We start from the raw sequence: 109,000 nt of genomic DNA on the forward strand, positions 1-109,000 counted from the left end.
GGCCAAAGTGATCAGCGGCTCAGCAACGCGACGCAGTTCTTTAGCTTTCGGCAGTGTAGTTTTGATCAGCTCGTGCTCGAACAGCGACACCGCCATGTTTTGGAACATGGCCTTGCGGTGCGAGCTGGTACGGCTCAGGTGACGACCACTTTTACGATGACGCATGGTTCATTCCTTACCAAACTCACGTTCGGTGATTACGACGATCAGGCAGTCGCCTTGTCGTCCTTCTTAAGACTTGCAGGCGGCCAGTTGTCGAGGCGCATGCCGAGGGACAGACCGCGGGAGGCCAGAACGTCCTTGATTTCAGTCAAGGATTTCTTGCCCAGGTTCGGAGTCTTCAACAGTTCTACTTCGGTACGCTGAATCAGGTCGCCGATGTAGTAAATGTTTTCCGCCTTAAGGCAGTTAGCCGAACGTACAGTCAGTTCCAGATCGTCAACCGGGCGAAGCAGGATCGGATCGATCTCGTCTTCCTGCTCGATTACCACTGGTTCGCTGTCACCCTTGAGGTCGACGAACGCAGCCAACTGCTGTTGCAGAATGGTTGCAGCGCGGCGAATAGCCTCTTCAGGATCCAGAGTACCGTTGGTTTCCAGATCAATAACCAGCTTGTCCAGGTTAGTACGCTGCTCGACACGGGCGTTTTCCACCACGTATGCGATACGGCGAACCGGGCTGAACGAAGAGTCAAGCTGCAAGCGACCAATGCTGCGGCTTTCGTCTTCATCGCTCTGACGCGAGTCGGCCGGTTCATAACCACGACCACGAGCTACGGTGAGCTTCATGTTCAGGGCGCCGTTAGACGCCAGGTTAGCGATTACGTGATCGGGGTTAACGATCTCGACATCATGATCCAGCTGAATATCGGCAGCGGTAACCACCCCCGAACCCTTCTTCGACAAGGTCAGCGTAACTTCGTCACGGCCGTGCAGCTTGATAGCCAGACCTTTAAGGTTCAACAGGATTTCAATTACGTCTTCCTGTACACCTTCGATGGCGCTGTACTCGTGGAGCACACCGTCAATCTCGGCCTCGACTACTGCACAGCCGGGCATTGAGGACAACAGGATGCGGCGCAGCGCGTTGCCCAGGGTGTGGCCAAAACCACGCTCGAGAGGCTCGAGAGTAATTTTGGCGCGGGTTGGACTGACAACCTGCACATCAATGTGGCGGGGTGTCAGGAACTCATTTACCGAAATCTGCATGGATGCACCTATTTTCTAGCCCTTACTTGGAGTAGAGCTCGACAATCAGGCTTTCGTTGATGTCGGCGGACAGATCACTGCGAGCAGGAACGTTCTTGAAAACGCCCGACTTCTTCTCAGTGTCTACTTCTACCCATTCTACGCGGCCACGTTGGGCACACAGATCGAGAGCTTGGACAATGCGAAGTTGGTTTTTTGCTTTCTCGCGAACTGCGACCACGTCACCAGCACGAACCTGGTAGGACGGAACGTTTACGGTCTGACCGTTAACGCTGATCGACTTGTGCGATACCAGCTGACGGGATTCGGCACGAGTCGAACCAAAGCCCATACGGTATACAACGTTGTCCAGACGGCATTCGAGCAGTTGCAGCAGGTTTTCACCGGTTGCACCTTTCTTGCCAGCAGCTTCTTTGTAGTAGCCGCTGAACTGACGCTCGAGAACGCCGTAGATACGACGGACCTTCTGCTTTTCACGCAGTTGGGTGCCGTAATCGGACTGGCGACCGCGGCGTTGGCCGTGGATACCAGGTGCTGCTTCAATGTTGCACTTCGATTCGATCGCGCGCACGCCGCTCTTCAGGAAGAGATCGGTGCCTTCGCGACGAGCGAGTTTGCATTTTGGACCAATGTAACGAGCCATTCTTTACAATCTCCTGGATTACACGCGGCGCTTCTTCGGCGGACGGCACCCGTTGTGCGGGATTGGCGTCACGTCGGTGATGCTGGCGATCTTATAGCCACAGCCGTTCAAAGCACGGACAGCAGACTCACGACCTGGACCTGGACCCTTGACGTTAACGTCGAGGTTTTTCAGGCCATATTCCAGCGCAGCTTGACCAGCACGTTCAGCAGCTACTTGAGCAGCAAACGGGGTGGACTTGCGGGAACCGCGGAAACCCGAACCACCGGAGGTAGCCCAAGAAAGCGCGTTACCTTGACGGTCGGTGATGGTCACGATTGTGTTGTTAAAAGAAGCATGGATGTGGGCGATGCCATCAACCACTGTCTTTTTAACTTTTTTACGAGGACGAGCAGCAGGTTTTGCCATGATAATTTTCCTGTCGATTCGCTGGGGCGATTACTTGCGGATCGGCTTACGCGGACCTTTACGGGTACGCGCGTTAGTCTTGGTACGCTGACCGCGTACTGGAAGACCACGACGATGACGCAGACCGCGATAGCAACCGAGGTCCATCAAACGCTTGATTTTCATGTTGATTTCGCGACGCAGGTCACCTTCAGTGGTGAACTTCGCCACTTCGCCACGCAGCTGTTCAATCTGCTCGTCGCTCAGATCCTTGATCTTAGCGGCTGGGTTTACCCCAGCAACTGCGCAAATTTTCTGCGCAGTAGTGCGACCAACACCATAGATGTAGGTCAGCGAGATAACAGTGTGCTTGTTATCTGGAATGTTAACGCCTGCAATACGGGCCATTCAGTGGGACTCCAATTGACAGCTACCTACGCCCCGGAAGCCAAGAAATAGGGCGCGAGATAATATCGCTGTAATAACAAATAATCAACCCGGCAGCGCACTAGCTGCCGGGCTTCAAGCGGATCACACTCAGCCTTGGCGCTGTTTGTGACGCGGTTCCGCGCTGCAAATTACTCGAACAACACCTTCGCGGCGAATAATCTTGCAGTTACGGCACAGCTTTTTCACCGATGCACGAACTTTCATCACCAACTCCTCGAACCTTATGGGGTACTCAGCGCAACATGCCGCTGCCGTAGCCCTTCAGGTTGGCTTTCTTCATCAGGGATTCGTACTGGTGCGAAACGAGGTGCGATTGTACTTGGGACATGAAGTCCATCACAACCACGACCACGATCAGCAACGAGGTCCCGCCAAGGTAGAACGGAACGTTTGCTGCAACCACCAGAAACTGGGGCAACAAGCACACGGCCGTCATATATAGAGCACCGAACAGGGTCAAACGAGTCAGAACGCCATCAATGTAGCGTGCAGACTGCTCACCTGGACGGATGCCCGGAATAAAGGCACCGGACTTCTTCAGGTTTTCCGCTACGTCTTTCGGATTGAACATCAACGCCGTATAGAAGAAGCAGAAGAAAATAATCCCTGCACTAAACAGCAGAATATTCAACGGCTGACCAGGAGCGATCGACTGAGAGAGGTCCTGCAGCCAGCCCATGTTTTCGGACTGACCAAACCAGGTACCCAACGAAGCCGGAAACAGCAAAATGCTGCTCGCGAAAATTGCCGGAATAACACCGGCCATATTCACTTTCAGCGGCAAGTGGCTGGTCTGCGCAGCAAAGACCTTACGGCCCTGCTGACGCTTGGCGTAGTGAACAGCAATACGACGCTGGCCACGCTCAATGAACACCACAAAACCGATAATCGCTACTGCCAGCAAACCGATGGCAACCAGGGCGAAAATGTTGATATCACCCTGACGTGCAGACTCGAAAGACTGCCCAATCGCTCTCGGAAGACCGGCGACGATACCTGCGAAAATCAACATCGAGATACCGTTGCCAACACCACGCTCAGTAATCTGCTCACCCAGCCACATCATGAACATCGCACCAGCCACAAATGTGGATACCGCGACGAAATGGAAGCCAAAGTCACCAGTGAACGCAACGCCCTGCCCTGCCAGGCCAACGGACATGCCGATAGCTTGAACCAGGGCGAGGACGACAGTGCCGTAGCGGGTGTACTGGCTAATCTTGCGACGGCCAGCTTCACCTTCCTTCTTCAACTGCTCCAGCTGCGGGCTGACGGCGGTCATCAGTTGCATGATGATCGATGCCGAAATGTACGGCATGATCCCCAGTGCAAAGATGCTCATCCGCTCCAGCGCGCCGCCGGAAAACATGTTGAACAAGCTAAGAATGGTCCCCTCATTCTGTCGAAACAGGTCTGCGAGTCGGTCCGGGTTGATACCTGGAACCGGGATGTGTGCGCCTATTCGGTAGACGATAATCGCCAGGAACAGAAAACGCAGACGAGCCCAAAGTTCAGACATACCGCCTTTGCCGAGCGCTGAGAGAGCACCTTGCTTAGCCATTTATTCCTCGAACTTGCCGCCAGCTGCTTCGATAGCCGAACGCGCACCTTTGGTGGCGCCGATTCCCTTGCCGATAGTGACAGCGCGAGTCACTTCACCGGACAGCATGATTTTCACACGCTGTACGTTGACGTTGATCACGTTGGCATCTTTCAGGGTCTGCACAGTAACGATGTCGCCTTCCACTTTAGCCAGCTCGGACAGACGCACTTCTGCGCGGTCCATGGCTTTCAGGGATACGAAACCGAACTTAGGCAGGCGACGATGCAGCGGCTGTTGACCGCCTTCAAAGCCTGGAGCGATGGTGCCACCGGAGCGGGAGGTTTGACCTTTGTGGCCACGGCCACCAGTCTTACCCAAACCGCTACCGATACCACGGCCCGGACGATGCTTTTCGCGACGGGAACCCGGCGCTGGACTCAGATCATTGAGTTTCATCGATTAACCCTCTACACGCAGCATGTAGTAAGCCTTGTTGATCATCCCGCGATTCTCGGGAGTATCCTGGACTTCTACAGTGTGACCGATGCGACGCAGACCCAGACCTTTAACACACAGTTTGTGGTTAGGGATGCGGCCGGTCATGCTTTTGATCAGCGTTACTTTAACGGTAGCCATGATCAGAAGATCTCCTTGACAGTCAGACCACGCTTGGCAGCGATGGACTCAGGAGATTGCATAGCTTTCAAACCTTTGAAAGTGGCGTGAACCACGTTTACCGGGTTAGTCGAGCCGTAGCACTTGGCCAGAACGTTCTGAACACCAGCAACTTCGAGGACAGCACGCATAGCGCCGCCAGCGATGATACCGGTACCTTCAGAAGCAGGCTGCATGTACACCTTCGAAGCGCCATGGGCAGACTTCATTGCGTACTGCAGCGTGGTGCCGTTCAGATCAACTTGGATCATGTTGCGACGAGCAGCTTCCATTGCCTTCTGGATCGCAGCAGGCACTTCACGTGACTTGCCACGGCCGAAGCCAACACGGCCTTTACCATCACCTACCACGGTCAACGCGGTGAAGGTGAAGATACGGCCGCCTTTAACGGTTTTGGCTACGCGGTTAACTTGAACCAGCTTCTCAATGTAGCCTTCGTCGCGCTTTTGGTCGTTATTTGACATAACTTAGAACTCCAGCCCAGCTTCACGAGCAGCATCAGCCAGCGCTTTCACGCGACCGTGGTACTTGAAGCCAGAGCGGTCGAAAGCCACTTGCGAGACGCCAGCGGCCTTAGCACGCGTAGCGACCAGCTGGCCAACCTTTGTGGCCGCGTCGATGTTGCCAGTGGCACCATCACGCAGTTCTTTATCCAAAGTCGAGGCGCTTGCCAGGACTTTGTTGCCGTCGGCCGAGATGACCTGGGCGTAGATGTGCTGCGACGAGCGGAACACGCAGAGACGCACGACTTCGAGTTCGTGCATTTTCAGGCGTGCTTTGCGAGCGCGACGCAGTCGAGTAACTTTTTTGTCGGTCATTTGCTATGCCCTACTTCTTCTTGGCTTCTTTACGACGGACGACTTCGTCCGCGTAGCGCACACCTTTGCCTTTGTACGGCTCTGGTGGACGGAAGTCGCGGATCTCAGCGGCCACTTGACCTACCAGCTGCTTGTCGATGCCCTTGATCAGGATATCGGTCTGGCTAGGGGTCTCAGCAGTGATGCCCGCTGGCAGTTCGTAATCCACAGGGTGCGAGAAGCCAAGGGCCAGGTTCAAAACCGTGCCTTTTGCTTGCGCTTTGTAACCAACACCGACCAGCTGGAGCTTACGCTCGAAGCCTTGGCTTACGCCTTGGACCATGTTGTTTACCAACGCACGCGTGGTACCGGCCATTGCGCGAGTTTGTTGATCGCCATTGCGAGCAGCGAAACGCAGCTCACCAGCTTCTTCAACGATCTCAACGGACGAATGGATGTTCAGTTCAAGAGTACCCTTGGCACCCTTCACCGAAAGCTGTTGGCCTGCGAATTTGACTTCGACACCGGCTGGCAGCTTAACGGGGTTCTTAGCGACGCGAGACATGCTTATCCCCCCTTAGAACACAGTGCAAAGAACTTCGCCGCCGACACCGGCAGCGCGCGCAGCACGATCCGTCATCACACCTTTGTTGGTGGAGACGATAGACACGCCCAGACCGCCACGAACTTTCGGCAGATCTTCAGCGGACTTGTACTGACGCAGGCCTGGACGGCTAACGCGCTTCACTTCCTCGATGACCGAACGGCCTTCGAAGTACTTCAGCTCGATGGACAGCAGTGCTTTTACATCGCTGCTGATCTGATAACCCGCAATGTAGCCTTCGTCTTTCAGGACTTTGGCAACAGCTACCTTCAACTTGGAAGATGGCATGCTTACGACGGACTTTTCAGCCATCTGGGCATTACGGATACGAGTTAGCATGTCCGCTAACGGGTCCTGCATACTCATGGGCTAGACGCTCCTAATACAAAAAAATTAGCCTTGCGGCTACATATGTCGCCGAGAATCTCCGGGTAAAAAACACGGGCTCAGGCGAGCCGCGTATTTTAGACACACTCCGGAAATGAAACAAGCCCCAAAAGGGGCTTGTTCCAGATTCAAGGTCACCGGTGGTCAGTATCTTGCGATATTGGCCACCTGGACGTTGAAAGTACTTACCAGCTGGCTTTAACCAGACCTGGCACGTCACCACGCATTGCCGCTTCACGCAGTTTGTTACGGCCGAGGCCGAACTTGCGGTAAACGCCGTGTGGACGACCGGTCAGGCGGCAGCGGTTACGCATGCGCGAAGCGCTTGCGTCACGTGGCTGCTTCTGCAGAGCAACTGTAGCTTCCCAACGTGCTTCTGGACTTGCGTTCAGATCAACGATGATTGCTTTCAGTGCTGCACGCTTCTTGGCGTACTTGGCAACCGTGAGCTGACGCTTCAGCTCGCGGTTTTTCATGCTCATCTTGGCCATGGTCCTACTCCAATCAGTTGCGGAACGGGAATTTGAAAGCACGCAACAGGGCGCGACCTTCATCATCGTTCTTGGCAGTGGTGGTCAGGGTGATGTCCAGACCGCGGAGAGCATCGATCTTGTCGTAGTCGATTTCCGGGAAGATGATCTGCTCTTTCACGCCCATGCTGTAGTTACCACGACCATCGAAGGACTTGGCATTCAGGCCGCGGAAGTCGCGGACCCGAGGCAGGGAGATCGACAGCAGACGATCCAGGAATTCGTACATACGCTCACGGCGCAGGGTCACTTTGACGCCGATCGGCCAACCTTCACGGACTTTAAAGCCAGCGATGGATTTCCGAGCGTAGGTCACAACGACTTTCTGGCCGGTGATCTTTTCCAGGTCAGCAACAGCGTGCTCGATGACTTTTTTGTCGCCGATCGCTTCGCCCAGACCCATGTTCAGGGTGATTTTGGTAACGCGCGGAACTTCCATCACGTTCCCAAGCTTAAGTTCTTCCTTAAGCTTAGGGGCGATTTCCTTCCGGTAAATCTCTTGTAGTCGTGCCATGGTCTAATCTACCTAGCAGTGTTCAAGCATCAACCGCTTTTTGGGTCGACTTGAAGACACGAATTTTCTTACCGTCTTCTACTTTGAAACCAACGCGGTCAGCCTTGTTGGTTTCGCCGTTGAAGATGGCGACGTTAGAAGCGTCCAGCGGAGCTTCTTTCTCGACGATACCGCCCTGCACGCCCGACATCGGGTTAGGCTTGGTATGACGCTTAACCAGGTTCAGACCACCGATAACCAGACGGTTATTAGCGAGAACCTTAAGCACCTTACCGCGCTTACCTTTGTCTTTGCCGGCGATCACGATGATCTCGTCGTCACGACGAATCTTTTGCATGTCGGATCTCCTTACAGCACTTCTGGGGCGAGCGAGACGATCTTCATGAACTTCTCAGTACGAAGTTCACGGGTCACTGGCCCAAAGATACGGGTGCCGATCGGCTCTTGCTTGTTGTTCAGAAGAACAGCAGCGTTGCCATCAAAGCGGATAATGGAGCCATCAGCACGACGTACGCCGTGACGAGTGCGGACTACAACAGCAGTCATCACTTGGCCTTTTTTCACTTTACCGCGAGGAATTGCTTCCTTGACGGTAACTTTGATGATGTCACCGATACCAGCGTAACGACGATGGGAGCCACCCAGCACCTTGATGCACATAACACGGCGAGCGCCGCTGTTATCGGCCACATCGAGCATGGATTGAGTCTGAATCATATAATTTCTCCGACCCCTAGTCCTTAGACTTCCACAGCGCGTTCGAGAACATCAACCAGTGCCCAAGACTTGGTCTTGGCCAGCGGACGAGTTTCACGAATAGTGACTTTGTCGCCGATGTGGCACTGATTGGTTTCGTCGTGCGCGTGCAGCTTAGTCGAACGCTTAACATATTTACCGTAGATCGGGTGCTTAACGCGACGCTCGATCAGAACGGTGATGGTTTTGTCCATCTTGTCGCTGACAACACGGCCAGTCAGCGTACGGACAGTCTTTTCGGCTTCAGCCATGATCACTTACCTGCCTGCTGGTTGAGCACAGTCTTCACGCGAGCGATGTCACGCTTAACTTGCGAGAGCAGATGAGACTGCCCCAACTGGCCAGTTGCTTTCTGCATACGCAGATTGAACTGGTCGCGCAGCAGGCCGAGCAGTTGCTCGTTCAGCTGCTGTGCGGATTTTTCACGAAGTTCATTCGCTTTCATCACATCACCGTCCGTTTAACAAAGGAGGTGGCGAGCGGCAGCTTTGCAGCAGCCAGGGCGAAAGCCTCACGCGCCAGCTCTTCAGAAACACCCTCGATTTCATACAGGACTTTGCCTGGCTGAATCTGGGCTACCCAGTATTCCACGTTACCCTTACCTTTACCCATCCGAACCTCGAGAGGTTTTTTGGAGATCGGCTTGTCCGGGAATACACGGATCCAGATCTTGCCGCCACGTTTAACGTGACGGGTCAGAGCACGACGCGCTGACTCGATCTGACGAGCGGTGAGACGACCACGAGCTACAGACTTCAGCGCGAACTCGCCGAAGCTGACTTTGCTACCGCGCTGAGCCAGACCACGGTTGTGGCCTGTCATCTGCTTGCGGAACTTCGTACGCTTAGGTTGCAACATTTGGCGTACCCCTTACTTAGCAGCTTTTTTACGAGGCGCTGGTGCTTGTGGTTTCAGTTCTTCTTGGCGACCACCAATTACTTCGCCTTTGAAGATCCAAACCTTTACACCGATCACACCGTAAGTGGTGTGAGCTTCGTAGTTGGCATAGTCGATGTCGGCACGCAGGGTGTGCAGTGGCACACGACCTTCGCGATACCATTCAGTACGTGCGATTTCAGCACCGCCGAGACGACCGCTCACTTGGATTTTGATGCCTTTGGCACCAATGCGCATGGCGTTCTGTACAGCGCGCTTCATAGCGCGACGGAACATTACGCGACGCTCCAGCTGCTGAGCTACGCTCTGCGCAACCAGCATACCGTCGAGCTCCGGCTTGCGGATCTCTTCGATATTGATGTGCACAGGCACACCCATTTGCTTGGTCAGGTCCTGACGCAGTTTCTCAACATCTTCACCTTTCTTCCCGATAACGATACCTGGACGAGCGGTGTGGATGGTGATACGTGCAGTTTGGGCCGGACGATGGATATCGATACGGCTTACGGACGCGCTTTTTAGTTTGTCTTGGAGATACTCACGCACCTTCAGATCAGCGAACAAATAGTCCGCATAAGTCCGACCGTCTGCGTACCAGACGGAGGTGTGCTCCTTGACGATTCCCAGGCGAATGCCAATGGGATGTACTTTCTGACCCATCTCTTCGACTCCGTTACTTGTCAGCAACCTTGACAGTGATATGGCAAGACCGCTTGACGATGCGATCAGCACGGCCTTTGGCACGTGGCATGATGCGCTTCAGCGAACGCCCTTCGTTGACGAAAACGGTGCTGACCTTCAGGTCATCAACGTCTGCGCCTTCGTTATGCTCGGCGTTGGCTACGGCCGACTCCAGCACTTTCTTCATGATCTCGGCGGCTTTCTTACTGCTGAAAGCCAACAGGTTGAGCGCTTCGCCCACCTTCTTCCCGCGGATCTGGTCGGCGACCAAGCGGGCTTTCTGGGCGGAGATTCGAGCGCCCGACAACTTAGCGGCTACTTCCATTTCCTAACCCCTTAACGCTTGGCTTTCTTGTCTGCCACGTGCCCACGATAAGTGCGGGTACCGGCAAACTCGCCTAGTTTGTGGCCGACCATGTCTTCGTTCACGAGAACTGGGACGTGCAAGCGACCGTTGTGTACAGCGATGGTCAGACCGACCATTTGTGGCAGGATCATCGAACGACGCGACCAGGTCTTAACTGGTTTGCGATCGTTCTTTTCCGCCGCCACTTCGATCTTCTTCAGTAGGTGAAGATCAATAAAAGGACCTTTTTTCAGAGAACGTGGCACTGTCGTATCCCTCTATTTACTTGCGACGACGGACGATCATTTTGTCGGTACGCTTATTACCACGAGTCTTCGCGCCCTTAGTCGGGAAGCCCCATGGCGATACCGGATGACGACCACCAGAGGTACGACCTTCACCACCACCGTGTGGGTGGTCAACCGGGTTCATGGCAACACCACGAACGGTTGGGCGAACGCCACGCCAGCGTTTGGCACCAGCTTTACCCAGCGAACGCAGGCTGTGCTCGGAGTTCGAGACTTCGCCCAGGGTCGCGCGGCATTCAGCCAGCACTTTACGCATCTCACCAGAACGCAGACGCAGGGTCACGTAGACACCTTCACGAGCGATCAGCTGAGCCGAAGCACCAGCGGAACGAGCGATTTGCGCGCCTTTACCTGGCTTCAATTCGATGCCGTGTACGGTGCTACCAACTGGAATGTTGCGCAGTTGCAGAGCGTTGCCCGGCTTGATCGGTGCTAGAGCACCTGCGATCAGCTGGTCGCCAGCGCTCACGCCTTTAGGGGCGATGATGTAGCGACGCTCGCCATCTGCGTACAGCAGCAGAGCGATGTGAGCAGTACGGTTTGGATCGTATTCGATACGCTCGACAGTGGCAGCGATGCCATCTTTGTCGTTGCGACGGAAGTCGACCAGACGATAATGCTGCTTATGGCCACCACCGATGTGACGAGTGGTAATACGACCATTGTTGTTACGACCACCAGACTTCGATTTTTTCTCGAGCAGCGGTGCGTGAGGAGCGCCTTTATGCAGCTCCTGGTTGACCACCTTGACCACAAAACGGCGGCCAGGGGAAGTCGGTTTGCATTTAACGATTGCCATGATGCACCCCTTCCTTACTCAGCACTGCTGCTGAAATCGAGATCTTGGCCTGGCTGAAGGGAGATAACTGCCTTCTTCCAGTCATTACGCTTGCCCAGACCGCGAGCAGTGCGCTTGCTCTTACCCAGAACATTCAGGGTAGTAACACGCTCTACTTTCACGCTGAACAGGCTTTCGACGGCCTTCTTGATTTCCAGCTTGGTTGCGTCAGTTGCAACCTTGAAAACGAACTGGCCTTTCTTGTCAGCCAGAACCGTAGCCTTTTCGGAAACGTGCGGGCCAAGCAGAACTTTAAATACGCGTTCCTGGTTCATCCCAGCAGCTCCTCGAATTTCTTCACGGCCGACACGGTGATCAACACCTTGTCGTATGCGATCAGACTAACTGGATCGGAACCTTGCACGTCACGTACATCAACGTGTGGCAGGTTGCGAGCAGCCAGGTACAGGTTCTGATCAACAGCTTCCGACACGATCAAAACGTCGGTCAGGCTCATGTTGTTCAGTTTGCCCAGCAGATCTTTGGTTTTCGGGCTTTCAACAGCGAAGTCCTGAACCACGACCAGACGGTCAGTACGCACGAGTTCAGCAAGGATGGAGCGCAGAGCTGCGCGGTACATCTTCTTGTTGAGCTTCTGCGAGTGATCCTGTGGACGAGCTGCGAAAGTGGTACCACCGCCACGCCAGATTGGGCTACGGATAGTACCGGCACGAGCACGGCCAGTACCTTTCTGACGCCAAGGGCGCTTACCGCCACCACGAACGTCGGAACGGGTCTTTTGCTGCTTGCTACCTTGACGGCCGCCGGCCATGTAGGCCACGACTGCTTGGTGAACCAGCGTCTCGTTGAACTCGCCGCCAAACGTCAGTTCGGAAACTTCGATCGCTTGAGCGTCATTTACATTTAATTGCATGTCAGCTTCCCCTTAACCGCGAGCCTTGGCCGCCGGACGTACAACCAGGTTGCCGCCAGTAGCGCCAGGAACAGCACCCTTGACCAACAACAGATTGCGTTCAGCGTCGACGCGCACTACTTCGAGGGACTGCACGGTCACGCGCTCAGCGCCCATATGACCGGACATTTTCTTGCCCTTGAATACACGACCAGGAGTCTGGCACTGGCCAATAGAGCCCGGGACGCGGTGGGAAACGGAGTTACCGTGAGTGTTGTCTTGGCCACGGAAATTCCAACGCTTGATCGTACCCTGGAAGCCTTTACCTTTGGACTGACCGGTTACATCAACCAGTTGACCAGCAGCGAAGATTTCAGCGTTGATCAGATCGCCAGCCTGGTAGTCGCCGTCTTCGAGACGGAACTCCATAACAGTGCGACCAGCTGCAACGTTTGCTTTAGCGAAGTGACCTGCTTGAGCAGCAGTCACACGCGAAGCACGACGCTCGCCGACAGTGACTTGCACTGCACGATAGCCATCGGTCTCTTCAGTTTTGAACTGGGTGACGCGATTCGGTTCGATCTCAATGACCGTGACCGGAATGGAGACACCTTCTTCGGTGAAAATACGGGTCATACCGCATTTACGACCGACTACACCAATAGTCATGTTGTAAACCTCATGAGTGTACGGGGCTTTCACCCGCTATGGCCGCCCATTTCAGAGCGTTACACGACTAAGACCCGAGTCTTAGCCGAGGCTGATCTGTACTTCCACACCGGCCGCCAGATCGAGCTTCATAAGTGCATCAACGGTTTTATCCGTTGGCTGGACGATGTCCAGTACGCGCTTATGAGTACGGATCTCGTACTGGTCACGCGCGTCTTTGTTGACGTGCGGGGAGACCAGAACGGTGAACCGCTCTTTACGGGTAGGCAGTGGAATTGGACCACGCACTTGTGCACCAGTACGTTTCGCGGTTTCCACGATTTCCTGGGTGGATTGGTCGATCAGGCGATGGTCAAAAGCCTTCAACCTGATACGGATTTGCTGATTTTGCATTGGATTTCAGACTCCGGCTGCTATTCCCAGCGAGCGCAATACGCCCGTTAAAAGGAGGCGCAATTCTATAGACGGCCCTGATAGGTGTCAACCCAATAAAAAAGGCCCCCGCTGAGCGGGGGCCTTTTCAAAACATCAGAGCTATCTCAGAAGAGATAATTACTCGATGATTTTAGCTACAACGCCAGCACCAACGGTACGGCCGCCTTCACGGATTGCGAAACGCAGGCCGTCTTCCATAGCGATGGTTTTGATCAGGGTAACAACCATTTTGATGTTGTCGCCTGGCATTACCATTTCTACGCCTTCCGGCAGTTCGCAGTTACCAGTTACGTCGGTAGTACGGAAGTAGAACTGTGGACGGTAGCCTTTGAAGAACGGAGTGTGACGACCGCCTTCTTCTTTGCTCAGCACGTACACTTCAGCTTCGAACTTGGTGTGCGGCTTAACCGAACCTGGCTTAACCAGAACCTGGCCACGCTCAACGTCGTCACGCTTGGTACCACGCAGCAGAACGCCGCAGTTCTCGCCAGCACGACCTTCGTCGAGCAGTTTACGGAACATTTCAACACCGGTGCAGGTGGTGACGGTAGTGTCACGCAGACCAACGATTTCCAGTGGATCTTGAACCTTAACGATACCGCGCTCGATACGACCAGTTACAACAGTACCGCGACCGGAGATCGAGAATACGTCTTCGATTGGCATCAGGAACGGCTTGTCGATAACACGGACTGGATCTGGGATGTAGCTGTCCAGAGTCTCAACCAGTTTACGAACGGACGTGGTGCCCATTTCGTTGTCGTCTTTGCCTTCCAGAGCCATACGAGCAGAACCGATGATGATCGGAGTGTCGTCGCCTGGGAAGTCGTAAGTGCTCAGCAGATCGCGCACTTCCATCTCAACCAGTTCCAGCAGCTCAGCGTCGTCTACCAGGTCAGCCTTGTTCAGGTAAACCACGATGTACGGAACGCCTACCTGACGGGACAGCAGGATGTGCTCACGGGTTTGTGGCATCGGACCATCAGCGGCCGAGCAAACCAGGATAGCGCCGTCCATTTGAGCAGCACCGGTGATCATGTTCTTCACATAGTCAGCGTGACCTGGGCAGTCAACGTGAGCGTAGTGACGGATCAGCGAGTTGTATTCAACGTGCGCAGTGTTGATGGTGATACCACGAGCTTTTTCTTCTGGCGCGCTGTCGATTTTATCGAAATCAACGATTGCGGAACCGAAAACTTCGGAGCAAACGCGAGTCAGAGCAGCAGTCAGAGTGGTTTTACCGTGGTCAACGTGACCGATGGTGCCAACGTTGACGTGCGGTAGGGAACGATCAAATTTTTCTTTAGCCACGACAATTAACTCCTTGCCTAAAGGACTGAATCAGCCTTGTTTTTTGGATACAGTTTCAGCGATGTGCGCCGGAGCTGTGTTGTATTTTTTGAATTCCATAGAGTAGCTTGCGCGACCCTGGGACATGGAGCGAACGTCGGTCGCATAACCGAACATCTCACCCAACGGAACCTCGGCGCGAATCACTTTGCCGGAAACCGTGTCTTCCATACCCAAGATCATGCCGCGACGACGGTTAAGGTCGCCCATGACATCACCCATATAGTCTTCAGGTGTAACAACTTCTACCGCCATGATTGGCTCAAGCAACTCACCACCGCCCTTCTGGGCCAGTTGCTTGGTTGCCATGGAAGCAGCCACCTTAAACGCCATCTCGTTGGAGTCGACGTCGTGGTAAGAACCGTCAAAAACGGTTGCTTTCAGGCCGATCAGCGGATAGCCGGCAACAACACCGTTCTTCATCTGCTCTTCGATGCCCTTCTGGATAGCAGGGATGTATTCCTTAGGAACCACACCACCCACTACTTCGTTCACGAATTGCAGACCTTCCTGACCTTCGTCAGCAGGAGCAAAACGGATCCAGCAGTGACCGAACTGACCACGACCGCCGGACTGACGAACGAACTTGCCTTCGATTTCACAGTTCTTCGTGATGCGCTCACGATAGGAAACCTGAGGCTTACCGATGTTGGCTTCGACGTTGAACTCACGGCGCATCCGGTCAACCAGGATGTCCAGGTGCAGCTCGCCCATGCCGGAGATGATCGTTTGACCAGTCTCTTCATCAGTCTTGACGCGGAAAGATGGATCTTCCTGAGCAAGTTTGCCCAGAGCGATACCCATTTTTTCCTGGTCATCCTTGGTCTTAGGCTCTACGGCAACCGAAATAACCGGCTCCGGGAAGTCCATGCGAACCAGGATGATTGGCTTGGCAGCGTCGCACAAAGTCTCACCCGTGGTGACGTCCTTCATGCCGATCAGGGCCGCGATGTCACCAGCGCGTACTTCCTTGATCTCTTCACGGGCGTTTGCGTGCATTTGCACCATACGACCCACGCGCTCTTTCTTGCCTTTAACCGAGTTGATCACGCCGTCGCCGGAGGCCAACACGCCCGAGTAAACGCGGACGAAGGTCAAAGTACCCACGAATGGGTCGGTTGCGATCTTGAACGCCAGAGCCGAGAACGGCTCGCTGTCATCGGCGTGACGTTCCATCTCTTCTTCCTCGTTATCAGGGTTGGTACCCTTGATAGCAGGAATGTCGGTTGGAGCCGGCAGGTAGTCGATAACGGCGTCGAGAACCAGGGGAACCCCCTTGTTCTTGAAGGAAGAACCGCAAACAGCCAAGACGATCTCGCCAGCGATAGTACGCTGACGCAGAGCAGCCTTGATTTCCACGTTGGTGAGTTCTTCACCTTCGAGGTACTTGTTCATCAGCTCTTCGTTGGCTTCGGCAGCAGCCTCAACCATGTTGTTGCGCCACTCGTCAGCCAGCTCCTGCAGTTCTGCAGGGATAGGCTTACGAACAGGAACCATACCTTTGTCGGAATCATTCCAGTAAACAGCTTCCATGTTGATCAGATCGATCTGACCCTGGAAGTTGTCTTCGGAACCGATAGCCAATTGGATTGGCACCGGGGTGTGACCCAGACGCTGCTTGATCTGACCGATCACGCGCAGGAAGTTGGCACCAGCACGGTCCATCTTGTTTACATAAACAAGACGTGGAACGCCGTACTTGTTGGCTTGACGCCATACGGTTTCCGACTGAGGCTCAACACCCGAGGTACCGCAGAACACAACGACAGCGCCGTCGAGTACGCGCAGGGAACGCTCAACTTCAATGGTGAAGTCTACGTGGCCCGGGGTATCGATTACGTTGAAACGGTGCTCGTCTTTGTACTGCTTCTCGGAACCTTTCCAGAAGGCGGTAATAGCAGCAGAAGTAATGGTAATACCACGCTCCTGCTCCTGAACCATCCAGTCTGTGGTCGCGGCGCCGTCATGCACCTCGCCCATTTTGTGACTTTTGCCGGTGTAAAACAGTACGCGCTCGGTGGTGGTGGTTTTACCAGCATCCACGTGAGCAACGATACCGATGTTACGGTAGCGGCTAATCGGAGTAGTACGAGCCATAAAGCCCTCGCAAAATTAGTGAAGCTAAGATTAGAAGCGGTAGTGCGAGAAAGCTTTGTTAGCTTCAGCCATACGGTGCACGTCTTCACGCTTCTTAACAGCAGCACCTTTACCTTCAGCAGCGTCCAACAGCTCGCCGGCCAAACGCAGAGCCATAGACTTCTCGCCGCGCTTACGGGCGAAGTCTACCAACCAGCGCATTGCCAGAGCGTTACGACGGGACGGGCGAACTTCGACCGGAACCTGGTAAGTAGCACCGCCTACACGGCGCGACTTCACTTCGACCAGCGGAGCGATGGCGTCGAGAGCTTTCTCGAAGATTTCCAGGGGGTCGCTGTTCTTGCGTTCTTTAACCTTTTCCAGCGCGCCATAAACGATACGCTCAGCAACGGCTTTCTTGCCGCTTTCCATCACGTGGTTCATGAACTTGGCCAGAATTTGGCTTCCGTATTTTGGATCGTCAAGCACTTCGCGCTTGGCTGCTACGCGTCTTCTTGGCATGGATAAGCCCTCAAACGGTCTTCAGGTTCGTTCGGAATCGGTGCCCTTGCGGGACGCCTCCGACCTTACTCTTATCGACTCAGAAAATAAGATGATTCAGTTTTACAAAAAGCCGCTACTACTTAGGCTTCTTGGTACCGTACTTCGAACGACCCTGGTTACGACCTTTAACGCCGGAAGTATCCAAGGAGCCGCGTACGGTGTGGTAACGAACACCTGGCAAGTCTTTTACACGACCGCCGCGGATCAGTACCACGCTGTGCTCTTGCAGGTTGTGACCTTCACCACCGATGTACGAGGAAACCTCGAAACCGTTGGTCAGGCGCACACGGCATACTTTACGCAGTGCCGAGTTAGGTTTTTTCGGCGTGGTGGTATACACACGGGTGCATACGCCACGACGTTGCGGGCAGTTCTGCAGCGCAGGTACGTCGGATTTCTCGACGATACGCTTACGCGGCTGACGTACCAGCTGGTTGATAGTTGCCATCTACTAGCTCCACTGTTGTCTTGCGACGCTATTGTCTTGCAAGAAAAGCAAAATGGCAGGAACGAATTCCCGCCAAATTTAGGGGTACAAGAGTCTAAAGAGGATCTTGCCCCCAGTCAAGGCAAGGCCCCGACATCCCCACTCACCGAACCGGGGCAAAAATGCCTCGATCCGACGAATGGGGCTGCCGGGGCCCAGACTTATCTAGTGCAGAACTCAGTTACCGCTAGAGTTCAGCGCTTCGGTCAGTGCAGCTTCCACTTCACTGGCGCTTACGCGCAGCGGCTTGTCAGCATCACGGCGACGCTTACGCTCGCTGTGGTAAGCCAAACCGGTACCGGCCGGGATCAGACGACCCACAACCACGTTTTCTTTCAGGCCGCGCAGGTAATCGCGCTTGCCGGTTACCGCTGCTTCGGTCAGTACGCGAGTGGTCTCCTGGAAGGAGGCCGCCGAGATGAACGACTCAGTGGACAACGACGCCTTGGTGATACCCAGCAGCACGCGGGTGAACTTGGAGACAAACTTGTCTTCCGCGCCCAGACGCTCGTTCTCTACCAGTACGTGAGTCAGTTCCATCTGGTCGCCCTTGATGAAACTTGAATCGCCGGATTCAGCGATTTCAACTTTACGCAGCATCTGACGCAGGATGGTCTCGATGTGCTTATCGTTGATCTTCACGCCTTGCAGGCGGTAAACGTCCTGGATCTCGTTAACGATGTACTTGGCCAGCGCACTCACACCCAGCAGACGCAGGATGTCGTGTGGATCGCTCGGGCCGTCGGAGATAACTTCGCCGCGGTTTACCTGTTCGCCTTCGAAGACGTTCAGGTGACGCCACTTCGGAATCAGCTCTTCGTACGGATCGGTACCGTCGTTCGGGGTAATGACCAGACGGCGCTTGCCCTTGGTCTCTTTACCGAACGCGATGGTGCCGCTGACTTCAGCCAGAATCGACGCTTCTTTCGGACGACGAGCTTCGAACAAGTCGGCAACACGCGGCAGACCACCGGTGATGTCACGGGTCTTCGAAGTTTCTTGCGGGATACGCGCGATAACATCACCGATCGCGATCTTCGCACCATCCGCTACACCGACCAGGGCGTTGGCTGGCAGGAAGTACTGAGCGATTACGTCAGTGCCTGGCAGCAACAGATCCTTGCCATTGTCATCGACCATCTTCACGGCAGGACGGATGTCTTTACCGGCAGCTGGACGATCTTTCGCGTCGAGTACTTCAATGTTGGTCATACCGGTCAATTCGTCAGTCTGACGCTTGATCGTGATGCCTTCTTCCATGCCCACGTAGGTCACGGTACCTTTCATTTCGGTAACGATTGGGTGAGTGTGCGGATCCCACTTGGCCACGATTGCGCCAGCGTCGACCTTGTCACCTTCTTTAACCGAAATCACAGCACCGTACGGCAGCTTGTAACGCTCGCGCTCACGACCGTAGTCATCAGCGATTGCCAGCTCACCGGAACGGGACACAGCAACCAAGTGACCATCCACTCGCTCAACGTGTTTCAGGTTGTGCAGACGGACGGTACCGCCATTCTTCACCTGAACGCTGTCGGCTGCGGAGGTCCGGCTTGCCGCACCACCGATGTGGAACGTACGCATGGTCAGCTGGGTACCCGGCTCACCGATGGACTGGGCAGCGATAACGCCGACCGCTTCACCGATGTTCACCTGGTGACCACGAGCCAAGTCACGGCCGTAGCACTTGGCGCAAATGCCGTAGCGGGTTTCGCAGCTGATCGGCGAGCGAACGATCACTTCGTCGATGCTGTTGAGTTCGATGAACTCGACCCACTTTTCGTCTACCAGGGTGCCAGCAGGAACGATAACTTCCTCGGTACCTGGCTTGAATACGTCACGGGCAATAACACGACCCAATACGCGCTCACCCAGCGGCTCTACAACGTCACCGCCTTCAATGTGCGGAGTCATCAGCAGGCCGTGCTCGGTGCCGCAATCGATCTCGGTTACAACCAGATCTTGTGCAACGTCTACCAGACGACGCGTCAGGTAACCGGAGTTAGCGGTTTTCAACGCGGTATCCGCCAGACCTTTACGAGCACCGTGAGTCGAGATGAAGTACTGAAGTACGCTCAAACCTTCACGGAAGTTCGCTGTAATCGGCGTTTCGATGATGGAGCCGTCCGGCTTGGCCATCAGGCCACGCATACCGGCGAGCTGACGGATCTGCGCAGCAGAACCCCGTGCGCCCGAGTCGGCCATCATGTACATCGAGTTGAAGGACTCTTGATCGACTTCCACGCCGTGACGGTCGATAACCTTCTCTTTCGAGAGGTTGGCCATCATCGCCTTGGACACTTCGTCGTTCGCCTTCGACCAAAGGTCGATCACTTTGTTGTACTTCTCGCCCTGGGTTACCAGGCCGGAGGCGTACTGGCTTTCGATCTCTTTCACTTCATCAGTAGCAGCATTGATGATGCGGGCTTTTTCATCCGGGATAACGAAGTCGTTAACGCCGATGGAAACGCCGGAGATGGTCGAATAAGCAAAGCCGGTGTACATCAACTGGTCAGCGAAGATCACGGTCTCTTTCAAACCAACCACGCGGTAGCACTGGTTGATCAGCTTGGAGATCGCCTTTTTCTTCATCGGCAGGTTGACGACGTCGTACGACAGACCTTTTGGCACAACTTGATACAGCAGCGCACGGCCGACAGTGGTGTCGACGATACGGGTGCCGCTCACGCTGCCGCCATCACGGTCGTTGACGGTTTCGTTGATCCGCACTTTGACCTTGGCGTGCAGTGCGGCTTCGCCGGCACGGAACACACGGTCAACTTCTTGCAGGTCAGCGAACACACGACCTTCGCCTTTGGCGTTGATCGCTTCACGGGTCATGTAGTACAGACCCAATACAACGTCCTGCGACGGAACGATGATTGGCTCACCGTTGGCTGGCGACAGAATATTGTTGGTCGACATCATCAACGCACGCGCTTCCAACTGGGCTTCCAGTGTCAGCGGTACGTGCACGGCCATTTGGTCGCCGTCGAAGTCGGCGTTGTACGCAGCACAGACCAGAGGGTGCAGCTGGATAGCCTTACCTTCGATCAGTACCGGTTCAAACGCCTGGATACCCAGACGGTGAAGGGTCGGTGCACGGTTGAGGAGAACCGGGTGTTCGCGGATCACTTCAGCGAGAACGTCCCAAACCTCAGGCAGTTCGCGCTCGACCATTTTCTTGGCCGCTTTGATGGTGGTCGCGAGACCGCGCATTTCCAGCTTGCCGAAGATGAATGGCTTGAACAGCTCAAGTGCCATCTTCTTAGGCAGACCGCACTGGTGCAGACGCAGGGTCGGGCCTACGGTAATTACCGAACGACCGGAGTAGTCAACACGCTTACCGAGCAAGTTCTGACGGAAACGACCTTGCTTACCCTTGATCATGTCAGCCAAGGATTTCAGAGGACGTTTGTTCGAACCGGTGATAGCGCGGCCACGACGACCGTTGTCGAGCAAGGCGTCGACCGCTTCTTGCAACATACGCTTTTCGTTGCGCACGATGATGTCCGGAGCGGACAGATCAAGCAGGCGCTTCAAGCGGTTGTTACGGTTGATCACGCGGCGGTACAGGTCGTTGAGGTCGGACGTCGCGAAACGACCACCGTCCAACGGTACCAGCGGACGCAGGTCTGGCGGCAGAACCGGCAGAACGGTCAGCACCATCCACTCTGGCAAGTTGCCGGAACCCTGGAAGGCCTCCATCAACTTCAGGCGCTTGGACAGTTTCTTGATCTTGGTTTCGGAGTTGGTTTGCGGAATTTCTTCACGCAGGCGGCCAATCTCGTGTTCCAGGTCGATAGCGTGCAGCAGTTCGCGGACAGCTTCGGCACCCATGCGGGCATCGAAATCGTCGCCGAACTCTTCCAGCGCTTCGAAGTACTGCTCGTCGTTCAGCAGCTGACCTTTTTCAAGGGTGGTCATGCCTGGATCGATAACGACATAGCTCTCGAAGTAGAGAACGCGTTCGATATCACGCAGGGTCATGTCCATCAGCAAGCCAATACGGGACGGCAGCGATTTCAGGAACCAGATGTGGGCAACCGGCGAAGCCAGCTCGATGTGCGCCATGCGCTCACGACGAACCTTGGCCAGCGCAACTTCAACGCCGCACTTCTCGCAGATCACGCCACGGTGCTTCAAGCGCTTGTACTTACCGCACAGGCACTCGTAATCCTTTACCGGGCCAAAGATCTTGGCGCAGAACAGGCCGTCACGCTCAGGTTTGAACGTACGGTAGTTGATGGTTTCCGGCTTTTTAACTTCACCGAACGACCACGAACGGATCATCTCAGGCGATGCCAATCCAATACGGATGGCGTCGAACTCTTCGACTTGACCCTGGTTTTTCAGCAAATTCAGTAGGTCTTTCAAGGCCTTTCCTCCTGGCGGAGCAGAGAGCGGGCTAAACAGCCCCGCTCTCGATTCGCGTCACGTGTTATTCGGTTTCCAGATCGATATCGATGCCGAGGGAACGAATTTCTTTGATCAACACGTTGAAGGACTCGGGCATGCCCGGCTCCATACGGTGATCGCCGTCCACGATGTTTTTGTACATCTTGGTCCGACCGTTCACATCGTCCGACTTCACTGTGAGCATTTCTTGCAGAGTGTAAGCAGCACCATATGCTTCCAGTGCCCAGACCTCCATCTCCCCGAAACGCTGACCACCGAACTGAGCCTTACCACCCAGCGGCTGCTGGGTAACGAGGCTGTACGAACCGGTAGAACGAGCGTGCATCTTGTCGTCTACCAAGTGGTTCAGCTTCAGCATGTACATGTAGCCAACAGTAACCGGGCGCTCGAACTTGTTGCCGGTACGGCCGTCGAACAGCTGCATCTGGCCGCTTTCTGGCAGGTCTGCCAGTTTCAGCATGGCCTTGATTTCGCTTTCCTTGGCACCGTCGAACACCGGGGTAGCCATTGGAACGCCGCCGCGCAGGTTCTTCGCCAGATCCAGGATTTCCTGGTCGGAGAAGGTGTCCAGCTCTTCGTTGCGACCGCCGATCTCGTTGTAGATCTCGTGCAGGAACTTACGCAGGTCTGCGACCTTGCGCTGCTCTTCGATCATACGGTTGATCTTCTCGCCCAGACCTTTGGCCGCGAGGCCCAGGTGGGTTTCAAGGATCTGACCAACGTTCATACGCGAAGGTACGCCCAACGGGTTGAGGACAACGTCGACCGGGGTGCCATTGGCATCGTGCGGCATGTCTTCAACCGGCATGATCACGGAGACCACACCTTTGTTACCGTGACGACCGGCCATCTTGTCGCCCGGCTGGATGCGACGACGGATTGCCAGGTAAACCTTGACGATTTTCAGCACGCCTGGAGCCAGGTCATCGCCCTGCTGCAGTTTGCGCTTCTTGTCTTCGAACTTGTCGTCCAGCAGACGGCGACGATCAACGATGTAGGCCTGGGCCTTCTCGAGCTGCTCGTTAAGAGCGTCTTCAGCCATGCGCAGTTTGAACCACTGGCCGTGCTCAAGACCGTCGAGGATTTCGTCAGTGATGTCCTGACCTTTCTTCAGACCTGCGCCGCCTTCAGCCTTGTGGCCTACCAGGGCGGAGCGCAGACGTTCGAAGGTCGCGCCTTCAACGATACGGAACTCTTCGTTCAGGTCCTTGCGGATCTCGTCGAGCTGGGTCTTCTCGATGGACAGTGCACGAGCATCACGCTCAACGCCGTCACGGGTGAAGACCTGTACGTCGATGACAGTACCTTTGGTACCAGTAGGTACACGCAGGGAGGTGTCTTTAACGTCGCTGGCTTTTTCACCGAAGATGGCACGCAACAGCTTCTCTTCCGGAGTCAGTTGGGTCTCGCCTTTCGGAGTGACCTTACCGACCAGGATGTCGCCTGCGCCTACTTCAGCACCTACGTAAACGATACCGGCTTCGTCCAGTTTGTTCAGTGCAGCTTCACCCACGTTCGGGATGTCTGCAGTGATTTCCTCTGGCCCAAGCTTGGTGTCACGTGCCACACAGGTCAGTTCCTGAATGTGGATCGTGGTGAAACGGTCTTCCTGAACAACACGCTCGGACAGGCAGATGGAGTCTTCGAAGTTGAAGCCGTTCCATGCCATGAACGCGATGCGCATGTTCTGACCCAGTGCCAGCTCACCCATATCGGTGGACGGGCCGTCGGCCATGATGTCGCTACGCTGAACGCGATCACCCTTGCTCACCAGCGGACGCTGGTTGATGCAGGTGTTCTGGTTCGAGCGGGTGTATTTGGTCAGGTTGTAGATGTCGACACCGGCTTCGCCAGTTTCAACTTCGTCATCGGCAACACGAACCACAATACGGCTGGCATCAACAGAGTCGATCACGCCGCCACGACGAGCCACGACGCAAACGCCGGAGTCACGGGCTACGTTACGCTCCATGCCGGTACCAACCAGCGGCTTGTCAGCGCGCAGGGTCGGTACAGCTTGACGCTGCATGTTGGAACCCATCAACGCACGGTTGGCGTCATCGTGCTCCAGGAACGGGATCAGCGACGCTGCAACCGAAACTACCTGCTTCGGCGATACGTCCATCAAGGTGACGTCTTCCGGCGCCTTGACGGTGAACTCGTTCAAGTGACGAACAGCTACCAGCTCGTCGACCAGGACTTTCTTGTCGTTCATCGTGGCCGAAGCCTGAGCGATCACGTGATCAGCTTCTTCGATGGCGGACAGGAAAACGATCTCGTCGGTGACCAGAGCGTCTTTCACCACACGGTACGGGCTCTCGAGGAAGCCGTACTGGTTGGTGCGCGCATAAGCGGCCAGGGAGTTGATCAGACCGATGTTCGGACCTTCCGGCGTTTCGATCGGGCAAACACGACCGTAGTGCGTCGGGTGTACGTCACGAACTTCAAAGCCAGCACGCTCACGGGTCAGACCGCCCGGGCCCAGTGCGGAAACACGGCGCTTGTGGGTGATCTCGGAGAGCGGGTTGTTCTGGTCCATGAACTGCGAGAGCTGGCTGGAACCGAAGAACTCTTTCACCGCCGCAGCCACTGGCTTGGCGTTGATCAGGTCCTGCGGCATCAGGCCTTCGCTTTCAGCCATCGACAGACGCTCTTTGACCGCACGCTCAACACGTACCAGGCCAACGCGGAACTGGTTTTCGGCCATTTCGCCTACACAGCGAACACGACGGTTACCCAGGTGGTCGATGTCATCGACGATGCCTTTACCGTTACGGATGTCGACCAGGGTCTTCAGTACCGCGACGATGTCTTCCTTGCACAGCACGCCCGAACCTTCGATTTCGGTACGACCGATACGACGGTTGAACTTCATCCGGCCGACCGCAGACAGGTCATAGCGCTCAGGGCTGAAGAACAGGTTGTTGAACAGGGTCTCGGCAGCGTCTTTGGTTGGTGGCTCACCAGGACGCATCATGCGATAGATCTCGACCAGCGCTTCCAATTGGTTGCTGGTGGAATCGATCTTCAGCGTGTCGGAGATGAACGGACCGCAGTCGATGTCGTTGGTGTACAGGGTCTCGATGCGAACGACCTGAGCCTTGGCGATTTTGGCCAGGATCTCGGTGTTCAGCTCGGTGTTGCACTCAGCCAGGATTTCGCCTGTAGCCGGGTGAACGATGACCTTGGCGGTAGTACGACCCAGGACGTAGTCCAGAGGCACTTCCAGCTCTTTGATACCGGCTTTTTCGATCTGGTTGATGTGGCGCGCAGTGATACGGCGGCCAGCTTCAACAATGACCTTGCCTTTTTCATCCTGGATGTCCAGGACGGCAATTTCACCACGCAGACGCGAAGCGATTAGCTCCAACTTGAGGGTTTCATCCTTCAGGCTGAACACGTTGGTGGTATAGAAAGCGTCCAGCACTTGCTCAGTGGTGTAACCGAGCGCGCGCAGCAGTACCGAGGCTGGCAGCTTGCGACGACGGTCGATACGCACGAACACGCAGTCTTTCGGGTCGAATTCGAAGTCCAACCACGAACCGCGGTACGGAATGATCCGCGCGGAGTACAGGAGCTTGCCGGAGCTGTGCGTCTTGCCGCGGTCGTGGTCGAAGAACACGCCCGGGGAACGGTGCAGCTGGGAAACGATCACACGCTCGGTACCGTTGATAACGAAGGTACCGTTCTCGGTCATCAATGGGATTTCGCCCATGTAGACTTCTTGCTCTTTGATGTCCTTGATCGCTTTGTTCGACGATTCTTTGTCGAAAATGATCAGGCGCACTTTTACCCGCAAAGGTACGGCGTAAGTAACACCGCGCAACACGCATTCTTTGACATCAAATGCCGGTTCGCCCAGGCGATAACCGACGTACTCCAGCGCAGCATTGCCGGAGTAGCTGATGATCGGGAAAACGGATTTGAAGGCCGCATGCAGGCCCACGTCGCGGAACTGATCTTTGGTCGCTCCCGCCTGCAAGAATTCACGATACGAATCCAGCTGGATAGCCAGAAGGTACGGGACATCCATGACGTCCGGCAACTTGCTAAAGTCCTTGCGGATACGTTTTTTCTCAGTATATGAGTAAGCCATCAGCGTTCCCCAGCTTGGTCACCTGCTTGTTTGGCCCTCCCGACGGGAGCAGCCAGAAAATCTCGCAAACCCCATGGTTTGCACCACCGCATCGGGTGGCTACAGCGCGTTAATGGCGGCGACCGAGTCGACAGCCAAGAACGGAAAAAGGCCGGTGGCAAGAGCCACCAGCCATCAGCCTTCAGCTTAACGCTTGGGCTGGAGACGCAAGGTCGATGCTTACTTCAGCTCGACTTTAGCGCCTGCTTCTTCCAGTACTGCTTTGGCTTTTTCAGCTGCGTCTTTGGCAACAGCTTCCAGAACCTGGGCAGGAGCGCCGTCAACTACAGCCTTGGCTTCTTTCAGGCCCAGACCGGTCAGTTCACGTACTGCCTTGATCACGTTTACTTTCTTCTCGCCAGCTTCCAGCAGCATGACGTTGAATTCGGTTTGCTCTTCAGCAACAGCAGCAACAGCGGCTGGGCCAGCGGAAGCAGCGGCAGCGGAAACGCCGAATTTTTCTTCGAAAGCTTTGATCAGCTCAACAACCTGCAGAACCGACATTTCAGCTACGGCGTTGAGGATATCGTCTTGGGAGATAGACATTGCTGTATTTCCTGAATTGGGGGACGGCCTACTCGGCCATCGAAATAAACAAAAAACCGCGAGAGAAGTCGCTCAGCCTTAGGCTGCGGCAGCTTCTTTTTGCTCGCGAACTGCGGCCAGAGTACGAGCCAGCTTGCTGGTAGCGCCTTGAATCACGCTCATCAGCTGCGAAATAGCTTCGTTACGGGTCGGCAGTGTTGCCAGTACGTCGATTTGGTTAGCTGCGAGGAACTTGCCCTCGAACGCAGCTGCCTTGATCTCGAACTTGTCCTGACCCTTGGCGAACTCTTTGAACAAACGGGCAGCAGCGCCAGGATGGTCGGTGGAGAACGCAATCAGGGTCGGGCCGGTGAACACGTCGTTGAGGACACTGTATTCAGTGTCAGCAACAGCGCGCTTGAGCAGGGTGTTACGTACAACACGTACGTATACGCCAGCTTCACGAGCCTCTTTACGGAGTCCGGTCATAGCGCCTACTGTCACACCACGGGCATCAGCCACGACAGCGGACAGAGCAGCTTTGGCAGCCTCGTTGACTTCAGCGACGATGGCCTTCTTGTCTTCGAGATTAATTGCCACGGGTTTAACTCCTGCTTGTTACCGTTTCATCTGGCCGGAGCCGGATGTCGTTTTGGTGTCTGATTCGGTAAGGAACCGGGAGCACCATCTGCGTAGGCTTGTGGTTTAAGACTTGCGTCGCCTACGGTCTTGGATAGCCCCCGCCAGGCAGGGACCCCAATTTTTTCAATTGGCGCGATCTCTCGCGCCAACTTGTGTCTTATACGTCCAGCGAGCCTTGGTCGATGACCAGACCTGGGCCCATAGTGGTGCTCAGGGTAACGCGCTTGACGTAGATACCTTTCGAGGAAGCTGGCTTGATACGCTTCAGATCAGCGATCAGGGCTTCAACGTTTTCCTTCAGCTTGACGGCATCGAAGCCGACTTTGCCAACGGAGGTGTGAATGATGCCGTTTTTGTCGGTGCGATAACGAACCTGACCAGCCTTGGCGTTCTTAACCGCGGTAGCTACGTCTGGCGTTACGGTGCCGACTTTAGGGTTAGGCATCAGGCCACGTGGACCCAGGATCTGACCCAACTGACCTACAACGCGCATTGCATCCGGGGAAGCAATAACGACGTCATAGTTCAGGTCGCCGCCTTTCATTTCGGCAGCCAGGTCGTCCATGCCAACGCGATCAGCGCCGGCGGCCAGAGCAGCTTCAGCTGCTGGGCCTTGAGTGAAGACAGCTACACGTACAGTCTTGCCAGTACCGTGTGGCAGCACAGTTGCGCTACGAACGACCTGGTCGGATTTACGTGGGTCAACACCCAGGTTTACAGCAACGTCAACGGACTCGCTGAACTTGACAGTCGACAGCTCGGTCAGCAGGGCAGCAGCGTCTACAAAATTGTAGGACTTGCCCGCTTCGATTTTGCCGGCGATAGCCTTTTGGCGCTTGGTCAGCTTAGCCATTACACACCCTCCACGTTAAGGCCCATGCTACGAGCAGAACCGGCGATGGTACGCACGGCTGCATCCATATCAGCTGCAGTCAGATCCGCGTTTTTGGTTTTCGCGATTTCTTCCAGCTGAGCACGAGTTACAGTGCCGACCTTAACGGTGTTAGGACGAGCGGAACCGCTAGTCAGACCAGCAGCTTTCTTCAACAGAACCGAAGCCGGGGTCGACTTGGTTTCGAAAGTGAAGCTACGGTCGCTGTATACAGTGATGATCACTGGAGTCGGCAGACCTGGCTCAAGACCCTGAGTACGGGCGTTGAAGGCCTTGCAGAATTCCATGATGTTCACGCCGTGCTGACCCAGAGCTGGACCGACAGGTGGACTAGGGTTGGCCTGAGCGGCCTTCACTTGCAGCTTGATGTAAGCGGTAATCTTCTTGGCCATGAGGCACTCCAATTACGGGTTCAAACGCCTCGAAAGGCTCCCCGGTTACTTGCGCGTTTATCCCAGTGACGACAAAACCCCACAGCCTACGGCTGCGGGGTTGGGATGCTTGCTCAGCTAGACCTTCTCGACCTGGCTGAACTCTAGCTCTACCGGAGTAGAGCGACCGAAAATGAGCACCGCCACTTGGATCCGGCTCTTTTCGTAGTTAACTTCTTCGACAGTACCGTTGAAATCAGCAAACGGACCATCTGTGACACGAACAACCTCACCCGGCTCGAACAACGTCTTCGGCTTGGGTTTGTCGCTACCATCAGCAACGCGACGCAGAATCGCTTCCGCCTCTTTGTCAGTGATAGGAGCAGGCTTATCAGCGGTACCGCCGATGAAACCCATGACACGAGGGGTATCCTTGACCAAGTGCCAAGTACCTTCATTCATGTCCATCTGAACCAGCACGTAGCCAGGGAAGAACTTGCGTTCACTTTTACGCTTCTGGCCATTCCGCATTTCAACCACTTCTTCAGTGGGAACCAGAATTTCGCCGAAGCCATCTTCCATGCCTGCCAGCTTTACGCGCTCTAGCAAAGAGCGCATAACATGCTTCTCGTAACCCGAGTAAGCATGCACAACGTACCAACGCTTAGCCACGGGACACCCTTAGCCAACAATCAAGGAAACAAGCCAGCCGAGCAGGGAGTCAAGCCCCCACAACAGCAACGCCATAACCAGAACAACAGCCACAACGATCAACGTGGTCTGCGTGGTTTCTTGGCGAGTCGGCCAAACGACTTTACGAATTTCGGTGCGAGCTTCCTTCACCAGGACCGCGAAAGACTTGCCTTTAGCAGTCTGCAGGCCTACAAAGGCAGCTACAGCAGCAAGGGCAAGCAAAGCGAGCACGCGGTACAGGATCGGCGAAGCAGAATAGTACTGATTGCCAACAACGCCTACGACCACCAAGGCGACTACAGCGAGCCACTTGACCAGATCGAAACGAGAGCTTTGAGCTTCAGCCTTAGGAGTCATCTATGAAGATCCTGTGAAAAGAAAGCCAGATACACCACGTGAATCTGGCAGGTCAGGAGGGAATCGAACCCCCAACCTACGGTTTTGGAGACCGTCGCTCTGCCAATTGAGCTACTGACCTAAAACAAAATCAGGCCGACCATTATGCAGGCCTGAAAAAGACTTTACAACAACCAACCCCACAAGACTTGAAATCACCTGGCGATAAAGCCAGACGCAACACCAACAAGCCGAGGCAGCTGTTAAAACAAAGGCAGATATTTTCATATCTGCCTTGTTATATGGAGCTCTTGAGCGGATTTGAACCGCTGACCTCACCCTTACCAAGGGTGTGCTCTACCAACTGAGCTACAAGAGCAAAACACCTTGCACAACCTGCAAACTTGGAGCGGGTAGCGGGAATCGAACCCGCATCATCAGCTTGGAAGGCTGAGGTTCTACCACTAAACTATACCCGCGGAGCTTGCAGCTCACGCTAAAAATGGTGGAGGGGGAAGGATTCGAACCTTCGAAGTCGTAGACGTCAGATTTACAGTCTGATCCCTTTGGCCGCTCGGGAACCCCTCCTAAGCGAGCCGGCATTTTACATTACGCCGACCTTCTGTCAAGCATTTTCTCATTTAAAAATATGAGGTTAGCTGCATTGACCTTCGCTTCACGCTGTAGACCTTAAAGGTCTTCACTGCGAAGCGGGCGCCATTCTATGCAAACTATTCGAGAGATGCAACGCCTTCGCACAACATTATTTTATGTTTTAACTCATTGAATTCCTTAGCAAGGTTTTCAAAAGGCAGATCCTCAGCCAGGCGTCGGCTTTCAGGGGCTACGCGCAGCCAATAGCCGGAAGCTTCAGCAGTATTCAGCAATTGAAGCTTGGCCTTTATATCCAGGCTTGTCAGCCGCTGCTCTACCGACTGAGCCTGTCGCTGATCCGTAAAACCACCGATATACAAACAGGTATTTTGCGCCTCTGCTGCCTTTGCACGATCTCTGCGCACCACAGCATCAGAGGACTCACTGAGCAGGCGAATGTCCTGCTGCCCACCCTTATAAAGGCTCAGAGGCGTAACATCTTTGGCACGCAACGGCGCTTCTTGCTGATGCCATATGTAGTAGAAGGCGTTGAGGACAAGTAAAAGCAAAAACAACCAACGCATAATCACCTCAGGACAAAGGACAAGCCATCGCCAAACCGACAAAAACCAGATCCGGAACGAGCCGGGCTTGCGGCACTGCACCTGCCACCAAATCGGCGTCCCCCCCGGTGAGAAACACCGTGAAATCATCGCCCCAGTAGCTTCGCGCCAACTCCAATTGAGTCAGTACAAACCCTCTGAGCATAAGCGTACAACCTCGCTCTACTGCTTCTACGGTCGTACGACCAGGAGAGAGGCGCTCTAGCGCCCTTTCAGCCGCTGCATCGTCGTAACGTATCTTTCGTGTATGAGTTCGCAGCTGATTGCGCATGAGCGGCATACCTGGACAAATGAAACCACCAAGGTGCTCGCCATCCGCCGCAATAAAATCCGCCGTGGCTGCCGTACCAAAATCAAGCACCAGGCATGCGCCGTGCGCCAGCTTGAATCCACCCAGCATTGCGAGCCAACGATCAAGACCCAGGCGCTCAAAATCTTCGTAGCCGTTACGCACTCCGGCCATCTCGCGCGCGGGAGCAGCACAGGAGACAGCAACGCCGAAAGCCTCATGCAGGGCCGCAACCAGCTTGCTTGTTTCTTCCAGGGCACGAACGCTCACCAGCCGGCAACGCGTCAGCAACAATCCGGGAAGCGCCACGAGGCTTTCGATCAAAGCCAGATCCGAACCAACAACTCCCTCCGAAGAAGCATTCGCGCTATCGGCATCAAGCACACGCCATTTGATAAAGCTATTCCCACAGTCGAGCTCAAGAATCATCACGCAACCTCAGGCTTAACTCACCACCACTGTATATTTTCTCAACACCATCAACGCTCAAGCGCAGTGCACCCTGGCGGTCTACGCCCAGCACAACGCCATCGACTTGGCTGACACCCGCGATAAGGGACACCCGCCGCCCCTGCCAGGCGTGATTCTGCTCCCACTCATCTTTGAGTGCGACAAAACCACCCTTGCGGTGCCGTTCAAGGTAGCTTTTCAGTTGCAACCCCAATTGCGCCACCAGCGCATTGCGATTCACCGGAGAGCCTGTCTGCAGCTGCACCGAAGTCCATTGCTGGTCCACCTCGTCAGCCCTTTGCATATTCACATTGATGCCTATTCCGAGGACAACGTGGCAGATATCAGCAGGGTCTCCTACCAACTCCAGCAAAATCCCGGCAATTTTCTTCTGCCCTACCAGAACGTCGTTTGGCCACTTCAGAGTTGCGCCCTGCACACCCGACTCGCGCAAGGCCTGCATGACCGCCAAGCCCACAACCAGGCTCAGCCCCTCCAACTGCCGCAGGCCCGACTCGATGCGCAATACGAGGCTGTAATACACATTTTGTGCAAATGGACTTACCCACTTCCGCCCCCTCCTACCCCGGCCGGCCGTTTGCTGTTCCGCAAGCACCAGGAACGGCGCCGCGCATCCGGCATCAACAAGACGCAAGGCTTCAGCGTTCGTGGAGTCAATGGAGTCAGAGATATGAACGGGCCACGCCAAGGAGGGCGCATTCAACGCAATATCTTCAGCAGTCAAGAACACCAACGGCGACGCCAACTGATACCCCTTGCCCCGAACCTTATGTATGGGCAGATTGAGTTCTGCTTCCAGGTGCTGGAGTTGCTTCCAGACAGCACTGCGGCTGACACCCAGGGCGGCGCCCAGCGCTTCCCCCGAGTGGAATCGGCCATCTTTCAGAAGTTTTAACAACGTCAGCATGCAGGTATCGCCTCACAATGAGGCACGCATAATAGCCATGCGCAGGGTCATTGCATAGAAACGCAGCCCCTTAGCTCTAAAGGTCGTCGAAATGAACCCCCTCGTGCTTTTCGACCACCCAAAACAAAACCCCATCTGCTTTCGCAAATGGGGTTTCGGAATTTAATCTTGACGATGACCTACTCTCACATGGGGAAACCCCACACTACCATCGGCGATGCATCGTTTCACTGCTGAGTTCGGGATGGGATCAGGTGGTTCCAATGCTCTATGGTCGTCAAGAAATTCGGGTACTGAGTCGCGGCTTATGCCTCGCTTCAGCAAATTGGGTATGTGACAGCTTTCGGTGTTTTGTGAGCGTCGAACTTTCGGTTCATTTCGTCTTCACACACCGCAATCTGATGCTCTTTCGAGTAGTCAAATTGCTTGGGTGTTATATGGTCAAGCCTCACGGGCAATTAGTATTGGTTAGCTCAACGCCTCACAGCGCTTACACACCCAACCTATCAACGTCGTAGTCTTCGACGGCCCTTCAGGGAACTCAAGGTTCCAGTGAGATCTCATCTTGAGGCTAGTTTCCCGCTTAGATGCTTTCAGCGGTTATCTATTCCGAACATAGCTACCCGGCAATGCCACTGGCGTGACAACCGGAACACCAGAGGTTCGTCCACTCCGGTCCTCTCGTACTAGGAGCAGCCCCTCTCAAATCTCAAACGTCCACGGCAGATAGGGACCGAACTGTCTCACGACGTTCTAAACCCAGCTCGCGTACCACTTTAAATGGCGAACAGCCATACCCTTGGGACCGGCTTCAGCCCCAGGATGTGATGAGCCGACATCGAGGTGCCAAACACCGCCGTCGATATGAACTCTTGGGCGGTATCAGCCTGTTATCCCCGGAGTACCTTTTATCCGTTGAGCGATGGCCCTTCCATACAGAACCACCGGATCACTAAGACCTACTTTCGTACCTGCTCGACGTGTCTGTCTCGCAGTCAAGCGCGCTTTTGCCTTTATACTCTACGACCGATTTCCGACCGGTCTGAGCGCACCTTCGTACTCCTCCGTTACTCTTTAGGAGGAGACCGCCCCAGTCAAACTACCCACCATACACTGTCCTCGATCCGGATAACGGACCTGAGTTAGAACCTCAAAGTTGCCAGGGTGGTATTTCAAGGATGGCTCCACGCAGACTGGCGTCCACGCTTCAAAGCCTCCCACCTATCCTACACAAGCAAATTCAAAGTCCAGTGCAAAGCTATAGTAAAGGTTCACGGGGTCTTTCCGTCTAGCCGCGGATACACTGCATCTTCACAGCGATTTCAATTTCACTGAGTCTCGGGTGGAGACAGCGCCGCCATCGTTACGCCATTCGTGCAGGTCGGAACTTACCCGACAAGGAATTTCGCTACCTTAGGACCGTTATAGTTACGGCCGCCGTTTACCGGGGCTTCGATCAAGAGCTTCGCGTTAGCTAACCCCATCAATTAACCTTCCGGCACCGGGCAGGCGTCACACCCTATACGTCCACTTTCGTGTTTGCAGAGTGCTGTGTTTTTAATAAACAGTCGCAGCGGCCTGGTATCTTCGACCGGCATGAGCTTACGGAGCAAGTCCTTCACCCTCACCGGCGCACCTTCTCCCGAAGTTACGGTGCCATTTTGCCTAGTTCCTTCACCCGAGTTCTCTCAAGCGCCTTGGTATTCTCTACCCAACCACCTGTGTCGGTTTGGGGTACGGTTCCTGGTTACCTGAAGCTTAGAAGCTTTTCTTGGAAGCATGGCATCAACCACTTCGTTAACTAAAAGTTAACTCGTCATCAGCTCTCGGCCTTAGAATCCCGGATTTACCTAAGATTCCAGCCTACCACCTTAAACTTGGACAACCAACGCCAAGCTGGCCTAGCCTTCTCCGTCCCTCCATCGCAATAACCAGAAGTACAGGAATATTAACCTGTTTTCCATCGACTACGCTTTTCAGCCTCGCCTTAGGGACCGACTAACCCTGCGTCGATTAACGTTGCGCAGGAAACCTTGGTCTTTCGGCGTGGGTGTTTTTCACACCCATTGTCGTTACTCATGTCAGCATTCGCACTTCTGATACCTCCAGCAAGCTTCTCAACTCACCTTCACAGGCTTACAGAACGCTCCTCTACCGCATCACTTACGTGATACCCGTAGCTTCGGTGTATGGTTTGAGCCCCGTTACATCTTCCGCGCAGGCCGACTCGACTAGTGAGCTATTACGCTTTCTTTAAAGGGTGGCTGCTTCTAAGCCAACCTCCTAGCTGTCTAAGCCTTCCCACATCGTTTCCCACTTAACCATAACTTTGGGACCTTAGCTGACGGTCTGGGTTGTTTCCCTTTTCACGACGGACGTTAGCACCCGCCGTGTGTCTCCCATGCTCGGCACTTGTAGGTATTCGGAGTTTGCATCGGTTTGGTAAGTCGGGATGACCCCCTAGCCGAAACAGTGCTCTACCCCCTACAGTGATACATGAGGCGCTACCTAAATAGCTTTCGAGGAGAACCAGCTATCTCCGAGCTTGATTAGCCTTTCACTCCGATCCACAGGTCATCCGCTAACTTTTCAACGGTAGTCGGTTCGGTCCTCCAGTTAGTGTTACCCAACCTTCAACCTGCCCATGGATAGATCGCCCGGTTTCGGGTCTATTCCCAGCGACTAGACGCCCTATTAAGACTCGCTTTCGCTACGCCTCCCCTATTCGGTTAAGCTCGCCACTGAAAATAAGTCGCTGACCCATTATACAAAAGGTACGCAGTCACCCAACAAAGTGGGCTCCCACTGCTTGTACGCATACGGTTTCAGGATCTATTTCACTCCCCTCTCCGGGGTTCTTTTCGCCTTTCCCTCACGGTACTAGTTCACTATCGGTCAGTCAGTAGTATTTAGCCTTGGAGGATGGTCCCCCCATATTCAGACAAAGTTTCTCGTGCTCCGTCCTACTCGATTTCATGACTAAGAGATTTTCGCGTACAGGGCTATCACCCACTATGGCCGCACTTTCCAGAGCGTTCCGCTAATCTCAAAGCCACTTAAGGGCTAGTCCCCGTTCGCTCGCCACTACTAAGGGAATCTCGGTTGATTTCTTTTCCTCAGGGTACTTAGATGTTTCAGTTCCCCTGGTTCGCCTCTTGCACCTATGTATTCAGTACAAGATAACCATCTTATGATGGCTGGGTTCCCCCATTCAGACATCTCCGGATCAAAGTCTGTTTGCCGACTCCCCGAAGCTTTTCGCAGGCTACCACGTCTTTCATCGCCTCTGACTGCCAAGGCATCCACCGTATGCGCTTCTTCACTTGACCATATAACCCCAAGCAATCTGGTTATACTGTGAAGACGACATTCGCCGAAAATTCGAATTTCTCAATTAAGAGAACTCACAAATTTTACCTTAGCCTGATCCGTTACCAGTGAAAGTAACGTTCAGTCTATCTTTCTATCACATACCCAAATTTTTAAAGAACGATCTAATCAAAGACTAGAAATCAACATTCACCATCACACTGATGGAATGCTCATTTCTAAGCTTTCATAACGCAGAAGCAGTAGTGGTGGAGCCAAACGGGATCGAACCGTTGACCTCCTGCGTGCAAGGCAGGCGCTCTCCCAGCTGAGCTATGGCCCCATATTTCTACAGGCGTTTCCCACACAAAATTGGTGGGTCTGGGCAGATTCGAACTGCCGACCTCACCCTTATCAGGGGTGCGCTCTAACCAACTGAGCTACAGACCCAATTTCGGGCTGCTTCTTTATCGTCTTCTTCAATGAATCAAGCAATTCGTGTGGGAACTTATGGAGCAGCTGATGTCGTCGATTAAGGAGGTGATCCAGCCGCAGGTTCCCCTACGGCTACCTTGTTACGACTTCACCCCAGTCATGAATCACACCGTGGTAACCGTCCTCCCGAAGGTTAGACTAGCTACTTCTGGTGCAACCCACTCCCATGGTGTGACGGGCGGTGTGTACAAGGCCCGGGAACGTATTCACCGCGACATTCTGATTCGCGATTACTAGCGATTCCGACTTCACGCAGTCGAGTTGCAGACTGCGATCCGGACTACGATCGGTTTTATGGGATTAGCTCCACCTCGCGGCTTGGCAACCCTCTGTACCGACCATTGTAGCACGTGTGTAGCCCAGGCCGTAAGGGCCATGATGACTTGACGTCATCCCCACCTTCCTCCGGTTTGTCACCGGCAGTCTCCTTAGAGTGCCCACCATGACGTGCTGGTAACTAAGGACAAGGGTTGCGCTCGTTACGGGACTTAACCCAACATCTCACGACACGAGCTGACGACAGCCATGCAGCACCTGTCTCAATGTTCCCGAAGGCACCAATCTATCTCTAGAAAGTTCATTGGATGTCAAGGCCTGGTAAGGTTCTTCGCGTTGCTTCGAATTAAACCACATGCTCCACCGCTTGTGCGGGCCCCCGTCAATTCATTTGAGTTTTAACCTTGCGGCCGTACTCCCCAGGCGGTCAACTTAATGCGTTAGCTGCGCCACTAAAAGCTCAAGGCTTCCAACGGCTAGTTGACATCGTTTACGGCGTGGACTACCAGGGTATCTAATCCTGTTTGCTCCCCACGCTTTCGCACCTCAGTGTCAGTATTAGTCCAGGTGGTCGCCTTCGCCACTGGTGTTCCTTCCTATATCTACGCATTTCACCGCTACACAGGAAATTCCACCACCCTCTACCATACTCTAGTCAGTCAGTTTTGAATGCAGTTCCCAGGTTGAGCCCGGGGATTTCACATCCAACTTAACAAACCACCTACGCGCGCTTTACGCCCAGTAATTCCGATTAACGCTTGCACCCTCTGTATTACCGCGGCTGCTGGCACAGAGTTAGCCGGTGCTTATTCTGTCGGTAACGTCAAAACACTAACGTATTAGGTTAATGCCCTTCCTCCCAACTTAAAGTGCTTTACAATCCGAAGACCTTCTTCACACACGCGGCATGGCTGGATCAGGCTTTCGCCCATTGTCCAATATTCCCCACTGCTGCCTCCCGTAGGAGTCTGGACCGTGTCTCAGTTCCAGTGTGACTGATCATCCTCTCAGACCAGTTACGGATCGTCGCCTTGGTGAGCCATTACCTCACCAACTAGCTAATCCGACCTAGGCTCATCTGATAGCGCAAGGCCCGAAGGTCCCCTGCTTTCTCCCGTAGGACGTATGCGGTATTAGCGTTCGTTTCCGAACGTTATCCCCCACTACCAGGCAGATTCCTAGGCATTACTCACCCGTCCGCCGCTCTCAAGAGAAGCAAGCTTCTCTCTACCGCTCGACTTGCATGTGTTAGGCCTGCCGCCAGCGTTCAATCTGAGCCATGATCAAACTCTTCAGTTCAAACATCTTTGGGTTTTTAAGAAACCCTAAACTTGGCTCAGCAATCGTTGGTTACATCTTTGATTTCTCGCGGAGTAACTTGTGATGCTGATAATCTTGTTGACTATCAGTCTGACTCCACAAGCACCCACACGAATTGCTTGATTCAGTTGTTAAAGAGCGGTTGGTTAAGATCTTTCGTCTCAACCGAGGCGCGCATTCTACAGCAGCCTCATTTGCTGTCAAGTGATTATTTTCAGAAGCTTTCGAAGATTTCTTCAGCAACTTCAACCACTTGCGCTTCCGATCTCTCGTCAGCGGGAGGCGAATTCTACAGCGTTACACGCTGCTGTCAACACCTCTTTTTCAACTTCCTTTTGGCTTCGATGAATTGAAGCAACTTGCTGCCGAAACTTACATAACTCATTGTTTACCAAGGAGTTTTCCGTTTCGACTGCGCCGGAAGTGGGGCGAATTATAGACAGTTATAATTCGCCGTCAACACCTAATTTCAGACTTATTCGGATTTGAGCGTAATACGCGCAAATGCCTTCTTGCCGGCCTGGCAAACGTGGGTAGCACCCAGCTCGTATATAAAGGTGCGATCCACAACCTCACCATCTATACGCACACCACCGGAACCCAGGAGGTCACGCGCAACCGCAGAGTTCTTGACCAGACCTGCCTTATTAAGCACAGCCGCGATCGGCATCGCCTCGGCAGCAGACAGCTCAATCTCCGGCAGATCATCCGGCAGCTCGCCATCTTTCATGCGATTGCCCGCGGCACGGTGAGCATTGGCAGCAGCCTCTTCACCATGAAAACGCGCAACAATCTCTTCAGCCAGCTTGATCTTCACGTCACGAGGATTGGCGCCTGCCTCTACATCAGCACGCAGCGCATTGATCTCATCCATCGAGCGGAAGCTCAACAACTCGAAGTAACGCCACATCAGCGCATCCGGAATGGAGACCAGCTTGCCGTACATCACACCCGGCGCTTCCTGGATGCCGACATAGTTGCCCAAGGACTTGGACATCTTCTTGACGCCATCCAACCCTTCGAGCAAAGGCATGGTCAGAATGCATTGAGCTTCCTGCCCATACGCACGCTGCAGTTCACGCCCCATCAACAGGTTGAATTTCTGATCGGTGCCACCCAGCTCAACGTCCGCACGTAAGGCTACCGAGTCATAGCCCTGAACCAGCGGATAGAGGAACTCATGAATGGCGATCGGCTGATTGGTGGAGTAGCGCTTGTCGAAGTCATCACGCTCAAGCATCCGCGCAACGGTGTACTGAGAGGTCAGACGAATGAAGTCCGCCGGCCCCATCTGATCCATCCAGGTGGAGTTGAATGCCACTTCGGTCTTGGCCGGATCGAGAATCTTGAACACCTGGGTTTTGTAGGTCTCGGCGTTGTCGAGCACCTGCTCACGCGTCAGCGGCGGGCGCGTCGCGCTCTTGCCACTCGGATCACCGATCATTCCGGTGAAGTCACCGATAAGGAAGATGACCTGATGCCCCAACTCCTGGAACTGGCGCAGCTTATTAATAAGCACGGTATGACCCAGGTGCAGATCCGGCGCGGTCGGATCAAAGCCAGCCTTAATACGCAGGGGCTGGCCACGCTTGAGCTTTTCGATCAACTCAGCTTCAACCAACAGTTCTTCCGCACCACGTTTTATCAGCGCTAGCTGCTCTTCAACCGACTTCATAACAGACCCGCAAGGCTCAGATTCAAAAGGGAACCAACCATACAAGATCAGGGACTAATTACAAGTTTTGCCCTGCGAACGGACACCGTTCAGCAAGCCCAGCGTTCGCTAGCTTGCGCCACAGATGATTTGGTTATATTTTATACAGTTATTTCATCTTCATCATGTCATTCATCTTTTCCATTTCATCTTCAAAGTCAAATTACCTATGACCACTGAACCGTCTAAAGCGCCGCCGCTTTACCCGAAGACCCACCTGCTCGCCGCAAGTGGTATCGCCGCCCTTCTCAGCCTGGCACTCCTGGTATTCCCTTCCAGTGACGTAGAAGCCAAACGAACATCCCTGAGCCTTGACCTGGAAAGTCCCGTTGAACAACTGACACAAGATCAAGACGCTTCCGACGCGCAACAAGCCACAAATGCACCGACCGAATCGCCTTTCGCCCAGATAGAAAGCAGCCCCGAAGATACCCAGCAAGCCGCCCAAGAGCCGCCTGCGCCGGTGGCCGACGCCGCCAAAAACCCACAACACCGCGAAGTGATCGTGGCCAAGGGCGACACATTGTCGACCCTGTTTGAGAAAGTCGGCCTCCCCGCTGCCGCCGTTAATGAAGTACTGGCCAGCGACAAGCAAGCCAAGCAATTCACCCAGCTCAAACGCGGCCAGAAACTTGAGTTCGAACTGACGCCTGACGGCCAACTGCACAACCTGCATAGCAATGTCAGCGACCTTGAAAGCATCACCCTGACCAAAGGCGCCAAGGGCTTTGCCTTCAACCGCATCACCACCAAACCCGTGATGCGCTCCGCCTACGTACACGGCGTCATCAACAGCTCGCTGTCACAATCCGCAGCCCGCGCCGGCCTGTCCCACAGCATGACCATGGACATGGCCAGCGTGTTTGGCTACGACATCGACTTCGCCCAGGACATCCGTCAAGGCGACGAATTCGACGTGATCTACGAGCAGAAAGTCGCCAACGGCAAGGTCGTCGGCACTGGCAACATTCTCTCCGCGCGCTTTACCAACCGCGGCAAGACCTACACCGCCGTGCGTTACACCAACAAACAAGGCAACAGCAGCTACTACACCGCCGACGGCAATAGCATGCGCAAGGCCTTCATCCGCACCCCGGTGGACTTCGCTCGTATTAGCTCGCGTTTCTCCATGGGTCGCAAGCATCCAATTCTGAACAAAATCCGCGCCCATAAAGGTGTGGACTATGCGGCCCCGCGTGGCACGCCAATCAAGGCTGCCGGCGACGGCAAGGTATTGCTGGCCGGTCGTCGCGGCGGTTACGGTAATACCGTGATCATCCAGCACGGCAACACCTACCGTACGCTGTATGGTCACATGCAAGGTTTCGCCAAGGGTGTGCAAACTGGCGGTACCGTGAAGCAAGGCCAGGTGATCGGCTATATCGGCACTACCGGCCTCTCCACTGGCCCGCACTTGCACTATGAGTTCCAGGTCAATGGCGTCCACGTCGATCCACTGGGCCAGAAACTGCCGATGGCCGACCCGATCGCCAAGGCCGAGCGCGCCCGCTTCATGCAACAAAGCCAGCCCTTGATGGCGCGCATGGATCAAGAGCGCTCCACCCTGCTGGCTTCGGCGAAGCGTTAAGGTATGCCGCTCTATATAGGCGTGATGTCCGGGACCAGCCTCGACGGCCTGGACATTGCCTTGATCGAGCAAGACCCGGCGATCACGTTGATCGCCACGCACTACATCCCAATGCCAGATACCCTGCGCACTGAGCTGCTTGCCCTATGCGCCAGCGGGCCGGATGAAATCGCCCGCTCCGCCATTGCCCAACAGAAATGGGTGACCTTGGCCGCACAAGGTATTCACGCTCTACTCGATCAGCAAAAGCTCAAGCCGCAGGACATTCGTGCGATTGGCAGCCATGGCCAGACCATCCGCCATGAGCCTGCCCGGGGTTTTACCGTGCAAATCGGTAATCCGGCCTTGCTCACCGAGTTGACGAATATCACCGTGGTCAGCGATTTCCGCAGCCGTGATGTGGCCGCCGGTGGCCAGGGCGCCCCGTTGGTACCCGCCTTCCACGAAGCGTTGTTTGGTGAGCGCACTGGTAACCGCGCCGTATTGAATGTCGGAGGTTTCAGCAACCTCAGCCTTATCGAGACCGGCAAGCCTGTCGCCGGCTTCGACTGCGGCCCGGGCAACGTCCTACTGGATGCGTGGATTCACCAACAACGCGGCGAACACTTTGATCGCGATGGTCAGTGGGCCGCCAGCGGCAAGGTCGAGCCCCAGTTGCTCAACGCCCTGCTTAGCGACCCCTTCTTCGTGACCAAGGGCCCCAAGAGCACTGGGCGCGAAGTGTTCAACCTGGAATGGCTGCGCCAACACCTTGGCCGCTTGCCTGCATTTGAGCCTCAGAATGTACAGTCAACGCTGCTTGAGTTGACCGCCCTGACGATCGTTGAGTCCCTACAGTCGGCACAATCCCAGACAGAAACATTGCTGGTATGTGGCGGCGGCGCTCACAACGCCACGCTGATGAACCGTCTGGCCACCCTGCTTCCATCAGCCCACGTCAGCAGCACCGCCACCTACGGCGTGGCCCCCGACTGGGTCGAAGCCATGGCCTTCGCCTGGCTGGCGCATTGCTGCCTTGAAGGCATTGCCGCCAACCGCCCGAGCGTCACCGGCGCACGCGGACTTCGAGTACTGGGCGCGATCTACCCCGCCTAAAATATCCGGACAGCAAAACGCCGCTTGGCCTATCACAACCAAGCGGCGTTTTTGTATGCGCTACAGATCAGATCGAGAACGAAGACCCGCAACCACAGGTCGTGGTGGCGTTAGGGTTCTTGATCACGAAACGCGAACCTTCCAGACCTTCCTGGTAATCCACCTCGGCACCTGCCAGGTATTGGAAGCTCATCGGATCCACGACCAGGCTCACGCCCTCGCGTTCAACGATGGTGTCATCATCGGCCACATCTTCATCGAAGGTAAAACCGTACTGAAACCCTGAACAACCGCCGCCCGTAACGAATACGCGCAGCTTCAAGCGATCATTACCCTCTTCATCGACCAGGCTCTTCACCTTGTGCGCAGCACCGTGGGTGAATTGCAAAGCCGTGGGGGTGAAGGATTCAACGCTCATGCTGATAATCTCCCGGCGTTCCGCCGCCATATGCGTAATGGCGGCATTATCCGCTTCTCCTAGAAAAGCGGTCAACTATTGTTACGGTATATCAATCCGCGCTGCCGCCCTTAAAAACACAAAAGGCCCGATCAACGGGCCTTTTGCTTAACAGCCAGGAAGCCTTAAGGCAGCATGCCCGCGTGGGACAAGCCGAGCTTCTCATCCAGGCCAAACAGGATGTTCATGTTCTGCACCGCTTGGCCCGACGCGCCCTTGACCAGGTTATCGATCACCGACAACACCACCACCAAGTCGCCATCCTGCGGACGGTGCACGGCAATACGGCACACGTTGGCGCCGCGTACGCTACGGGTCTCCGGGTGGCTGCCAGCAGGCATCACGTCGACGAACGGTTCGTTGGCATAACGTTTCTCGAACAGCGCCTGCAGGTCTACCGAACGGTCAACCACAGTGGCATACAGTGTGGAGTGAATGCCGCGAATCATCGGCGTCAGATGAGGCACGAAGGTCAGACCCACATCTTTACCCGCCGCACGACGCAAGCCCTGGCGGATTTCCGGCAAGTGACGGTGACCTTTCACCGCATAGGCCTTCATGCTTTCCGACGTCTCGGAGTACAGCGAACCGACCGCCGCACCGCGACCGGCGCCACTGACGCCTGACTTGCAATCCGCGATCAAACGCGAAGCATCCGCCAGCCCGGCTTCCAGCAAAGGCAGGAAACCCAGTTGAGTAGCAGTCGGGTAGCAACCCGGCACCGCAATCAGGCGCGCTTGCTTGATCTGCTCACGATTGACCTCCGGCAGGCCGTACACCGCCTCTTCCAACAGTTCCGGGGCGCCGTGTGGCTGGCCGTACCACTTGGCCCACTCGTCGGCGTCCTGCAGACGGAAGTCTGCCGACAGATCGATCACTTTGGTGCCCGCCGCCAGCAGTTCACCGGCCAATGCGTGGGCAACGCCGTGCGGGGTGGCGAAGAACACCACGTCGCAGGCGCCCAAGGTCTTGATGTCCGGAACGCTGAACGCCAGGCCGTCGTAGTGGCCTCGCAGGTTCGGGTACATATCGGCCACGGCCAGCCCGGCCTCGGATCGGGAAGTGATGACCACCACCTCAGCTTGCGGATGCTGTGCCAACAGACGCAGCAATTCGACACCGGTGTAACCCGTGCCGCCGACGATACCGACCTTGACCATAAACCTGCCCTCAACGAACCCACTGGAAAGCCGTCGATAATAGGGGCCGTATCGTCCTGCGACAACCGTCAACGTGACGTACGGGCGCATGAGCCACTACTATCTCGGCTACCGTGAACCTGGGAATAACTAAAAATGCTTTATCTATGGGTCAAAGCCTTTCATATCGTCAGCATTGTCTGCTGGTTTGCCGGGCTGTTTTACCTGCCGCGCCTGTTCGTTTACCACGCGCAGAGCGATGACACTGTCAGCAAGGAACGTTTCAGCGTCATGGAGCGCAAGCTGTACCGCGGCATCATGGGGCCGGCAATGGTTGCCGCGCTGATCTTCGGCGGTTGGCTGATCTACCTGAACCCGAGCATCTTTCACTCGGGCGGTTGGATTCACGCCAAGCTGACGCTGGTCGTACTGCTTATTGGCTACCACCACATGTGCGGCGCACAGGTAAAACGTTTTGCGCGTGGCGAAAATACCCGCAGCCATGTCTTTTATCGCTGGTTCAATGAAGTGCCCGTTCTGATATTGCTGGCTATCGTAATTTTGGTCGTGGTCAAACCGTTCTAATTTCAATTACTCGGGGTACCTCCAATGTCATTGCCCGCTCTGCTTGAACAACGTCTGCGCCTGCCCGTCGTGGCGGCGCCGATGTTCCTGATTTCCAACCCGCAACTGGTCTTGGCGTGCTGCCGCAATGGGGTGGTCGGAAGTTTCCCGGCGCTCAACCAACGCGAAAGCAGTGGGTTCAAGGCCTGGCTGGAGGAAATTGAAGCGGGCCTGGCACAGTTGGACAATCCCGCGCCTTACGCCGTCAACCTGATCGTGCACAACAGCAACCCACGGCTCGAGGCGGACCTGGCGATCTGCGTCGAACACAAAGTTCCGATCGTCATCACCAGCCTGGGCGCCGTGAAGGAGTTGGTAGACGCCGTACACAGCTACGGTGGCCTGGTGTTCCATGACGTCACCACCCGACGTCATGCCGAGAAGGCGGCCGAAGCCGGCGTAGATGGCCTGATCGCCGTGGCGGCCGGCGCGGGTGGCCACGCTGGCACCTGGAGTCCGTTCTCGCTGATTGCCGAAATTCGCCAGTTCTTCGACAAAACCTTGCTGCTGGCCGGCTGCCTCAACCACGGGCACGAGATTCTCGCCGCCCAGTTGCTCGGCGCAGACCTGGCCTACTTCGGCACACGTTTTATCGGCACCACCGAAAGCCACGCCCCGGATGCTTATAAAGAGATGCTGCTCACATCGCGCGCAGCCGACATCGTGCACACTCCCGCTGTCTCCGGCGTGCCCGCCAGCTTTATGCGCCAGAGCCTGGAAAATGCCGGTTTCGACCTCGCCGCCTTGCAAGGCAAAGGCGAAGTCAACTTCGGTTCCAAACTCAAGCCGTTGAGCGACGAGGCCAAGGCATGGAAGACTGTCTGGTCAGCCGGCCAAGGTGTCGGTGAGATTGATGATTTGCCCAGCGTCGATGAACTGGTTGCCCGTCTGGATGCCGAATACCGCAAGGCCCGCGAACAGGCAGCTCAATTGCGCTGGCCGCGCTGACCCACTGCAAGGCCTGCTGCTTGAGCCGGCCTGCACCACCTCCCTGAATAAAGTGACAAGGAAGCCCGCATGAGCGACAACCGTTTCAAGATTGTGTTTGATGGAGCCCTGCTCCCGGGTGTCGAAAGCACCACGGCCAAGCTGAACCTGGCTGAGCTGTTCAAGAGCGACGTCGAAGCCATCGAGAAGCTCTTCACCGGTCGCCCTGTCGCGCTCAAACGTGACCTGTCGCGCCCGGATGCGGAAACCTACCTCACCGCACTGAAAAACGCCGGGGTCGATGCGCGCATTGAGCCCGAACAGCCCGTGGCCTTCAGCCTGGCCGAAACTCACGAGACAGACTCTGGCAGTTTCTCGCGCCCTGCGGCCTCACCGTATGCACCGCCGCGCTCCGCCGTGGGTGATGACCTGCCGGAGTACGCCACCCTCAAGGTGTTCACTATCCACGGGCGCATCGGCCGTCTGCGTTATCTCGCCTGGACCCTGGTGTTGACCCTGACGCTGCTGGTTGCCGGCGGCATCATCAGCACCGTCAGCTTTGCCGTTGCCACCGCTTCCCCGACCGCAGGCACTATCCTCGGCGTATTGCTGGGCCTCGCGCTGTTTGTTGCTCTGGTTTGGGTCAGTGTACAAATCGGCGTGCAACGCCTGCACGACCTGGGTTGGTCGGGCTGGCTGTACTTCCTCAACCTGGTTCCGCTGGTGAACAGCGTTTTCCCGATCCTGCTGCTGGTATTGCCGGGCAATGCAGGCGCCAACCAGTACGGCGCGCCACCACCACGCAACTCCACGGCGGTAAAAGTCCTGGCCACCCTGTGGCTGGCGTTTATCCCGGTCATGCTTGCCATCGTGGTGACCCTGGGCATGAACGGTTACCTGAACCAGCTCGAAGCCAACATGGACAGCAGCTACGAAAGCAGCTCCATTACCTCCGATGAAGATGCCGACCAAGCCACTACCGTCGAAGAAGACGAAGCGCAGAGTGCTGACGAAGCGGGCGAACCTGTAGACTCTCCAGAACAGTGAAGAAACGCCCCCGGCCTGTGATGCCTTTGTCACAGGCGCGGCGGCGTTGCGATGGAGAAAGGCATGACCCGTTACGCTCTGATCACCGGCGCCTCCAGCGGCATTGGCCTGGCCATGGCCGAAGCCCTGGCCCGTCGCGGCCGCAGCTTGATTCTGGTGGCCCGCCAGCGTGATCAGTTGGAAAGCATTGCAATCGAATTGACCCAACGGTTTGGTGTCGAGGTGCTGTTCCGAGCCTGCGACCTGGGCGAGCCGTTGCGCTTGTCCGGGTTCCTGCTGGAGCTTGAAGAAGGCGAGCGGCAGATCGACCTGCTGGTGAACTGCGCCGGCATCGGCACCAGCGGGCCATTCCTGGCCCAGGACTGGATGACCGAACAAGACCTCATGGAGGTCAACATCCTCGCCCTGACCCGTATGTGCCACGCACTCGGTAACACCATGGCGCTGCACGGCGGCGGGCAGATTCTCAATGTGGCGTCCATCGCGGCGTTCCAGCCCGGCCCGTGGATGAGCACTTATTACGCCAGCAAGGCCTATGTACTGCATTTCTCCGAAGGCCTGCGCGAAGAACTGAAAACCTGCGGCATCAAGGTCTCGGTGCTGTGCCCCGGGCCTACGCGCACCGCGTTCTTCGGGACTGCGCAAATGGACACCGCCAAGCTCGATCGCAGCCAGCAACTGATGAGCCCCGAAGAAGTGGCGCTCTATACCGTGCGGGCCCTGGAAAAGAACAAAGCCATCATCATTCCCGGCCGTCGCAACCGCTGGATCGCCTTCAGCCCGCGTTTCAGCCCACGCTGGCTGACCCGCAAGATTGCCGGCGCCATCAACAAGGCCTATTGCCCACGTTGATTGGCTGAGTACACTCACCCTGCACATTCATAATGGAGAAACAGCTGTGGATACTCTGTTCACCAAGATCATCAACAGAGAAATACCCGCGGATATCATCTACGAAGATGATCAAGTCCTGGCGTTCAAGGACATCCATCCGGCGGCACCTGTGCATTTCCTGGTCATTCCCAAGAAACACATCCCGACCCTCAATGACCTGACTGAAGAAGATAAAGTCCTGGCCGGTCATATCCTGTTCACCGCCCAGCGCCTGGCCGTGGAACAAGGCTGTGAAGAAGGTTTCCGGGTAGTGATGAACTGCAACCCGAAAGGTGGGCAGACCGTCTATCACATCCATATGCATGTGCTGGGTCAGCGCCAGATGAACTGGCCGCCGGGCTGATCAGCCCTTCAGCAAAGGTCGCGGCCCCAGGCTGCGACCCCATGCCCTTGACGCAGCGCAAACGCTTCCCCCTCTCTTGCGGTAAACTGGCCGCCGAGATTCTTCCCGGAGGTCAGCATGACTACCCAACGTCACTACTCGCCGATTGACCGTCTGTTGCTGCAAGCCGACACGGCCATGCGCACGCTGCTGCCATTCAGCGGCCAACCGTATCGCCCCTCGCCCGCCATTGTGCAACCCGACGCACAGATGAGCGAGAGCGAGACCCGCCACGTTGCCGGCCTGATGCGTATCAATCATACCGGCGAAGTCTGCGCCCAGGCGCTGTACCAGGGCCAGGCCCTGACCGCCAAGCTGCCGCAGGTCCGTGCCGCCATGGAACATGCCGCAGAAGAAGAAATCGACCACTTGGCCTGGTGCGAGCAGCGCATTCGCCAACTGGGCAGTCACCCGAGCGTGCTGAACCCGCTGTTTTATGGCTTATCGTTCGGGATTGGCGCCGCTGCCGGCCTGATCAGCGACAAAGTCAGCCTGGGTTTTGTCGCCGCCACTGAGCACCAAGTGTGCAAACACTTGGATGAGCATCTGGAACAATTGCCAGCCGAGGACGAAAAGTCCCGCGCGATTCTTGAGCAGATGCGCATCGATGAAGAACACCACGCGGAAAGCGCGTTGGATGCGGGCGGTTTCCGGTTCCCGGCGCCGGTGCGGTTCGGCATGAGTCTCTTGGCCAAAGTCATGACCAAAAGCACCTACCGAATCTAAAGCTTCACCCTGTAGGAGCGATCTTGCTCGCGAAACCCCCAGGCGACTCGGACATTCTGGATGCCCGCGTAATCGTTGAAGTTTTTCGCGAGCAAGCTCGCTCCTACATTAGTCCTCGATCAATCAACCCAACTCGATGATTTCGTAATCATGGGTGATGGCCACACCGGCCGCGCCCAGCATGATCGACGCCGAACAATACTTCTCGGCTGACAGCTCGATAGCCCGTTTGACCTGGGCTTCTTTCAGCGCCCGGCCCTTCACTACGAAATGCATGTGGATCTTGGTGAATACCTTGGGGTCTTCAGTGGCACGCTCGGCTTCCAGGAAGGCTTCGCAGCTTTCCACGGCCTGGCGGGATTTCTTCAGGATGCTGACCACGTCGAAATTGCTGCAACCGCCTACGCCCAGCAGGAGCATTTCCATCGGGCGTACGCCCAGGTTACGGCCACCGGCTTCCGGCGGGCCGTCCATGACCACCACATGGCCACTGCCCGACTCACCGAGGAACATGGCTTCGCCCGCCCATTGGATGCGTGCCTTCATCGCCCAGACTCCACTGCTAAAAAAGGGTCGCCAGCTTAGCACAGGGCCCGCCTGCGTCAGCGTTTGCAACAAAAGCGATCAATAGCAGGCTTTGCGCGGAAAATTGGCTAATCGAGTCAGAATGTGTCTGTTAAGCTGACGCCAAATCGATGGCGTAATGCCACCCTTTATACAGCGCGTATCAGTGCCGATACCCGATGAATACAACAACTCAAACTATCTAGCGCAGTCTTTTCGGGATACAACCATGGTTGCCCTTACTCCCATACCCAAGATCAAGAATCTCGACAAACTGTTGATGCATTGCCAGCGCCGCCGCTACCCGGCCAAGCACAACATCATCTGCGCCGGCGAACGCTCCGAAACCCTGTTCTTCATCATCAAAGGCTCGGTCACCATCCTGATCGAGGATGAAGACGGCCGCGAAATGATCATCGCCTACCTGAACACCGGCGATTTTTTTGGGGAGTTAGGGCTGTTCGAACAAGCCGGCAAGGAACAGGAACGCAGCGCCTGGGTGCGCGCCAAGGTCGAATGCGAAGTGGCCGAGATCAGCTACGCCAAGTTCCGCGAGTTGTCCCAGCACGATCCTGACATTCTGTACGCCCTGAGCGGCCAGATTGCCCAGCGTCTGCGCGACACCACGCGCAAGGTCGGCGACCTGGCATTCTTTGACGTCACCGGCCGAGTAGCCCGCTGCCTGCTGGACCTGTGCAAGCAACCCGACGCCATGACGCACCCCGACGGCATGCAGATCAAGGTCACGCGCCAGGAAATCGGGCGCATTGTCGGCTGTTCGCGGGAGATGGTCGGTCGCGTGCTCAAGGACCTGGAAGAGCGCAACCTGGTGCACGTCAAAGGCAAGACGATGGTGGTGTTCGGTACCCGCTAGACCGGCAGGAAGCTGGCCAGCATTTGACGGTACAGGGCGTCCAGCCGGCTGAGCGCATTCGGTGCCGGAAAGGCTTCGTGCAGGGCAATATGGCTGTCGGCACGCACCCGCTGGTCGAGGCCGCAAGCTTCATTGAAGCGATTGACCGCCGCGATCAGCTCTTCGCGATCGTTCTCCAACAACAGCGCACCGTGCACCAAGCCCACCGGGCGACCACCACTTTGTCGCCAGCGCTGGGCGGTGCCGACCATTTTGCGGCCGTTGAGGTTGACGTTGTAGCGGCCGTCGCAAAACGCGCCGTCGATTTCACCGACGGACGCATCGCCTCCCAACTCGATCAGCAAATCGCAGATCGGTTGGCATAAACGCAAGTAACCCGTTTCGATACGATTCTGGTCGCCTTCACTGCGTGGCGGTGCGTAGACCAGGGCGATGTTGACCGTGGCACTCGACTGCGGCACCGGTTCTCCACCGGTTTCACGCAGCAATACCGGCCAACCGGCATCCGCGGAAACCTGGCTGGCGGTCTCAAATGCCGGCAAGCGGCTCAAACGACGCGGCATGACCAAGGCTTGGTCGTTGGGTTGCCAGAACAACAACCCATATTCCCGCTCACCCGCGCAAACAGCCGACAGCAGGTCTTGCTCGGCGGCAAGCCCTGCTTCGACGGTCATCGCCACCGGCTGAGTCATCATCAATCCAGGGTCGAACCGCTGACCGCCACGCCACGTTCCGGGAAGAACAGGCGCTGCAATTCAGCCCCCGGGCTCTCGGCACGCATGAAAGTTTCGCCCACCAGGAACGAATACACCCCACTGATCTCCATCAGCTCCACATCGGCACGGTTGACGATGCCACTCTCGGTAATCACCAAACGGTCGCGCGGAATGCGCGGCAGCAGGTCGAGGGTGTTTTCCAGGCTGACTTCAAAGGTGTGCAGGTTACGGTTGTTGACCCCTACCAGCGGTGTGTCGAGGGTTTTCAGGGCGCGTTCCAGTTCGTCACCGTCGTGCACTTCCACCAGCACATCCAGGCCAACGCTTTTGGCCACGGCCGCCAGTTCGGCCATCTTCACGTCATCCAGGGCGGAGACGATCAACAGCACACAGTCGGCGCCCAAAGCACGAGCTTCGACAATCTGATACGGGTCGACCATGAAATCCTTGCGGATCACCGGCAACTTGCACGCGGCGCGGGCCTGCTGCAGGAACAGGTCGGAACCCTGGAAGTAGTCGATATCGGTCAGTACGGACAGGCAGGTCGCACCGCCCTTCTCATAGCTCTTGGCGATCTCTTCAGGAATGAAGATCTCACGAATCACGCCCTTGCTCGGCGAAGCTTTTTTGATTTCAGCAATGACGGCGGGCTGCTTGAGCTTGGCCTGGGCAATCAGCGCATTGGCAAAGCCACGCGGCGCATCGGCGATCTTCGCCTGGGCTTCCAGCTCGTCCAGGCTCACGCGGGCACGGCGCTCAGCCACTTCTTCAGCCTTGCGGGCCAGGATCTTTTCCAGAACGGTCGGCACACTCATCCTTCATTCTCCATCTTGAATACCGCGGTGAATGCGCCCAGCTCTTCGAGCTTCTCGCGAGCCAGGCCGGTGTGCAGCGCATCGTGGGCCAAGGCGACACCTTCTTTAAGACTATAGGCGTGGTCCGCCGCATACAGCGCAGCACCCGCATTCAACACTATCATCTCGGCAGCTTTTTGACCGTTCTCGGTCTTGCGACGCCCCAGGGCATCGCGAATCAACTCCAGGGAGGCCGCCGGGTTTTCCACCGCCAGGCCATGCAGGCTCTGGCTCTTCATGCCCAGGTCTTCCGGCTCGACCCAATACTCGGTGACCTGGTCATTTTTCAGCTCTGCCACGAAAGTCGGTGCCGCCAGGCTGAATTCGTCCAGGCCGTCCTTGGAATGCACCACCAACACATGCTTGCTGCCCAGGCGTTGCAGTACTTCGGCCAATGGCCGGCACAGCGCCTGGCTGAACACACCCACCACCTGGTGTTTCACACCGGCCGGATTCGTAAGCGGGCCGAGCATGTTGAACAGGGTGCGCAGGCCGAGGTCCTTGCGCGGGCCAGCGGCGTGCTTCATCGCACCATGATGGGATTGGGCAAACATGAAGCCGATGCCGACGCTGTCGATGCAGCGCGCCACTTGTACCGGCGTCAGGTTCAGGTAGATCCCGGCCGCCTCCAGCAGGTCGGCGCTGCCGCTCTTGCCGGACACTGCGCGGTTACCATGCTTGGCCACGGTGCAACCCGCCGCCGCGACCACGAACGAAGAAGCCGTCGACACGTTGAAGATGTTCGCACCGTCACCGCCGGTGCCGACCACATCGACCACACCATCGAGGGTCTTGAGCTCGACCTTGTCCGCCAACTCGCGCATCACCGACACGGCGCCGACGATCTCGTCGATGCTCTCGCTCTTCATGCGCATGGCCATCATGAACGCGCCGATCTGCGCGTCGGTGCATTGACCGGTCATGATTTCGCGCATCACATCGCTCATTTCAGCGGTGCTCAGGTCCAGGTGGCCGACGATACGGCTCAGGGCAGTCTTGATATCCATGGAAAGTCCTTAGCGCGTGCCGCCGCTCTGCTTGAGAAAGTTGGCGAACAGCTCGTAGCCCTGCTCGGTCAGGATCGATTCGGGGTGAAATTGCACCCCTTCGATATTCAGTGTCTTGTGGCGCAGGCCCATGATCTCGTCGATCGAACCGTCTTCCAACTGGGTCCAGGCGGTCAGCTCCAGGCATTCCGGCAGGGTTTCGCGCTTGACCACCAGCGAGTGGTAGCGGGTCACGGTCACCGGCAGGTTGAGACCCTGAAACACGCCTGCATCTTTATGGAACACCGGGCTGGTCTTGCCGTGCATCACCTGGCGCGCGCGCACCACGTCACCGCCAAAGGCCTGGCCGATGGACTGGTGGCCCAGGCACACGCCCAGGATCGGCAACTTGCCGGCGAAATACTGGATCGCCTCCAGGGAGATGCCCGCCTCGGTCGGCGTACACGGGCCTGGCGAAACCACGATGCGCTCCGGGTTCAGGGCAGCAATCTCGGCCACGGTCAGCTCATCGTTGCGCACCACCTTGACCTCGGCACCCAGCTCGCCCAGGTACTGCACAACGTTGTAGGTAAAGGAGTCGTAGTTATCAATCATCAGCAACATGGGGAAAACCTCAGGAATTGGGGGTCTGTTCAGCCAGCGCAACGGCGCGGAACATCGCGCGGCGCTTGTTCAGGGTTTCTTCCCATTCGAGGGCCGGCACCGAGTCGGCGACGATTCCGCCACCGGCCTGCACGTGCAGTTCCCCGTCCTTGATCACGGCCGTGCGGATCGCAATGGCCGTGTCCATGTTGCCGTTCCAGGCGAAATAACCCACGGCGCCGCCGTAGACACCACGCTTGACCGGCTCCAGCTCGTCGATGATTTCCATCGCGCGGATCTTCGGCGCACCCGACAAGGTGCCCGCCGGCAGAATCGCGCGCAGTGCGTCCATCGCCGTCAGGCCGGCTTTCAGCTCGCCGGTGACGTTGGACACAATGTGCATCACATTCGAATAACGCTCGATCACCATCTTCTCGGTGAGCTTCACCGAGCCGATTTCCGAGACACGCCCGGTGTCGTTGCGGCCCAGGTCGATGAGCATCAGGTGCTCGGCGATTTCCTTGTCGTCGCTCAACAGGTCTTCTTCGAGCGCCAGGTCAGCCTCTTCGGTCGCACCACGCGGGCGGGTACCGGCAATCGGGCGCACGGTGATCAGGTTGTCTTCGACACGCACCAGCACTTCCGGCGAACTGCCCACCACGTGGAAGTCGCCAAAGTTGAAGAAATACATGTACGGCGTGGGGTTGAAGCAACGCAGCGCGCGGTACAGATCGATCGGCGCGGCCTTGAAGTCGATGGACATACGCTGCGACGGCACCACCTGCATGCAGTCACCGGCGAGGATGTATTCCTTGATGGTATCGACGGCGCGCTCGTAGTCATCCTGGGTAAAGCTTGAACGAAAGATCGGATCGGCCGCCGGCGGACGGCTGAGGTCCAGGCCGCGACGGGGGGTGATCGGCTGGCGCAGTTTTTCCAGCAGGGCTTCGAGGCTGACGCGGCCTTGTTCGAACGCGTCGGCCTGGGATGGGTCGGCGAGCACAATCGCGTGCATCTTGCCGGCGAGGTTGTCGAACACCACCACGGCATCGGAAACCATCAGCAGAATGTCCGGCACGCCCAGCGGATCCGGGTTCGGGCATTTGCCCAAGCGTTTTTCCACATAACGCACGCAGTCATAACCGAAGTAACCCACCAGGCCGCCGTTGAAACGCGGCAGGCCAGCAATGGTCGGCACGTTGTAGCGCGCCTTGAACGCTTCGACGAACGCCAGCGGGTCTTCTACGTCATGGCTTTCGATCTCGACGCCATCATGGGTAATGCTCACATGATGGTCGTGAACCCGCAGCACCGTACGGCACGGCAGGCCGATGATCGAGTAACGCCCCCACTTCTCGCCGCCCTGTACGGACTCGAGCAGGTAGGAATTGGGCTCGTCGGCCAGTTTCAGGTAGATCGACAGCGGCGTGTCGAAGTCGGCCAGGGTTTCGCAGGCCAGGGGGATGCGGTTATAGCCGGCAGCGGCCAAACGCAGGAATTCTTCGCGGGTCATGATATGCCTCGTGGCTTGAGGGTCTAACAGTCAGGTATGCAAACGCGCCGCAGAGTGCGGCCAGGATCAGTCAGGCGCGCCAACGCCAGCGGGCCAGGGCCTTGATGACTTTCATCCAGAGTTTGCGAGTGACCACCACGATGGAATTTCCAGAAGGGGACGGATCGGTATCGGGCAACGTTATCTCAGCGCCAGCTCCCAAGCAACCGGGGATTAACAGGCGCAGGTCATCAATGACCAATGAAGGCGACTCTTCGGCGATCGGCCGACCATGGTTATAGCCGTAACTGAGGGCCACGCACTGCACGCCCGCGGCCTTTGCCGCCAGCACATCACTGCGTGAATCGCCGACAAACAACGACTGCGAGGCCGGGATATTGGCCATTTTCATCACGAAAAACAGCGCCGCCGGGTCGGGTTTTTTCTGCGGTAGGGTATCGCCACCGATGATCCAGCGGAAATACCGGCCGATTTTCATCTGGTCCAACAATGGCGCAACGAAGCGCTCCGGCTTGTTGGTGATCAGGGCCATTTCCACGCCCTGCTTGCTCAGCCACTTGAGGGTGTCGCGCACGCCGGGGTAAACCACGGTCAGTTCATGGCCGTCTTCATAGGCGGCGTTGAACAGTTCCAGCGCATGCTCGGCCTCGACTTCATCGACACCTTCAGCATCAATGTTGTTGGCCAAGGCCCGGCGCACCAGCATCTGCACACCGTTACCGACCCATTCGCGCACCGACTCGATCCCGGCCGGCTTGCGCCCCAGCTTGAGCAGCATGTCGTCCACCGCCGCCGCCAGGTCGGGCACCGAGTCGATCAAAGTGCCGTCCAGATCGAACATCACCAGCCGTGGCAATTGGCCGGGGAACAGCTGCTCAAAGCCGCTCATGGACGCGCCAGCGCCAGCTCGGCACGCATCTTGTCGATGACTTCCTGGTAGTCCGGCGCGTTGAAGATCGCCGAGCCGGCCACAAAGGTGTCAGCGCCAGCGGCGGCGATTTCACGGATATTGTTGACGTTGACCCCACCGTCGATTTCCAGGCGGATATCGCGGCCGGAGGCATCGATCAGCGCACGGGCTTCACGCAGCTTGTTCAGCGTGCCGGGGATGAACTTCTGGCCGCCGAAGCCTGGGTTGACGCTCATCAACAGGATCATGTCGACCTTGTCCATCACGTACTCAAGCACGCTCAGCGGAGTGGCCGGGTTGAACACCAGGCCCGCCTTGCAACCGCCTTCGTGGATCAGTTGCAGGGTGCGGTCGACGTGCAGCGAGGCTTCCGGGTGGAAGGTGATGTAGGTGGCGCCGGCGTCGACGAAGTCGCCGATGATGCGGTCCACCGGGCTGACCATCAGGTGTGCATCGATCGGCGCAGTGATGCCGTACTTGCGCAGCGCGGCGCAGACCATCGGGCCGATGGTCAGGTTGGGCACGTAGTGGTTGTCCATGACGTCGAAGTGCACGAAGTCGGCACCGGCGGCCAATACCTTGTCCACTTCCTCACCCAGGCGGGCGAAGTCGGCGGAGAGAATCGATGGAGCAATAACGAAGGGCTGCATGACGCACCTTTTTGAGCTAAATCACGATGGCGCGCATTGTATACCTCATGCTTTGCCGCGCGCACCGTGACCTAACTCAACGGTTAGTAAGCGGCCCGGTAGATTTTCTCGATATCGGACGCGCTGAGCTTGCGCGGATTGTTGCGCATCAGCCGCTCAATCCCCGCTGCTTCAACGGCCATGGCGGGGATTGCATCTTCGGGAACCCCGAAACTGTGCAGCCCGGCCGGGATCTCGACCGCGGCACACAGTCGCGTCATCGCCTCAACGGCCTGGTCGGCGGCATCGTTGACACTCAAGCCGGTGATATTCACGCCCATGGCCTGGGCAATCTCCTGCATGCGCTCCACGCAGGCCAGCTTGTTCCAGTGCATCACATAGGGCAGCAACAGTGCATTGCTCACGCCATGGGCGATATTAAAACGCCCACCCAGTGGATACGCCAACGCGTGCACCGCGCCGACTCCGGCATTGCCGAACGCCATGCCGGCCATCAGGCTGGCGGTGGCCATGTCGTCGCGGGCCTGCAGGTTGGCCGGGTTGGCGTAGGCCTTGGGCAATGCACTGGCGATCAGCTTGATGGCGCCGATGGCCAAGGCGTCGGTGATCGGCGAGGCGTTCAGCGACAGGTAGGACTCGATGGCGTGCACCAGCGCGTCCACGCCACTGGCGGCGGTGACGCTGCGCGGACAGGTCAGGGTCATTTGCGGGCTGATCAGCGCGACGTCCGGCAACAGATAATCGCTGACAATGCCCTTTTTCAGTTGCGCGGCCTTGTCGGAGAGAATCGCCACATTGGTCACCTCCGAGCCGGTGCCGGCGGTGGTGGGGATAGCGATCAGCGGCGGGCCCTTGCGTGGCACCTGGTCGACGCCGAACAAATCCGCCAGCGCGCCGTGGTAGCCGGCATACGCCGCAACACTTTTCGCAATGTCGATGGCGCTGCCGCCACCCACACCGATCAGGCCGTCGTGCCCGCCCTCGCGGTAGACGCGCATGCAGTCTTCGACGATGGCAATTTCCGGGTCGGGCATGACGCGGTCGAAAATCTCGTAGGTGCGTTCTCCCAAATGCTCAAGTGCCAGCGCGACAGTGCCGGACTTGACCAGTGCCGCGTCGGTGACGATCAGCGGGTTGTCCACATCCAGACGGGTGAGCTCAGCGGCGAGTTGTTCGATGGCGCCAGCGCCGGTCAGCAGTTTGTGGGCGATCTTGAATGAGGAAGTACTCATGTGCGCGGCCTCTTATTCGGAAATGGGCTGGCACAAGAGTAGCTCCCTATGGCGTGTTGTCAGCCATTCATCGGGCGAATGGTCGTTACACCTGCGCGGTACGCAATTTCTCGCTACGGCCGCGCAGCCATTCCAGGGTCAGCAACAGCAACACCGAGAACGCAATCAGCAGGGTTGCCGCGGCCGCAATCGTCGGGCTGAGGTTTTCGCGGATGCCGCTGAACATCTGGCGTGGCAGGGTCGCTTGTTCGGGGCCGGCGAGAAACAGCGTAACTACCACCTCATCAAACGAAGTGGAGAAAGCAAACAGCGCCCCGGAAATCACTCCCGGCGCGATCAACGGCAAGGTCACCCGACGGAACGCAGTCAATGGCGAAGCCCCCAGGCTGGCCGCCGCCCGCACCAGATTGTGATTGAAGCCCTGCAATGTGGCCGACACGGTGATGATGACAAACGGCACACCCAGCACCGCATGCACCACGATCAGCGAGAAAAAGCTATTGCCCAGCCCCAGCGGTGCAAAGAACAGATAACTCGCCACGCCAATGATCACCACCGGCACCACCATCGGTGAAATCACCAACGCCATGACCAACGGCTTGCCGGGGAAATTCCCACGGGTCAGGCCGATGGCCGCCAGGGTGCCGAATACCATCGCCAGCACCGTGGCCGCAGGGGCAACGATAATGCTGTTCTTCAGCGCCCGCATCCACTCGGCGGAGGCAAAGAAGTCTTGATACCAATGCAGCGAAAAGCCTTGCAGCGGGTACACCAGGAAACTGCCGCTGTTGAACGACAGCGGGATGATCACCAGCACCGGCAGAATCAAAAACAACAGGATCAAGCCGCAGAGGATCCGCAAGCTGTAGAACCACACCCGCTCAACGGGCGACATATAAGGGCTCAGCATCACAAGGTCTCCTCAGCTCAGGCGCAGGCGGCTGGCGCCTACCAGGCGGTTATAAATCAGGTACAGCACCACCGTGGCCAGCAGCAGCAAGCCGCCCAACGCCGTGGCCATGCCCCAGTTGATGCTGGTGTTGGTGTAGAACGCCACGAAGTAGCTGACCATCTGGTCGTTCGGGCTACCCAGCAGTGCTGGGGTGATGTAGTAACCAATCGCCAGGATGAACACCAACAGGCAGCCAGCACCGACACCGGCGTAGGTCTGTGGGAAATACACGCGCCAGAAGCTGGTGAATGGGTGGCAGCCCAGGGAAATCGCCGCGCGCATGTAGGTGGGCGAGATGCCCTTCATCACGCTGTAGATCGGCAGGATCATGAACGGCAACAAGATGTGCACCATGGAGATGTAGACGCCGGTGCGGTTGAACACCAGCTCCAGCGGCTTATCGATCAGGCCCATGCCCATCAGTGCGCTGTTGATCAGGCCGCCGGATTGCAGCAGCACGATCCACGCGGCGACTCGTACCAGGATCGAGGTCCAGAACGGCAGCAACACCAGGATCATCAGCAGATTGCTTTTACGTGCTGGCAGGTTGGCCAGCAGGTAGGCCAGCGGATAGGCAAGCAGTAGGCAGACCGCCGTGATCACCAGGCCCATCCAGAAGGTGCGGGCGAAAATATCCAGATAGATCGCCTGGTCCGGCGTGGCCGGCGCCACTTCACCGAGGTCATCGATGCGGTGATCGACGGCCGCCAGCAGATAGAACGGGGTAAGACTGCTGGTATTGCGCCGGATCGCCTGCCAGTACGCCGGGTCACCCCAGCGTTCATCAAGGCTTTCCAGCGCTTCTTTATAGGAGGCAGGTACGTCACTGAACGGCAGCGCCCGCGCGGTTTTGGTCAGCAGGCTGCGATAGCCGGCCAGTTCCATGTTCAAGCGCTTGGACAGATCACCCAAGGTCTGGTTTTGACGAGCTTCGCCCAAGTCTTCACTGAGGGCCTGGTACACCGGTTCGCCCGGCAAGCCCCGGCCGTCCCAGGCCGTCACTGCCACCACGGTACGCGGCAAACCGCCCACCACTTCCGGGTTGCCGACGCTTTTGAACAGCAGCGCAACGATCGGCACCAGGAACACCAGCAGCAGGAACAGCACCAGCGGCGCAATCAACGCCTGGGCCTTCCAGCGATTAAGCCGCTCGGCACGCGCCAGGCGCTGCTTGAGGGTGGGGCTGTTGACCTCGTTCGAGGGAACGGCGATGGCCATGGCAAACTCCGAAAATCTACGGTTGGGACCTTGGTCAACACGGTCCCTGTAGGAGCTGGCTTGCCTGCGATGGCATTGCCTCGGTGCATCTGTTGCACCAAGGTGTCTGCATCGCAGGCAAGCCAGCTCCTACATGAGCCGGTTTCGCCCGAGGGTTATGCGGTGTTACTTGGCAGCCCAAGAGTTGAAGCGCTGCTCCAACTGCTCACCGTTATCCGCCCAGAAGCTCACGTCGATCTGCACCTGGTTGGCGATGTTTTCCGGGGTGGTCGGCATATCTTTGAGGATGTCCTTGGCCAGCAATGGCACGGCTTGGGTGTTGGCCGGGCCGTAGGCGATGTTTTCCGAGTAGGTCTTCTGCTGCTGAGGCTGCACCGAGAAGGCGATGAATTTCTTCGCTGCTTCAGCACGGTCTTTCGCCAGGCCTTTAGGAATCGCCCATGCGTCGAAGTCGTAGATCCCACCGTTCCACACCACTTTCAGGTTGCTTTCTTTTTGTACGGCGGCGATGCGGCCGTTGTAGGCCGAGCTCATCACCACGTCGCCGGAAGCGAGGTATTGCGGCGGCTGGGCGCCGGCTTCCCACCATTGGATGTACGGCTTGAGTTCGTCGAGCTTCTTGAAGGCACGGTCCTGGCCATCTTTGCCGGCCAGCACTTTGTAGACGTCCTTCGGCGCGACGCCATCGGCCATCAGCGCAAATTCCAGGGTGTACTTGGCGCCTTTGCGCAGGCCGCGTTTGCCCGGGAACTGCTTCACGTCCCAAAAATCTTTCCAACCGCCTGGCGGTGCCTTCAGCTTGTCAGCGTTGTAGGCCAGCACCGTCGACCACACAAAAAAGCCCACGCCGCAGGGCTGGATGGCCCCCTTCACATAATCCGCAGTGTTACCAAACAGTTTCGGGTCCAGCGGCTCGAACATGTCTTCGTCACAGCCACGGGACAATTCCGGCGACTCCACTTCCACCAGGTCCCAGGACACGCTCTTGGTGTCGACCATGGCTTTGACCTTGGCCATTTCACCGTTGTACTCGCCAGCGATGATCTTGCCATTGCCCGCGCTTTCCCACGGTGCGTAGAACGCTTTGACCTGGGCCGCCTTGTTCGCGCCGCCAAAGGACACGACCGTCAGGTCCGGGCCTGCCATGGCCTGTGTCGCGCCCATCAAGCCCAAAGCCAGGGCGGAATACTTCAGGGATCTCAACATTGTTGTTCTCTCCACGTGCAGGGTTGGTGAAGCCAGGGGGCGATCAATTCGCCTCTAGAAGTGGGTCGAGTGCGCGAACGTGCTCGACTTGCCAGCCAATCGGTACCACGTCGCCGACCGCCAGGGCTGGGTCCAGCTCGGCAATCGGTTGTTTCACAAAAAAATCGGCTTTGCCGCAGACTTCCAGGCGCACACGCACGTGGTCGCCCAGGTAGATGAATTCCGCCACCCGCCCAGAGAAGCGGTTGACGCAAGATTCGCTGGAACCATTGAGGCTAACGCGCTCCGGGCGCACCGACAGGGTCACCGGACCGCCGACCTGGCCGACATTCACCGCCAGCGCCTCGACCTTCTCACCGCGCGCCAGCTCCACCACGCAGCGCTCGCCGGTATGGCTGTGCAAGCGGCCGTTGAGTCGGTTGTTCTCGCCGATGAAGTTGGCGACGAAGGTGTTCTTCGGTTCTTCGTAAAGGGTGCGCGGCGCGGCGATCTGCTGGATCTCGCCCTGGTGGAATACCGCCACGCGGTCAGACATGGTCAGCGCCTCGCCTTGGTCGTGGGTCACGTACACCACAGTCACGCCGAGGCGCTGGTGCAGGTGCTTGATCTCCATCTGCATGTGTTCGCGCAGTTGCTTGTCGAGGGCGCCGAGGGGTTCGTCCATCAGCACCAGCTGTGGTTCGAACACCAGCGCCCGAGCCAAGGCCACGCGCTGTTGCTGACCACCGGACAATTGCGCCGGGTAGCGCTGGGCGAACGCATCGAGTTGGACCATGCTCAATACGCGTTTGACCCGCTCGCTGATATCGGTCTTGCTCAAGCCCCGCACCGACAGCGGGAACGCCAGGTTCTCGGCCACGGTCATGTGCGGAAACAGCGCATAGTTCTGGAACACCATGCCGATGTCGCGCTTGTGCGGCGGCACGTTGTTGATGGAGCGCCCGGCCAGCTGGATTTCGCCGGCCGTCGGCGTTTCAAAGCCGGCGAGCATCATCAGGCTGGTGGTCTTGCCCGAACCGGAAGGCCCGAGCAGGGTGAGGAACTCGCCCTTGCGAATCTCCAGGTTGAGGTCTTTGACGATCAGGTTCTCGCCGTCGTAGCTCTTCTGCACGCCACGAAAGCTGACCAGCACATCATTTGAATCCACCTCGCTCATACCCGCACCTTTTTGTTTTGGACTGCTGTGAGACAAGCGTAGTCCAGGCGCAAGGCCCCGGAAATCGGGGGCCAGGAGAGAATCGCATCAGCCGGATGGAAGGTTGGGGGTAGGGATTGCCCTACACGGATGGCGCGCACGGGACGGTGCAGCGGCAAGGGGCGAGCTGCAAGCGGCAAGAATGGGCTCGGCGGGGTTTTCGCGGTGTCGTTATCAGGTATGAGGTTAGAGCAGCTTGTGTTCCATGGCGTACTTCACCAACTCCGCAAGAGAGGTGATATTGAGCTTTTGCATCAGCCGCGCCTTGTGGGTGCTGATGGTCTTGCTGCTCAGCGCCAGTTGCTGGGCGATGTCGTTGACGTTGGCGCCCTGGGCCAGGCGCTCGAACACCGAGAACTCGCGCTCCGAGAGCAATGAATGCAGCGGTCGCGTATCGGTGAGGCCGACTTCGAAGACCATCCGGTCGGCCAGGTCCGGGTCGATGTAACGCCCACCGGCCGCCACCTTGCGAATCGCCGTGAGCAACAGCGCCGGGTCACTGTCCTTGGTGGCGTAACCGGCAGCACCCACCTTCAAGGCGCGAGCAGCCATTTGCGCTTCGTCATGCATCGACAGCACCAGGATTGCCGGCGGATTGTTCAGCGCACGGATCCGCGCAATCGCTTCCAGGCCGTTGACGCCGGGCATCGAGATATCCAGCAACACCACCTCGCAGGCCACGTGGCGCAGGGTTTCCAGCAATTGCTCGCCATTGCTGGCCTCCCCCACCACCAACAGGTCTTTGGCCAGGCCGATCAATTGCTTGATGCCTTCACGAACGATCGTGTGGTCTTCGGCTACCAGTACGCGAATCACAGGGACTTCCTCATGGTGTTATGCATCCAACGGCACCGTGACACTCAGTGTGGTGCCTTCCCCCAATTCGCTGTCCAGGCTCAACTGCCCGCCCATGATCAGCACGCGCTCGCGCATGCCTACCAGGCCAAACGACACCGGACGGCCCTGGGCCTGGACGAAACCGACGCCATCGTCGCTGATGGTCAGGCGCAAGTCCGTGCCCTCCAGGGCAAGGGTCAGTTCCACAGTATGCGCCTGGGCATGGCGCATCACATTGGTCAGCGCCTCCTGCAGGATGCGGAACAAGCCAATGGCCTTGGCATCGCTGAGGGTCGGCAGGTTATCTGGAACCTGCACCAAGCAGGGAATTTGCGTGCGCGCTTCGAAGCGCCGCGCCTGCCATTCAATGGCCGAAGCGATACCCGCATCCAGAATCGGCGGGCGCAGGGCCGTCGCTACATCGCGCACTAACTGGAACAGTTGGGCGATCAAACGCTTCATGCTGTTCAAGCGTTCATGCAAACCCGGATCTAGCTGCGCATAGGCCAACTCGCACATGGAGGTTTCGAGCTTGAGCACGGTGAGCATTTGCCCGAGCTCGTCGTGCACTTCACGGGCGATACGGGCCTTTTCTTCTTCGCGTACGGTTTCCAGGTGGGCGGACAGTTCGCGAAGTTGCGCACGGGAGGCATCCAGTTCCAGCTCGATGCGCTTGCTCTCGCTGATGTCCCACACGATCCCATCCCACACCACCGAGCCGTCTTCCAGGCGTCGGGTGACCGCCTTGATCTCGGCCCAACGCTGCTCGCCCTCGCGCGGAAGAATCCGACCTTGCCAGAACCAGTTGCTCTCAGTGTCGGTAGCCTGATCCAGCGTGCCGAGGTAACTGACGCGGTCGTCTGGATGCACCACGCTGCGAATCCCCACTTCCGGCCGACTCAGCACCGAAGGCGCGTAACCCACCAGGCTTTCGCTGCCCTCACTGATGTAGGCAAATTCGATTTCGTCGCTCAACGGCAAGCGCTCCAGGCGGAACACCAGCCCCGGCACGTTCGCCGCGATTCCCTGCAGGCGTGCCTCACTCTCCTGCAAGGCCGCCAACGCGCGACGACGCTCGGTGACGTCATTCAGATAAACCACCAGGTATTCGCCGTCGGCAAATCGTAGGAAGCTCAAGGACACATCCGCAGGCAACACGCTGCCATCCGCCCGCAGGCAGTCAGTGGCAAAACTCTGCGGCCCCTCTTCACTGGCGCGGGCGCGTCGCCACAGATTCAGCCAGCGATCCATGGTGAGGGAGGGATCGAACTCGACCAGCGGCCGCTCGATCAGCGCACCGGGACCGTAGCCGAGCATGCTTTCGGCCGCACGATTGGCGTAGCGCACATGGCTGTCCCAGTTGACCCAGAGAATGCCGACGGTGCTCTGGTCGATGGAAAACTGTGTCAGTCGCAAGGCCTCGGCACCGGCAGCCCGGGCAGCGCTTTCTTCCCGCGCGGCCAACAGGCCGTGTTCCAGCACCCGTTGCTGGCGGCGTTGCCAGAACACCACCGCCAGGCTGGCGAGCAACAGCAGCCCCAGCAACAGGCTGAGGTTTTGCCACAGGCCAGGGGATTCCGTCAGTCGTGGGTATTTGGGTTGCAGCCAGCGGTTGTGCAGTTGATCAAGGTCGCGGGCGGGAATCGTACGCAAGGCACTTTGCATGATGCCGGCCAGTTCCGGCCATTCCCGCCGCGTGGCCACGCGCAGTAATTGCGGCAGGCCGATATCGCCCACCACTGCCAGCCCGGCAAACTCCGCCTCGCCGGACAAGCGGCTCAATTGCGCCTCATCCACCACCGCATAACGCGCTTGCTGGCTCACCAATAATTGCAGGGCCTGACGCTCCATGGGCACGCCTTGCAGATTGAGGCTGGGGTAGGTACTGCGCAGGTAATCAGCCACTGCGCTGGGCATGCGCACGGCGACGCGGGATTGCTCATCGAGCTTTTCCAGCTCCACGGCGCCGCCGCCCTCACGGATGCCGACGATGTGTTGCGGCACGCGCATATAAGGGTCGGTGAACAACCACAGACGCAAACCCGCCGGGGTTTGTTGCAGGCCCGGGGCGATGTCCACCTCGCCCTCGCGCACGGCGACTTCCAGTTGTTCCTGATTGGGGAAATTGCGCCAGGTCAGCTCGATATTCAGCGCCTTGGCCAGCCACTGCATCAACTCGACATTCGCCCCGGACAGCCGTTGCAAACGCCGATCGTATTGCGCGTAGGGTGCTTGCAACACCAGGCCCACCCGCAGCTCCGGGTGCTGGGCCAGCCATTCGCGTTGCTGCACATTGAGCTGTGCCTGGGGCGCGACGGGCGCAGGGGCGGCAGTTGCCATCAAGGCAAGGCACAAACAGCCGATAACCAGCAGACAGCGAAAACCCATGATCCACGTCTCACATCACTGACAAATACTGACCAACCCATTAGGCTGCTGGAATCACTTCTGGCCGGGAATTTACGATGCCCTTTTTTCACCGTTCAGCACTGCCAGCATTGTGCCTGTCGCTGCTTTTTACCAGTGCCTTTTCTGTACAGGCCGCTGACGCCCCCGCACCTGCCGCGGAAAAACCGGTCGAGCGCCAACCCTTGTCCGAGCGCAGCCAGGCAGAAGCCAGCGCTCTGGAACGCAAGATCCCGCAACAAGAACAGCAGCAATTGCAGGCGGGCAGCGATTCATTCCTCGCCCTGTGGAAACCCGCCAACAGCGCCGAGCCCGAAGGCGTGGTGATTATCGTACCGGGCGCTGGCGAAAATGCTGACTGGCCGCAAGCAATCAGCCCGTTGCGGCATAAGTTTCCGGATGCCAATTGGGGCAGTCTCAGCCTGTCGTTACCAGATGTAAGCGTGGATACGCTGCCACCGCGTGTGATGGAAGCGCCGCAGGCGACTGTCGACACCAGCAGCAAGGAAGCGAGCACCGCCGACAAGCCCATCGAGCAAGCCGCCAGCGCCGAAGCCGAAGGCACGGACCCGGCGGTGGTGCCCGGTGCCGATGAGCAGGACAAGACCGACGCTTCACGCATCTTCGCGCGCATCGACGCCGCCGTGGCCTTCGCCCAGACCCAGAGCGCACGCAGTGTGGTGCTGCTCGGCCATGGCACCGGTGCCTGGTGGGCCGCACGTTATTTAAGCGAGAAGCAACCGTCACAGGTACAGAAGTTCATCATGGTCGCGGCGCAGACGCCTACCGGGCGCCAGCCTGATGTCCAGCAACTGGCCCCCGGCCTGAAGTTGCCGACCGCCGATGTCTTCTATCAGGACAACGCCCAATCACGCAAAAACGCCCTGGCCCGTGCCCAGGCCGCCAAGCGTTTGAAAAATGACGGTTACAAGCAGGTGTCGTTGAAAGCCTTGCCCGGCAACAGCGCCGCCGGGCAGGAACAGTTGTATCGACGCATTCGTGGCTGGTTGAGCCCGCAGGTAAGCGCCGATTGAAAGCTACCTGAAGTCCCGGCGCTCGCGAATCAATGCATAGGCATTGTGCAGTTCGCGAGTGCGTTCAGTGGCATCACGCACTTGCGCGGGGCTGGCACCGGTGCCGGCGATCTTGTCCGGGTGATGACGGCTGAGCAGGCGACGATAAGCTCGCTTGATCACCGATGGCTCGGTGGTGGCCGTCACGCCCAGCAGGCGCAACGCGTCCTGATAAGTCGGGCCCCGGCTGACCAGCGGCTTGCGCTCCGGGGTGTAGTCGGCCGCCAGTGCCTGCAACTGTTGCGGCGTCCAGCCCAGCCATTTGCCCCAGAGGTCGATCAGGTCTCGCTCGGCGTCATCCGCCTTGCCGTCTGCCCAGACCATGCGCCAGCAGGCGCGCAATACGCCTTCCGCCGCATGGGGTTGAGCCTTGAGCACACGCAGATAACTGCGCACGCGGTCGGAGCCGGACTTGCCGCGATTGAACGCCGCAATCGCGCGGCGCTGGGCCGAATCAGTCATGTCGAGCGAGCGCATCTCCTGACGCGCCTGCTGGATATGCCCATCCACCACCCGACCATTGCTCTTGGCCAAACGCCCCAGCAACACAAATAACAGCTCGTCATTGCGCAACGCCGGGCGCCCACCCAGGCGCTCACGCAACTGCGCCCAACTGTGCAATTGCAGGCGACGGTCCAGCGCCTGCCCCAACAGCGCACCCAACATGGCCCCCGGAATACTGGCAATGGCAAAGCCAGCCCCGGCGCCGATCAGCGTCCCTGGCCACAGCATGTTACTGCCCCGCTGTCAGCAGGGTTTCGACCTGCGCCAGGCGCTCCAGCGTGCCGACATCAATCCAGCGTCCCGCCATGTGTTCCCCCGTTACCAGACCTTTGGTCATGGCTGCCCGCAGCAGCGGCGCCAGCTTGAAGGCACCCGCGCTGCAACCCGCGAACAGCTTGGGGTCGAGCACTGAAATGCCACTGAAGGTCAGGTTATCGGCACCGGCCGCTGCATCATGAAGCAAACCGTGATCCAGATAGAAATCACCGCCCGAGGGGTGATGGGCCGGGTTGTCGACCATCACCAGATGAGCCAGGCCCTTGAGCGGCTGCTTGAGCTGGGTAAAGTCGTAGTCGGTCCAGATATCGCCATTGACCACCAGGAAGGGTTCATCCCCCAGCAACGGTAATGCCTGGAAAATCCCACCGCCGGTTTCCAGCGGCTCGCCTTCGGGGGAGTAACGGATACGCAAGCCAAACTGCGCGCCGTCCCCCAAGTAGCTTTCGATCTGCTGGCCGAGCCAGGCATGGTTGATCACGATATCGGTGAAACCAGCCTTGGCCAGGGCCTCCAGGTGATACTCGATCAGGCGCTTGCCGCCGGCCTGCACCAGCGGCTTGGGCGTGTGCAAGGTCAGCGGGCGCATCCGCTCGCCCTTGCCGGCGGCCAGGATCATCGCCTTCATACGCGGGCCTCGGCGGGGTGGCGCAGGCTGGCGAGCAACTCACCCAGCTCACTCAGCTCCGGACGGTCCGCCAGCACTGCTTCTATATAAGCAAAGAAGCGCGGCACGTCAGCCAGGTAGCGTGGCTTGCCGTCGCGATGGCAAATGCGCGCAAAGATACCGATGACCTTGAGGTGACGCTGTACCCCCATCAGGTCACTGGTGCGCAGGAAATCGTCGAAATCCGCCTGCACCGGGATGCTCAGTTGCGCCGCACGCTCCCAATACCCGCGCTGCCATTCCCGCACGCGGGCCTTGGGCCAACTGAGGAAGGCGTCCTTGAACAAACAGGTGATGTCATAGGTGACCGGTCCGTAGACCGCATCTTGAAAATCCAGCACGCCGGGGTTGGGTTCGCTGATCATCAGGTTGCGCGGCATATAGTCGCGATGCACCAACACTTTTGGCTGCGCCAGGGCGCTGTCGATCAGGTGATCACTGACCCGCTGCCAAAGCGCTTGCTGCTGCGTATCCATTTCGATACCCAGGTGGCGGCGCACGTACCACTCTGGAAACAATTCCAGCTCGCGGCGCAGCAAGGCGACGTCGTAGCTGGGCAAAGGCACGTCCATCGGCAATTGCTGGAAGGCCAACAAGGCGTCGATGGCATGGGCAAACAATTGATCGGCGTTTTTGTCGTCAATCACGTCGAGATAGGTTTTTCTGCCCAGGTCATTGAGCAAAAGAAAGCCGCGCGGCAAATCTTCTGCGTAAATTTTTGGAACATTTATCCCCGACTTTGCCAGCAAATGTGCGATATCGACGAAAGGTTTGCAGTTTTCCTGGGGGGGCGGAGCGTCCATGACCACGAAGGTCCGACCGCCGCCTTCCCAACGGAAATAGCGCCTGAAACTCGCGTCGCTGCTGGCCGCGGTCAATGTGGCCGGGGGTACGGCACCCCAGCCTTGAGCGTTGAAAAGGATCGGCAACTGCTCATCCAGCCAGACTTCCAGCTGTTGTAAACGTAGATCTTGCTCGGGCATTACAAGGGTCTCCGACGGCGCTAGCCGTCAAGCGGGGCATGCTTTATTATCACGCATCTTTTTCAGACCATCGAGAGGCGTGCGGCCCAAACCGCGGGCAGATGGCACGCAGGAAGCCCGGACTAATAAGATGGCATTGAAATCCCCCGCGTTTCGTAGAAAATTTCCGTTGCTGGTAACCGGCAGTCTGCTGGCCTTGCAACCCTTCGCCACCTCATTCGTGGTCGCCGCGGAACAGTATGACTGCTCAGTCTCTGCTTCGGGTGCCTGGGATTGCGCGCCGAAAACCGCCGCAGCCCCGCTACCACCGCGCCCGGTGCATGATGGCGCCGCCATCAGCTCCGCCAACAGCACGGCGCAGGCCGATGCTGGCGGCAACGCCGAGGCCGAGCCCAAGACCGCACTGGTCACCGAATCCAAGGGCCGTGGCCTGCGCTCGCGCAGCGCCGACTACAGCCACCTGGACTGGGTGCCCCGCGAGAAGCTGACCGCAGCGCAGCTGGCCGAAACCGGCCCGTACTGCGGCGGTGCGTACATCGAGCCGACTCGTCCTGGCATGAACGACAAGACGAACAAGAGCGATGCGCCCACCTTCATCGGCGCCAAGGCCTCGCGTTACGAGCAGGAACAGCAAGTCGCGACCCTGGCCGGTGACGTGGTCATGCGCCAGGGCAGCATGCAGTTGGAATCTGAAGAAGCCAGCCTGTACCAGGCCGAGAACCGTGGCGAGCTGAACGGCAAGGTCCGTCTGCGCGACAACGGTGCGCTGATCGTGGGCGACCACGCCGAAGTGCAACTCGACACCGGCGCGGCCCAGATCGACAACGCCGAATACGTGCTGCACAAGTCGCGCATCCGCGGTAACGCGCTGTACGCCAAGCGTGCTGAAAACGCGATCATCCGTCTCAAGGACGGTACGTACACCACCTGCGAGCCAGACAGCAACGCCTGGCAGCTCAGGGGCAACAACATCACGTTGAACCCGGCCACCGGTTTCGGTACCGCCACCAACGCGACGTTGCGGATCAAGAACATCCCGATCCTCTACACCCCTTACATCTATTTCCCGATCGACGACCGTCGTCAATCCGGCTTCCTGCCGCCGAGCTTCAGCACCGGCAGCGAAACCGGCTTCACCCTGGTGACGCCGTACTACTTCAACCTGGCGCCCAACTACGACGCCACGTTGTACCCGCAATACATGACCAAGCGCGGCTTGTTGATGGAAGGCGAATTCCGCTACCTCACCAAATCCAGCGAAGGCCAGTTCGGCGGCGCGTACCTGAACGACGACAACGACGAACGCAAAAAGCAGACCGATTACGAAAAAACCCGCTACATGCTCAATTGGCAGCACAAGGGCGGGTTGGATTCGCGTGTAGCGACCCAGGTGGATTACACCCGCATCAGCGATCCTTACTACTTCCAGGATTTGAAGTCGTTCCAGGAAGGCGTTGAAAGCCGGGATGCCCTCAATCAACAGGGTTCCGTGACCTACCGCGGCGACACTTACCAGGCGCGCCTGAACCTCCAGGCTTACCAGCTGGCAACGATCTCCCAGATCACGCCGTATGACCGGTTGCCGCAGATCACCTTCAATGGTGCGCTGCCGTACCATCCGGGCGGGCTGAACTTTACCTATGAGACTGAAGCTGTTCGCTTTGAACGCAGCCTTGAAAAAGGCACGTTTACCGATCAGGACGGACTTGTGTCGCCTCGTCTGGATACCTACGTCACCGGCCTGACCCGCGCCAACGGCACGCGGTTGAATGTTGCGCCAGCCGTCGACTACCCGATGAACTGGACCTACGGGTTTATCACGCCAAAGCTCAAGTACGTTTACACCAAGTACGATCTTGACCTGGACAACATCGGCAAGAACCAGATCATCGCCCAGCAAGCAGCTGCCACTGCGGCCAAACCGTACGCTGGTGGCGACTTCAAGAGTTCGCAAGACCGCGCCGTGCCCATTGCCAGCGTCGACAGCGGCCTCTATTTCGACCGCAACACCAACTGGTTCGGCAAAGATTATCGCCAGACCCTTGAGCCGCGTGCGTTCTACCTGTACGTACCGAACAAGGACCAGGCTGATATCCCAGTCTTCGACACCAGCGAATACTCGTTCAGCTACGCGTCGCTGTTCCGCGATAACCGCTTCAGCGGCACCGACCGTATCGGCGACGAGAACAAGCTGTCCCTGGGCTTGACCAGCCGCTGGATCGAAGAGAACGGCTTCGAGCGTCAGCGCGTATCCGTCGGCCAGGCCGTGTACTTCAAGGACCGTGAAGTTCAACTGCCGGGTATCCTGGCGGCTGACCGTGCCGATGCACAGTCGGATGTTTCGCCGGTTGCCCTGGACTACGAGTTCCGCTTCAACCGCGACTGGCGCGCCACTGCCGACTACAACTGGGACACCGAGGAACACAGCCCTCGTTCCGGCAGCGCAATGCTCCACTACCAGCCGGAAGACAACCCGAACAAGATCATCAACGTCGGTTATCGCTACCGTAACGACCAGGTCGTCTACAACCAGCTGACCGGCAAATGGCAGTTCGGTGGTGACTACGGCCAGCCAGGCGATGCGAACTTCGTGAAGGATTACTACAAAATCCAGCAACACGACTTTTCGATGATGTGGCCGATCATTCCTCAGTGGAACCTGATCACCCGCTGGCAGTATGACTACGCTCGCAACCGTACCCTTGAAGCCTTCGGTGGTTTCGAGTACGACAACTGCTGCTGGAAACTGCGCGTCATCAACCGTTACTGGGTTTCCAACGACGAATACAGCCAGATCGCCCCGCTTAACGAAAAGGGTGACCACGGGCTCTTCTTCCAGATCGTCCTCAAAGGACTCGGCGGCCTGACCGGCGCCAAGGTAGAGAGCTTCCTCGACAAAGGCATTGAAGGTTATCGTGAACGTGAAGACCAAGCTTTCTGATTGTCTGCGCCCGCTAGTGCTGGGCGCACTGTTCCTGGGTACCGCATCGGCGCACGCTGCGGTTCAAGAACTGGATAAGGTAGTGGCCATCGTCGATAACGACGTGATCATGCAGAGCCAACTGGACCAGCGCGTCAAGGAAGTCCAGCAAACCATCGCCAAACGTGGCGGCGGCGTGCCACCGACCAGCGTCCTGGACCAGCAGGTACTCGAGCGTTTGATCGTCGAGAACCTGCAACTGCAGATCGGCGATCGTTCCGGCATCCGTATTTCGGACGAAGAACTGAACCAGGCCGTGGGCACCATTGCCCAGCGCAACAACATGAGCATCGACCAGTTCCGTGCAGCCTTGGCCCATGACGGTTTGTCCTATGAGGACGCCCGTGACCAAATCCGCCGTGAAATGATCATCAGCCGTGTGCGTCAGCGCCGCGTGGCCGAGCGGGTTCAGGTGTCCGAGCAGGAGGTGAAGAACTTCCTGGCGTCGGACCTGGGCAAGATGCAGCTTTCCGAAGAACTGCACCTGGCCAACATCCTGATCCCGACACCGGACAGCGCCAACTCCGAGCAGCTCAATGCAGCGGCCGCCAAGACCCAAGCTATCTATGATCGCTTGAAGGCGGGTGCCGACTTCGCCCAAATGGCGATCGCCCAGTCCGGTAGCGACAACGCACTGGAAGGCGGCGACATGGGCTGGCGTAAAGCGGCTCAATTGCCTCCTCCGTTCGACCGCGAGCTGAGCGCAATGGAAGTCGGTGGCATCACCCAACCTGCGCGCACACCGGGTGGCTTCATCATCCTGAAGCTCCTGGAAAAACGTGGCGGCGAAACATCGCTCAAGGATGAGGTGCACGTTCGCCACATCCTGGTCAAACCAAGCGAAATTCGCACCGAAGCCCAAACCAAGGAACTGGCCCAGAAGATCTATGACCGCATCCAGAGCGGTGAAGACTTCGCCACCCTGGCCAAGAGTTTCTCGGAAGACCCGGGTTCTGCCCTCAACGGCGGCGACCTGAACTGGATCGATCCGAAAGCGCTGGTGCCGGAGTTCCAACAGGTGATGGCCGATACCCCGCAGGGCGTATTGTCCAAGCCGTTCAAGACCCAATATGGCTGGCATGTGCTGGAAGTCCTTGGCCGTCGCGCCACCGACAACACCAACCAGGCCCGCGAGCAACAAGCGCTGAACGTACTGCGTAACCGCAAATACGACGAAGAGCTGCAAACCTGGCTGCGTCAGATCCGCGACGAAGCCTATGTTGAGAACAAGCTGCCAGGCGCCCAGACAGGCACCGACCAGGCAGTTCAGTGAAACCCCAGCGTTTCGCGGTGACACCCGGCGAGCCGGCCGGCATTGGTCCTGACCTGTGCCTGCTGCTCGCCTCGCAACCCCAGCCACACCCCCTGATTGCCATTACCAGCCGCGACCTGCTCCTTGAGCGGGCCGCGCAGCTGGGTGTGGCTGTCACACTGCTGGACACAGCGCCTGGCAACTGGCCCGATCTGCCCGCCCCTGCTGGCAGCCTGTATGTGTGGGACACCCCGCTGCTGGCCAACGTGGTCGCCGGGCAACTGAACAAAGCCAACGCGGCGTTCGTGCTGGAAACCCTCACTCGCGCAGGGCAAGGCTGCATCGATGGCGACTTCGCCGGCATGATCACTGCGCCCGTGCACAAAGGTGTGATCAACGAGTCCGGCATCGCTTTTTCGGGCCACACCGAGTTCCTCGCCGAGCTGACCCACACCGAACAAGTCGTCATGATGCTGGCCACGCGTGGCCTTAGGGTCGCCTTGGTGACCACGCACCTGCCGCTGCGCGAGATTGCCGATGCCATCACCGTCGAGCGGGTGGAACGCGTCACGCGGATCCTGCACGCCGACCTGCAACAAAAATTCGGCATCGCCCAACCGCGCATCCTGGTCTGCGGGCTCAACCCCCACGCCGGCGAAGGCGGCCACTTGGGCCATGAAGAAATCGACATCATCGAACCCACCCTGGAGCGTCTGCGCCAAGAAGGCATGGACCTGCGCGGCCCACTGCCTGCGGACACTCTGTTTACCCCCAAATATCTGGAGCACTGCGACGCAGTGCTGGCGATGTACCATGACCAGGGGCTGCCGGTGCTTAAATACAAAGGCTTCGGCGCCGCAGTCAACGTGACACTGGGCCTGCCGATCATCCGCACCTCCGTCGACCATGGCACTGCCCTGGACCTGGCGGGCAGCGGCAAGATCGATACCGGCAGCCTGCACGTGGCCCTGGAAACCGCCTATCAGATGGCCGAGACCCGTATATGACTGAGCATTACCAACACCGGGCGCGCAAGCGCTTCGGGCAAAACTTCCTGCACGACGCTGGCGTGATCGACCGCATCCTGCGTTCCATCCATGCCAAGCCTGAAGACCGTCTGCTGGAAATCGGCCCGGGCCAGGGCGCACTGACCCAAGGCCTGCTGGCCAGCGGCGGCCAACTCGACGTGGTGGAATTGGACAAGGACCTGATCCCGATCCTCAACCAGCAGTTCGCCGGCAAGCCCAATTTCAACCTGCATCAGGGTGATGCGCTGAAGTTCGACTTCAACACCCTCAATGCCGCGCCCAACAGCCTGCGTGTGGTGGGTAACCTGCCGTACAACATCTCCACGCCGCTGATTTTCCACCTGCTGAACAACGCCGGCATCATCCGCGACATGCACTTCATGCTGCAAAAGGAAGTGGTTGAACGTCTGGCCGCGGGTCCTGGTGGTGGCGATTGGGGCCGCCTGTCGATCATGGTTCAGTACCACTGCCGCGTCGAACACCTGTTCAACGTCGGCCCTGGCGCGTTCAACCCGCCGCCGAAGGTCGACTCGGCCATCGTGCGCCTGGTACCACATGCCGTGCTGCCACACCCGGCCAAGGACCATAAGCTGCTGGAGCGCGTCGTGCGCGAAGCCTTCAACCAGCGCCGCAAGACCCTGCGCAACACTCTCAAGGCGCTGCTGAGCAATGCCGAGATCGAAGCTGCCGGCGTCGATGGCGGCCTGCGCCCCGAGCAACTGGACCTGGCCGCCTTTGTGCGCCTGGCCGACCAGTTGGCCATCCAGCCTGCGCCAACCGCAGACTGACAGCGCCGGGCAAGGCCAGACACATGTCTGGCCTAGTGCCCTCCTGTTGGCCTAGACTGACCCGCATCTGCTGTCCTCCGCTTTTAAGGCCTCTTGCATGTCCGATCCTCGCTACCAGATCGACGTCAGCGTCGTCACCCGCTTCCTGGCGGACCAATCCCAACCTGAACACAACCGCTTCGCCTTTGCCTACACCATCACGGTGAAAAACAACGGGCTGGTGCCGGCCAAGCTGCTGTCGCGCCACTGGGTAATCACCGACGGTGACGGTCAGGTCGAAGAAGTGCGCGGCGCCGGTGTGGTGGGCCAGCAACCGTTGATCGACAGTGGCGCCAGCCATACCTACAGCAGCGGCACGGTAATGACCTCCAAAGTCGGCACCATGCAAGGCTCGTATCAGATGAAAGCCACCGACGGCCAACTGTTCGACGCCATCATCAAGCCCTTCCGCCTTGCCGTGCCGGGAGCCCTGCACTGATGGCGACGTACGCGGTCGGCGACCTGCAAGGTTGCCTGGAGCCGCTCAAGTGCCTGCTGGAGCGCGTGGCCTTCGACCCGGCCAACGATCGCCTGTGGCTGGTGGGTGACTTGGTCAATCGCGGCCCGCAATCCCTGGAAACGCTGCGCTATTTATATAGCCTGCGCGACTCTTTGGTCTGCGTATTGGGCAACCACGACCTGCATCTGCTGGCCGCGGGCAATAACATCGAGCGCCTGAAAAAGGGCGATACCCTGCGGGAAATCCTCGAAGCGCCGGATCACACCGAGCTGCTCGACTGGCTGCGCCGGCAGAAAATCCTGCATTACGACGAAGCCCGCAACATGGCCCTGGTCCATGCAGGCATCCCGCCGCAATGGACACTGAAGAAAGCCCTCAAGTGCGCCGCCGAAGTCGAAAGCGCCCTGGCCGATGACAACCTCTATACCGCCTACCTCGACGGCATGTACGGCAACGAGCCGGTAAAGTGGGACAACGACCTCAGCGGCGTCACGCGCCTGCGGGTCATCACCAACTACTTCACGCGCATGCGCTTCTGCACCGCCGAGGGCAAACTCGACCTCAAGAGCAAGGAAGGCGCTGACACCGCGTTGCCGGGCTACAAGCCGTGGTTCGCTCACAAAGAGCGCAAGACCCGTGACACCAAGATCATTTTTGGCCATTGGGCGGCCCTTGAGGGCAAGTGCGACGAACCCGGCGTGTTCGCCCTCGACACCGGTTGCGTGTGGGGTGGCGCCATGACCCTGATGAACATCGACACCGGCGAGCGTTATAGCTGCCAGTGCGAATCCCCTCTTCCCGTTACACTGCCGGCTACTGCCAAGCCGTAGGAGCCCGCCATGAGCGAATTCAAACGTATCCCCCCCGAACAAGCCCAGGCCCTGCGCGAGCAAGGCGCCGTGGTTGTCGACATCCGTGACCAGCCGACTTATGCGGCCGCCCACATCACTGGCGCCCAACACCTGGACAACGTCAACATCGCCGACTTCATCCGCGCCGCCGACCTCGACGCGCCGGTAATCGTGGCCTGTTATCACGGCAATTCCAGCCGGAGCGCGGCAGCCTATCTGATCAGCCAGGGCTTCTCCGACGTCTACAGCCTGGACGGCGGCTTTGAACTGTGGCGTACGACTTATCCTGCGGAAATTTCTTCGGGCAATTCGCAATAATTTTTTTCACACCCCGCTACCCCGCGTGACGCTTGGGCTCGCGCCGTTTCTGACGAACGGCGCAGCCAAACTAATTGCGCATCGCGCCTTGACCTCTCCGATTCCGAACTATCCTTAAGCGCAGGCCATCCGAATCAGGGGAGAGCCGGTACACCGGCGTGCGGGTCATCGGTAGCGTTTCAGGGTGTTCTGGGGGGAAAACGGCCATTGGCGTCTGCCAATGTCTGCCAGCATCGACTGATTGATCCGGCGTCGGCTCCACGTATCGAGCGAGGTGACGACGTCATGAGTATATTCAGCCACTTCCAACAACGCTTCGCGTCCACACAGCAGGAAGAACTCACGCTGCAAGAGTATCTCGAGCTGTGCAAACAGGATCGCAGCACCTACGCGTCTGCCGCCGAACGCCTGCTGCTGGCAATTGGCGAGCCGGAGCTGATAGACACCTCGAACAATTCGCGCCTGTCGCGAATATTTTCCAACAAGGTGATCCGCCGCTATCCGGCCTTTGAAGACTTCCATGGGATGGAAGAATGCATCGACCAGATCGTCTCCTACTTCCGGCATGCCGCCCAAGGCCTGGAAGAGAAGAAACAGATCCTCTACCTGCTCGGCCCCGTCGGCGGCGGTAAATCGTCCCTGGCCGAAAAGCTCAAACAACTGATCGAGAAGGTGCCCTTCTACGCCATCAAGGGCTCGCCGGTCTTCGAGTCGCCTTTGGGGCTGTTCAACGCCACGGAAGATGGCGCGATCCTCGAAGAAGACTTCGGCATCCCACGTCGCTACCTCAACACCATCATGTCGCCCTGGGCCACCAAGCGCCTGGCCGAATTCGGCGGTGACATCAGCCAGTTCCGCGTGGTCAAGCTCTACCCATCGATCCTCAACCAGATCGGCGTGGCCAAGACCGAGCCGGGCGACGAGAACAACCAGGACATCTCGGCGCTGGTGGGCAAGGTCGATATCCGCAAACTCGAAGAATATCCACAGAACGACGCCGATGCCTACAGCTACTCGGGCGCGCTGTGCCGGGCCAACCAGGGCCTGATGGAGTTCGTGGAAATGTTCAAGGCACCGATCAAGGTGCTGCACCCACTGCTGACCGCCACCCAGGAAGGCAACTACAACAGTACCGAAGGCTTGGGCGCGATTCCGTTTACCGGGATCCTGCTGGCCCACTCCAACGAATCCGAGTGGCACACCTTCCGTAACAACAAGAACAACGAAGCCTTCATCGACCGGATCTACATCGTCAAGGTGCCGTACTGCCTGCGGGTCAGCGATGAAATCAAGATCTACGACAAATTGCTGTTCAACAGTTCGCTGGCCAAGGCCCATTGCGCGCCCGACACCCTGAAGATGCTTGCCCAATTCACCGTGTTGTCGCGCCTCAAGGAGCCGGAGAACTCGAACATCTATTCGAAGATGCGCGTGTACGACGGCGAAAACCTCAAGGACACCGATCCCAAGGCCAAATCGATCCAGGAGTACCGCGACACCGCCGGTGTGGATGAAGGCATGAACGGTTTGTCGACGCGCTTTGCGTTCAAGATCCTGTCCAAGGTCTTCAACTTCGACCCACACGAGATTGCGGCCAACCCGGTGCACCTGCTTTACGTGCTGGAACAGCAGATCGAACAGGAACAATTCCAGGCCGAAACCCGCGAACGTTACCTGCGTTTCCTCAAGGAATACCTGGCACCGCGCTACATCGAGTTCATCGGCAAGGAAATCCAGACCGCGTACCTGGAGTCCTACAGCGAGTACGGCCAGAACATCTTCGACCGCTACGTGCTGTACGCAGACTTCTGGATTCAGGACCAGGAATACCGCGACCCGGAAACCGGCGAGATCCTCAACCGCGTGGCCCTCAACGAGGAACTCGAAAAAATCGAGAAACCGGCCGGCATCAGCAATCCGAAGGATTTCCGCAACGAAATCGTCAACTTCGTGCTGCGCGCCCGCGCCAACAACAACGGCAAGAACCCGACCTGGCTCAGCTACGAGAAGCTGCGCGTGGTCATCGAGAAAAAAATGTTCTCCAACACCGAGGACCTGCTGCCGGTCATCAGCTTCAACGCCAAGGCCAGCAAGGAGGATCAGCAAAAACACAACGACTTCGTCACACGCATGGTCGAGCGCGGCTACACCGACAAACAGGTACGGCTGCTCTCCGAGTGGTACCTGCGGGTTCGCAAATCGCAGTAAGGCAGCGACAGGCGTGAACTGCCGGGCCACTGGCCTGGCAGCTGACCGCTTGTCTCTAAGCTTCCAGCTCGCGGCTTGAAGCTTGTAACGTGAAGCTGCCCGGAGGGCTCCCCATGAGCTACGTGATCGACCGACGCCTCAATGGCAAGAACAAGAGCACGGTAAACCGTCAGCGTTTCCTGCGGCGTTACCGTGACCACATCAAAAAGGCCGTCGAAGAGGCCGTCAGCCGCCGCTCCATCACGGACATGGAGCATGGCGAGCAAATCAGCATCCCCGGACGGGACATCGACGAACCGGTGCTGCACCACGGCCGGGGCGGCAAACAGACCGTCGTTCATCCCGGCAACAAGGAATTCACCACTGGCGAACATATCCAGCGCCCCCAAGGTGGTGGTGGCGGTAAAGGCCCGGGCAAGGCGGGCAATTCCGGCGAAGGCATGGATGAGTTCGTGTTTCAGATCACCCAGGAAGAATTCCTCGAATTCATGTTCGAAGACCTGGAACTGCCCAACCTGGTCAAACGCAACCTGACCGGCACCGACACCTTCAAGACCGTTCGCGCCGGGATCAGCAATGAGGGCAATCCGTCACGCATCAACATCATCCGCACCCTGCGCTCGGCCCATGCGCGGCGTATCGCTCTGTCAGGCAGCAGCCGCGCCAAACTGAGGGACGCCAAGGAAGAGCTGGCGCGATTGAAGCGTGAAGAGCCGGACAACTTCGGCGATATTCAGGAAATAGAGGCGGAAATCGAGAAACTAAGCGCGCGCATTCACCGCGTGCCATTCCTCGACACCTTCGACTTGAAATACAACCTGCTGGTCAAACAACCCAACCCCAGCTCCAAGGCAGTGATGTTCTGCCTGATGGACGTGTCGGGCTCCATGACCCAAGCCACCAAGGACATCGCCAAGCGCTTCTTCATCCTGTTGTACCTGTTCCTGAAGCGGAATTACGACAAGATCGACGTTGTGTTCATCCGCCACCACACCAGCGCCCGGGAAGTCGACGAAGAGGAATTTTTCTATTCACGGGAAACCGGCGGCACCATCGTTTCCAGCGCCTTGAAGCTGATGCAGGAGATCATGGCCGAGCGCTACCCGGCCAACGAATGGAACATCTACGCCGCCCAGGCCTCGGACGGTGACAACTGGAACGACGACTCCCCAATCTGCCGTGACATCCTGATCAACCAGATCATGCCGTTCGTGCAGTACTACACTTATGTTGAAATCACCCCCCGTGAGCACCAGGCCCTGTGGTTCGAATACGAGCGCATCGGCGAAGCCTTTGCCGACACGTTCGCCCAGCAGCAACTGGTCTCGGCCGGCGATATCTACCCGGTCTTCCGTGAACTCTTCCAGCGCAGGTTAGTGACATGACCGCCAAAAAAGAGCAAAGACGCCAACCGATCTCCACGGGTTCCGAATGGACCTTTGAACTGATCCAGGCCTATGACCGGGAAATCAGCCGCATTGCGGCGGGTTATGCCCTGGACACCTACCCCAATCAGATCGAAGTGATCACCGCCGAGCAGATGATGGATGCCTACGCCTCGGTCGGCATGCCGCTGGGTTATCACCATTGGTCCTACGGCAAACACTTCCTCAGCACCGAAAAGTCCTATACCCGGGGCCAGATGGGCCTGGCCTACGAGATCGTGATCAACTCCGACCCGTGCATCGCCTACCTGATGGAAGAGAACACCATCTGCATGCAGGCGTTGGTAGTGGCACATGCCTGCTATGGGCATAACAGCTTCTTCAAGGGCAACTACCTGTTCCGCACCTGGACCGACGCCAGTTCGATCATCGATTACCTGGTGTTCGCCAAGCAGTACATCATGCAATGCGAAGAGCGCCACGGCATCGATGCGGTGGAAGACCTGCTCGATTCCTGTCATGCGCTGATGAACTACGGCGTCGACCGCTACAAACGCCCGTATCCGATCTCCGCCGAGGAAGAACGCCTGCGCCAGAAGGAGCGCGAGGAACACCTGCAGAAACAGATCAACGACCTGTGGCGCACCATTCCGAAAAAAACCGGCAAGAACAGCGATAAGGACAATGCACGCTTCCCCGCCGAACCTCAGGAAAACATCCTGTATTTCCTGGAAAAACACGCGCCGCTGCTGGAACCCTGGCAGCGGGAAATCGTGCGCATCGTGCGCAAGATCGCCCAATACTTTTATCCACAGCGCCAGACCCAGGTGATGAACGAAGGCTGGGCCACGTTCTGGCACTACACCCTGATGAACGACCTGTACGACGAAGGCCTGGTGACGGACGGTTTCATGATGGAGTTCCTCACTTCCCATACCAGCGTGGTGTTCCAACCCGGCTTCGACAGCCCCTATTACAGCGGCATCAACCCCTACGCCCTGGGATTTGCCATGTACCGTGACATCCGGCGCATGTGCGAACACCCCACCGAAGAGGACCGCCGCTGGTTCCCGGAAATCGCCGGCAGCGATTGGCTGTCCACCATAAAATTCGCCATGAGCAGCTTCAAGGATGAGAGTTTTATCCTGCAGTACCTGTCGCCGCAGGTGATTCGGGACCTGAAACTGTTCAGCATTCTCGATGATGACCTCAAGGATGACCTGGTGGTACCGGCCATCCACGATGAACCCGGCTACCGCACCATCCGCGAAACCCTGGCAGCGCAGTACAACCTGGGCAACCGCGAGCCCAACGTGCAGATCTACAGCATCGATGTGCGCGGCGACCGCTCGCTGACCTTGCGTCACCAGCAGCACGACCGCAAACCCCTGGGCGAGTCCACCGAGGAAGTGCTCAAGCACCTGCACAGGCTTTGGGGCTTTGATATTCACCTGGAAACCTTGCAGGGCGACCAAGTGATGAAAACCCACCACGTGCCACCGCGTAGCGATCACAACGACAACGACTACGGCCGCCTGGACCTGGCCGTCGTTCACCTCTGAAGCAGCAAAGCCTCCATTGGCCTGGCACAGGCGGTATCCTGTGCCACTAATGGAGGCTTTTTCATGAAAATCTACAAAGTCGGCGGTGCGGTGCGGGATCGCCTCTTGGGCATCCCGGTGACCGATATCGACCGCGTCGTGGTGGGCGCGACTGCCGAAGAGATGCTCGCCTTGGGCTATAAGCCGGTGGGTTCGGACTTCCCGGTGTTCCTCGACCCGAATAATGGCGACGAGTACGCCCTGGCCCGCACCGAACGCAAGAGCGGCCGGGGTTATGGTGGCTTTGTGTTCCACGCCAGCCCCGACGTCACACTGGAAGAAGACCTGATTCGCCGCGACCTGACCATTAATGCTATGGCGGAAGACGACGACGGTAACTTGACCGACCCTTATCACGGTCAGCGAGATCTTGAAGCCCGCGTTCTGCGCCATGTTTCTCCGGCGTTCGCCGAAGATCCCCTGCGAGTGTTGCGTGTTGCACGCTTCACCGCACGTTACGCGGCACTGGGGTTTACCGTCGCATCAGAAACACTTGAACTGATGCACCAGCTCAGCGAATCCGGCGAACTGGAAGCGCTGACGCCTGAGCGCAGTTGGAAAGAAATCTCCCGCGCACTGATGGAAGACCAACCCCACGTGTTCATTCAGGTACTGCGCGACTGCGATGCACTGAAAACCTTGATGCCAGAAGTGAATGCCCTGTTCGGCGTCCCACAACCCGAAGCCCATCACCCGGAAATCGACACCGGCATTCACACCTTGAGCGTGCTGGAACAAGCGGCCTTGCACCAGCAGCCCCTTACCGTGCGCTGGGCCTGCCTACTGCACGACCTGGGCAAAGGCACGACGCCTGTGGATAAGTTGCCGCAGCACATCGCCCATGAGCAGCGGGGTTTGAAGCTGATCAAGGCCGTCAATGAACGCTTCAAGGTGCCAAGGGATTGCCAGGAATTGGCGTTGCTGGTGGGCCAGTATCACACCCACGGTCATCGTGCGCTGGAGCTGAAAGCCTCGACGTTGCTGGAGTTGCTGCAAAGTTTCGACGTTTACCGTCGGCCGCAGCGTTTTGAGGAATTCGTGGTCGCTTGCGAAATGGACGCCCGAGGCCGCAAGGGTCTGGAGCAGAGAAGTTATCCACAAGCGGATTACTTGCGCGGCGCGGCGAAGGTTGCGCGCGAAGTGGCGGTGGCGCCTTTGCTGGAGAAAGGCTTCAAAGGCCCGGAACTGGGCGAAGCGCTCAAGCGCGAACGGCTCAGGGCCTTGAAGGCCTACAAGGAACAGCACCCCCTTATGTAGGAGCGAGCTTGCTCGCGAAAAACCTGAGAGCGCTGCGTTATCGTTGACGTTCTTCGCGAGCAAGCTCGCTCCTACAGGAGAGCGTTTGGTGTGAGCTGCTGGCCTTGCCATTCAAATGCGACAGGCGCCAGCACCTGGTCAATCTGCGCCTCGCGCCACAACTCGGCCAACGTCTTGCCCGCCTCAGGGTGCACACGTTCCGGCGCCATCAACGACAGCGGCCACAGCACAAACGCGTTCTTGAGAATTTCTGCACGCGGCAGGATCAAGCCATCGAAGTTACCTACCAGATCGCCATACAACAGCACATCGATATCCAGCGGCAAGCCCTTGCGATCCGGCGCATAACGACCATTATCCGCCTCGATGAATTTCAATCGGCGGTCCAACTCCATCAGCGACAGATCGGTGTAGGCCGACACCACCAGATTGAAGAACGGCCCACTCTTGATGCCCACCGGCTGGCTTTCAAACACCGCTGAACAGCGCATATCCGTCAAAAAACCCGCCAGCGCATCCAGGCCAGCGCAGAGGTGAGACTCGCGCTCGATATTGCTGCCTAGACCTAGGTAAACCTGAGTTAGCGGCATCCGCGCTCGATCTCCACGCCCACACCCTTGGCCGCCGGTACGGCGCCTGGCTTGGTCAGCTTGAGGTGCAACCAGGGAATCTGGAATTCACTCATCAATACTTCGGCCAAGCGCTCGGCAAAAGTTTCCACCAGTTGGTACTGGGATTGCTCGGCAAAGGCCTGGATACGCGCGGATACACTGGCGTAATCCAGCGCCAACGTCAGGTCATCACCAGCCGCGGCCGGGCGGTTATCCCAGGCAAAGCTCAGGTCCAGGCGCAGGCATTGGCGGATTCCGCGCTCCCAGTCGTAGGCCCCGATCACGGTGTCGACTTCCAGGCCTTCGATAAACACTCTGTCCAAGCACTCTTCTCCGCAGCACGACAAGGGCGCGATGCCCCGTTAGAATCAGGGCGTCCTCGCCCGGAATAGTTAGCATGTTTTGGTTACTGGCGATTTTCGCCTACCTGCTCGGCTCGCTGTCCTTCGCCATTTTGCTCAGCCGCCTGACGGGAAATCCCGACCCGCGAATGAGTGGCTCAGGCAATGCCGGCGCCACCAATATGTTGCGCCTGGCCGGCAAGAAACTCGCCGTACTGACGCTGCTGGGCGACCTGTGCAAGGGCCTGTTGCCCGTGCTGATCGCCAGCCTCGCCGGCCTGACCCTGCAACAGCAGGCCTGGATCGGCGTATGCGCGGTCCTCGGCCATCTGTTTCCTCTGTACTTCCGCTTTCGCGGTGGCAAAGGCGTCGCCACGGCAGCCGGCATGTTGCTCGGGATCTACCCGCCGGCGGCGTTGCTGGCCGTACTCGCCTGGCTGCTGACGTTCTACCTGACCCGCACCAGCTCGCTCGCCGCGCTGATCGCCACCCCGCTCACCCTGCCGCTACTGGCCTGGCAAGAACCGGCGGCACTGCTGCCGATGAGCGTGCTGACGCTGCTGATCGTCTGGCGCCACCGGGGCAATTTACGCGACCTGTTTGCCGGGCGCGAACGGCATTTTTAAATACCGTCGATGCGCCCGGCTCACCTTGCAGCCTTACAACGGCGACAACTGCTCCATCGGCCAGCGCGCCTGCACGCTGATTGCCAGGCTTTCGTGCTGCCCAGCCTGCAGGCGCTGGCAACCGGCATAGGCGATCATCGCGCCGTTGTCGGTGCAGAACTCGGGGCGAGCGTAGAACACGTCGCCCTTCATGTCGCCGAGCATTTTTTCCAGCGACGTGCGCAAGGCCTTGTTGGCGCTGACGCCGCCAGCGATCACCAGGCGCTTCATGCCCGCCTGTTTCAGGGCGCGCTTGCACTTGATGGTCAAAGTCTCCACCACGGCCTGCTGGAACGCCAGAGCGATGTCGCAACGGACTTGCTCGCTGTCGTCTCCGGCGCTGACGCTGTGCTGCCAGGTGTTCAGCGCAGAGGTTTTCAAACCGCTGAAGCTGAACATCAGGCCTGGGCGATCACACATCGGTCGCGGGAAGGTGTAGCGACCGGCGACCCCTTTTTCGGCGAGACGGGCGATTTCCGGGCCACCGGGGTAATTGAGGCCCATCATCTTCGCGGTCTTGTCGAAGGCTTCACCGGCAGCATCGTCCAAGGATTCACCCAAAAGGGTGTATTGGCCGATTCCATCCACCTGAACCAACTGCGTATGACCGCCCGAAACCAACAATGCGACGAACGGGAACTCTGGCGGTGTTTTTTCCAACATCGGTGCCAGTAGATGGCCTTCCATATGGTGCACGCCGAGGGCCGGAATGCCCCAGGCAAACGCCAGCGCCTGGGCGCAAGAGGCCCCAACCAGCAGGGCTCCGACCAATCCGGGGCCTGCGGTGTAGGCGATTGCATCGATCTCGGTCGGCACGCAGCCGGCCTCATCCAATACCTGGCGGATCAGGGGCAGCATGCGTTTGACGTGATCACGGCTAGCCAGCTCCGGCACCACGCCACCATAGGCACGGTGCAGGTCGATCTGACTGAACAGCGCATCGGCCAAGAGCCCGCGTTCACTGTCGTAAAGTGCGACACCGGTTTCGTCGCAGGAGGTTTCAAGTCCCAGTACTAGCATGGGTTTGCGCCTTGTAGAGGCTGAATTCGAAGGCGCGCATAATAGTCGCCACTCCCCCTCCCGACTAGCGGTTTTCGATCAGAGGCTTTGCATTCCGGGCAATGAGGGGTTAACATCCGCAACCCTTAAAAACCGACGACCTCAGCCGCGAATTTTTTGCGACGAGAACGTTGATCCCGGTAATGAAAGAAGGTAGCTCTGGATGCCAGCCGTCAAAGTTAAAGAGAACGAACCCTTCGACGTAGCTCTGCGTCGTTTCAAGCGCTCCTGCGAAAAAGCCGGTGTACTGGCTGAAGTTCGTAGCCGCGAATTTTACGAGAAGCCAACTTCTGAGCGTAAGCGTAAAGCAGCAGCCGCTGTTAAGCGTCACGCCAAGAAAGTTCAGCGCGAACAGCGCCGCGCCGTTCGTCTGTACTAATACACAGACGTTCGTAGCAAGCTTCTGCCAAGCCCGGCCCTCAGCCGGGCTAATGGCATTTGCGGATATCGCTTGATGCTTCACTGTTGACGCCGCACATGCGACCGATACAACTGCTTCACACGTCAGGACTGGCTCTTTTGCCAGCGGTGCACGTCTCTTCTGACGAGCCTATCAAGGCTACTGACGAGCACACTTATTCTTCAAACAGGCGATCAACTGTATCGACTGTGCCCGACGATGAGCTTCCGAGGCCGCCATTGGCCTAGACCGGATGCCGGGGCAACATTTCCATGCCAAAAACCTGATTGAAACTAACGTCAGTGAATGAACGGCAGATACACTTCCTGAATGCCCAAGCAGACAACTGATGAACGAGCCACGCACTGCGTGCGCTTGAGCAATCATTGGGCCCTCATTGACACGCAGTGATGACGAGAACGCCATGGCCGGGCTGATTCCCCAGAGCTTTATTGACGACCTTCTGAACCGCACCGACATCGTCGATGTTGTCAGCTCGCGCGTGCAACTGAAAAAAGCCGGCAAGAACTACACCGCCTGCTGCCCGTTCCACAAAGAGAAAACCCCGTCATTCAGCGTCAGCCCCGACAAGCAGTTCTATTACTGCTTCGGCTGCGGCGCAGGCGGCAACGCCCTGGGTTTTCTCATGGACCACGACAACCTGGATTTTCCCCAGGCCATCGAGGACCTGGCAAAAGCCGCCGGCATGGAAGTCCCACGCGAAGAAAGTGGCCGCCCACACAAGCCGCGCCAGCCCACCGATTCGCCGCTGTACCCGCTGCTGACAGCCGCTGCCGAGTTTTATCGTCAAGCGCTTAAAAGCCATCCGCAGCGCAAGGCCGCTGTCGATTACCTGAAAGGCCGCGGCCTCACCGGGGAAATCGCACGGGACTTCGGTTTGGGGTTCGCACCGCCCGGCTGGGACAACCTGTACAAACACCTGAGCAGCGACACTCTCCAGCAAAAGGCCATGATCGACGCCGGCCTGCTGGTGGAAAACGCCGAGACCGGCAAGCGCTACGACCGTTTCCGCGACCGGGTGATGTTCCCGATCCGCGACAGCCGGGGCCGCATCATCGCCTTTGGTGGCCGGGTACTGGGGGACGACAAACCCAAATACCTGAACTCCCCGGAAACCCCGGTATTCCACAAGGGCCAGGAACTCTACGGCCTGTTCGAGGCGCGCAAGAACAATCGCAATCTCGATGAAATCATCGTGGTTGAGGGCTATATGGACGTGATCGCACTCGCCCAACAAGGCCTGCGCAATGCCGTCGCCACGCTGGGCACCGCAACCAGCGAAGAACACATGAAGCGCCTGTTTCGCGTAGTGCCCAGCGTGCTGTTTTGTTTCGATGGAGACCAGGCTGGCCGCAATGCCGCCTGGCGCGCACTTGAAGCTACGCTGTCGAGCCTGCAGGACGGACGTCGCGCACGCTTCCTCTTCCTGCCCGAAGGCGAAGACCCGGATACCCTGGTCCGCTCCGAAGGCACCGACGCGTTCCGCGCGCGCATCAACCAGCATGCACAGCCGCTGGCCGACTACTTCTTCCAACAACTGACCGAAGAAGCCGACCCGCGCTCCCTTGAAGGCAAGGCCCACATGGCCACCCTCGCGGCGCCGCTGATCGACAAAGTACCCGGCGCCAACCTGAAATCGCTGATGCGCATGCGCTTGCAGGAAATCACCGGGTTAAGCGGGGAAGCCGTCAGCCAACTGGTGCACAACGCCCCGCATGATGCGCCGCCACCGGCCTATGACCCAGGCATGGATTACGACGCCATGCCGGACTATTCCGACTTCCATCAACCGCAGGAGGCCTACGCGCCCCAGCAAGAGTGGACACCGAAAAAGTCTGGCAGCGACGGCAAGAAATGGGAAAAGAAACCCTGGAGCAAGAACGGCAAGCGCGGTGATCGCGATGAAGCCTACGCTCCGCGAACTCCTGTCGCCGTAGAGGCTCCAACGCTCATTGCGCTGCGCACGCTCATCCATCACCCACAACTGGCGGAAAAAGTTGAAAGCGCTGATCACTTTGCCAACGCGAGCAACACTTACGCCCAGGTACTGATCGCCCTGATCGAGGCGGTACAGAAAAATCCTAAGCTAAACTCAATCCAGTTGATGGCGCGCTGGCACGGCACCGAACAGGGCCGACTGCTGAAAGCCCTCGCGGAAAAGGAGTGGCTAATTGACGGCGATAACCTTGAACAACAGTTTTTAGACACCATTACTAGGTTATCCGCGGGTCAGCACACACAGACCCTCGATGACCTGATCAAGAAAGCAAGGCAGCCGGATTTATCGGCTGAAGAGAAGATTCAGATAGCAAAACAGATGCGCGACCTCTTAAAACAGAACGTTTGCGCATCAAACCCGACCTCAACTGGCGCGTGAGGTCATAGCTCAGGTATAATCCTCGGCTTGTTTTTTGCCCGCCAAGACCTTCAGTGGATAGGGTGTTATGTCCGGAAAAGCGCAACAGCAGTCTCGTATCAAAGAGTTGATCGTTCTCGGTCGTGAGCAGGGTTACCTGACTTACGCGGAGGTCAACGACCACCTGCCTGAGGATATTTCAGATCCAGAGCAGGTGGAAGACATCATCCGCATGATTAACGACATGGGGATCAACGTATTCGAAGCTGCGCCAGATAAGGATTCCCTTATGCTGGCGGACGCCGATACCGACGAGGCTGCCGCTGAAGAAGCGGCTGCCGCGCTGGCTGCTGTGGAGACCGATATCGGTCGTACCACCGACCCTGTGCGCATGTATATGCGTGAAATGGGTACCGTCGAGCTGCTGACACGCGAAGGCGAAATCGAAATCGCCAAGCGTATCGAAGAGGGCATCCGTGAAGTGATGGGCGCAATCGCGCACTTCCCTGGCACGGTTGACCATATTCTCTCCGAGTACACCCGCGTCACCACCGAAGGTGGCCGCCTGTCCGACGTGCTGAGTGGCTACATCGACCCGGACGACGGCATTGCGCCGCCTGCCGCCGAAGTGCCACCGCCTGTCGATGCCAAGGCTGCGAAAGCGGACGACGACTCCGAAGACGACGACGCTGAAGCCAGCGGCGACGACGAAGACGAAGTTGAAAGCGGTCCAGACCCGATCATCGCTGCCCAGCGTTTCGGTGCGGTTTCCGATCAAATGGAAATCACCCGCAAGGCCCTGAAAAAGCACGGTCGCGCCAACAAGCAGGCCATCGCCGAGCTGCTGGCCCTGGCTGAGCTGTTCATGCCGATCAAGCTGGTGCCGAAGCAATTCGAAGGCCTGGTTGAGCGGGTTCGCAGCGCCCTGGAGCGTCTGCGTGCACAAGAGCGTGCGATCATGCAGCTCTGTGTCCGTGACGCGCGCATGCCGCGTGCCGACTTCCTGCGTCAGTTCCCGAGCAACGAAGTAGATGAAAGCTGGACCGACGCACTGGCCAAGGGCAAGGCGAAATACGCCGAAGCCATTGGTCGCCTGCAGCCGGACATCATCCGTTGCCAGCAGAAGCTGCAAGCATTGGAGACCGAAACCGGTCTGACGATTGCCGAGATCAAGGACATCAACCGTCGCATGTCGATCGGTGAGGCCAAGGCCCGCCGCGCGAAGAAAGAGATGGTTGAAGCGAACTTGCGTCTGGTGATCTCCATCGCCAAGAAGTACACCAACCGTGGCCTGCAATTCCTCGACCTGATCCAGGAAGGCAACATCGGCTTGATGAAGGCTGTGGACAAGTTCGAATACCGTCGTGGTTACAAGTTCTCGACCTATGCCACCTGGTGGATCCGTCAGGCGATCACTCGCTCGATCGCCGACCAGGCCCGCACCATCCGTATTCCGGTGCACATGATCGAGACGATCAACAAGCTCAACCGTATTTCCCGGCAGATGTTGCAGGAAATGGGTCGCGAACCGACCCCGGAAGAGCTGGGCGAACGCATGGAAATGCCTGAGGATAAGATCCGCAAGGTATTGAAGATCGCTAAAGAGCCGATCTCCATGGAAACCCCGATTGGTGATGACGAAGACTCCCATCTGGGTGACTTCATCGAAGACTCGACCATGCAGTCGCCAATCGATGTCGCCACCGTTGAGAGCCTGAAAGAAGCGACTCGCGACGTACTGTCCGGCCTCACTGCACGTGAAGCCAAGGTACTGCGCATGCGTTTCGGCATCGACATGAATACCGACCACACCCTTGAGGAAGTCGGTAAGCAGTTTGACGTGACCCGTGAGCGGATCCGTCAAATCGAAGCCAAGGCGCTGCGCAAGTTGCGCCACCCGACGCGAAGCGAGCATCTGCGCTCCTTCCTCGACGAGTGATACCAGAACCCCCGGCCCAGGCCGGGGGTTTTGTTTTGTATCGATAAAACCTCGCGCAACACCCCTCCCCCGCAATGCCCGTCTACACTCGAAACATTCCCCGTGCCATAACGAGACCGTTATGCCCAGATTGCCGGCTGTGTTTTTGCTGTGGCTGCTGACTTGGACCGCAACGGCTGGCGCATTGACTCTTAGCGATGATGAGCGTGACTGGCTGGCGGACCATCAGGAGTTGCGCCTCGGGGTGGATGCGTCATGGCCACCCTTTGAATACCGTGACGAGAGTGGCCGCTACCAAGGCTTGGCGGCAGATTATGTGCGCCTGATCCAGGATCGCCTCGGCGTGCGCGTCAAGTTGATTGAGCCTGCAAACTGGAGTGCGGTCCTGGAGCAGGCCCGCAACAACCAACTCGACCTGCTGCCGGGCATCATGTCCACACCGGAACGCCAGGGCTATATGGCGTTCACCCGGCCTTACCTGGACTTCCCCATCGTTATCCTGGCCCATGAGGGCGGCGCCAAACCGCGCACCCTGAAAGACCTCTACGGCTTGAAGATTGCCGTGGTGGAAAACTACGCCCCCCATGAGCTGCTGCGCACCCATCATCCCGATCTAAACCTGGTCGCCATGCCAAATGTCAGCTCGACGCTGCAAGCCCTGGCCACCGATGAAGTAGATGCAGTGGTCGGCGATCTCGCCTCCAGTGTCTGGAGCCTGCGCCAACTCAAGCTCGACGGCTTATACGTCAGTGGCGAAACGCCCTACCGCTACCAACTGGCGATGGGCGTACCGCGTGACAATAAAATGCTGGTGGGCATCCTGGACAAGGTGCTCGCCGACCTCAGCCCGCAAGAAACCGACGCCATCCAGCAACATTGGGTCGGCAGCTTTACCGATCACCGTACCTTCTGGACCGACCTGCTGCTTTACGGCCTGCCTGCCGTGCTGTTGCTGAGCACCGTATTGGCCGTGGTGATTAGGATCAATCGCCGACTCAGTTCGGAAATTTCCCGCCGCGTAGCCCTCGAACAGGAACTGCGCAGCAGCGAATATCACTATCGCGGCTTGGTCGAGAGCCTTTCAGCCATTGCCTGGGAAGCCAGTATCACCGACTTCACCTACAGCTACGTGTCGCCCCACGCCGAAGATTTGCTGGGTTACCCACGCGCGCATTGGCTGATTCCAGGGTTCTGGCGCAATATCATTCACCCCGCCGACCTGATCCGCACCGAGGCCTACTGCTATCGGGAAACCCGCGCCAACCGCGACCACAGCATTGATTACCGGGTGATCACCGCTGACGGCCGTTGCCTATGGGTGCGCGACATTGTCAGCCTGATCGAACATGGTCATGAGCCGGTTTTGCGCGGCTTGATGATCGATATCAGCGAGGCCAAGCGCACTGAGGAGGCCTTGCAGCTATCCGAGCAGAAATTCGCCTCGGTGTTTCAGCAGTGCCCGGACATGCTGGTCATTGCTCGGTTATCCGATGGCTGCCTGCTGGAGGTGAACAAGGCGTTCGAAGACCAGATTGGCCTGACGGCCGAACAGGTCATCGGTAAAACCGCTACCGAGCTGAATATCTGGGGTATCCAGGGTGTCGGTCCCGACCTGCTGCAACGGGTGCAAACCACTAGCATCCGCAACCTGGAAATGCCCTTTCTGCGCAGCAATGGCCAGGCCTTTACCGGCCTGATTTCCGCCGAACCGTTCCAACTCGACACCACAGAGGCCATCGTGGTGGTGGTGCGCGACATCACCCAACTCAAGGAAACCCAGCAACAACTGCAAACCTCCGAAGAGAAATTCGCCAAGGCTTTCCACGCCTCCCCCGACGGCTTACTGCTGAGCCGACAGCGCGATGGCCTGCTGATTGAGGTCAACGACGGTTTCAGTCGGATCACCGGTTTCAACAGTGTCACATCCCTGGACCAATCAAGCTTGGACCTGGGTATATGGGTCGACCTCAACGAACGCAAACACATGCTGGAGATGATGCAGCGCGATGGTTTTGTGCGTGACTTCATCTGCCATATCCGCCGCAGCGATGGGCAGATCCGCTTGTGCGAGCTTTCCAGCCGCCCACTGCCGATCGGCGATGAAGACTGCATGCTGACCATCGCCCGAGATATCACCGAACGCCAGCTGATGCAGGAAAAATTGCAACAAGCCGCCACGGTGTTCGAGAGCACCGCCGAAGGCGTGTTGATCACTGACACCCGGCAGAACATCAGCGCCGTCAACCGTGCCTTCACCGAGATCACTGGCTACAGCGAAGCCGAAGCCCTCGGCCACACCCCGCGCCTGCTTGCTTCCGGCCTGCATGACAGCGCCTTTTACGCCGCTATGTGGCACCAGTTGACTGCCCAGGGCCACTGGCAGGGCGAGATTTCCAACCGTCGTAAGAACGGCGAAGTGTACCCAAGCTGGCTGACGATCAGCGCCGTGCGCAACCGCGACCAATTGATCACGCACTTCGTCGCCGTGTTTGCCGACATCTCCAGCCTCAAACTCGCCCAGGCCCGCCTCGACTACCAGGCGCACCACGACCCTTTGACCGGCCTGCCCAACCGCACGCTGTTCGAAAGCCGGTTGCAAGCGGCCCTCAACGGCCATCAGGAAACCGGTAAACAGGGCGCCGTGTTGTTTCTCGACCTGGACCGTTTCAAACACATCAACGACAGCCTCGGACACCCCATCGGCGACTTGCTGCTCAAAGACATCGCCGTACGCCTCAAGGAGCAACTGCGCGACATCGACACCGTCGCCCGCCTGGGCGGTGACGAATTCATCATCCTGCTCCCCGGCCTGCAGCACGCCAGCGACGCCCAATACCTGGCCAATAAACTGCTGGCCTGCTTCACGCCGCCGTTCCAGGCGGGTGAGCACGAGTTTTTTATCAGCGCCAGCATCGGCACCAGCCTGTACCCCGAGGACGGCACCGACGTCGCCACCCTGGTCAAGAACGCCGACGCGGCGATGTATCGCTCAAAGGCCAAGGGCCGCAACCGGGTCGAAAGCTATACCCGCGACCTTACCGCCCAGGCCAACGAGCGCGTGGCACTGGAGCACGAACTGCGCCGCGCCATCGAGCGCGATGAGCTGAGCCTCTACTACCAGCCCAAGCTGAGCCTGACGACCCACGAACTGATCGGTGCCGAAGCCCTGATACGCTGGCGCCACCCCACCTTTGGCGACGTGCCCCCCGAACACTTCATCGCCTTGGCCGAAGAAAACGGCATGATCCTGCAGATTGGCGACTGGGTACTGGAACAAGCCTGCCGGCAAATGCACGCCTGGCAAGGCCACTTCGACGATTTCGGTCCGTTGTCGGTCAACCTGGCCGGCGCGCAGTTGCGTCACCCCGGCTTATTGGGCCGTATCAAACAGTTGCTGCATGACTACCGACTCGCCCCCGGTCGTCTGCAACTGGAAATCACCGAAAACTTCATCATGAGCCAGGCTGAAGAGGCCCTGGAGGTGCTGCACCAGCTCAAAGACCTCGGCGTACAGCTTGCGATTGATGACTTTGGCACCGGCTACTCGTCCCTCAGCTACCTCAAGCGCCTGCCCCTGGACTTCCTCAAGATCGACCAATCCTTCGTCCGCGGCCTGCCCGACGACCCCCATGACGCCGCCATCGTGCGCGCCATCATCGCCCTGGGCCACAGCATGCAATTCACCATCATCGCCGAAGGCGTGGAGAACCCCGCACAGCAAGCCTTCCTCGCCGCTGAAGGCTGCGAACAGATGCAAGGCTACATCGTCAGCCTGCCGCTACCGCCCGAGCTTTTTGCTGCTACGTTTCTTCGTATGAGCATTGAGGATTATTCGGATGGCACAGCGGGGAAACCATCGTTATAATCCGCGACCTACTGAGGGCCTATAGCTCAGTTGGTCAGAGCAGAGGACTCATAATCCTTTGGTCCACGGTTCAAGTCCGTGTGGGCCCACCAACTTGAAAGCCGCGCACTGCGCGGCTTTCGCCTTTTCTAGCCATTGAAAATTTCGGAGTGATCCATTTCAAAAAATGGGTTTCGTCCAAAATCCGTCCAATTCACTTTCGGACGGCTGTTTCCTCGGGCTCTTCACCGTCCATTTTCTTCTCGAAAATGCTCGCCAACGGATTCAACGAAACCACCTCAGCCATATGCCCTGGACTGAAGTGCGCGTACTTCTGAGTCATGGCCAGCGTCGCATGCCCCAACACCCGCTGAAGCGTCAGGATGTCCCCACCATTCATCATGTAATGACTGGCGAAGGTATGTCGCAGAACATGCGTCATTTGCCCATCAGGAAGCTCTAGACCAATGGCCTCAACGGCACGGCGGAAGGTGTTGTAACAGGGCGTGAAAGGCAACGCGGCTTTGAGTCGATCCTCGAGGCGCTGGGAGATAGGCACCGATCGGTTCTTGCTGGATTTCGTGCGACTGTAGTGGATCAGCTTATGGCGCACCTGGCGCAGCTGAAGCTTCTCCGCTTCGCCCCACCTGGCGCCGGTGGCCAGGCAGACTTCCGCGATCAGCCCAGCATCTGAATCACGCTTGGCCAGATCACCCAGCAGCGCCTCAATCTGCTCGCTCAGTAAGTAAACCATCTCGGTTTCATCGAATTTCAGCTTGCGAACCTTACCCAGCGGATTGTCACTGTCCCACTCACCCAGCCGCGCCAGCTCGTTGAAAACAGCCGTCAGATAGGCCAACTCGTGGTTGAGCATGTTCGCGCTGATTGGTTTCGGGTCTTCGTCAGGCTTGGTATAGCCCGCACCAGGTTTCGCCCTGGAGTGCTTCCCCTCGGCTCGCTCGGCCCGGTACTGGGCAAAGTGGGCAGAGGTGAATTTGTGCGCCTTGGGGTTACCCATGCGATTGACCATGCTGGTCAACAGCGACAATCGCTGTGAACCAGTCTTGAGAGTTTGCCCATGGACGGTGTACCAGCGGTTAACTAGGTCAAGCATGCTTCTGGAGTCATGTTTGGCTGGCTTCGCGGTGCCGCCCGAGGCGCCCTCACCCATCACCTTGTTCTGGTAATGCAGTGCCTCGTTTTTGGTACGGAAGATCCGCCGGGTGCGATAGCCGTAGCTACCATCGGGGCGGCAGTCCACCTCGTAACGGCCATCTGATAATTTTTTTATCGGCACGGATTTACACGGGGCTGATCTGCCCAGCCTCCGGGATCGTCAGGCCGGTCATAAGCCACATTGTGTATTTGGTGAACTGGGGATGCTGAGTGATTTTCAGAAGCTCCGACGAAGCCACCGTTTTGCTTCGCCCGTATTCATATCCTTTCCAAGTGTTGATACCAATCCCTGAAAGGTCACACATCTCAGACTGAGTCAGTCGCTCCCGAGTACGTATCAGGCGCAGCTTTTCACCGAGATTCATTGGCCAATCACCGGGCTGATCTGCCCGCAAGCAGGTGCTGTCTGATCCGTCACCAGCCATAGCGCGTACTTGATAAACCGGGGATGGGTTGTGATCTTCAGTAATTCGCCCGAGCTCACCTCCTTTCGTGCCCCATATTCGTATCCCTTCCATGTCCCAAGCTTGATCCCCGTCACTTCGCAGATTTCCGACTGAGTCAGTCGCTCGGTTAAACGAATTTCCTTGAGCTTTTGCCCGAGTTCCATGTACGCCCCTTGACCTTACTCATTTGAGTACTTAGTATCCTCATATGTGTACTTTTACTGCACATATGACTAAGGAGCTTATCAAATGCAGATCACCATAGACACGCCTTACACCACAGTTCGCGAGCTTGCTCGGCGGTCGGGGCAATCAGAACGGGCAATCCGTAACGACATTGAGCGCGGCCGGATTCTCGTCCGTGCCAAGACAGAAGGATCAAAGGAGGCATTGCTGATCAATATGGTGGCTCTGGCCATGGAAGCTGCGGATCAAGCAGAACGAGTGTCCGCCAAACAAACCGCCTCCAAGCGCTGAGGGGCGGTAATGAACGCAAGAACACGCATCACTCAGGACCAGTTCGACGAGATTTATCGGCGCGACGTGATCGAGGCCCTGGAGGGCGACAGGGAACTGGACTTTAAGGACATCGGCGACAAGTACCTGCAGAAGGGCACCTGCCCGAATTGCGGCAAGGAAAAGCTGTTCATCAGCCGTGACAAGCCCTATCAGTTGAAGTGCAACCGCGATAACGAATGCCAGTTCGAACAGAAAACCCGGGAGCGTTACAGCTACCTGTTCGAAAACCTGAGCGAGCGTTTCCCAGCGACGGAAACCAACCCTAACGCCACGGCCGACGCCTACCTGCAGCGCAACCGCGGTTTCGATATCGGCAAGCTGGCTGGCTGGTATTCACAAGCTCGACGCAAAATGAAGTCAGGCGAGTGGGCCGACACCGTGCGTTTTCCGCTGTGCAACGGCTACTGGGAACGGATCATCGACGAACGCATGGTTGCCGCCAACAAAGGCGATAAAGCCGGCATTAAGTTCGAGATGAGCTACCAGAACAATGGTTGGACGCCACCAGGTCAGACTATCGAGAAGAGCGATCGGGTGTACGTCGTGGAAGGGATCTTCCACGCCATCGCGCTTCATCTGGCTGGGTACAAGGCTATTGCGTCAATCAGTTGCGTGAACTTCCCTTGGGAGATCGTCGAGGCCCACAAAGGCAAACTGGTGACATGGGTCATCGGCCTTGATGACGACAAAGCCGGCCATAAATACATCCCCAAGTACCTGAAAATGCTGCGAGGCATGAGCGAGATCGGTTGGGTAGCGCTCGCTGGCGAACGCGATTGGGACGACGTCTACCGGGATGGTGAACTGAACGACAAGTTTATGGAGGACGCTTGTTATCGGGGCCAACTGTTCAGTGCTGAAAACACCAACAAACTCGCTTACTTGCTGTACCTGCGGCGCCCGGCCGGCTTCTATCTTCTGGAGTTTCGACACCAGCTCTACTCGGCCCGCGTCAACCAGGGCGACCTGAGCAAGGATCTGGGCGAGGACAAGATCGAGGGCAACCGCGAAATCTTTTCCCGCAATGTAAAAATCGCGCAGATCTCGAACTGCGTTCCCAGCTTGGACTACCTGGAAAAGGACATCATCACCGGCGAGCAACGTTACTACTTTGACTTTCAGTTTCCCGATCGGACCCGCAGCGTCCAGGCCCCGCTGCCGTCGAGCGCCATCGCAGAACCGCGCGGATTTGTCCGGGCAATGCTCGACTTCACACCAGGTGGAAACTTTGAGGGCGGCGCCCGTGAGCTGGCCATGCTCAAAGCCAAATGGCTGAACGATGAAAAACGCCCGGTACGTACCGTGCGCAGCCTCCCATTTATTGGCTATGACGAGGACTCCGGCACCTACTGCTATCCCCAGTTCGGCTTTCACGGGGGCAGAGAGCTGCAGGTCAATAGCCACGGTTTCATCGAGGTCAAAGGTGCAGGCGTGAAAACCGCCTTGGTAAACACCAGGTTCGAACGTGGAGCCGACTTTGATCCTGAGTGGTTCCCAGACTTCTTGGCGGTCCATAGCTTAAATGGCCTGGCCGCGTTGTCCTGGTGGACAGCCTCGCTGTTCGTTCAGCAGATCGGCACCCAACAAGCGTCATTTCCGTTTTTGGAGCTGACCGGCGAGCCTGGCGCAGGCAAGTCCACATTGCTGCGTTTCCTGTGGCGCTTGATCGGCCGCGACAACATGGAGGGCATCAAGCCCAGCGGAACGGGTGCCAGTGCAGTGGGCCTGTCCCGCGCCTTCTCCGAAGTCAGCAACCTGCCTGTTGTGCTGATCGAATCTGACCGGACTTACAACGACGCTCAAGGTCGGACCGTAACGGTGCAATTCGCATGGGACGAAGTGAAGCCGATGTTCGACTATCACGCCCCGTTGCGGGTTACCGGAGCTAAGACCAGCGGCAACGAAACACGCATCAGCATTTGGCGCGGCGCCTTGGCCATCTCTCAGAACGAGAGTGTGGACGGCTCCGAGGCGATCCTTTCGCGCATCGTGCATATGCACTGCACCAAGGACCATCACTCGCTGGCACTCAAGCCTATGGCTGACCGGCTTAAAACGATGAAAGCCAAGGAGCTGGGCGGTTTTCTACGCCGTGTCTTGTCTTTTGAAAAACAGTGGCTGGAACGTTACTTCGAGGCATTCCCGCGCTACGAGCAACGCCTGCAGTCGATCAGTGCCCTAACCGAAGCGCGGATAGTCCTGTGCCATGCCCAGGTCCTTGCTGCCGCCTACGCTACTCAGGCGCTGTTCCCCAGCTGGACCGACAGGGACACCGAAAGTCTCGCCAGTCACTTGGAGGCGCGTGCGATCGCCAGGCAACAGCGTTGCCGATCGGAACACCCAACTGCTGCCCAGTTCTGGCAGATCTACCACTACCTAAACGAAGACGTGGTGACGATCACCGACGCAGACGGAACCCGGGAAGAGATCCGCGAAACCCTGAACCACAGCAACGACCGGCAGGTAATCGCCGTAAACATCCAGCACTTCCAGCAGGCATGTCGCCAAGCGGGCCAAGAGGTCATTTCCGAAGCCATGCTTCGGCGCGCCTTACCTCAAAGCGCTACGCATCCCTTCATCGAGATCCGCAAAGTTCGGTCGCACCTGGAGAAGCGTTCTATCTGGTGTTGGCTGTTCAGTAAGCGGGGGAATGCCTGATGAAACGTATGGCAAGCAGTGTGTGGGGGGCACTGGACGGTGTAGAGGACATGGCTTGCGCAAAAGCAGAAGCGGTCCGGAACATCCGGAACATTCAATTTTATAAGAAATATATTCAATTAATTCAGTTAGTTACATACAAAAATCTGTTCCGGCGCCACTGGAACAAACCGGAACGCACCGGAACAAATTTGTTCCGGCATGTTCCGGCAATGTTCCGGCCAGCACTTTTACCGGAACACCGCTGTAGCCCTTACGCCACAAGGGCTACAGCGGTTCTGCCAAAAAACGTGTTCCGGAATGTTCCGGTAGTGCCGGAACATTTTTACGGACCTACAGGCCACGTAAATCAAGGGCTCCAGCGAATCACTTTTGAAATGTTCCGGATGTTCCGGACCCTCGACAGCCATGCGCACGTTTTTCTTTTCTGACTTGGTTCAACACCCAGAAACAAGCCATCAAGGCTCGATAAAAAAGGAGCAAGACCATGCAACTACAAGTCATCACCGGCCATATGCGCACCGGCAAAACCACCAAGCTGCAGGCGATTCAATCCGAGCTGGCCAGCCAAGGTATCGACGCCCCAATCATCGTCGGTGCGAGCTGCACTACGCCGTACTTCCTTAATCAGCTCACTGAGCGGGCGATGGCTGGTGCCAAGCACTTTCTGGCCGACGACTGCACCAGGGCTCAGATCAAAGCAGTGCACGACCTGCGCGCTCGCGGCATCAATTCCGGGTTGCCGGAATACCTGGTTATCCACCTGGTGCAACAAGCGTAAGGGGTTGGGCCATGAATATTCGTTACTGCGCAAACACGTTGCCCGGCCATCTTCCTTTGCCCACGAGCTACGTGGATATGTGCACCGCTGAGCAGTTGGCCGAATTGGCCGCCGCCGCTCACTGGCGGGATCACCCAGAGGAAACACCAACGTTCGTCACCGTCATTCACCTGCAGGAGGTGGACGGTCACGACTTGGGATTGTTTGAAGTGCGCTGTGAGCAGCGCCCGGTATTCACGGCAAGCCAGTTGCGGCAAGCCTGATAGAGACGGTGTCGAGGAGTTCGCAGCTCCCCGACACCAACCACCACAAGAGGAGCAACACCATGCAAGCACAGCACCCAAGCAGCAGCAATTGCAAGGCTATCACACCGGCAGAGCAAGGCAGCAGCACCTTTAAGCCGCCACGCCCATTGTTGGCCACCGCCGTAATCGGCGCCGCGCTCATCGGCTACCTGGTCCACAAAACACCGAACGCCCGCCTTCGACTCGAAAGCCTGGCCGACATGGCCCAGACCTTGGGCGATCTGTCAGAGCGTGACGCCGCAGTGGTCGCACGGCTACTCGCAAAACCCCTTGTCGTAGGAGATTTCGCATGAGCGATTCGACAGCAACGGAAAACGCTATCAAGCGCTACATCGTCAAAGACACCTGGAAGGACTTCGAGGTGACCCTCGAAGTGGATCACAGCATCCTGACCGAAGAACGCGCCACGATGATCAATGAGTTTTGGATGGATCACGACGACCGCCTGGACCAAGAAAATGGCAATGTCGTGAGAGCCGTGATTCGGCTCGCCGGCACTTCACTCATCAACACGTTTCTGGATGGCGGTGCCAGCTTCTCCGACACGTCGACCGGGGACTACGTCAGCTCGAGCTTTCACGATGAGGAAGGATGGGGTGGCACGATTGCAGGCAGTGCATACGGCTGGTGTGGCATCCGAGTCATCGCAGCTGATGTTGAGCAGCCCAGTTTTGATGACGTTGCTTTGGTAGAGGTGGCCCTGTGAGCGATTCACGTGAGCATGACAAATTTGTGGTGCGCCTGCCGGAGGGCCTACGCCCTGAGATCGCGGCCGTCGCCCGACTCAATCACCGCAGCATGAACGGGGAAATCATCAACCGCCTGCAGCGAACCCTCATCTTGGAACAACTCCAGGAAAGGCAAAGCGAACTCATCGCCCAGTTGCTCAAACGCATTGATACGTTGGAATCAAAGGAGGCGTCCCCATGCTGATCGACGGACAGTTCATCGCCATCAGTGAGGCACAGTACGACCACGCCCGCAAACAGCTGGAGCTGCCTTCCGACTTTCACCTGGTCGAAGCCACTGCCCTCCTCCACCACGACACAGGGAATGGCATTGCGCACATTCCATTGCCGGCAGGATTTGTTGTCGCAGCCTTCGAAGACCGTCAAGGTCACCGCCGTTACGGAGTTGTCACGCTCACGCCTCAACCGCAATAATCCGACACACTTTAGCGGCTAAAATTCGCACAGTGTTTCAGCTTCACCAGGGCGCTTCGGCGCCCTTTTTTACGGTTGAATTTTATACTCCACAACCGTATTACAAGCTTGATAGTCAATCATCCACAGTGCATGAAATTGGTAGTTCATGCATCGATATATCGAACGGAAAAAGTTCAGCCTCAGTGTTTTTTCCAATCAACGGCAGCCCCGAAAGCACACCACACCAACGCCATTGCGTTTAAACGCATTTACGTCAATGCGCTTTAACGCCTTACATACATATGTAAGTACGTATGCACGAAACTACAGTTTCATGCAGATCGTTAATTCGTTATTTCGTTACTTGTACATTTGATCATTTGTACATTTGTCCGGTGTTTCGTGACTACTTACGATGATATTGCACCATGCCATTCCAAAAAAATCGGCACCAAACCCAATCAGCGCTTGCTTCCCAGGCACAGTCGAACGATGTAGGTTGGTTTTATTGGCAACTTGCAAATTGAGTCAACACAAGTCAACACAACCAAAAATATTATTTGACAATCTAATTTTCAAATACGTAAAGTGCGCCGCATCTGACCCGCCCTGCATGGAGCCATAAAAATGGACGAGCGTACTATTACATCCACCCGAGACATCATAGAAGAGGTAGCAAAAGTTATAATTTCGCTAAGTGTTGCGGTGGGCGCAAAGCCTTTGGATGAAGAGGAAAGCGGCGGAGTTGTAGCGACCATGATGTGGAGTCATGGTCGGTTGCTGGAATGTTCCAGAGATTTAGGGATGGTATTCAATCAAGCGGGCAAAGAACTTAGTTGATCGAATAGCTGCCGCTGTTTGGACACAGGGAGCTCACGTAGTCGGTCGAAAATCAACTGGTCGACCGACGCCGCCGATGGACGCAAAGGGTGTGAATAGCTGAGGCTCATCACAAAGGAATGGCCGCAACGCGGATCGAGGCACTGGCAATACAACTTGGCGTACTCAACCGACATGTTCTCACGTGATCCGATCCGAGCTTTCCCGCCACAATCCCTACAAATTATCCGCATTGCATCCCTTCCCCAAGGTGTACGTATGCACATTATTGTGCCACATCTGTAGTGGCACATTCTCTAAAACAGTCCCGCATCAAGTAGTTGCAGTAGGTTCCGGCGCCTCTCTCCAGGCAATCCGTCGATCCTCCCGCAACGTATCGTTGAGCTGATTGAATAGCTGGCAGATCGGCCGGATCTCGTTGCTGGTATACACCCGATCGATCTTTTCAATATCGCCAAAGCCGGCGCTGTTTTCCGGGATGATCCCCGCCAGTGCCGGGTTCATTCGCCAAGCGGCGATCACATCGTTACGGGTTATGTTTTTGACCTTCTCTAGTTCGTCCTTGGCCTGAAAGTCACCCACGGGGATGATCTGAATTGCCTTCTCAGCGCCGCCCGGGATGTTCACGAACATCGACCGGAAGTTGCCCACGCCCTTGCTCGCACTGATCTGATCGCGCAAAGACTCCTCGTCTTCCTCGGTCAGGTTCGGGTCGTTGGTGTAGAAGATGTAACCGGCGTGCGCACCGTTGCTGTAGTAGCGCCGACGGAACAGGGTCGCAGCCTCGTTGAGCAACAGCGCCTGCATGCCACCCAGGTAGTCGGGCACGCCATAGATGTTCTGTTCCACGTCGTAGTTGAGTACGTGCTCAATCTCGTCCTGGTCAAATTCCACCTCTTTGCCGTCCGGCAGCAGCATCACAAACCCGCCACCGACCCTGACCCGCATGTTGATTGCCGGTAGGTGTTCCATTTCCAGCACTTGGCCGAAGGCATTCCGGTTGCGCAGAAAATACGCCTCACCGAACACCATGAAATCCAACCCTGCGCGGCTCATGGTCTGAACCGAACAACCCTCTGAAGCAATGAACTCACGCAGCAGCAGGTTGCGCTTGAACCCGGGAATGGCGCCGTGATGAGCGTTGGCGCGCAGCAGCTTGGCCAGGCCTTGGCGTGACACCGGCGGCGTGTAGGTCTTGCCGTCGTGGCTGGCGAACACGCCCAGGTAATGCCCGATGTTTTCGGTCAGGACCTGTTCCGGTGCACCGAATGAAAATGCCCGCATCGGACCTGGTGCTGGTTTTTGCGGCTGGTTTTTTGCTGGTTTGCCCATGGGTGCTTGGTCCGCTGAGTGTGTAGCGGCTGCGCCGCTGTTTGTTGGTGTTGAGGGGTTCGTGGGCCAGGGCATGCATGATTGCCCAGGCGATATCTGCATGACCGGAAGCGTCGGTGCGCGATGCGCTGTAGGTGACCTGGCCACCGCCTGTGGTGCCGCGCTTGATCGTCAGGAACGCCTGAGCGATGTCATTCCAGCCTGCATCCCACTCGATCCGGCTGCCCTGAATCGTGTCCTGTGCTTTAAGCACCAGAGTGTTTTTGGTTTCGAGGCTGTAGTGGATTGAGGTCGCACGTGGGTAAAAATCGCGCACCAGGTCGAACACGCCGTAACCGATGCCGGTGGTGTCGATGCCGATGTGCTGGACGTTGAAACGCTCGGTGAGTTTTTTGACCTGCTCGGCCTGGTACTTGAACGACTGCCCACGCCAGCTGTGTTTCTCCAGAATCCGGAACTTGCCGCCGTCCTCGAGCGGCGGGGCGATGACCACACAACTGGCATCGTCGCGGGTGCGGCTCGGGTCGTAGCCAATCCACACGGGACTGTTGCCGAATGGGCGCGGGTCGTCCGGATCGTAGTCGGTCCACAACGACAGGTCGGAGTAGCAGCGTTCAAGGTCGACCAGGGAAAAGGCGCTTTGCGTGCTGTCGATGAACTTGCACATGAACAGCTGTTGAAATTTGTCCTCGTCGTACTCCAACTGCAGCTGCTCGAGGTCGAACAGATCGCAGCCGCCGGCAATTGCGTCGAGGATGGTGATGACCTTGCGCCATTGCCCGTCCGGACACAGCGTGCCAGCCGCGGCTTGGGCTTCGCTGGGCCATGGATCCTTGGCGTTTTTGCGTTTGCTGTTGCGGAATTTCTCGCCGGTCCAGAACGGGTACGCCTGGTGCGACACTGCGCTGGGGGTGGAAAAGTAGGTCTTACGCCACTTTTTATGGGTGGCCATGGCGCTGGCGACGGTGTTCAGCTTCTCGAAATCGCGGATCCAGAAGTACTCGTCGACGTAGACGTGGCCATGGTGACCCTGGGCCGTGCTGCTGTTGGTGCTGAGAAAGCGCAGTTCGGCCCATGGCTTGCCGTCTTTGCTCAGCACGATCGGGTTGCCGGTCAGCTCCAGGCCGAACCATTCCTGGGCAAATGAAATGATGTAGCTGCGGAAGATCTCGGACTGGGCGCGGCTGGCAGACAGGAAAATCTGATTGTCACCGGTCAGCACCGCGTCCATGAATGCTTCGCCGGCGAAGTAGTACGTCAGACCCACTTGGCGGCTTTTCAGGATGTTGCGGATCCGCGCTGTCAGTGGGTTCTGTTTGGCGGCGAACAGCTCTTTCTGGTAGCCGTACATTTTGCTGATGAACTTGTCGAGAAAGTCCACTTCCGTCAGCTCGCCGACTTCGTTTTTGGCTTTCTTCTCGCGCTTCTTTCCGCCCTTTTCGCCGCGATCACCTCGGTCACGTCGCTCGTTGCGCTGTCCTTCTCGACGCTGCCCATCGTCCGCCGGCAGATCGCCGATCGGCGCCGGTACCGGTTTTGCGGATTGCTTCAATAGCCGCTCGCGAACGGTGGTCAACCGGTCGAGCTCATCCAGATCGCCTTTGGTCAACGACGTGGTTTTGTCCAGGATGAGGGTGATCCGCCGGCCAACGGCCGTCAGTGGTTCTTCATCCGACAACATGTCGTCCCACTCACCCTGGCGGATCCAGTAGTAAATGATCCGGATGTTGGGCAGGGACAATTGCGCCTGAATTTCACGCGGCTTGCAGCGGCGCAAATAAAGGCGTTTGGCAGCTTCTTTAAGTTCGGGGGCGTATGGCATGGCCGCAGTCTATGCGGCGAAAACGTGAGAAACGCGGGGTTAAAATCCGCGTTCCTCCGATATCGGCGAAATAGGACCAGCGCAAAAGTGAACCGTTTGTTTGGTGGTCTGCCGGTGCCTATCGTGGCGGCTCAAATCACCGATTGAGCGCAGTTATCGCCCATGCCCCGTTCTCTTGTTTCGTTCTGGAAACGTGTCGCCACCAGCGGCCCGACCGTAGATGGCCGCGAGATCCTTCCCCAGGAACTGCGCGATATCGCTGATACCTACAAAGCCGCCACTTACACGGCGGTGATCTGGTGCGATCACGAACGCTGGTATGGCTCTCATGGCACCGTCTTTGCCGTGCGCCTGATCGAAGAGGCCGAGGATCTGGCACCTGGTCAAGTCGCCCTCGAGGCGCAGTTGAAGCCCAACGACAAATTGCTGTGGCTCAACGACCAAGGCGAAAAGCTGTTCACCAGTATCGAGATCACCCCCAACTTCGCGAACACCGGTAAAGCCTACCTGACCGGCCTAGCGGTGACCGACGAACCGGCCAGCCTGGGGACTCAAGAACTCTACTTTTCGAAGAAGACCAGTAAGGCCGCCTATTACGCCGCCTCCCTGGAGCTTGGCCCATTCCGCGAGCCCCAGGCGCAAGGCGAAATCAGCAAGCTCGCCGCCATGTTTGCGGGCCTGTTCAAGCGCTTCGGCCTCGAAGAAAACCCCGCATCCCCGCAAACCCCAACCGAGAGCAAACCCCCAATGGATGAAGCTACAGCCAAGGCGCTGAAGGCACTGCTGGAGCAGCTGTTGCTTGTTGCTGCAGGCATTCAGGCCGTGATCGAGCCAGTCACAGAAGAAGTCGTGGATCCTATCGTTGACGAAGTCGACGATGTTGAAACCGCTGTTTCCGACATCGTCGAGCAGGCAGCCGCTGATCGTGAGTTCGCCCGTAATGGCAACGCGGACAAGCGTTTAGCCAACATCGAGAAACTGCTGAACAAGGCGTTTAACACCGTCAGCACTCGCCAGGTTCCACGCGTCACCGGCCCTGCCGGCGCCAAAAAGCGGGTGCTGTGATATGAGCCAACAATCTCTGTCCAACCGCGCCCTGAAGCAATACGCCGCCCTGCGTGAAGCGATCGGCGAAACCTACAGCGTCGACGTGACTCGCCAGTTCAACGTCGAGCCGAGCATCGCCCAGGAACTGAACGACAAGATCACTGAGCGTGCCGATTTCCTCGAGCGCATCAACGTCGTGCCGGTTACCGAAATCAAGGGCCAAAAGGTCATGTTCGGGGTGAATGGTCCTGTGACCAGCCGCACCAACACCAAGACCACCGATCGCGAAGCCAAAGACGTTTCCGACCTGAACGGTTTGGGCTATGAGCTGTTCGCCACCGAATCGGATGTCGGCCTGCCGTTCGCCAAGATCGACAGCTGGGCGAAATTCCCGGACTTCGCCGATCGCTACTCGGCAGCGGTACAGAAGCAGATCGCCCTGGACCGCATCATGATCGGTTGGCACGGCGTCACCGCTGCTACCCAGACCAACCTGGCCACCAACCCGATGCTGCAGGACGTCAACAAGGGTTGGCTGCAACTGGCTCGCGAGCAGATTCCTGAGCAGGTTCTGCAGGAAGGCGCGGCCGACGGAAAAATCACTCTCGGCGCCGGCGGCGACTACGAAAACCTCGATGCCCTGGTGCATGACACCAAACAAATGATCAGCTCGGTGTTCCGTGATGGCGGCGACCTGGTGGCGATCGTCGGCAGTGATCTGCTGGCTGCAGACAAGGCCAAGCTGTATTCCAACCAGGCGGGCAAACCCACCGAGAAGGAACGCATCGAAAGCGCCCAGGTGATTGCGACCTACGGCGGGCTGCCGACTTTCACCGTCCCGCACTTCCCGGTCAACGCCGTGGTCGTCACCAGCTGGGACAACCTGTCGATTTACTTCCAGGACAGCAGCTGGCGTCGTCACCTGATCGAGAACCCGAAACGCTCCCGCGTCGAGGATTACAACGGCCGCAACGAAGGCTACGTGATCGAGCAGCTGGAGAAATTCGCGGCTGCTGAAAACGTGGAGTTGATCTGATGAGCCTGGCACTGGCGCACAAGCGCCGCGTTCAAGCCGAAGGCCCTGCAGCTGCTGCACGCGCCGGTGCCGAAGCGGTGGTGTATTCATCCGCCACCGCGCTGTCCAGCCCAGCCAACGCCAAGAAGCACCTGAAGTTGATGGAAGACGCATTGGCCCAGGACCTGGAGCGTGTCAGTGCGATCAACAGCCGCGAACTGCGTCAGCAGCTTAAGCGTGACGAGCTGCTGCCCAAGTACCTGGACTATGTGCAGCGCTACCGCGATTCCGGATTGAGTTTCCCGAACTCGGTGGTGATGCAGGTCCTGGTCTGGCTGTTCGACACGGTGCAATTCGAAGCAGGCCTGGATCTGGCGAACTTCGCCATGGAGCAAAACCAGCCGATGCCTGAGCGTTTCAAGCGCGACGTGCCGACCTTTGTCGCCGATGCGGTGATCGAGTGGGCTGAGGCCGAGCAGAAGGCCGGTCGCAGTCCGGAACCGTATGTGTCCGACCTACTGCCGCGTGTCGATGGCGAATGGCAGCTCACCGAGCAGATTCCGGCCAAGTACCACAAGTTGCTTGGGATCCGCGCCCTGGACGCCAGGGAATGGACGAAGGCCATCACCCACTTTGAACGCGCCACGGAGCTGCACGCTGCCGTTGGTGTGGGTACACGCCTCGACGGTGCCCGCAAGGCCCTGGCAAAAGAACTGGCTACCAAAGCCACCGAATAACCGACTCCCCCCCCGGCGAGAAACTGTGGATGTGAGCCAACCATTTATGGCCCTGACCCACTGAAACAGTTTTCCCGCCCCTATTCGAGCGCCCAGCAATGAGCTTTTCAGGCAACCCCACTAAGTTTGTGGAACAGCAGATCGGCAACGACGGCTTCTGGCCTGACCTGTCCGTGACGGAGTTCCAAAAGGCCTATCGCCTTCCTGGTGAGTATCTGGGTGAGATGCTGGGCGCTGATTTGACCACTGCAATGGTTGAGGTCAACAACGACCTGGCTATCTGCAAATCCCGTTGGCAGTCCGCTGGAGTCTCCAGCTTGGAATCTGCTGACCCTATGGTGCTGCCGGAACGCACATTTCAAGCAGCGACGTACAAGCGCGCCGTTTATTGCCGCGCCAAGGCCAGCCTACTGACCCAGTTCGCCACTGTGACCCGCCGTGAGAGCGCTGAGAACACTGGAAAGGAACTGCCGGAGCGGTCGGAAACCTTCCTCGCCTTTAGCCAGGCCGCTGTGCGGTCGCTCCAGGGCCGTGGCCGCATCACGGCGGCGCTGCTGTGATCAAGCTCCAGACCCTGACCCGCTACCTGCTCGATCGCAACCTGGTCGCGCCGGAACAGCTCGATAGCTGGACTGACCAGGTGCAGTTGGAATTGATCTGGAAGCCG

General features: G+C 57.7%; 113 protein-coding genes, 7 tRNA genes, 3 rRNA genes and 1 pseudogene (1 of these 124 cut by a window edge). 42 read left to right on the plus strand and 82 right to left on the minus strand.

Annotated features, from left to right (window positions below):
* From rplQ to tyrS, 53 genes are all read right to left on the minus strand, one after another.
* Nucleotides 1-165, minus strand: the 5' portion of a protein-coding gene (gene rplQ, locus CI807_RS02955) for a 50S ribosomal protein L17 (RefSeq protein WP_003176402.1). 222 nt of this gene lie to the left of the window's left edge; only the first 165 of its 387 coding nucleotides appear in the window; the start codon lies at nt 163-165; its stop codon lies off the left edge, out of view.
* Nucleotides 166-206: 41 nt separating this feature from the next.
* Nucleotides 207-1,208 carry a DNA-directed RNA polymerase subunit alpha gene (rpoA, locus tag CI807_RS02960; RefSeq protein WP_003176403.1) on the minus strand — a complete coding sequence of 334 codons (1,002 nt, stop codon included), beginning with the start codon at nt 1,206-1,208 and terminating at the stop codon, nt 207-209.
* Nucleotides 1,209-1,230: 22 nt separating this feature from the next.
* Nucleotides 1,231-1,851, minus strand: coding sequence for a 30S ribosomal protein S4 (gene rpsD / locus CI807_RS02965; protein ID WP_003176404.1), 621 nt, complete (start codon nt 1,849-1,851; stop codon nt 1,231-1,233).
* A gap of 18 nt (nt 1,852-1,869) precedes the next feature.
* Nucleotides 1,870-2,259: a 30S ribosomal protein S11 gene (rpsK, locus tag CI807_RS02970; RefSeq protein WP_002555466.1), complete on the minus strand. Its 390-nt coding sequence runs from the start codon at nt 2,257-2,259 to the stop codon at nt 1,870-1,872.
* A 30-nt stretch (nt 2,260-2,289) separates the two neighbouring features.
* Entirely contained in the window at nt 2,290-2,646 is a 357-nt protein-coding gene (rpsM, locus tag CI807_RS02975; RefSeq protein WP_003194635.1) for a 30S ribosomal protein S13, read from the minus strand.
* Between the two features lie 129 nt (nt 2,647-2,775).
* Complete coding sequence (rpmJ, locus tag CI807_RS02980) at nt 2,776-2,892, minus strand: 50S ribosomal protein L36 (protein WP_002555468.1); 117 nt, start codon at nt 2,890-2,892, stop codon at nt 2,776-2,778.
* Nucleotides 2,893-2,920: 28 nt separating this feature from the next.
* Nucleotides 2,921-4,249: a preprotein translocase subunit SecY gene (gene secY / locus CI807_RS02985; protein WP_003194637.1), complete on the minus strand. Its 1,329-nt coding sequence runs from the start codon at nt 4,247-4,249 to the stop codon at nt 2,921-2,923.
* Nucleotides 4,250-4,687, minus strand: a complete 438-nt coding sequence (gene rplO / locus CI807_RS02990; protein WP_003176407.1) for a 50S ribosomal protein L15 — start codon at nt 4,685-4,687, stop codon at nt 4,250-4,252. It abuts the gene before it with no gap.
* Nucleotides 4,688-4,690: 3 nt separating this feature from the next.
* Entirely contained in the window at nt 4,691-4,867 is a 177-nt protein-coding gene (gene rpmD, locus CI807_RS02995) for a 50S ribosomal protein L30 (RefSeq protein WP_003176408.1), read from the minus strand.
* Between the two features lie 2 nt (nt 4,868-4,869).
* Complete coding sequence (rpsE, locus tag CI807_RS03000; RefSeq protein ID WP_003176409.1) at nt 4,870-5,370, minus strand: 30S ribosomal protein S5; 501 nt, start codon at nt 5,368-5,370, stop codon at nt 4,870-4,872.
* Nucleotides 5,371-5,373: 3 nt separating this feature from the next.
* Nucleotides 5,374-5,724 carry a 50S ribosomal protein L18 gene (gene rplR / locus CI807_RS03005; protein ID WP_003186037.1) on the minus strand — a complete coding sequence of 117 codons (351 nt, stop codon included), beginning with the start codon at nt 5,722-5,724 and terminating at the stop codon, nt 5,374-5,376.
* Nucleotides 5,725-5,734: 10 nt separating this feature from the next.
* Entirely contained in the window at nt 5,735-6,268 is a 534-nt protein-coding gene (rplF, locus tag CI807_RS03010; protein ID WP_003194640.1) for a 50S ribosomal protein L6, read from the minus strand.
* Between the two features lie 12 nt (nt 6,269-6,280).
* Nucleotides 6,281-6,673: a 30S ribosomal protein S8 gene (gene rpsH, locus CI807_RS03015; protein WP_010206883.1), complete on the minus strand. Its 393-nt coding sequence runs from the start codon at nt 6,671-6,673 to the stop codon at nt 6,281-6,283.
* Nucleotides 6,674-6,879: 206 nt separating this feature from the next.
* The gene (rpsN, locus tag CI807_RS03020) at nt 6,880-7,185 is read right to left on the minus strand and encodes a 30S ribosomal protein S14 (RefSeq protein WP_003176414.1); all 306 of its coding nucleotides are present in this window, start codon (nt 7,183-7,185) and stop codon (nt 6,880-6,882) included.
* A 13-nt stretch (nt 7,186-7,198) separates the two neighbouring features.
* Complete coding sequence (rplE, locus tag CI807_RS03025) at nt 7,199-7,738, minus strand: 50S ribosomal protein L5 (RefSeq protein ID WP_003194642.1); 540 nt, start codon at nt 7,736-7,738, stop codon at nt 7,199-7,201.
* Nucleotides 7,739-7,760: 22 nt separating this feature from the next.
* Nucleotides 7,761-8,075, minus strand: a complete 315-nt coding sequence (gene rplX, locus CI807_RS03030) for a 50S ribosomal protein L24 (protein WP_003176416.1) — start codon at nt 8,073-8,075, stop codon at nt 7,761-7,763.
* An 11-nt stretch (nt 8,076-8,086) separates the two neighbouring features.
* Entirely contained in the window at nt 8,087-8,455 is a 369-nt protein-coding gene (gene rplN / locus CI807_RS03035; RefSeq protein WP_002555479.1) for a 50S ribosomal protein L14, read from the minus strand.
* 23 nt (nt 8,456-8,478) lie between these two features.
* A complete protein-coding gene (gene rpsQ / locus CI807_RS03040) occupies nt 8,479-8,745 on the minus strand; it encodes a 30S ribosomal protein S17 (RefSeq protein ID WP_003176419.1) in 267 nt (88 codons plus the stop codon).
* Nucleotides 8,746-8,747: 2 nt separating this feature from the next.
* Nucleotides 8,748-8,939, minus strand: a complete 192-nt coding sequence (rpmC, locus tag CI807_RS03045; protein WP_002555481.1) for a 50S ribosomal protein L29 — start codon at nt 8,937-8,939, stop codon at nt 8,748-8,750.
* Nucleotides 8,939-9,352, minus strand: coding sequence for a 50S ribosomal protein L16 (gene rplP, locus CI807_RS03050; RefSeq protein ID WP_003176421.1), 414 nt, complete (start codon nt 9,350-9,352; stop codon nt 8,939-8,941). Before rplP ends, rpmC begins: the two co-directional genes overlap by 1 nt.
* A 12-nt stretch (nt 9,353-9,364) precedes the next feature.
* The gene (rpsC, locus tag CI807_RS03055; RefSeq protein WP_003176422.1) at nt 9,365-10,051 is read right to left on the minus strand and encodes a 30S ribosomal protein S3; all 687 of its coding nucleotides are present in this window, start codon (nt 10,049-10,051) and stop codon (nt 9,365-9,367) included.
* Between the two features lie 13 nt (nt 10,052-10,064).
* A complete protein-coding gene (rplV, locus tag CI807_RS03060) occupies nt 10,065-10,397 on the minus strand; it encodes a 50S ribosomal protein L22 (protein WP_003103908.1) in 333 nt (110 codons plus the stop codon).
* Nucleotides 10,398-10,408: 11 nt separating this feature from the next.
* The gene (gene rpsS, locus CI807_RS03065) at nt 10,409-10,684 is read right to left on the minus strand and encodes a 30S ribosomal protein S19 (protein WP_003232420.1); all 276 of its coding nucleotides are present in this window, start codon (nt 10,682-10,684) and stop codon (nt 10,409-10,411) included.
* Nucleotides 10,685-10,700: 16 nt separating this feature from the next.
* On the minus strand, nt 10,701-11,525 hold the full coding sequence (gene rplB / locus CI807_RS03070) for a 50S ribosomal protein L2 (RefSeq protein ID WP_003186055.1): 825 nt from the start codon (nt 11,523-11,525) through the stop codon (nt 10,701-10,703).
* A 14-nt stretch (nt 11,526-11,539) separates the two neighbouring features.
* On the minus strand, nt 11,540-11,839 hold the full coding sequence (rplW, locus tag CI807_RS03075; protein WP_002555488.1) for a 50S ribosomal protein L23: 300 nt from the start codon (nt 11,837-11,839) through the stop codon (nt 11,540-11,542).
* Entirely contained in the window at nt 11,836-12,438 is a 603-nt protein-coding gene (rplD, locus tag CI807_RS03080) for a 50S ribosomal protein L4 (RefSeq protein WP_003176424.1), read from the minus strand. Before rplD ends, rplW begins: the two co-directional genes overlap by 4 nt.
* A gap of 12 nt (nt 12,439-12,450) precedes the next feature.
* Complete coding sequence (gene rplC / locus CI807_RS03085) at nt 12,451-13,086, minus strand: 50S ribosomal protein L3 (protein WP_003194649.1); 636 nt, start codon at nt 13,084-13,086, stop codon at nt 12,451-12,453.
* Between the two features lie 81 nt (nt 13,087-13,167).
* A complete protein-coding gene (gene rpsJ / locus CI807_RS03090; RefSeq protein WP_003186070.1) occupies nt 13,168-13,479 on the minus strand; it encodes a 30S ribosomal protein S10 in 312 nt (103 codons plus the stop codon).
* Nucleotides 13,480-13,638: 159 nt separating this feature from the next.
* The gene (tuf, locus tag CI807_RS03095; protein ID WP_003176426.1) at nt 13,639-14,832 is read right to left on the minus strand and encodes an elongation factor Tu; all 1,194 of its coding nucleotides are present in this window, start codon (nt 14,830-14,832) and stop codon (nt 13,639-13,641) included.
* A gap of 30 nt (nt 14,833-14,862) precedes the next feature.
* Complete coding sequence (fusA, locus tag CI807_RS03100; RefSeq protein WP_033900034.1) at nt 14,863-16,968, minus strand: elongation factor G; 2,106 nt, start codon at nt 16,966-16,968, stop codon at nt 14,863-14,865.
* Nucleotides 16,969-16,998: 30 nt separating this feature from the next.
* Nucleotides 16,999-17,469, minus strand: coding sequence for a 30S ribosomal protein S7 (gene rpsG / locus CI807_RS03105; RefSeq protein ID WP_002555493.1), 471 nt, complete (start codon nt 17,467-17,469; stop codon nt 16,999-17,001).
* 118 nt (nt 17,470-17,587) lie between these two features.
* Nucleotides 17,588-17,959: a 30S ribosomal protein S12 gene (rpsL, locus tag CI807_RS03110; protein WP_002555494.1), complete on the minus strand. Its 372-nt coding sequence runs from the start codon at nt 17,957-17,959 to the stop codon at nt 17,588-17,590.
* 216 nt (nt 17,960-18,175) lie between these two features.
* Complete coding sequence (rpoC, locus tag CI807_RS03115; RefSeq protein WP_016977596.1) at nt 18,176-22,375, minus strand: DNA-directed RNA polymerase subunit beta'; 4,200 nt, start codon at nt 22,373-22,375, stop codon at nt 18,176-18,178.
* 64 nt (nt 22,376-22,439) lie between these two features.
* Nucleotides 22,440-26,513 carry a DNA-directed RNA polymerase subunit beta gene (gene rpoB, locus CI807_RS03120; protein WP_010206926.1) on the minus strand — a complete coding sequence of 1,358 codons (4,074 nt, stop codon included), beginning with the start codon at nt 26,511-26,513 and terminating at the stop codon, nt 22,440-22,442.
* A 219-nt stretch (nt 26,514-26,732) separates the two neighbouring features.
* Entirely contained in the window at nt 26,733-27,098 is a 366-nt protein-coding gene (gene rplL / locus CI807_RS03125; protein ID WP_016977598.1) for a 50S ribosomal protein L7/L12, read from the minus strand.
* Between the two features lie 78 nt (nt 27,099-27,176).
* On the minus strand, nt 27,177-27,677 hold the full coding sequence (gene rplJ, locus CI807_RS03130; RefSeq protein WP_016977599.1) for a 50S ribosomal protein L10: 501 nt from the start codon (nt 27,675-27,677) through the stop codon (nt 27,177-27,179).
* A 199-nt stretch (nt 27,678-27,876) separates the two neighbouring features.
* Nucleotides 27,877-28,572 carry a 50S ribosomal protein L1 gene (gene rplA / locus CI807_RS03135; protein ID WP_003176434.1) on the minus strand — a complete coding sequence of 232 codons (696 nt, stop codon included), beginning with the start codon at nt 28,570-28,572 and terminating at the stop codon, nt 27,877-27,879.
* Nucleotides 28,572-29,003, minus strand: a complete 432-nt coding sequence (rplK, locus tag CI807_RS03140) for a 50S ribosomal protein L11 (RefSeq protein ID WP_003176435.1) — start codon at nt 29,001-29,003, stop codon at nt 28,572-28,574. The genes rplA and rplK overlap by 1 nt, the downstream gene beginning before the upstream one ends.
* 117 nt (nt 29,004-29,120) lie before the next feature.
* Nucleotides 29,121-29,654 carry a transcription termination/antitermination protein NusG gene (gene nusG, locus CI807_RS03145; RefSeq protein WP_003176436.1) on the minus strand — a complete coding sequence of 178 codons (534 nt, stop codon included), beginning with the start codon at nt 29,652-29,654 and terminating at the stop codon, nt 29,121-29,123.
* Nucleotides 29,655-29,663: 9 nt separating this feature from the next.
* On the minus strand, nt 29,664-30,032 hold the full coding sequence (gene secE / locus CI807_RS03150) for a preprotein translocase subunit SecE (RefSeq protein WP_003194658.1): 369 nt from the start codon (nt 30,030-30,032) through the stop codon (nt 29,664-29,666).
* Nucleotides 30,033-30,077: 45 nt separating this feature from the next.
* Nucleotides 30,078-30,153 (minus strand) — tRNA-Trp (locus CI807_RS03155).
* A gap of 161 nt (nt 30,154-30,314) precedes the next feature.
* A tRNA-Thr gene (locus CI807_RS03160) sits at nt 30,315-30,390 on the minus strand.
* Between the two features lie 26 nt (nt 30,391-30,416).
* Nucleotides 30,417-30,490 (minus strand) — tRNA-Gly (locus CI807_RS03165).
* Between the two features lie 24 nt (nt 30,491-30,514).
* Nucleotides 30,515-30,599 (minus strand) — tRNA-Tyr (locus CI807_RS03170).
* Nucleotides 30,600-30,742: 143 nt separating this feature from the next.
* Nucleotides 30,743-31,189 carry a hypothetical protein gene (locus CI807_RS03175; RefSeq protein WP_095013701.1) on the minus strand — a complete coding sequence of 149 codons (447 nt, stop codon included), beginning with the start codon at nt 31,187-31,189 and terminating at the stop codon, nt 30,743-30,745.
* 7 nt (nt 31,190-31,196) lie between these two features.
* Entirely contained in the window at nt 31,197-31,946 is a 750-nt protein-coding gene (locus CI807_RS03180) for a pantothenate kinase (RefSeq protein ID WP_095013702.1), read from the minus strand.
* Nucleotides 31,936-32,895 carry a bifunctional biotin--[acetyl-CoA-carboxylase] ligase/biotin operon repressor BirA gene (gene birA / locus CI807_RS03185; RefSeq protein ID WP_095013703.1) on the minus strand — a complete coding sequence of 320 codons (960 nt, stop codon included), beginning with the start codon at nt 32,893-32,895 and terminating at the stop codon, nt 31,936-31,938. The genes CI807_RS03180 and birA overlap by 11 nt, the downstream gene beginning before the upstream one ends.
* A gap of 166 nt (nt 32,896-33,061) precedes the next feature.
* A 5S ribosomal RNA gene (rrf, locus tag CI807_RS03190) occupies nt 33,062-33,177 on the minus strand.
* 155 nt (nt 33,178-33,332) lie between these two features.
* Nucleotides 33,333-36,224: ribosomal RNA gene (locus CI807_RS03195) — 23S ribosomal RNA — on the minus strand.
* Nucleotides 36,225-36,471: 247 nt separating this feature from the next.
* A tRNA-Ala gene (locus tag CI807_RS03200) sits at nt 36,472-36,547 on the minus strand.
* A 30-nt stretch (nt 36,548-36,577) separates the two neighbouring features.
* Nucleotides 36,578-36,654 (minus strand) — tRNA-Ile (locus tag CI807_RS03205).
* Between the two features lie 83 nt (nt 36,655-36,737).
* Nucleotides 36,738-38,274, minus strand: a 16S ribosomal RNA gene (locus CI807_RS03210).
* The 16S, 23S and 5S rRNA genes sit together here with 2 tRNA genes alongside, the layout of an rRNA operon.
* A gap of 496 nt (nt 38,275-38,770) precedes the next feature.
* Complete coding sequence (gene tyrS, locus CI807_RS03220; RefSeq protein WP_016977905.1) at nt 38,771-39,970, minus strand: tyrosine--tRNA ligase; 1,200 nt, start codon at nt 39,968-39,970, stop codon at nt 38,771-38,773.
* Between the two features lie 208 nt (nt 39,971-40,178).
* Between tyrS and CI807_RS03225 the strand changes: the two genes are divergently transcribed.
* Both CI807_RS03225 and CI807_RS03230 read left to right on the plus strand, forming a co-directional pair.
* Nucleotides 40,179-41,597 carry a peptidoglycan DD-metalloendopeptidase family protein gene (locus CI807_RS03225; RefSeq protein ID WP_095013704.1) on the plus strand — a complete coding sequence of 473 codons (1,419 nt, stop codon included), beginning with the start codon at nt 40,179-40,181 and terminating at the stop codon, nt 41,595-41,597.
* 3 nt (nt 41,598-41,600) lie between these two features.
* Nucleotides 41,601-42,692 (plus strand): anhydro-N-acetylmuramic acid kinase, encoded by a 1,092-nt coding sequence (locus CI807_RS03230; RefSeq protein ID WP_095013705.1) that lies wholly within the window; start codon nt 41,601-41,603, stop codon nt 42,690-42,692.
* Between the two features lie 67 nt (nt 42,693-42,759).
* On the opposite strand, the gene erpA is transcribed toward CI807_RS03230, so the two are convergent.
* Together erpA and argC are read right to left on the minus strand one after the other, a co-directional pair.
* On the minus strand, nt 42,760-43,110 hold the full coding sequence (gene erpA, locus CI807_RS03235) for an iron-sulfur cluster insertion protein ErpA (protein ID WP_003176443.1): 351 nt from the start codon (nt 43,108-43,110) through the stop codon (nt 42,760-42,762).
* 164 nt (nt 43,111-43,274) lie between these two features.
* Entirely contained in the window at nt 43,275-44,309 is a 1,035-nt protein-coding gene (argC, locus tag CI807_RS03240) for an N-acetyl-gamma-glutamyl-phosphate reductase (RefSeq protein WP_010206935.1), read from the minus strand.
* A gap of 135 nt (nt 44,310-44,444) precedes the next feature.
* Between argC and hemJ the strand changes: the two genes are divergently transcribed.
* The 6 genes from hemJ (at nt 44,445) to coq7 (ending at nt 48,888) form a co-directional block, all read left to right on the plus strand.
* The gene (hemJ, locus tag CI807_RS03245) at nt 44,445-44,873 is read left to right on the plus strand and encodes a protoporphyrinogen oxidase HemJ (protein WP_028618141.1); all 429 of its coding nucleotides are present in this window, start codon (nt 44,445-44,447) and stop codon (nt 44,871-44,873) included.
* Nucleotides 44,874-44,897: 24 nt separating this feature from the next.
* The gene (locus CI807_RS03250; RefSeq protein ID WP_025857066.1) at nt 44,898-45,860 is read left to right on the plus strand and encodes a nitronate monooxygenase family protein; all 963 of its coding nucleotides are present in this window, start codon (nt 44,898-44,900) and stop codon (nt 45,858-45,860) included.
* 69 nt (nt 45,861-45,929) lie between these two features.
* Nucleotides 45,930-46,886, plus strand: coding sequence for a DUF805 domain-containing protein (locus CI807_RS03255; RefSeq protein WP_095013706.1), 957 nt, complete (start codon nt 45,930-45,932; stop codon nt 46,884-46,886).
* 63 nt (nt 46,887-46,949) lie between these two features.
* On the plus strand, nt 46,950-47,738 hold the full coding sequence (locus tag CI807_RS03260; RefSeq protein ID WP_016977897.1) for an SDR family oxidoreductase: 789 nt from the start codon (nt 46,950-46,952) through the stop codon (nt 47,736-47,738).
* 46 nt (nt 47,739-47,784) lie between these two features.
* Nucleotides 47,785-48,123, plus strand: coding sequence for a histidine triad nucleotide-binding protein (locus CI807_RS03265; RefSeq protein WP_095013707.1), 339 nt, complete (start codon nt 47,785-47,787; stop codon nt 48,121-48,123).
* A 117-nt stretch (nt 48,124-48,240) separates the two neighbouring features.
* On the plus strand, nt 48,241-48,888 hold the full coding sequence (coq7, locus tag CI807_RS03270) for a 2-polyprenyl-3-methyl-6-methoxy-1,4-benzoquinone monooxygenase (protein ID WP_095013708.1): 648 nt from the start codon (nt 48,241-48,243) through the stop codon (nt 48,886-48,888).
* 123 nt (nt 48,889-49,011) lie between these two features.
* On the opposite strand, the gene CI807_RS03275 is transcribed toward coq7, so the two are convergent.
* Nucleotides 49,012-49,434 carry an OsmC family protein gene (locus CI807_RS03275; protein WP_005792019.1) on the minus strand — a complete coding sequence of 141 codons (423 nt, stop codon included), beginning with the start codon at nt 49,432-49,434 and terminating at the stop codon, nt 49,012-49,014.
* A 247-nt stretch (nt 49,435-49,681) separates the two neighbouring features.
* Between CI807_RS03275 and crp the strand changes: the two genes are divergently transcribed.
* Nucleotides 49,682-50,326 carry a cAMP-activated global transcriptional regulator CRP gene (crp, locus tag CI807_RS03280; RefSeq protein WP_033898139.1) on the plus strand — a complete coding sequence of 215 codons (645 nt, stop codon included), beginning with the start codon at nt 49,682-49,684 and terminating at the stop codon, nt 50,324-50,326.
* On the opposite strand, the gene CI807_RS03285 is transcribed toward crp, so the two are convergent.
* The 14 genes from CI807_RS03285 to CI807_RS03350 all read right to left on the minus strand — a co-directional run bounded on the left by CI807_RS03285 (nt 50,323) and on the right by CI807_RS03350 (nt 65,586).
* The gene (locus CI807_RS03285; RefSeq protein ID WP_095013709.1) at nt 50,323-51,018 is read right to left on the minus strand and encodes a lipoate--protein ligase family protein; all 696 of its coding nucleotides are present in this window, start codon (nt 51,016-51,018) and stop codon (nt 50,323-50,325) included. The genes crp and CI807_RS03285 overlap by 4 nt on opposite strands.
* A gap of 2 nt (nt 51,019-51,020) precedes the next feature.
* The gene (trpC, locus tag CI807_RS03290) at nt 51,021-51,857 is read right to left on the minus strand and encodes an indole-3-glycerol phosphate synthase TrpC (RefSeq protein WP_095013710.1); all 837 of its coding nucleotides are present in this window, start codon (nt 51,855-51,857) and stop codon (nt 51,021-51,023) included.
* Complete coding sequence (gene trpD / locus CI807_RS03295) at nt 51,854-52,903, minus strand: anthranilate phosphoribosyltransferase (protein ID WP_095013711.1); 1,050 nt, start codon at nt 52,901-52,903, stop codon at nt 51,854-51,856. Before trpD ends, trpC begins: the two co-directional genes overlap by 4 nt.
* A 9-nt stretch (nt 52,904-52,912) precedes the next feature.
* Nucleotides 52,913-53,506 (minus strand): aminodeoxychorismate/anthranilate synthase component II, encoded by a 594-nt coding sequence (locus tag CI807_RS03300; RefSeq protein WP_095013712.1) that lies wholly within the window; start codon nt 53,504-53,506, stop codon nt 52,913-52,915.
* A gap of 10 nt (nt 53,507-53,516) precedes the next feature.
* Nucleotides 53,517-54,998: an anthranilate synthase component I gene (gene trpE, locus CI807_RS03305; protein ID WP_095013713.1), complete on the minus strand. Its 1,482-nt coding sequence runs from the start codon at nt 54,996-54,998 to the stop codon at nt 53,517-53,519.
* A 70-nt stretch (nt 54,999-55,068) separates the two neighbouring features.
* On the minus strand, nt 55,069-55,887 hold the full coding sequence (locus CI807_RS03310) for a phosphoglycolate phosphatase (protein ID WP_095013714.1): 819 nt from the start codon (nt 55,885-55,887) through the stop codon (nt 55,069-55,071).
* On the minus strand, nt 55,884-56,558 hold the full coding sequence (gene rpe / locus CI807_RS03315; RefSeq protein ID WP_028618149.1) for a ribulose-phosphate 3-epimerase: 675 nt from the start codon (nt 56,556-56,558) through the stop codon (nt 55,884-55,886). The genes CI807_RS03310 and rpe overlap by 4 nt, the downstream gene beginning before the upstream one ends.
* Nucleotides 56,559-56,641: 83 nt before the next feature.
* Nucleotides 56,642-57,790, minus strand: coding sequence for an iron-containing alcohol dehydrogenase (locus tag CI807_RS03320; protein WP_095013715.1), 1,149 nt, complete (start codon nt 57,788-57,790; stop codon nt 56,642-56,644).
* Nucleotides 57,791-57,875: 85 nt separating this feature from the next.
* On the minus strand, nt 57,876-58,700 hold the full coding sequence (locus tag CI807_RS03325; RefSeq protein WP_095013716.1) for an ABC transporter permease: 825 nt from the start codon (nt 58,698-58,700) through the stop codon (nt 57,876-57,878).
* Nucleotides 58,701-58,712: 12 nt separating this feature from the next.
* Entirely contained in the window at nt 58,713-59,960 is a 1,248-nt protein-coding gene (locus tag CI807_RS03330) for an ABC transporter permease (RefSeq protein WP_095013717.1), read from the minus strand.
* Nucleotides 59,961-60,125: 165 nt separating this feature from the next.
* Nucleotides 60,126-61,166 (minus strand): ABC transporter substrate-binding protein, encoded by a 1,041-nt coding sequence (locus tag CI807_RS03335; RefSeq protein WP_016977887.1) that lies wholly within the window; start codon nt 61,164-61,166, stop codon nt 60,126-60,128.
* A 43-nt stretch (nt 61,167-61,209) separates the two neighbouring features.
* Nucleotides 61,210-62,322, minus strand: a complete 1,113-nt coding sequence (locus CI807_RS03340; protein ID WP_028618154.1) for an ABC transporter ATP-binding protein — start codon at nt 62,320-62,322, stop codon at nt 61,210-61,212.
* 225 nt (nt 62,323-62,547) lie between these two features.
* A complete protein-coding gene (locus CI807_RS03345; protein WP_016977885.1) occupies nt 62,548-63,177 on the minus strand; it encodes a response regulator transcription factor in 630 nt (209 codons plus the stop codon).
* An 18-nt stretch (nt 63,178-63,195) separates the two neighbouring features.
* Nucleotides 63,196-65,586: a PAS domain S-box protein gene (locus CI807_RS03350; RefSeq protein WP_095013718.1), complete on the minus strand. Its 2,391-nt coding sequence runs from the start codon at nt 65,584-65,586 to the stop codon at nt 63,196-63,198.
* Between the two features lie 77 nt (nt 65,587-65,663).
* Between CI807_RS03350 and CI807_RS03355 the strand changes: the two genes are divergently transcribed.
* Nucleotides 65,664-66,638, plus strand: a complete 975-nt coding sequence (locus CI807_RS03355) for an alpha/beta hydrolase family protein (RefSeq protein WP_095013719.1) — start codon at nt 65,664-65,666, stop codon at nt 66,636-66,638.
* 3 nt (nt 66,639-66,641) lie between these two features.
* Here the strand turns inward: CI807_RS03355 and CI807_RS03360 are convergent, their stop codons facing one another.
* The 3 genes from CI807_RS03360 to CI807_RS03370 are packed head-to-tail and all read right to left on the minus strand — an operon-like array spanning nt 66,642 to nt 69,107.
* Nucleotides 66,642-67,409, minus strand: a complete 768-nt coding sequence (locus CI807_RS03360) for a TerB family tellurite resistance protein (RefSeq protein ID WP_095013720.1) — start codon at nt 67,407-67,409, stop codon at nt 66,642-66,644.
* Nucleotide 67,410: 1 nt separating this feature from the next.
* Nucleotides 67,411-68,085 (minus strand): N-acetylmuramate alpha-1-phosphate uridylyltransferase MurU, encoded by a 675-nt coding sequence (gene murU, locus CI807_RS03365; protein ID WP_095013721.1) that lies wholly within the window; start codon nt 68,083-68,085, stop codon nt 67,411-67,413.
* Nucleotides 68,082-69,107 (minus strand): aminoglycoside phosphotransferase family protein, encoded by a 1,026-nt coding sequence (locus CI807_RS03370; protein WP_095013722.1) that lies wholly within the window; start codon nt 69,105-69,107, stop codon nt 68,082-68,084. The genes murU and CI807_RS03370 overlap by 4 nt, the downstream gene beginning before the upstream one ends.
* Before the next feature lie 130 nt (nt 69,108-69,237).
* Between CI807_RS03370 and CI807_RS03375 the strand changes: the two genes are divergently transcribed.
* From CI807_RS03375 to CI807_RS03425, 11 genes are all read left to right on the plus strand, one after another.
* Entirely contained in the window at nt 69,238-72,048 is a 2,811-nt protein-coding gene (locus CI807_RS03375) for an LPS-assembly protein LptD (RefSeq protein WP_095013723.1), read from the plus strand.
* Nucleotides 72,023-73,360 (plus strand): peptidylprolyl isomerase, encoded by a 1,338-nt coding sequence (locus CI807_RS03380; RefSeq protein ID WP_028618161.1) that lies wholly within the window; start codon nt 72,023-72,025, stop codon nt 73,358-73,360. The genes CI807_RS03375 and CI807_RS03380 overlap by 26 nt, the downstream gene beginning before the upstream one ends.
* The gene (gene pdxA, locus CI807_RS03385; RefSeq protein ID WP_095013724.1) at nt 73,357-74,346 is read left to right on the plus strand and encodes a 4-hydroxythreonine-4-phosphate dehydrogenase PdxA; all 990 of its coding nucleotides are present in this window, start codon (nt 73,357-73,359) and stop codon (nt 74,344-74,346) included. The genes CI807_RS03380 and pdxA overlap by 4 nt, the downstream gene beginning before the upstream one ends.
* Nucleotides 74,343-75,155, plus strand: coding sequence for a 16S rRNA (adenine(1518)-N(6)/adenine(1519)-N(6))-dimethyltransferase RsmA (rsmA, locus tag CI807_RS03390; RefSeq protein ID WP_016972385.1), 813 nt, complete (start codon nt 74,343-74,345; stop codon nt 75,153-75,155). Before pdxA ends, rsmA begins: the two co-directional genes overlap by 4 nt.
* Before the next feature lie 97 nt (nt 75,156-75,252).
* Nucleotides 75,253-75,633, plus strand: a complete 381-nt coding sequence (gene apaG / locus CI807_RS03395; protein WP_003194726.1) for a Co2+/Mg2+ efflux protein ApaG — start codon at nt 75,253-75,255, stop codon at nt 75,631-75,633.
* A complete protein-coding gene (locus tag CI807_RS03400) occupies nt 75,633-76,484 on the plus strand; it encodes a symmetrical bis(5'-nucleosyl)-tetraphosphatase (protein ID WP_095013725.1) in 852 nt (283 codons plus the stop codon). The genes apaG and CI807_RS03400 overlap by 1 nt, the downstream gene beginning before the upstream one ends.
* A 9-nt stretch (nt 76,485-76,493) precedes the next feature.
* Nucleotides 76,494-76,823: a thiosulfate sulfurtransferase GlpE gene (gene glpE / locus CI807_RS03405; RefSeq protein WP_095013726.1), complete on the plus strand. Its 330-nt coding sequence runs from the start codon at nt 76,494-76,496 to the stop codon at nt 76,821-76,823.
* A 285-nt stretch (nt 76,824-77,108) separates the two neighbouring features.
* Entirely contained in the window at nt 77,109-79,031 is a 1,923-nt protein-coding gene (locus CI807_RS03410) for a PrkA family serine protein kinase (protein ID WP_038843013.1), read from the plus strand.
* A gap of 113 nt (nt 79,032-79,144) precedes the next feature.
* Nucleotides 79,145-80,416 (plus strand): YeaH/YhbH family protein, encoded by a 1,272-nt coding sequence (locus tag CI807_RS03415; protein ID WP_015886179.1) that lies wholly within the window; start codon nt 79,145-79,147, stop codon nt 80,414-80,416.
* The gene (locus CI807_RS03420) at nt 80,413-81,978 is read left to right on the plus strand and encodes a SpoVR family protein (protein WP_095013727.1); all 1,566 of its coding nucleotides are present in this window, start codon (nt 80,413-80,415) and stop codon (nt 81,976-81,978) included. Before CI807_RS03415 ends, CI807_RS03420 begins: the two co-directional genes overlap by 4 nt.
* 63 nt (nt 81,979-82,041) lie before the next feature.
* A complete protein-coding gene (locus CI807_RS03425) occupies nt 82,042-83,274 on the plus strand; it encodes a multifunctional CCA addition/repair protein (protein WP_095013728.1) in 1,233 nt (410 codons plus the stop codon).
* A gap of 71 nt (nt 83,275-83,345) precedes the next feature.
* Here CI807_RS03425 and folK read toward each other — a convergent pair whose 3' ends face one another.
* Nucleotides 83,346-83,864 (minus strand): 2-amino-4-hydroxy-6-hydroxymethyldihydropteridine diphosphokinase, encoded by a 519-nt coding sequence (gene folK / locus CI807_RS03430; RefSeq protein WP_095013729.1) that lies wholly within the window; start codon nt 83,862-83,864, stop codon nt 83,346-83,348.
* Nucleotides 83,855-84,208, minus strand: coding sequence for a dihydroneopterin aldolase (folB, locus tag CI807_RS03435; RefSeq protein ID WP_015886183.1), 354 nt, complete (start codon nt 84,206-84,208; stop codon nt 83,855-83,857). Before folB ends, folK begins: the two co-directional genes overlap by 10 nt.
* A 74-nt stretch (nt 84,209-84,282) precedes the next feature.
* Between folB and plsY the strand changes: the two genes are divergently transcribed.
* Nucleotides 84,283-84,852 carry a glycerol-3-phosphate 1-O-acyltransferase PlsY gene (gene plsY / locus CI807_RS03440; RefSeq protein WP_016977867.1) on the plus strand — a complete coding sequence of 190 codons (570 nt, stop codon included), beginning with the start codon at nt 84,283-84,285 and terminating at the stop codon, nt 84,850-84,852.
* Between the two features lie 33 nt (nt 84,853-84,885).
* On the opposite strand, the gene tsaD is transcribed toward plsY, so the two are convergent.
* On the minus strand, nt 84,886-85,911 hold the full coding sequence (gene tsaD, locus CI807_RS03445; RefSeq protein WP_095013730.1) for a tRNA (adenosine(37)-N6)-threonylcarbamoyltransferase complex transferase subunit TsaD: 1,026 nt from the start codon (nt 85,909-85,911) through the stop codon (nt 84,886-84,888).
* A gap of 202 nt (nt 85,912-86,113) precedes the next feature.
* On the opposite strand from tsaD, the gene rpsU reads away from it, so the two are divergent.
* The 5 genes from rpsU (at nt 86,114) to CI807_RS03470 (ending at nt 94,623) form a co-directional block, all read left to right on the plus strand.
* The gene (rpsU, locus tag CI807_RS03450; RefSeq protein ID WP_002551877.1) at nt 86,114-86,329 is read left to right on the plus strand and encodes a 30S ribosomal protein S21; all 216 of its coding nucleotides are present in this window, start codon (nt 86,114-86,116) and stop codon (nt 86,327-86,329) included.
* A 445-nt stretch (nt 86,330-86,774) separates the two neighbouring features.
* Nucleotides 86,775-88,748, plus strand: a complete 1,974-nt coding sequence (gene dnaG, locus CI807_RS03455; RefSeq protein WP_095013731.1) for a DNA primase — start codon at nt 86,775-86,777, stop codon at nt 88,746-88,748.
* 67 nt (nt 88,749-88,815) lie between these two features.
* Entirely contained in the window at nt 88,816-90,666 is a 1,851-nt protein-coding gene (rpoD, locus tag CI807_RS03460) for an RNA polymerase sigma factor RpoD (protein ID WP_016977864.1), read from the plus strand.
* A gap of 121 nt (nt 90,667-90,787) precedes the next feature.
* Entirely contained in the window at nt 90,788-94,531 is a 3,744-nt protein-coding gene (locus CI807_RS03465) for a bifunctional diguanylate cyclase/phosphodiesterase (RefSeq protein WP_095013732.1), read from the plus strand.
* A 15-nt stretch (nt 94,532-94,546) separates the two neighbouring features.
* Nucleotides 94,547-94,623, plus strand: a tRNA-Ile gene (locus tag CI807_RS03470).
* A 101-nt stretch (nt 94,624-94,724) separates the two neighbouring features.
* Here the strand turns inward: CI807_RS03470 and CI807_RS03475 are convergent.
* From CI807_RS03475 to CI807_RS03485, 3 genes are read right to left on the minus strand one after another with little or no spacing between them, the layout of a single operon-like run.
* Nucleotides 94,725-95,807 (minus strand): tyrosine-type recombinase/integrase, encoded by a 1,083-nt coding sequence (locus CI807_RS03475; protein ID WP_095013733.1) that lies wholly within the window; start codon nt 95,805-95,807, stop codon nt 94,725-94,727.
* 4 nt (nt 95,808-95,811) lie between these two features.
* On the minus strand, nt 95,812-96,051 hold the full coding sequence (locus CI807_RS03480) for a helix-turn-helix transcriptional regulator (RefSeq protein WP_095013734.1): 240 nt from the start codon (nt 96,049-96,051) through the stop codon (nt 95,812-95,814).
* Complete coding sequence (locus CI807_RS03485; RefSeq protein WP_095013735.1) at nt 96,048-96,296, minus strand: helix-turn-helix transcriptional regulator; 249 nt, start codon at nt 96,294-96,296, stop codon at nt 96,048-96,050. Before CI807_RS03485 ends, CI807_RS03480 begins: the two co-directional genes overlap by 4 nt.
* Nucleotides 96,297-96,381: 85 nt before the next feature.
* On the opposite strand from CI807_RS03485, the gene CI807_RS03490 reads away from it, so the two are divergent.
* From CI807_RS03490 to CI807_RS31230, 10 genes are all read left to right on the plus strand, one after another.
* A complete protein-coding gene (locus CI807_RS03490) occupies nt 96,382-96,609 on the plus strand; it encodes a hypothetical protein (protein ID WP_095013736.1) in 228 nt (75 codons plus the stop codon).
* 9 nt (nt 96,610-96,618) lie between these two features.
* On the plus strand, nt 96,619-99,309 hold the full coding sequence (locus tag CI807_RS03495) for a toprim domain-containing protein (protein WP_095013737.1): 2,691 nt from the start codon (nt 96,619-96,621) through the stop codon (nt 99,307-99,309).
* Complete coding sequence (locus CI807_RS31225; protein WP_157741983.1) at nt 99,309-99,740, plus strand: hypothetical protein; 432 nt, start codon at nt 99,309-99,311, stop codon at nt 99,738-99,740. Before CI807_RS03495 ends, CI807_RS31225 begins: the two co-directional genes overlap by 1 nt.
* Before the next feature lie 56 nt (nt 99,741-99,796).
* Entirely contained in the window at nt 99,797-100,090 is a 294-nt protein-coding gene (locus CI807_RS03500; protein WP_095013738.1) for a hypothetical protein, read from the plus strand.
* A gap of 11 nt (nt 100,091-100,101) precedes the next feature.
* Entirely contained in the window at nt 100,102-100,353 is a 252-nt protein-coding gene (locus CI807_RS03505) for a hypothetical protein (RefSeq protein ID WP_157741985.1), read from the plus strand.
* 62 nt (nt 100,354-100,415) lie between these two features.
* Nucleotides 100,416-100,688 carry a hypothetical protein gene (locus tag CI807_RS03510; RefSeq protein WP_095013740.1) on the plus strand — a complete coding sequence of 91 codons (273 nt, stop codon included), beginning with the start codon at nt 100,416-100,418 and terminating at the stop codon, nt 100,686-100,688.
* A complete protein-coding gene (locus CI807_RS03515) occupies nt 100,685-101,101 on the plus strand; it encodes a DUF2528 family protein (protein ID WP_095013741.1) in 417 nt (138 codons plus the stop codon). The genes CI807_RS03510 and CI807_RS03515 overlap by 4 nt, the downstream gene beginning before the upstream one ends.
* Nucleotides 101,098-101,328 (plus strand): Arc family DNA-binding protein, encoded by a 231-nt coding sequence (locus CI807_RS32010; protein ID WP_095013742.1) that lies wholly within the window; start codon nt 101,098-101,100, stop codon nt 101,326-101,328. The genes CI807_RS03515 and CI807_RS32010 overlap by 4 nt, the downstream gene beginning before the upstream one ends.
* Nucleotides 101,322-101,558: a hypothetical protein gene (locus tag CI807_RS03525; RefSeq protein WP_095013743.1), complete on the plus strand. Its 237-nt coding sequence runs from the start codon at nt 101,322-101,324 to the stop codon at nt 101,556-101,558. The genes CI807_RS32010 and CI807_RS03525 overlap by 7 nt, the downstream gene beginning before the upstream one ends.
* A gap of 609 nt (nt 101,559-102,167) precedes the next feature.
* Nucleotides 102,168-102,380, plus strand: coding sequence for a hypothetical protein (locus CI807_RS31230; RefSeq protein ID WP_157741987.1), 213 nt, complete (start codon nt 102,168-102,170; stop codon nt 102,378-102,380).
* Here the strand turns inward: CI807_RS31230 and CI807_RS03530 are convergent.
* The 3 genes from CI807_RS03530 to CI807_RS03540 form a co-directional block, all read right to left on the minus strand.
* A complete protein-coding gene (locus CI807_RS03530; protein ID WP_095013744.1) occupies nt 102,356-102,613 on the minus strand; it encodes an ogr/Delta-like zinc finger family protein in 258 nt (85 codons plus the stop codon). The genes CI807_RS31230 and CI807_RS03530 overlap by 25 nt on opposite strands.
* Nucleotides 102,614-102,692: 79 nt before the next feature.
* Nucleotides 102,693-103,559 (minus strand): phage portal protein, encoded by an 867-nt coding sequence (locus CI807_RS31640; protein ID WP_256578777.1) that lies wholly within the window; start codon nt 103,557-103,559, stop codon nt 102,693-102,695.
* A complete protein-coding gene (locus CI807_RS03540) occupies nt 103,471-105,534 on the minus strand; it encodes a terminase large subunit domain-containing protein (protein WP_095013746.1) in 2,064 nt (687 codons plus the stop codon). The genes CI807_RS31640 and CI807_RS03540 overlap by 89 nt, the downstream gene beginning before the upstream one ends.
* A 162-nt stretch (nt 105,535-105,696) precedes the next feature.
* On the opposite strand from CI807_RS03540, the gene CI807_RS03545 reads away from it, so the two are divergent.
* From CI807_RS03545 to CI807_RS31645, 5 genes and pseudogenes are all read left to right on the plus strand, one after another.
* Nucleotides 105,697-106,599 carry a GPO family capsid scaffolding protein gene (locus CI807_RS03545; protein WP_095013747.1) on the plus strand — a complete coding sequence of 301 codons (903 nt, stop codon included), beginning with the start codon at nt 105,697-105,699 and terminating at the stop codon, nt 106,597-106,599.
* Nucleotide 106,600: 1 nt separating this feature from the next.
* Nucleotides 106,601-107,617: a phage major capsid protein, P2 family gene (locus CI807_RS03550; protein ID WP_095013748.1), complete on the plus strand. Its 1,017-nt coding sequence runs from the start codon at nt 106,601-106,603 to the stop codon at nt 107,615-107,617.
* Nucleotides 107,617-108,333, plus strand: a complete 717-nt coding sequence (gene gpM, locus CI807_RS03555; protein WP_095013749.1) for a phage terminase small subunit — start codon at nt 107,617-107,619, stop codon at nt 108,331-108,333. Before CI807_RS03550 ends, gpM begins: the two co-directional genes overlap by 1 nt.
* Nucleotides 108,334-108,431: 98 nt before the next feature.
* On the plus strand, nt 108,432-108,893 hold the full coding sequence (locus tag CI807_RS03560; protein ID WP_095013750.1) for a head completion/stabilization protein: 462 nt from the start codon (nt 108,432-108,434) through the stop codon (nt 108,891-108,893).
* Nucleotides 108,890-109,000: pseudogene (locus CI807_RS31645) on the plus strand (phage tail protein); the annotation flags it as partial. The gene CI807_RS03560 and the pseudogene CI807_RS31645, both read left to right, overlap by 4 nt.

Origin of the sequence: Pseudomonas sp. NS1(2017) (assembly GCF_002269425.1) — a bacterium.
GTDB classification, from domain to species: domain Bacteria; phylum Pseudomonadota; class Gammaproteobacteria; order Pseudomonadales; family Pseudomonadaceae; genus Aquipseudomonas; species Aquipseudomonas reactans.

Coding starts and splice junctions, on each gene's coding strand:
- rpsQ (WP_003176419.1), bottom strand. CDS start 8,745: ATGGCTGAAGCCGAAAAGACTGTCCGTACGCTGACTGGCCGTGTTGTC.
- murU (WP_095013721.1), bottom strand. CDS start 68,085: ATGAAGGCGATGATCCTGGCCGCCGGCAAGGGCGAGCGGATGCGCCCG.
- CI807_RS03515 (WP_095013741.1), top strand. CDS start 100,685: ATGAGCGATTCGACAGCAACGGAAAACGCTATCAAGCGCTACATCGTC.
- CI807_RS03260 (WP_016977897.1), top strand. CDS start 46,950: ATGACCCGTTACGCTCTGATCACCGGCGCCTCCAGCGGCATTGGCCTG.
- rpsM (WP_003194635.1), bottom strand. CDS start 2,646: ATGGCCCGTATTGCAGGCGTTAACATTCCAGATAACAAGCACACTGTT.
- CI807_RS03325 (WP_095013716.1), bottom strand. CDS start 58,700: ATGCTGAGCCCTTATATGTCGCCCGTTGAGCGGGTGTGGTTCTACAGC.
- crp (WP_033898139.1), top strand. CDS start 49,682: ATGGTTGCCCTTACTCCCATACCCAAGATCAAGAATCTCGACAAACTG.
- rplO (WP_003176407.1), bottom strand. CDS start 4,687: ATGAAACTCAATGATCTGAGTCCAGCGCCGGGTTCCCGTCGCGAAAAG.
- rpoA (WP_003176403.1), bottom strand. CDS start 1,208: ATGCAGATTTCGGTAAATGAGTTCCTGACACCCCGCCACATTGATGTG.
- rpmC (WP_002555481.1), bottom strand. CDS start 8,939: ATGAAAGCGAATGAACTTCGTGAAAAATCCGCACAGCAGCTGAACGAG.
- trpC (WP_095013710.1), bottom strand. CDS start 51,857: ATGAGTGTGCCGACCGTTCTGGAAAAGATCCTGGCCCGCAAGGCTGAA.
- rplE (WP_003194642.1), bottom strand. CDS start 7,738: ATGGCACGACTACAAGAGATTTACCGGAAGGAAATCGCCCCTAAGCTT.
- CI807_RS03415 (WP_015886179.1), top strand. CDS start 79,145: ATGAGCTACGTGATCGACCGACGCCTCAATGGCAAGAACAAGAGCACG.
- dnaG (WP_095013731.1), top strand. CDS start 86,775: ATGGCCGGGCTGATTCCCCAGAGCTTTATTGACGACCTTCTGAACCGC.
- rplL (WP_016977598.1), bottom strand. CDS start 27,098: ATGTCTATCTCCCAAGACGATATCCTCAACGCCGTAGCTGAAATGTCG.
- trpE (WP_095013713.1), bottom strand. CDS start 54,998: ATGACCCGCGAAGAATTCCTGCGTTTGGCCGCTGCCGGCTATAACCGC.
- rplR (WP_003186037.1), bottom strand. CDS start 5,724: ATGACCGACAAAAAAGTTACTCGACTGCGTCGCGCTCGCAAAGCACGC.
- tsaD (WP_095013730.1), bottom strand. CDS start 85,911: ATGCTAGTACTGGGACTTGAAACCTCCTGCGACGAAACCGGTGTCGCA.
- rpsH (WP_010206883.1), bottom strand. CDS start 6,673: ATGAGTATGCAGGACCCGTTAGCGGACATGCTAACTCGTATCCGTAAT.
- rplP (WP_003176421.1), bottom strand. CDS start 9,352: ATGTTGCAACCTAAGCGTACGAAGTTCCGCAAGCAGATGACAGGCCAC.
- rplD (WP_003176424.1), bottom strand. CDS start 12,438: ATGCAATTAAATGTAAATGACGCTCAAGCGATCGAAGTTTCCGAACTG.
- rpmD (WP_003176408.1), bottom strand. CDS start 4,867: ATGGCTACCGTTAAAGTAACGCTGATCAAAAGCATGACCGGCCGCATC.
- rpsC (WP_003176422.1), bottom strand. CDS start 10,051: ATGGGTCAGAAAGTACATCCCATTGGCATTCGCCTGGGAATCGTCAAG.
- CI807_RS03335 (WP_016977887.1), bottom strand. CDS start 61,166: ATGTTGAGATCCCTGAAGTATTCCGCCCTGGCTTTGGGCTTGATGGGC.
- rpoD (WP_016977864.1), top strand. CDS start 88,816: ATGTCCGGAAAAGCGCAACAGCAGTCTCGTATCAAAGAGTTGATCGTT.
- CI807_RS03545 (WP_095013747.1), top strand. CDS start 105,697: ATGCCCCGTTCTCTTGTTTCGTTCTGGAAACGTGTCGCCACCAGCGGC.
- CI807_RS03420 (WP_095013727.1), top strand. CDS start 80,413: ATGACCGCCAAAAAAGAGCAAAGACGCCAACCGATCTCCACGGGTTCC.
- rplB (WP_003186055.1), bottom strand. CDS start 11,525: ATGGCAATCGTTAAATGCAAACCGACTTCCCCTGGCCGCCGTTTTGTG.
- CI807_RS03485 (WP_095013735.1), bottom strand. CDS start 96,296: ATGGAACTCGGGCAAAAGCTCAAGGAAATTCGTTTAACCGAGCGACTG.
- CI807_RS03540 (WP_095013746.1), bottom strand. CDS start 105,534: ATGCCATACGCCCCCGAACTTAAAGAAGCTGCCAAACGCCTTTATTTG.
- gpM (WP_095013749.1), top strand. CDS start 107,617: ATGAGCCTGGCACTGGCGCACAAGCGCCGCGTTCAAGCCGAAGGCCCT.
- CI807_RS03340 (WP_028618154.1), bottom strand. CDS start 62,322: ATGAGCGAGGTGGATTCAAATGATGTGCTGGTCAGCTTTCGTGGCGTG.
- rplA (WP_003176434.1), bottom strand. CDS start 28,572: ATGGCTAAGCTGACCAAGCGCCAAAAGGCTATCGCCGGCAAAATCGAA.
- CI807_RS03410 (WP_038843013.1), top strand. CDS start 77,109: ATGAGTATATTCAGCCACTTCCAACAACGCTTCGCGTCCACACAGCAG.
- CI807_RS03330 (WP_095013717.1), bottom strand. CDS start 59,960: ATGGCCATCGCCGTTCCCTCGAACGAGGTCAACAGCCCCACCCTCAAG.
- rpsN (WP_003176414.1), bottom strand. CDS start 7,185: ATGGCCAAGATGAGCATGAAAAACCGCGAGCTGAAGCGTCAGCTCACG.
- CI807_RS03505 (WP_157741985.1), top strand. CDS start 100,102: ATGAATATTCGTTACTGCGCAAACACGTTGCCCGGCCATCTTCCTTTG.
- rplV (WP_003103908.1), bottom strand. CDS start 10,397: ATGGAAGTAGCCGCTAAGTTGTCGGGCGCTCGAATCTCCGCCCAGAAA.
- argC (WP_010206935.1), bottom strand. CDS start 44,309: ATGGTCAAGGTCGGTATCGTCGGCGGCACGGGTTACACCGGTGTCGAA.
- CI807_RS03490 (WP_095013736.1), top strand. CDS start 96,382: ATGCAGATCACCATAGACACGCCTTACACCACAGTTCGCGAGCTTGCT.
- apaG (WP_003194726.1), top strand. CDS start 75,253: ATGTCCGATCCTCGCTACCAGATCGACGTCAGCGTCGTCACCCGCTTC.
- rplK (WP_003176435.1), bottom strand. CDS start 29,003: ATGGCCAAGAAGATTACCGCTTACATCAAGCTGCAAGTGAAGGCCGCT.
- rpoB (WP_010206926.1), bottom strand. CDS start 26,513: ATGGCTTACTCATATACTGAGAAAAAACGTATCCGCAAGGACTTTAGC.
- CI807_RS03510 (WP_095013740.1), top strand. CDS start 100,416: ATGCAAGCACAGCACCCAAGCAGCAGCAATTGCAAGGCTATCACACCG.
- rplC (WP_003194649.1), bottom strand. CDS start 13,086: ATGACTATTGGTGTAGTCGGTCGTAAATGCGGTATGACCCGTATTTTC.
- CI807_RS03465 (WP_095013732.1), top strand. CDS start 90,788: ATGCCCAGATTGCCGGCTGTGTTTTTGCTGTGGCTGCTGACTTGGACC.
- CI807_RS03560 (WP_095013750.1), top strand. CDS start 108,432: ATGAGCTTTTCAGGCAACCCCACTAAGTTTGTGGAACAGCAGATCGGC.
- rpe (WP_028618149.1), bottom strand. CDS start 56,558: ATGCAGCCCTTCGTTATTGCTCCATCGATTCTCTCCGCCGACTTCGCC.
- glpE (WP_095013726.1), top strand. CDS start 76,494: ATGAGCGAATTCAAACGTATCCCCCCCGAACAAGCCCAGGCCCTGCGC.
- rplX (WP_003176416.1), bottom strand. CDS start 8,075: ATGCAAAAGATTCGTCGTGACGACGAGATCATCGTGATCGCCGGCAAA.
- CI807_RS03530 (WP_095013744.1), bottom strand. CDS start 102,613: ATGCGGATAATTTGTAGGGATTGTGGCGGGAAAGCTCGGATCGGATCA.
- CI807_RS03275 (WP_005792019.1), bottom strand. CDS start 49,434: ATGAAGGCACGCATCCAATGGGCGGGCGAAGCCATGTTCCTCGGTGAG.
- CI807_RS03360 (WP_095013720.1), bottom strand. CDS start 67,409: ATGCTGTGGCCAGGGACGCTGATCGGCGCCGGGGCTGGCTTTGCCATT.
- CI807_RS03400 (WP_095013725.1), top strand. CDS start 75,633: ATGGCGACGTACGCGGTCGGCGACCTGCAAGGTTGCCTGGAGCCGCTC.
- CI807_RS03355 (WP_095013719.1), top strand. CDS start 65,664: ATGCCCTTTTTTCACCGTTCAGCACTGCCAGCATTGTGCCTGTCGCTG.
- CI807_RS03285 (WP_095013709.1), bottom strand. CDS start 51,018: ATGACTCAGCCGGTGGCGATGACCGTCGAAGCAGGGCTTGCCGCCGAG.
- rpsJ (WP_003186070.1), bottom strand. CDS start 13,479: ATGCAAAATCAGCAAATCCGTATCAGGTTGAAGGCTTTTGACCATCGC.
- secY (WP_003194637.1), bottom strand. CDS start 4,249: ATGGCTAAGCAAGGTGCTCTCTCAGCGCTCGGCAAAGGCGGTATGTCT.
- CI807_RS03180 (WP_095013702.1), bottom strand. CDS start 31,946: ATGATTCTTGAGCTCGACTGTGGGAATAGCTTTATCAAATGGCGTGTG.
- trpD (WP_095013711.1), bottom strand. CDS start 52,903: ATGGATATCAAGACTGCCCTGAGCCGTATCGTCGGCCACCTGGACCTG.
- folK (WP_095013729.1), bottom strand. CDS start 83,864: ATGCCGCTAACTCAGGTTTACCTAGGTCTAGGCAGCAATATCGAGCGC.
- CI807_RS03375 (WP_095013723.1), top strand. CDS start 69,238: ATGGCATTGAAATCCCCCGCGTTTCGTAGAAAATTTCCGTTGCTGGTA.
- CI807_RS03350 (WP_095013718.1), bottom strand. CDS start 65,586: ATGGGTTTTCGCTGTCTGCTGGTTATCGGCTGTTTGTGCCTTGCCTTG.
- rpsL (WP_002555494.1), bottom strand. CDS start 17,959: ATGGCAACTATCAACCAGCTGGTACGTCAGCCGCGTAAGCGTATCGTC.
- erpA (WP_003176443.1), bottom strand. CDS start 43,110: ATGAGCGTTGAATCCTTCACCCCCACGGCTTTGCAATTCACCCACGGT.
- CI807_RS03175 (WP_095013701.1), bottom strand. CDS start 31,189: ATGCGTTGGTTGTTTTTGCTTTTACTTGTCCTCAACGCCTTCTACTAC.
- CI807_RS03425 (WP_095013728.1), top strand. CDS start 82,042: ATGAAAATCTACAAAGTCGGCGGTGCGGTGCGGGATCGCCTCTTGGGC.
- rsmA (WP_016972385.1), top strand. CDS start 74,343: ATGACTGAGCATTACCAACACCGGGCGCGCAAGCGCTTCGGGCAAAAC.
- CI807_RS03255 (WP_095013706.1), top strand. CDS start 45,930: ATGAGCGACAACCGTTTCAAGATTGTGTTTGATGGAGCCCTGCTCCCG.
- rpsU (WP_002551877.1), top strand. CDS start 86,114: ATGCCAGCCGTCAAAGTTAAAGAGAACGAACCCTTCGACGTAGCTCTG.
- birA (WP_095013703.1), bottom strand. CDS start 32,895: ATGCTGACGTTGTTAAAACTTCTGAAAGATGGCCGATTCCACTCGGGG.
- CI807_RS03525 (WP_095013743.1), top strand. CDS start 101,322: ATGCTGATCGACGGACAGTTCATCGCCATCAGTGAGGCACAGTACGAC.
- coq7 (WP_095013708.1), top strand. CDS start 48,241: ATGACTACCCAACGTCACTACTCGCCGATTGACCGTCTGTTGCTGCAA.
- rplW (WP_002555488.1), bottom strand. CDS start 11,839: ATGAACCAGGAACGCGTATTTAAAGTTCTGCTTGGCCCGCACGTTTCC.
- plsY (WP_016977867.1), top strand. CDS start 84,283: ATGTTTTGGTTACTGGCGATTTTCGCCTACCTGCTCGGCTCGCTGTCC.
- rpmJ (WP_002555468.1), bottom strand. CDS start 2,892: ATGAAAGTTCGTGCATCGGTGAAAAAGCTGTGCCGTAACTGCAAGATT.
- CI807_RS03310 (WP_095013714.1), bottom strand. CDS start 55,887: ATGAGCGGCTTTGAGCAGCTGTTCCCCGGCCAATTGCCACGGCTGGTG.
- rplF (WP_003194640.1), bottom strand. CDS start 6,268: ATGTCTCGCGTCGCTAAGAACCCCGTTAAGCTGCCAGCCGGTGTCGAA.
- rpsE (WP_003176409.1), bottom strand. CDS start 5,370: ATGTCAAATAACGACCAAAAGCGCGACGAAGGCTACATTGAGAAGCTG.
- CI807_RS03370 (WP_095013722.1), bottom strand. CDS start 69,107: ATGCCCGAGCAAGATCTACGTTTACAACAGCTGGAAGTCTGGCTGGAT.
- CI807_RS03225 (WP_095013704.1), top strand. CDS start 40,179: ATGACCACTGAACCGTCTAAAGCGCCGCCGCTTTACCCGAAGACCCAC.
- tyrS (WP_016977905.1), bottom strand. CDS start 39,970: ATGAAGTCGGTTGAAGAGCAGCTAGCGCTGATAAAACGTGGTGCGGAA.
- CI807_RS03300 (WP_095013712.1), bottom strand. CDS start 53,506: ATGTTGCTGATGATTGATAACTACGACTCCTTTACCTACAACGTTGTG.
- CI807_RS31225 (WP_157741983.1), top strand. CDS start 99,309: ATGAAACGTATGGCAAGCAGTGTGTGGGGGGCACTGGACGGTGTAGAG.
- CI807_RS03320 (WP_095013715.1), bottom strand. CDS start 57,790: ATGAGTACTTCCTCATTCAAGATCGCCCACAAACTGCTGACCGGCGCT.
- CI807_RS03480 (WP_095013734.1), bottom strand. CDS start 96,051: ATGAATCTCGGTGAAAAGCTGCGCCTGATACGTACTCGGGAGCGACTG.
- rplN (WP_002555479.1), bottom strand. CDS start 8,455: ATGATTCAGACTCAATCCATGCTCGATGTGGCCGATAACAGCGGCGCT.
- hemJ (WP_028618141.1), top strand. CDS start 44,445: ATGCTTTATCTATGGGTCAAAGCCTTTCATATCGTCAGCATTGTCTGC.
- CI807_RS31230 (WP_157741987.1), top strand. CDS start 102,168: ATGGACGAGCGTACTATTACATCCACCCGAGACATCATAGAAGAGGTA.
- CI807_RS03550 (WP_095013748.1), top strand. CDS start 106,601: ATGAGCCAACAATCTCTGTCCAACCGCGCCCTGAAGCAATACGCCGCC.
- secE (WP_003194658.1), bottom strand. CDS start 30,032: ATGACTCCTAAGGCTGAAGCTCAAAGCTCTCGTTTCGATCTGGTCAAG.
- fusA (WP_033900034.1), bottom strand. CDS start 16,968: ATGGCTCGTACTACTCCGATTAGCCGCTACCGTAACATCGGTATCGTT.
- CI807_RS03495 (WP_095013737.1), top strand. CDS start 96,619: ATGAACGCAAGAACACGCATCACTCAGGACCAGTTCGACGAGATTTAT.
- rpsK (WP_002555466.1), bottom strand. CDS start 2,259: ATGGCAAAACCTGCTGCTCGTCCTCGTAAAAAAGTTAAAAAGACAGTG.
- CI807_RS03250 (WP_025857066.1), top strand. CDS start 44,898: ATGTCATTGCCCGCTCTGCTTGAACAACGTCTGCGCCTGCCCGTCGTG.
- CI807_RS03230 (WP_095013705.1), top strand. CDS start 41,601: ATGCCGCTCTATATAGGCGTGATGTCCGGGACCAGCCTCGACGGCCTG.
- CI807_RS03500 (WP_095013738.1), top strand. CDS start 99,797: ATGCAACTACAAGTCATCACCGGCCATATGCGCACCGGCAAAACCACC.
- rpsG (WP_002555493.1), bottom strand. CDS start 17,469: ATGCCAAGAAGACGCGTAGCAGCCAAGCGCGAAGTGCTTGACGATCCA.
- rpsD (WP_003176404.1), bottom strand. CDS start 1,851: ATGGCTCGTTACATTGGTCCAAAATGCAAACTCGCTCGTCGCGAAGGC.